The 113,969-nt window shown below is 68.3% G+C and carries 101 protein-coding genes (2 of these 101 running past the window's edge); 59 read left to right on the top strand and 42 right to left on the bottom strand.

Going from position 1 to position 113,969, the window contains the following annotated elements; translation table 11 throughout:
- Positions 1 to 1,314 carry the 5' portion of a winged helix-turn-helix domain-containing protein gene (locus EV644_RS15130; RefSeq protein WP_158292831.1) on the bottom strand. It extends 1,230 nt beyond the left edge of the window, so only the first 1,314 of its 2,544 coding nucleotides appear in the window; its start codon is at positions 1,312 to 1,314; its stop codon lies off the left edge, out of view.
- A 423-nt stretch (positions 1,315 to 1,737) separates the two neighbouring features.
- On the opposite strand from EV644_RS15130, the gene EV644_RS15125 reads away from it, so the two are divergent.
- The 3 genes from EV644_RS15125 (at position 1,738) to EV644_RS15115 (ending at position 3,453) form a co-directional block, all read left to right on the top strand.
- Complete coding sequence (locus EV644_RS15125) at positions 1,738 to 2,007, top strand: DUF8691 family protein (RefSeq protein ID WP_132188876.1); 270 nt, start codon at positions 1,738 to 1,740, stop codon at positions 2,005 to 2,007.
- On the top strand, positions 2,004 to 2,603 hold the full coding sequence (locus tag EV644_RS15120; RefSeq protein ID WP_132188875.1) for a DUF1889 family protein: 600 nt from the start codon (positions 2,004 to 2,006) through the stop codon (positions 2,601 to 2,603). Before EV644_RS15125 ends, EV644_RS15120 begins: the two co-directional genes overlap by 4 nt.
- Positions 2,604 to 2,784: 181 nt before the next feature.
- Positions 2,785 to 3,453 (top strand): hypothetical protein, encoded by a 669-nt coding sequence (locus tag EV644_RS15115; RefSeq protein WP_132188874.1) that lies wholly within the window; start codon positions 2,785 to 2,787, stop codon positions 3,451 to 3,453.
- 43 nt (positions 3,454 to 3,496) lie between these two features.
- Here the strand turns inward: EV644_RS15115 and EV644_RS15110 are convergent, their stop codons facing one another.
- Positions 3,497 to 4,246 (bottom strand): DUF899 family protein, encoded by a 750-nt coding sequence (locus tag EV644_RS15110; protein WP_132188873.1) that lies wholly within the window; start codon positions 4,244 to 4,246, stop codon positions 3,497 to 3,499.
- Between the two features lie 156 nt (positions 4,247 to 4,402).
- Between EV644_RS15110 and EV644_RS15105 the strand changes: the two genes are divergently transcribed.
- From EV644_RS15105 to EV644_RS15085, 5 genes are all read left to right on the top strand, one after another.
- Complete coding sequence (locus tag EV644_RS15105) at positions 4,403 to 5,350, top strand: RNA polymerase subunit sigma-70 (RefSeq protein ID WP_132188872.1); 948 nt, start codon at positions 4,403 to 4,405, stop codon at positions 5,348 to 5,350.
- A gap of 167 nt (positions 5,351 to 5,517) precedes the next feature.
- Positions 5,518 to 6,186: a hypothetical protein gene (locus EV644_RS15100; RefSeq protein ID WP_132188871.1), complete on the top strand. Its 669-nt coding sequence runs from the start codon at positions 5,518 to 5,520 to the stop codon at positions 6,184 to 6,186.
- Between the two features lie 210 nt (positions 6,187 to 6,396).
- The gene (locus EV644_RS15095) at positions 6,397 to 7,422 is read left to right on the top strand and encodes an aldo/keto reductase (protein ID WP_132188870.1); all 1,026 of its coding nucleotides are present in this window, start codon (positions 6,397 to 6,399) and stop codon (positions 7,420 to 7,422) included.
- Between the two features lie 51 nt (positions 7,423 to 7,473).
- The gene (locus EV644_RS15090) at positions 7,474 to 8,298 is read left to right on the top strand and encodes an NADPH-dependent oxidoreductase (protein WP_132188869.1); all 825 of its coding nucleotides are present in this window, start codon (positions 7,474 to 7,476) and stop codon (positions 8,296 to 8,298) included.
- A gap of 74 nt (positions 8,299 to 8,372) precedes the next feature.
- Positions 8,373 to 9,767, top strand: a complete 1,395-nt coding sequence (locus tag EV644_RS15085) for a sensor histidine kinase (protein ID WP_132188868.1) — start codon at positions 8,373 to 8,375, stop codon at positions 9,765 to 9,767.
- Here the strand turns inward: EV644_RS15085 and EV644_RS15080 are convergent.
- Genes EV644_RS15080 through EV644_RS15070 form a run of 3 tightly spaced genes read right to left on the bottom strand, consistent with a single transcriptional unit; the run spans position 9,730 to position 11,688 of the window.
- The gene (locus tag EV644_RS15080) at positions 9,730 to 10,134 is read right to left on the bottom strand and encodes a hypothetical protein (protein WP_132188867.1); all 405 of its coding nucleotides are present in this window, start codon (positions 10,132 to 10,134) and stop codon (positions 9,730 to 9,732) included. The two genes, EV644_RS15085 and EV644_RS15080, sit on opposite strands and share 38 nt — an antisense overlap.
- 9 nt (positions 10,135 to 10,143) lie before the next feature.
- Entirely contained in the window at positions 10,144 to 10,821 is a 678-nt protein-coding gene (locus EV644_RS15075; RefSeq protein WP_132188866.1) for a response regulator transcription factor, read from the bottom strand.
- 60 nt (positions 10,822 to 10,881) lie between these two features.
- A complete protein-coding gene (locus EV644_RS15070; RefSeq protein WP_132188865.1) occupies positions 10,882 to 11,688 on the bottom strand; it encodes a PIG-L deacetylase family protein in 807 nt (268 codons plus the stop codon).
- A gap of 110 nt (positions 11,689 to 11,798) precedes the next feature.
- Between EV644_RS15070 and EV644_RS15065 the strand changes: the two genes are divergently transcribed.
- The 7 genes from EV644_RS15065 (at position 11,799) to EV644_RS15035 (ending at position 21,262) form a co-directional block, all read left to right on the top strand.
- Entirely contained in the window at positions 11,799 to 12,803 is a 1,005-nt protein-coding gene (locus tag EV644_RS15065) for a lysylphosphatidylglycerol synthase domain-containing protein (RefSeq protein ID WP_132188864.1), read from the top strand.
- A complete protein-coding gene (locus EV644_RS15060) occupies positions 12,800 to 13,903 on the top strand; it encodes a glycosyltransferase family 4 protein (protein WP_132188863.1) in 1,104 nt (367 codons plus the stop codon). Before EV644_RS15065 ends, EV644_RS15060 begins: the two co-directional genes overlap by 4 nt.
- Positions 13,900 to 14,499 carry a DedA family protein gene (locus tag EV644_RS15055; protein ID WP_241998162.1) on the top strand — a complete coding sequence of 200 codons (600 nt, stop codon included), beginning with the start codon at positions 13,900 to 13,902 and terminating at the stop codon, positions 14,497 to 14,499. Before EV644_RS15060 ends, EV644_RS15055 begins: the two co-directional genes overlap by 4 nt.
- A complete protein-coding gene (locus tag EV644_RS15050) occupies positions 14,496 to 15,869 on the top strand; it encodes an FAD-binding oxidoreductase (RefSeq protein ID WP_132188862.1) in 1,374 nt (457 codons plus the stop codon). Before EV644_RS15055 ends, EV644_RS15050 begins: the two co-directional genes overlap by 4 nt.
- The gene (locus tag EV644_RS15045) at positions 15,866 to 16,450 is read left to right on the top strand and encodes an SDR family oxidoreductase (protein WP_132188861.1); all 585 of its coding nucleotides are present in this window, start codon (positions 15,866 to 15,868) and stop codon (positions 16,448 to 16,450) included. Before EV644_RS15050 ends, EV644_RS15045 begins: the two co-directional genes overlap by 4 nt.
- Positions 16,451 to 17,058: 608 nt before the next feature.
- Complete coding sequence (locus tag EV644_RS15040) at positions 17,059 to 17,949, top strand: EamA family transporter (protein ID WP_132188860.1); 891 nt, start codon at positions 17,059 to 17,061, stop codon at positions 17,947 to 17,949.
- A 235-nt stretch (positions 17,950 to 18,184) separates the two neighbouring features.
- Positions 18,185 to 21,262, top strand: a complete 3,078-nt coding sequence (locus tag EV644_RS15035; protein ID WP_132188859.1) for a tyrosinase family protein — start codon at positions 18,185 to 18,187, stop codon at positions 21,260 to 21,262.
- Positions 21,263 to 21,278: 16 nt separating this feature from the next.
- Here the strand turns inward: EV644_RS15035 and EV644_RS15030 are convergent, their stop codons facing one another.
- Both EV644_RS15030 and EV644_RS15025 read right to left on the bottom strand, forming a co-directional pair.
- A complete protein-coding gene (locus tag EV644_RS15030) occupies positions 21,279 to 22,586 on the bottom strand; it encodes a sensor histidine kinase (RefSeq protein ID WP_158292829.1) in 1,308 nt (435 codons plus the stop codon).
- 12 nt (positions 22,587 to 22,598) lie between these two features.
- A complete protein-coding gene (locus EV644_RS15025; RefSeq protein WP_132188857.1) occupies positions 22,599 to 23,276 on the bottom strand; it encodes a response regulator transcription factor in 678 nt (225 codons plus the stop codon).
- Positions 23,277 to 23,375: 99 nt separating this feature from the next.
- Between EV644_RS15025 and EV644_RS15020 the strand changes: the two genes are divergently transcribed.
- Genes EV644_RS15020 through EV644_RS15010 form a run of 3 tightly spaced genes read left to right on the top strand, consistent with a single transcriptional unit; the run spans position 23,376 to position 25,380 of the window.
- Positions 23,376 to 24,107: an ABC transporter ATP-binding protein gene (locus tag EV644_RS15020; RefSeq protein WP_132188856.1), complete on the top strand. Its 732-nt coding sequence runs from the start codon at positions 23,376 to 23,378 to the stop codon at positions 24,105 to 24,107.
- Complete coding sequence (locus EV644_RS15015; RefSeq protein WP_132188855.1) at positions 24,104 to 24,904, top strand: ABC transporter permease; 801 nt, start codon at positions 24,104 to 24,106, stop codon at positions 24,902 to 24,904. Before EV644_RS15020 ends, EV644_RS15015 begins: the two co-directional genes overlap by 4 nt.
- Complete coding sequence (locus tag EV644_RS15010; RefSeq protein ID WP_132188854.1) at positions 24,901 to 25,380, top strand: hypothetical protein; 480 nt, start codon at positions 24,901 to 24,903, stop codon at positions 25,378 to 25,380. Before EV644_RS15015 ends, EV644_RS15010 begins: the two co-directional genes overlap by 4 nt.
- Positions 25,381 to 25,409: 29 nt before the next feature.
- Here EV644_RS15010 and EV644_RS15005 read toward each other — a convergent pair whose 3' ends face one another.
- Positions 25,410 to 26,195 carry an SGNH/GDSL hydrolase family protein gene (locus EV644_RS15005; protein WP_132188853.1) on the bottom strand — a complete coding sequence of 262 codons (786 nt, stop codon included), beginning with the start codon at positions 26,193 to 26,195 and terminating at the stop codon, positions 25,410 to 25,412.
- Between the two features lie 368 nt (positions 26,196 to 26,563).
- On the bottom strand, positions 26,564 to 26,956 hold the full coding sequence (locus EV644_RS15000) for a VOC family protein (RefSeq protein ID WP_132188852.1): 393 nt from the start codon (positions 26,954 to 26,956) through the stop codon (positions 26,564 to 26,566).
- 124 nt (positions 26,957 to 27,080) lie between these two features.
- On the opposite strand from EV644_RS15000, the gene EV644_RS14995 reads away from it, so the two are divergent.
- Positions 27,081 to 27,959, top strand: a complete 879-nt coding sequence (locus EV644_RS14995; protein ID WP_132188851.1) for a sigma-70 family RNA polymerase sigma factor — start codon at positions 27,081 to 27,083, stop codon at positions 27,957 to 27,959.
- Here EV644_RS14995 and EV644_RS14990 read toward each other — a convergent pair.
- The 5 genes from EV644_RS14990 to EV644_RS14970 all read right to left on the bottom strand — a co-directional run bounded on the left by EV644_RS14990 (position 27,956) and on the right by EV644_RS14970 (position 31,855).
- Entirely contained in the window at positions 27,956 to 29,143 is a 1,188-nt protein-coding gene (locus EV644_RS14990) for an MFS transporter (RefSeq protein WP_199239818.1), read from the bottom strand. The two genes, EV644_RS14995 and EV644_RS14990, sit on opposite strands and share 4 nt — an antisense overlap.
- Positions 29,140 to 29,706 carry a Chromate resistance protein ChrB gene (locus tag EV644_RS14985; protein ID WP_132188850.1) on the bottom strand — a complete coding sequence of 189 codons (567 nt, stop codon included), beginning with the start codon at positions 29,704 to 29,706 and terminating at the stop codon, positions 29,140 to 29,142. Before EV644_RS14985 ends, EV644_RS14990 begins: the two co-directional genes overlap by 4 nt.
- Before the next feature lie 168 nt (positions 29,707 to 29,874).
- Positions 29,875 to 31,077: an RNA polymerase sigma factor gene (locus tag EV644_RS14980; protein WP_132188849.1), complete on the bottom strand. Its 1,203-nt coding sequence runs from the start codon at positions 31,075 to 31,077 to the stop codon at positions 29,875 to 29,877.
- Complete coding sequence (locus tag EV644_RS14975; RefSeq protein WP_132188848.1) at positions 31,074 to 31,418, bottom strand: YciI family protein; 345 nt, start codon at positions 31,416 to 31,418, stop codon at positions 31,074 to 31,076. The genes EV644_RS14980 and EV644_RS14975 overlap by 4 nt, the downstream gene beginning before the upstream one ends.
- Positions 31,419 to 31,456: 38 nt before the next feature.
- Entirely contained in the window at positions 31,457 to 31,855 is a 399-nt protein-coding gene (locus EV644_RS14970) for a VOC family protein (protein ID WP_132188847.1), read from the bottom strand.
- 204 nt (positions 31,856 to 32,059) lie between these two features.
- On the opposite strand from EV644_RS14970, the gene EV644_RS14965 reads away from it, so the two are divergent.
- Positions 32,060 to 32,395: a carboxymuconolactone decarboxylase family protein gene (locus tag EV644_RS14965; protein WP_132188846.1), complete on the top strand. Its 336-nt coding sequence runs from the start codon at positions 32,060 to 32,062 to the stop codon at positions 32,393 to 32,395.
- Positions 32,385 to 32,966 (top strand): carboxymuconolactone decarboxylase family protein, encoded by a 582-nt coding sequence (locus EV644_RS14960; RefSeq protein ID WP_132188845.1) that lies wholly within the window; start codon positions 32,385 to 32,387, stop codon positions 32,964 to 32,966. Before EV644_RS14965 ends, EV644_RS14960 begins: the two co-directional genes overlap by 11 nt.
- Positions 32,967 to 33,347: 381 nt before the next feature.
- Here EV644_RS14960 and EV644_RS14955 read toward each other — a convergent pair whose 3' ends face one another.
- Positions 33,348 to 34,031: a DNA-3-methyladenine glycosylase family protein gene (locus EV644_RS14955; RefSeq protein WP_199239817.1), complete on the bottom strand. Its 684-nt coding sequence runs from the start codon at positions 34,029 to 34,031 to the stop codon at positions 33,348 to 33,350.
- Between the two features lie 123 nt (positions 34,032 to 34,154).
- On the opposite strand from EV644_RS14955, the gene EV644_RS14950 reads away from it, so the two are divergent.
- On the top strand, positions 34,155 to 35,282 hold the full coding sequence (locus EV644_RS14950; RefSeq protein WP_132188844.1) for an alkaline phosphatase family protein: 1,128 nt from the start codon (positions 34,155 to 34,157) through the stop codon (positions 35,280 to 35,282).
- A gap of 11 nt (positions 35,283 to 35,293) precedes the next feature.
- Positions 35,294 to 36,925: a RecQ family ATP-dependent DNA helicase gene (locus EV644_RS14945; RefSeq protein ID WP_199239816.1), complete on the top strand. Its 1,632-nt coding sequence runs from the start codon at positions 35,294 to 35,296 to the stop codon at positions 36,923 to 36,925.
- A gap of 17 nt (positions 36,926 to 36,942) precedes the next feature.
- Here the strand turns inward: EV644_RS14945 and EV644_RS14940 are convergent, their stop codons facing one another.
- Positions 36,943 to 37,536: a Rossmann-fold NAD(P)-binding domain-containing protein gene (locus EV644_RS14940; protein ID WP_132188843.1), complete on the bottom strand. Its 594-nt coding sequence runs from the start codon at positions 37,534 to 37,536 to the stop codon at positions 36,943 to 36,945.
- Between EV644_RS14940 and EV644_RS14935 the strand changes: the two genes are divergently transcribed.
- The 4 genes from EV644_RS14935 (at position 37,522) to EV644_RS14920 (ending at position 43,207) form a co-directional block, all read left to right on the top strand.
- Positions 37,522 to 37,956: an acyl-CoA-like ligand-binding transcription factor gene (locus EV644_RS14935; RefSeq protein ID WP_132188842.1), complete on the top strand. Its 435-nt coding sequence runs from the start codon at positions 37,522 to 37,524 to the stop codon at positions 37,954 to 37,956. The two genes, EV644_RS14940 and EV644_RS14935, sit on opposite strands and share 15 nt — an antisense overlap.
- A gap of 149 nt (positions 37,957 to 38,105) precedes the next feature.
- On the top strand, positions 38,106 to 39,086 hold the full coding sequence (locus tag EV644_RS14930) for an ABC transporter ATP-binding protein (RefSeq protein ID WP_132188841.1): 981 nt from the start codon (positions 38,106 to 38,108) through the stop codon (positions 39,084 to 39,086).
- On the top strand, positions 39,083 to 40,441 hold the full coding sequence (locus tag EV644_RS14925; protein ID WP_132188840.1) for an ABC-2 transporter permease family protein: 1,359 nt from the start codon (positions 39,083 to 39,085) through the stop codon (positions 40,439 to 40,441). Before EV644_RS14930 ends, EV644_RS14925 begins: the two co-directional genes overlap by 4 nt.
- A 3-nt stretch (positions 40,442 to 40,444) precedes the next feature.
- Entirely contained in the window at positions 40,445 to 43,207 is a 2,763-nt protein-coding gene (locus EV644_RS14920) for a bifunctional YncE/alkaline phosphatase family protein (RefSeq protein WP_132188839.1), read from the top strand.
- Between the two features lie 74 nt (positions 43,208 to 43,281).
- Here EV644_RS14920 and EV644_RS14915 read toward each other — a convergent pair whose 3' ends face one another.
- On the bottom strand, positions 43,282 to 43,593 hold the full coding sequence (locus tag EV644_RS14915) for a hypothetical protein (protein ID WP_132188838.1): 312 nt from the start codon (positions 43,591 to 43,593) through the stop codon (positions 43,282 to 43,284).
- 67 nt (positions 43,594 to 43,660) lie between these two features.
- Positions 43,661 to 45,622, bottom strand: a complete 1,962-nt coding sequence (gene ftsH / locus EV644_RS14910) for an ATP-dependent zinc metalloprotease FtsH (protein WP_132188837.1) — start codon at positions 45,620 to 45,622, stop codon at positions 43,661 to 43,663.
- A 675-nt stretch (positions 45,623 to 46,297) separates the two neighbouring features.
- On the opposite strand from ftsH, the gene kdpF reads away from it, so the two are divergent.
- Genes kdpF through EV644_RS14870 form a run of 8 tightly spaced genes read left to right on the top strand, consistent with a single transcriptional unit; the run spans position 46,298 to position 59,153 of the window.
- Positions 46,298 to 46,387 carry a K(+)-transporting ATPase subunit F gene (kdpF, locus tag EV644_RS14905; RefSeq protein WP_132188836.1) on the top strand — a complete coding sequence of 30 codons (90 nt, stop codon included), beginning with the start codon at positions 46,298 to 46,300 and terminating at the stop codon, positions 46,385 to 46,387.
- Entirely contained in the window at positions 46,387 to 48,048 is a 1,662-nt protein-coding gene (kdpA, locus tag EV644_RS14900; RefSeq protein ID WP_132188835.1) for a potassium-transporting ATPase subunit KdpA, read from the top strand. Before kdpF ends, kdpA begins: the two co-directional genes overlap by 1 nt.
- 8 nt (positions 48,049 to 48,056) lie before the next feature.
- The gene (gene kdpB / locus EV644_RS14895; protein WP_132188952.1) at positions 48,057 to 50,129 is read left to right on the top strand and encodes a potassium-transporting ATPase subunit KdpB; all 2,073 of its coding nucleotides are present in this window, start codon (positions 48,057 to 48,059) and stop codon (positions 50,127 to 50,129) included.
- A gap of 13 nt (positions 50,130 to 50,142) precedes the next feature.
- Positions 50,143 to 50,787 carry a K(+)-transporting ATPase subunit C gene (gene kdpC, locus EV644_RS14890; protein ID WP_132188834.1) on the top strand — a complete coding sequence of 215 codons (645 nt, stop codon included), beginning with the start codon at positions 50,143 to 50,145 and terminating at the stop codon, positions 50,785 to 50,787.
- Between the two features lie 14 nt (positions 50,788 to 50,801).
- A complete protein-coding gene (locus tag EV644_RS14885; RefSeq protein ID WP_132188833.1) occupies positions 50,802 to 53,381 on the top strand; it encodes a sensor histidine kinase in 2,580 nt (859 codons plus the stop codon).
- A gap of 36 nt (positions 53,382 to 53,417) precedes the next feature.
- The gene (pta, locus tag EV644_RS14880; RefSeq protein WP_132188832.1) at positions 53,418 to 55,532 is read left to right on the top strand and encodes a phosphate acetyltransferase; all 2,115 of its coding nucleotides are present in this window, start codon (positions 53,418 to 53,420) and stop codon (positions 55,530 to 55,532) included.
- A complete protein-coding gene (locus tag EV644_RS14875) occupies positions 55,529 to 56,722 on the top strand; it encodes an acetate/propionate family kinase (protein WP_132188831.1) in 1,194 nt (397 codons plus the stop codon). The genes pta and EV644_RS14875 overlap by 4 nt, the downstream gene beginning before the upstream one ends.
- Positions 56,723 to 56,726: 4 nt before the next feature.
- Positions 56,727 to 59,153 (top strand): FdhF/YdeP family oxidoreductase, encoded by a 2,427-nt coding sequence (locus tag EV644_RS14870; protein ID WP_369410496.1) that lies wholly within the window; start codon positions 56,727 to 56,729, stop codon positions 59,151 to 59,153.
- A gap of 15 nt (positions 59,154 to 59,168) precedes the next feature.
- On the opposite strand, the gene EV644_RS14865 is transcribed toward EV644_RS14870, so the two are convergent.
- Positions 59,169 to 60,257 carry an NAD(P)/FAD-dependent oxidoreductase gene (locus EV644_RS14865; RefSeq protein WP_241998169.1) on the bottom strand — a complete coding sequence of 363 codons (1,089 nt, stop codon included), beginning with the start codon at positions 60,255 to 60,257 and terminating at the stop codon, positions 59,169 to 59,171.
- Positions 60,258 to 60,268: 11 nt separating this feature from the next.
- Entirely contained in the window at positions 60,269 to 63,622 is a 3,354-nt protein-coding gene (locus EV644_RS14860) for a LodA/GoxA family CTQ-dependent oxidase (protein ID WP_132188829.1), read from the bottom strand.
- A 162-nt stretch (positions 63,623 to 63,784) separates the two neighbouring features.
- Between EV644_RS14860 and EV644_RS14855 the strand changes: the two genes are divergently transcribed.
- Positions 63,785 to 64,537 carry an FHA domain-containing protein gene (locus tag EV644_RS14855; protein WP_132188828.1) on the top strand — a complete coding sequence of 251 codons (753 nt, stop codon included), beginning with the start codon at positions 63,785 to 63,787 and terminating at the stop codon, positions 64,535 to 64,537.
- 112 nt (positions 64,538 to 64,649) lie between these two features.
- On the opposite strand, the gene EV644_RS14850 is transcribed toward EV644_RS14855, so the two are convergent.
- A complete protein-coding gene (locus EV644_RS14850; RefSeq protein WP_132188827.1) occupies positions 64,650 to 65,153 on the bottom strand; it encodes a hypothetical protein in 504 nt (167 codons plus the stop codon).
- 32 nt (positions 65,154 to 65,185) lie between these two features.
- On the opposite strand from EV644_RS14850, the gene EV644_RS14845 reads away from it, so the two are divergent.
- Positions 65,186 to 65,701 (top strand): DUF7144 family membrane protein, encoded by a 516-nt coding sequence (locus tag EV644_RS14845; RefSeq protein ID WP_199239815.1) that lies wholly within the window; start codon positions 65,186 to 65,188, stop codon positions 65,699 to 65,701.
- 69 nt (positions 65,702 to 65,770) lie between these two features.
- On the opposite strand, the gene EV644_RS14840 is transcribed toward EV644_RS14845, so the two are convergent.
- The 4 genes from EV644_RS14840 to EV644_RS14825 form a co-directional block, all read right to left on the bottom strand.
- Positions 65,771 to 67,219 (bottom strand): MFS transporter, encoded by a 1,449-nt coding sequence (locus tag EV644_RS14840; protein ID WP_132188826.1) that lies wholly within the window; start codon positions 67,217 to 67,219, stop codon positions 65,771 to 65,773.
- The gene (locus EV644_RS14835; RefSeq protein WP_132188825.1) at positions 67,216 to 68,589 is read right to left on the bottom strand and encodes an alpha/beta fold hydrolase; all 1,374 of its coding nucleotides are present in this window, start codon (positions 68,587 to 68,589) and stop codon (positions 67,216 to 67,218) included. The genes EV644_RS14840 and EV644_RS14835 overlap by 4 nt, the downstream gene beginning before the upstream one ends.
- A 101-nt stretch (positions 68,590 to 68,690) precedes the next feature.
- Positions 68,691 to 71,411 (bottom strand): helix-turn-helix transcriptional regulator, encoded by a 2,721-nt coding sequence (locus EV644_RS14830; RefSeq protein ID WP_132188824.1) that lies wholly within the window; start codon positions 71,409 to 71,411, stop codon positions 68,691 to 68,693.
- 80 nt (positions 71,412 to 71,491) lie between these two features.
- Positions 71,492 to 71,707: a hypothetical protein gene (locus EV644_RS14825; protein ID WP_132188823.1), complete on the bottom strand. Its 216-nt coding sequence runs from the start codon at positions 71,705 to 71,707 to the stop codon at positions 71,492 to 71,494.
- A gap of 212 nt (positions 71,708 to 71,919) precedes the next feature.
- Between EV644_RS14825 and EV644_RS14820 the strand changes: the two genes are divergently transcribed.
- On the top strand, positions 71,920 to 72,150 hold the full coding sequence (locus tag EV644_RS14820) for a hypothetical protein (protein WP_132188822.1): 231 nt from the start codon (positions 71,920 to 71,922) through the stop codon (positions 72,148 to 72,150).
- Positions 72,150 to 73,913: a ferritin-like domain-containing protein gene (locus EV644_RS14815; RefSeq protein ID WP_132188821.1), complete on the top strand. Its 1,764-nt coding sequence runs from the start codon at positions 72,150 to 72,152 to the stop codon at positions 73,911 to 73,913. The genes EV644_RS14820 and EV644_RS14815 overlap by 1 nt, the downstream gene beginning before the upstream one ends.
- A gap of 99 nt (positions 73,914 to 74,012) precedes the next feature.
- Here the strand turns inward: EV644_RS14815 and EV644_RS14810 are convergent, their stop codons facing one another.
- The gene (locus EV644_RS14810; RefSeq protein ID WP_132188820.1) at positions 74,013 to 74,669 is read right to left on the bottom strand and encodes a GPR1/FUN34/YaaH family transporter; all 657 of its coding nucleotides are present in this window, start codon (positions 74,667 to 74,669) and stop codon (positions 74,013 to 74,015) included.
- Positions 74,670 to 74,916: 247 nt separating this feature from the next.
- On the opposite strand from EV644_RS14810, the gene lplAB reads away from it, so the two are divergent.
- On the top strand, positions 74,917 to 75,966 hold the full coding sequence (lplAB, locus tag EV644_RS14805) for a lipoate-protein ligase LplAB (RefSeq protein WP_132188819.1): 1,050 nt from the start codon (positions 74,917 to 74,919) through the stop codon (positions 75,964 to 75,966).
- A gap of 4 nt (positions 75,967 to 75,970) precedes the next feature.
- Here the strand turns inward: lplAB and EV644_RS14800 are convergent, their stop codons facing one another.
- The 4 genes from EV644_RS14800 to EV644_RS14785 all read right to left on the bottom strand — a co-directional run bounded on the left by EV644_RS14800 (position 75,971) and on the right by EV644_RS14785 (position 79,595).
- A complete protein-coding gene (locus tag EV644_RS14800) occupies positions 75,971 to 77,233 on the bottom strand; it encodes an RNA polymerase sigma factor (RefSeq protein ID WP_132188818.1) in 1,263 nt (420 codons plus the stop codon).
- A gap of 1 nt (position 77,234) precedes the next feature.
- Entirely contained in the window at positions 77,235 to 77,576 is a 342-nt protein-coding gene (locus tag EV644_RS14795) for a YciI family protein (protein ID WP_241998157.1), read from the bottom strand.
- A 103-nt stretch (positions 77,577 to 77,679) separates the two neighbouring features.
- Positions 77,680 to 78,159, bottom strand: coding sequence for a GNAT family N-acetyltransferase (locus EV644_RS14790; RefSeq protein ID WP_132188817.1), 480 nt, complete (start codon positions 78,157 to 78,159; stop codon positions 77,680 to 77,682).
- 23 nt (positions 78,160 to 78,182) lie between these two features.
- Positions 78,183 to 79,595, bottom strand: coding sequence for an MFS transporter (locus tag EV644_RS14785; RefSeq protein WP_132188816.1), 1,413 nt, complete (start codon positions 79,593 to 79,595; stop codon positions 78,183 to 78,185).
- Between the two features lie 97 nt (positions 79,596 to 79,692).
- Here EV644_RS14785 and EV644_RS14780 point away from each other — a divergent pair, with 97 nt between their 5' ends.
- From EV644_RS14780 to EV644_RS14755, 6 genes are all read left to right on the top strand, one after another.
- The gene (locus tag EV644_RS14780) at positions 79,693 to 80,301 is read left to right on the top strand and encodes a TetR/AcrR family transcriptional regulator (RefSeq protein WP_241998155.1); all 609 of its coding nucleotides are present in this window, start codon (positions 79,693 to 79,695) and stop codon (positions 80,299 to 80,301) included.
- Between the two features lie 130 nt (positions 80,302 to 80,431).
- Entirely contained in the window at positions 80,432 to 80,710 is a 279-nt protein-coding gene (locus tag EV644_RS14775) for a twin-arginine translocation signal domain-containing protein (RefSeq protein ID WP_132188814.1), read from the top strand.
- A gap of 43 nt (positions 80,711 to 80,753) precedes the next feature.
- Positions 80,754 to 82,127 carry a DUF4331 domain-containing protein gene (locus EV644_RS14770; RefSeq protein WP_132188813.1) on the top strand — a complete coding sequence of 458 codons (1,374 nt, stop codon included), beginning with the start codon at positions 80,754 to 80,756 and terminating at the stop codon, positions 82,125 to 82,127.
- A complete protein-coding gene (locus tag EV644_RS14765) occupies positions 82,124 to 82,516 on the top strand; it encodes a hypothetical protein (RefSeq protein WP_132188812.1) in 393 nt (130 codons plus the stop codon). The genes EV644_RS14770 and EV644_RS14765 overlap by 4 nt, the downstream gene beginning before the upstream one ends.
- A 201-nt stretch (positions 82,517 to 82,717) precedes the next feature.
- Entirely contained in the window at positions 82,718 to 83,383 is a 666-nt protein-coding gene (locus tag EV644_RS14760) for a fasciclin domain-containing protein (RefSeq protein ID WP_132188811.1), read from the top strand.
- A gap of 95 nt (positions 83,384 to 83,478) precedes the next feature.
- Positions 83,479 to 84,465, top strand: a complete 987-nt coding sequence (locus tag EV644_RS14755; protein WP_132188810.1) for a methyltransferase — start codon at positions 83,479 to 83,481, stop codon at positions 84,463 to 84,465.
- On the opposite strand, the gene EV644_RS14750 is transcribed toward EV644_RS14755, so the two are convergent.
- The 3 genes from EV644_RS14750 to EV644_RS14740 are packed head-to-tail and all read right to left on the bottom strand — an operon-like array spanning position 84,455 to position 88,610.
- Positions 84,455 to 86,491, bottom strand: coding sequence for a glycoside hydrolase family 36 protein (locus EV644_RS14750; RefSeq protein ID WP_132188809.1), 2,037 nt, complete (start codon positions 86,489 to 86,491; stop codon positions 84,455 to 84,457). The two genes, EV644_RS14755 and EV644_RS14750, sit on opposite strands and share 11 nt — an antisense overlap.
- Before the next feature lie 14 nt (positions 86,492 to 86,505).
- On the bottom strand, positions 86,506 to 87,240 hold the full coding sequence (locus EV644_RS14745; RefSeq protein WP_132188808.1) for a FadR/GntR family transcriptional regulator: 735 nt from the start codon (positions 87,238 to 87,240) through the stop codon (positions 86,506 to 86,508).
- A 50-nt stretch (positions 87,241 to 87,290) separates the two neighbouring features.
- A complete protein-coding gene (locus EV644_RS14740) occupies positions 87,291 to 88,610 on the bottom strand; it encodes an L-fuconate dehydratase (RefSeq protein ID WP_132188807.1) in 1,320 nt (439 codons plus the stop codon).
- Between the two features lie 143 nt (positions 88,611 to 88,753).
- Between EV644_RS14740 and EV644_RS14735 the strand changes: the two genes are divergently transcribed.
- From EV644_RS14735 to EV644_RS14705, 7 genes are all read left to right on the top strand, one after another.
- Positions 88,754 to 91,117: a glycoside hydrolase family 95 protein gene (locus tag EV644_RS14735; protein WP_158292828.1), complete on the top strand. Its 2,364-nt coding sequence runs from the start codon at positions 88,754 to 88,756 to the stop codon at positions 91,115 to 91,117.
- A 72-nt stretch (positions 91,118 to 91,189) separates the two neighbouring features.
- Positions 91,190 to 92,170, top strand: a complete 981-nt coding sequence (locus EV644_RS14730; protein WP_199239814.1) for an ABC transporter permease — start codon at positions 91,190 to 91,192, stop codon at positions 92,168 to 92,170.
- Positions 92,167 to 93,078 (top strand): carbohydrate ABC transporter permease, encoded by a 912-nt coding sequence (locus EV644_RS14725; RefSeq protein WP_132188805.1) that lies wholly within the window; start codon positions 92,167 to 92,169, stop codon positions 93,076 to 93,078. The genes EV644_RS14730 and EV644_RS14725 overlap by 4 nt, the downstream gene beginning before the upstream one ends.
- Before the next feature lie 44 nt (positions 93,079 to 93,122).
- Positions 93,123 to 94,808: a type 2 periplasmic-binding domain-containing protein gene (locus EV644_RS14720; RefSeq protein WP_132188804.1), complete on the top strand. Its 1,686-nt coding sequence runs from the start codon at positions 93,123 to 93,125 to the stop codon at positions 94,806 to 94,808.
- A 76-nt stretch (positions 94,809 to 94,884) separates the two neighbouring features.
- Entirely contained in the window at positions 94,885 to 96,438 is a 1,554-nt protein-coding gene (locus EV644_RS14715; protein ID WP_132188803.1) for a glycoside hydrolase family 43 protein, read from the top strand.
- Positions 96,439 to 96,555: 117 nt separating this feature from the next.
- Positions 96,556 to 98,013, top strand: a complete 1,458-nt coding sequence (locus EV644_RS14710) for a glycosyltransferase family 87 protein (RefSeq protein ID WP_132188802.1) — start codon at positions 96,556 to 96,558, stop codon at positions 98,011 to 98,013.
- 10 nt (positions 98,014 to 98,023) lie between these two features.
- Positions 98,024 to 100,000 (top strand): HNH endonuclease signature motif containing protein, encoded by a 1,977-nt coding sequence (locus EV644_RS14705; protein WP_132188801.1) that lies wholly within the window; start codon positions 98,024 to 98,026, stop codon positions 99,998 to 100,000.
- A gap of 44 nt (positions 100,001 to 100,044) precedes the next feature.
- Here EV644_RS14705 and EV644_RS14700 read toward each other — a convergent pair whose 3' ends face one another.
- A complete protein-coding gene (locus tag EV644_RS14700; protein ID WP_132188800.1) occupies positions 100,045 to 100,974 on the bottom strand; it encodes a threonine ammonia-lyase in 930 nt (309 codons plus the stop codon).
- Positions 100,975 to 101,036: 62 nt separating this feature from the next.
- Positions 101,037 to 101,297, bottom strand: a complete 261-nt coding sequence (locus EV644_RS14695; protein ID WP_132188799.1) for a WhiB family transcriptional regulator — start codon at positions 101,295 to 101,297, stop codon at positions 101,037 to 101,039.
- Between the two features lie 155 nt (positions 101,298 to 101,452).
- On the opposite strand from EV644_RS14695, the gene EV644_RS14690 reads away from it, so the two are divergent.
- Positions 101,453 to 102,103: a DUF998 domain-containing protein gene (locus EV644_RS14690; protein WP_132188798.1), complete on the top strand. Its 651-nt coding sequence runs from the start codon at positions 101,453 to 101,455 to the stop codon at positions 102,101 to 102,103.
- Here the strand turns inward: EV644_RS14690 and EV644_RS14685 are convergent.
- The 4 genes from EV644_RS14685 to EV644_RS14670 are packed head-to-tail and all read right to left on the bottom strand — an operon-like array spanning position 102,031 to position 106,223.
- Positions 102,031 to 102,888, bottom strand: coding sequence for an ATP-grasp domain-containing protein (locus EV644_RS14685; protein ID WP_132188797.1), 858 nt, complete (start codon positions 102,886 to 102,888; stop codon positions 102,031 to 102,033). The two genes, EV644_RS14690 and EV644_RS14685, sit on opposite strands and share 73 nt — an antisense overlap.
- Entirely contained in the window at positions 102,854 to 104,266 is a 1,413-nt protein-coding gene (locus tag EV644_RS14680) for a glycosyltransferase 87 family protein (RefSeq protein WP_158292827.1), read from the bottom strand. The genes EV644_RS14685 and EV644_RS14680 overlap by 35 nt, the downstream gene beginning before the upstream one ends.
- A gap of 20 nt (positions 104,267 to 104,286) precedes the next feature.
- Positions 104,287 to 105,567 carry a DUF2064 domain-containing protein gene (locus EV644_RS44530; RefSeq protein WP_158292826.1) on the bottom strand — a complete coding sequence of 427 codons (1,281 nt, stop codon included), beginning with the start codon at positions 105,565 to 105,567 and terminating at the stop codon, positions 104,287 to 104,289.
- Positions 105,564 to 106,223 (bottom strand): glycosyltransferase family 2 protein, encoded by a 660-nt coding sequence (locus tag EV644_RS14670; RefSeq protein ID WP_132188795.1) that lies wholly within the window; start codon positions 106,221 to 106,223, stop codon positions 105,564 to 105,566. Before EV644_RS14670 ends, EV644_RS44530 begins: the two co-directional genes overlap by 4 nt.
- Before the next feature lie 122 nt (positions 106,224 to 106,345).
- On the opposite strand from EV644_RS14670, the gene EV644_RS14665 reads away from it, so the two are divergent.
- Positions 106,346 to 107,044 carry a response regulator transcription factor gene (locus EV644_RS14665; RefSeq protein WP_199239813.1) on the top strand — a complete coding sequence of 233 codons (699 nt, stop codon included), beginning with the start codon at positions 106,346 to 106,348 and terminating at the stop codon, positions 107,042 to 107,044.
- A complete protein-coding gene (locus EV644_RS14660; protein WP_132188794.1) occupies positions 107,041 to 108,207 on the top strand; it encodes a sensor histidine kinase in 1,167 nt (388 codons plus the stop codon). The genes EV644_RS14665 and EV644_RS14660 overlap by 4 nt, the downstream gene beginning before the upstream one ends.
- Before the next feature lie 6 nt (positions 108,208 to 108,213).
- Here EV644_RS14660 and EV644_RS14655 read toward each other — a convergent pair whose 3' ends face one another.
- Both EV644_RS14655 and EV644_RS14650 read right to left on the bottom strand, forming a co-directional pair.
- Positions 108,214 to 109,230, bottom strand: a complete 1,017-nt coding sequence (locus tag EV644_RS14655; protein WP_132188793.1) for an NAD-dependent epimerase/dehydratase family protein — start codon at positions 109,228 to 109,230, stop codon at positions 108,214 to 108,216.
- Positions 109,227 to 110,036 (bottom strand): S-methyl-5'-thioadenosine phosphorylase, encoded by an 810-nt coding sequence (locus EV644_RS14650; RefSeq protein WP_132188792.1) that lies wholly within the window; start codon positions 110,034 to 110,036, stop codon positions 109,227 to 109,229. Before EV644_RS14650 ends, EV644_RS14655 begins: the two co-directional genes overlap by 4 nt.
- A gap of 86 nt (positions 110,037 to 110,122) precedes the next feature.
- Here EV644_RS14650 and EV644_RS14645 point away from each other — a divergent pair, with 86 nt between their 5' ends.
- Positions 110,123 to 110,608, top strand: a complete 486-nt coding sequence (locus EV644_RS14645; protein WP_132188791.1) for a hypothetical protein — start codon at positions 110,123 to 110,125, stop codon at positions 110,606 to 110,608.
- Positions 110,608 to 111,597, top strand: coding sequence for a sigma-70 family RNA polymerase sigma factor (locus EV644_RS14640; protein WP_241998153.1), 990 nt, complete (start codon positions 110,608 to 110,610; stop codon positions 111,595 to 111,597). Before EV644_RS14645 ends, EV644_RS14640 begins: the two co-directional genes overlap by 1 nt.
- On the opposite strand, the gene EV644_RS14635 is transcribed toward EV644_RS14640, so the two are convergent.
- Positions 111,579 to 113,231 (bottom strand): bifunctional 3'-5' exonuclease/DNA polymerase, encoded by a 1,653-nt coding sequence (locus tag EV644_RS14635; protein ID WP_132188790.1) that lies wholly within the window; start codon positions 113,229 to 113,231, stop codon positions 111,579 to 111,581. The two genes, EV644_RS14640 and EV644_RS14635, sit on opposite strands and share 19 nt — an antisense overlap.
- Before the next feature lie 414 nt (positions 113,232 to 113,645).
- Between EV644_RS14635 and EV644_RS14630 the strand changes: the two genes are divergently transcribed.
- Positions 113,646 to 113,969: the 5' portion of an aminotransferase-like domain-containing protein gene (locus EV644_RS14630; protein WP_132188789.1), read on the top strand. It continues 1,032 nt past the right edge of the window; only the first 324 of its 1,356 coding nucleotides appear in the window; it begins with the start codon at positions 113,646 to 113,648; its stop codon lies beyond the right edge, outside the window.

Raw genomic sequence — 113,969 nt, 5'->3', positions numbered from 1 at the left:
GGCAGCCAGTACGGCGTCCAGCCCGGCGTCGACGTCCGTTCCGAGGCTCGCGCAGACCGCCTGCAGCACCGTGATCGCGAGCTCGGATGCCCGGGCCGGGGTGGAGACGTCATGGTCCAGCCAGTCGCGTGCTCTGCGGAGCTCCGACGTCGAGCGGGCGACGTCGAACTCGGCGAGCGCGCTGGTCGCTCTCACGATCGCGGCGTCGGCGCCGTCCAGGTCATCGGGCAGGCCGGCGAACAACGTTGTCAGCAGCCGGCGTTGGCGCCCGACCAGGAGTCCCGCGAAGTCGAGATCTTCCACCAGGTAGCGGGCTGCATCGCACCACCGTCGAGCCGTGATGGCGTGCTGGATCGCCTCGAGCCGCTGACCGTTCTGCGCGAACCAGGTGGCTGCGGTGTGGTGCAGGGCCAGGGCGAGTGTGGGCCGCTCGAACAACAGTTGGGCGCGGAGGAACTCGCGGAACAGCGACTGGTAACTGTAGGACTCATCGGTCCCGGGAACGGGTTGGATGAAAGAGTTGCCGTGGGCGATGAATTCCAGCGACCGACGGTCACAGGGGCGCCCTGTCAGCGCTTTGGCCAGGGCCGGTCGGACCTCGTCCACGATGCAGGTCCGGAGCAGGAACTCCCGCAGCGCCGTCGGCTGTGCGTCGAGGACCTCGGACATCAGGTAGGCCGAGACGTTCCCGGTATCGCCGCGGAATTCCCGGATGGCCCGTGCCGGGTCGGTCTTCCCGGCCAGGGTCAAGGCTGCGAACATCAGACCCGCGGGCCAGCCGTCGGTCCGCTCCAGGAGCACTGCGAGATCCGTGGGTGCCAGGTCGAGGTTCTGCAGCCGCATCAGCTCGCCGGCCTCTTCCGTCGTGAAGACCAGATCGGCGGCGCGAATCTCGGCAACGGTGCCCGCCAGCCGGTAGAGGTGCAGGGGGACAGGTGGGTCCGATCTCGTCAGGAGCACGATCCGAACTCGTCCTGCGTTGCCGTGGACGAGGCGATGGAGGGTCTGCCCGAACGCAGGGGTGACCGTGAGATCGCCGCAGTCGACCACTAGGACCAGCAGCTGCTGCTCGACCACGGCCAGATGCGTGGGAGTCGGTTGTCCTGGTTGGTCTTCGAGTGCGAACAGCACCGGTTCGTCGGACAGGGTTGCGCTCCTGCGATGCAGGCCGTCGACGACGGATTCCAGCAGGGCCGCAGGCTGATCGGTGGTGGCGTTCAGCGCGATCCAGCTGATCATGTCCGGGCCCTTGGACAGCGCTTCCCACGACTCCAGCAGCATCGTCTTGCCGAAGCCCGCCGGCGCACTGACCACGGTGAGCGGCCGCTGAACCCCCTGACTGACACGCTCGAGAAGACGTCGCCGCAACACTGTTCCTGGTGGGATCGGCGAGATCCGGGCTGCGGATCTCAGCTGACCTTCTTCGACCGGTACCCACGGTTGACTACGCTCTGGTGCCACTCCTCTGACTTGCGGATCGCCTGGCACATGCCCTCCTAGCGATGCGGCGACACCGATCGCTTCGGGGAGGGGCCACAGTGAAGCCGCACTAAGACGACACCACGGATGCGCCATTAAGACCAGCATTCCCATCCGATAACCGGACGTTTCGAGACGGCGCGACCTCGACAGGTCCAGCCGGCCCGGATCGAGACCGGCAGTTCACCCCGCAGGGATGAAGCCGCGTCACGTCGTCCTTGCGACCGTCGACGCACAGGTTGGGACGGGGTGGGTTCGATGGTCGATGCGACGTACGAGCTGCGCGTGGCGGGCGCCGTACCGGAACAAGACCTTCGAGATCTGGGCGCCGTGACACTGGCGGTCGATCAGGTGAACACCATCCTCTACGGCATCCCGGACGAGTCGGCCCTCTGTGGCCTGCTGTCACGACTCCGGGCCCTGGGCATCGAAGTCGCCGAAATTCGCCGAGTACCGGACCCGACACCTTCGGCATCGACCGAATGGATCGCCGTCGAGCCTGAACCGGGAAACGACGAGAGCAAGTGAGCGAGCGGCTGATGATGATCGAAGAGGTGCGCCACCTCGATCGCGGCTACGTGGCCTCCTCGGTCCGTCTCGCAGATGGTGTCGTCGCCGCTCTCGGATGGGCGCTCGCCCGGGCTCAGGGGCACTGGGACAGGGTGAATCTGAGCATGGGGACGGTCCGCGTCGTCCCCGGCCCGGTTGTCATCTGTACGCCGGATCTGAAGTCCTTGGCGGAAGCGGAGGAGATCAGGCAGGCGACAGCCATCGTGGTGGTTGGCGCGCGCCCCGGCCTGAAGGCCTGGATCAGCGCGTTCCGGCCCGAGCGGCTCGCGGGCGCGGCCATCCCCGTGCCGGACCGAGTCGTCGATGATCCCGACGTCTGGGCAGCCATGGAGACCTTCACCGACCTGATCAACAGCGGTACCGGCCTGACGCACCCCTGCGATCGGTCCCTGGTGACCGACGGGCTCCTCGAGCTGCGCCGAGCAGGACACACCTTCGACCCCGACGAGCTGATGGCTGCGGCCTTCAAGCTCAACTGGCGCGGCACCGCCGCCTGGGACCTACGAGTCCTGGCTTCGGAACTCGATCATGCAGCCACAGCCCCAACCTCTTAGAACGTCTGGAGGCAGCATGGCGCTGGCCGAGGCTGGCCGGTTTCATCCCGGATGGGTGAGGCCAGAGGCCGCCGGTTCGGTGCATTCTGGCGCTCTGGGCTCGAAGCAGGGGACTGAGAACATGAGTGAGACGACGCGGTCAGATGGCACTGATGGAACTGATCCCGATACCTCCCGCGGCATGAGCCGACGCGTCCGGTCATGGTGCATCTACCTGGCCACCGCGGCCGGACTCTTCTGCGTGATCACCACCTGGGGTCTGCAGTGGGCTCTCACCAGCATGATCCTTGTCGGGGTGTCGACGGCTCTTGTCGCCGCCACGGTCTGGGCAGAGGAGGGGCGGCACGCGGTGCCCAGGATCGCTCGTTTGGCGTTCGCCGCCGGGCTGATCGCAACGGCGGCTGTGGGCCTGGTCGTGGTCTGCAAGCTGGCCGGCGTCCTGGTCGTGCTGATGCTGGTTGGGACCACGCCCGCTCTCACGTCGCTCGTCCGGGCTCGACGGCTCGCCCGGGACGGTCTTCCCGTAGTACAGCCGGAGTCGGCTACACCTGACCTGCCCGCACCGTGGGGCCAGCCCTCCCTGAACAGGTCTGCGGCGGAACCGGTGCGGGAGCTCAAGTCTCTCGACGATGACGCCTTGTGCCTGGCGTGGCGCCGGAGCTTCCTCCTGCTGGAGGAGGCCCGGTCGGCGGTGGAGCGCCTGTCCATCGTCGAACAGCGGCAGAAGTACCTCGACGAGCTCCATCAGCGATCTCCGGAGGGAGTCGCTGCCTGGCTGGCGTCGGGCGCACGAGCATCCGGCAACCCACTTCCCTATCTGACCGACCGTCAACGCCGCCAACCCGGCTGACCCAGGGTCCACTACCTCCCGAGGGTTATCTGCTCGACGTACCTCATTCGCAGCAGTGTCCGCCTGGTGCGCCGGTGGATTCGTCGTACGGTGCGGCGCCCGGTCTGGTCCATTGCGGGACGGGGCGGCCGTCCTTCTTCCACCAGGTGCCGGTCCGATCCTGCGGCCAGCCCGCCGGCGAGTCCTCCCAGTCTTCCTGGCGGCCGTAGACCGTCAGATCGAGCAGGTGGGCCTGCAGCATCGTCGTTTCGACGCCGCGACCGATCGTCTCGTTGGTGAGGAACACCCGGTCGCCGTCGCGCAGGTAGCAGGCGATATAGCCCGGTTCGTCGAGGAGCCCGGCGCCGACGCCGCGATCTTCGACCCCGAGCATCGAGTACCACGGCAAGGTGTAGCCCATGAATTCGCGGAACGGCGCGATCTCCTGCCACGGCCCCTCGCAGAAGACCGCGAAGGAGACGCCGCGATGGTTCAGGTAGCTGACGTCGTGCACGTCGACGATGCTCGCGGTGCAGCCCTCGCACTGGCCTTCGATTCCCGCGCCGCGGTGCCACATGTGCTTGTAGGCGATGAGTTGGTCGCGGCCGTCGAAAACGTCCAGGAACGATACTGGCCCGTTCCGGCCGACCAGCGTGGCCGAGGCGTCGACCTCTGCCATCGGTAGCCGGCGCCGAGCCGCCGCGATCGCGTCTCCCTCACGGGTGTGGGCCTTCTCCCGGACGAGGAGGGCTTGGCGTTCACGGCTCCAGGTCTCACGGTCGACGATCGGCGGCGATGCGGTCGCTCCAGTCATTGGGTTCTCCTCGTCGGTCTGAGCCAGTGCAGGCTCGCTGGGTGTTATGAATATCGACGAGCGACCCGGCGAATCGTCATCGCACTTTCTTCGCGACGGCGTCCGGTACGGCGTAGGTACGGTGACGACCACCATGATCCGGGAGGACCTGAACCCATGACGAGCACTGCGGACGAGGTGTGGTTCCGGGACGCGTTCGAGGAGCACCGGCGTCCGTTGCATGCGCACTGCTACCGGCTCGCCGGGAACGTCGCGGACGCGGACGACCTGGTCCAGGAGACCTTCCTGCGCGGCTGGCGCTCCCGTACGCAGTACGAGGGGAGGGCATCGATCAGGACCTGGCTCTACCGGATCGCCACCAATGTCTACCTCGATACCCGCAAGGCTGCGGCGCGACGGACAGTGCCAGTCGGTGACCCGATGGAGTGGTGCACCGATATCGGCCCCTATCCCGACTCGCTGCTGGGCGAGGACCCGGTATCGGACCTGGTGGCACGGGAGACCGTCGATCTCGCGCTGATCGCCGCGCTGATGTATCTGCCGCCACGGCAGCGGGCGGCGTTCGTACTGCGTGACGTCTCCGGCTGGACACCGGCCGAGATCGCCGACGGTCTCGGCCTCGAGGTGCCCGCGGTGAACAGTCTGATCCAGCGCGCCCGGAAGACCCTTCGTCACTATGCGCCAGGTGATTCCCGTGACTGGCGCAGGCCGGTGCTGACCAGCGAGGACGAGGAAATCCTCCGTCGCTATGCCGCGGCTACCGATCCCACGAGCTTCCGGGAGTTGCTGGCCGAAGACGTACGCATCACCATGCCGCCGGACCCGCCAGTCGCCGGGATCGACGCCGCGGCCGAATTCCTGAGCAGGCCCCTGGACTGGCGCACGTTCCCGTCCGCTGCCAACGGCCGGCCCGCCCTGATCTGCTATCTCCGTCGCCCCGGCACCGATCAGTACGAGGCATTGGTCGTCGACGTCCTGACGATCGAGAACGGCAGGATCGTAGCGAGCAACGCCTTCGTCGGAGCCCACCACGTCGCCGCGTTCGGCCTCCCCGCCGGCATCGAACAGCACGAAGCCCTGATCCCGCAATCGTCAGGACAGTAACGGGCGGACCTCCTGGCCGACTTTCTACGCGGTTTCACCCCGCACGGAGGAGGCCAGAGGCTGCCGGTTCGATGCATCCTGGCGCTCTGGGCTCGAAGCAGGGGACTGAGAACATGAGTGAGACGACGCGGTCAGATGGCACTGATGGGACTGATCCCGATCGCGGCATGAGCCGACGCGTCCGGTCATGGTGCATCTACCTGGCCACCGCGGCCGGACTCTTCTGTGTGATCACCACCTGGGGTCTGCAGTGGGCTCTCACCAGCGTGATCTTTGTCGGAGTGTCGGCGGCCATCATCGCCACCTCCATCTGGGCAGAGGAGGGGCGGCACGCGGTGCGCAGGATCGCTCGTTTGGCGTTCGCCGCCGGGCTGATCGTACCGGCGGCTGTGGGCCTGGTCGTGGTCTGCAAGCTGGCCGGCGTCCTGGTCGTGCTGATGCTGGTTGGGACCACGCCTGCTCTCACGTCGCTCGTCCGGGCTCGACGGCTCGCCGGGGACAAGCTTGCCGGAGTAGAGCCGCAGTCGGCGATACCTGACCTCTCTGAACCGTCGGGCCAGCCCTCCCTGAACAGTTCTGCGGCGGAACCGGTGCGGGAGCTCAAGTCTCTCGACGATGACGCCTTGTGCCTGGCGTGGCGCCGGAGCTTCCTCCTGCTGGAGGAGGCTCGGTCGGCGGTGGAGCGCCTGTCCATCGTCGAACAGCGGCAGAAGTACCTCGACGAGCTCCATCAGCGATCTCCGGAGGGAGTCGCTGCCTGGCTGGCGTCGGGCGCACGAGCATCCGGCAACCCATTTCCCTATCTGACCGACCACCAACGGCGCCAAGCCGGCTGAATCGGGGGACCCGTCGCTGCCCAGCCTTGCCTGGATCGCGGCTGGATCGACGCGTCCCCGAATTGGCTGTGTCCGCCAGTCATCAGATCGTCGTCCCACGCCACGCAGTCGCCGACTCGTGGCGCCCGGATGGCGAGATGCGAGACGGCGGCGGCGGAGTTCGCCGTACGGTTGAAATGTCTATCAGATCACTAGGGTAAATGAGGGCCGATGACCTTCGAGGCTGCCTACCGCGCCGCTGACGACCGGTACCAGCGGTTGGAGTATCGGCGGGCCGGGAACTCCGGGCTCGACCTGCCTGCGTTGTCGCTGGGGCTGTGGCAGAAGTTCGGCACCGACTACCCGTTCGAGACGCAGCGCGAGATCCTGCTGCACGCCTTCGACCTGGGCGTCACGCACTTCGACAACGCCAATCGGTACGGTCCTCCGCACCGCGGCGCGGAGAAGGTCTTCGGACGTGTACTGCGCTCGGACCTGGCGCCCTATCGCGATGAGCTGATCCTGACGACCAAGGCCGGCAACCCGATCGGCCCGAGCCCTTACCTGAAAGGTGGTTCGCGCAAGTCGCTGCTGGTCTCACTCGAGCACAGCCTGCGCGACCTCGGCACCGACTACGTCGACATCTTCTACCACCACCGACCTGACCTCTCCACCCCGGTGGAGGAGACGGTCGGCGGGCTGGTGAGCGCGGTCCAGCAGGGCAAGGCGCTGTACGTCGGCGTGTCCAACTATCCGACCGAGCGCGCGCACGACGTGGCCGAGCTGCTGCGCGGGGCCGGGGTGCCTCTGTTGGTGCACCAGCCGCGGTACTCGATCTTCGACCGCGGGCCCGAGAACACCGGGCTGCTCAAGTTGGCGGCCGAGGACGGCTTCGGACTCGTTGCCTACAGCCCCTTGGCTCAGGGCCTGCTGACCGACAAGTACCTGGACGGAACCATCCCGGCGAGTGCTCGAGCCGCGAACAGCAGCTTTCTCTCGCCCGATCAGATCGACGACTTGTACCGCGAGCGGGCGACCGCGCTCAACGAGATCGCCCGGCAGCGCGGCCAGTCCCTGGCTCAGCTCGCCCTCCAGTGGGTACTGCGCCAGCCGCAGGTCACCACCGCGTTGATCGGAGCGAGCTCGACCAGCCAGCTCGACCACAACCTCGCCGCGCTGGACTTTCCACCCCTGACCGAGGAGGAGCTCGCACTCATCGACCAGCACGGGATCCACAGCACCGGTCAGCGTGCCTGAGCGCCATCCGCCACATCTCGACCACTACTCAGGCCGATTTCAGGAGACGCCATGACCGTATCCCCGGAAACTTCCTATCGATTGCGCTATGGATCGGAGGCGCCGTTCGACCTGCCGGCTCGATGGACCGAGGTACTGGCGAACCAGCTGGCGCACAGGTCGGTACGCAGTTACCGGTCCGACCCGGTCTCCGACGAAACGTTGACGGCGTTGGTCGCCGCGGCGCAGTCGGCGCCGACCTCGGGCAACCTCCAGCTGTGGAGCGTTGTCGCGGTTCGCGACGAAGGACGACGTACACGGCTCGCCCAGCTCGCCGGTGATCAGCAGTTCATCGTCCAGGCGCCACTGCTGCTGGTCTGGCTTGCCGACCTCGCCCGGGCGCGACACGTGACCGAGGAGATCGGCCTCGCCACCGCGGAGGGCGCGGACTTCGTCGAGAGCGCGCTTCTGGGTTTCGTCGATGTCGCCCTCGCGGCGCAGAACGCGTCGCTGGCCGCCGAGTCGCTCGGATTGGGGACGGTGTTCGTCGGAGCGATCCGGAACCGGCCGCTGGAGGTGGCCGCGGAGCTCGATCTGCCGCCGAACGTGTTTCCTGTCTTCGGACTGGTGGTCGGCCACCCAAATCGGCTCGACGAGACGACCGTCAAGCCGCGCCTGCCGCAACAGGCGGTCCTCCATCACGAGCACTACGAACTCGAGCCGCAAGCGGTCCACGTGGACACCTATGAGGAGTTGCTCAACAGCTACTACTCCGCCGCCGGCCTGCCCCAGAGCTGGGTGCAACGAGTCGCCACCCGCTTCGGCAGTATCGCCGGTCTGAACGGCCGCGAACACCTGCGCGAAGCCCTCCGCATCCGCGGCTTCCAACTGCGCTGATCGGTGGTTGCTGGTGGCACTATGACGTGAGGTGACTTCGCGCGGCTCGGAAGCAGCAGAAGGAGGTGTGCCCGATGAGAATGCCGGCGTTCATTCGCAGGTCCGGAGTGAGGGCACGCTCGACTGGAGCTGCGTTGTTGGTGGTCGCCGCCGCGCTGGCAGTCGGTGCGGCGATTCTGTTGCTGTTGTTGCAGCGAACCCTGATCACGAGCGTCGCCGACCAGGCTGAATCGCGTGCCTTCGACGTGGCGAACCAGGTGCAGGAGGAGGGCCAGAGCGGGCTGGCTCAGGAGTTGGTCGAGAACACGCGCGTGTCGCAGCTGATCCAGGTGGTGAACGCGCAGAACAAGGTGGTGGCGAGCTCGTCGCCCCGCGGCGCCGGTGCTCCGCTGACCGATGCCAGGCCGGACTCCGGGCAGACCGTGCGCGACGAGGTCGGCGAGATGCCGTTGCTCGACGACGACCACCCCTACCTGATCATTGCCCGTGGCACCGAGTTCCAGGGTGCCCCGTACACGGTCGTCGTAGCGTCGTCGGTGGAGACCCAGCGAGACACCGTGACCACCGTGACGACCTACCTGCTGGTCGGCTTCCCGGTGTTGCTCGCGCTCGTCGGCGTCGCGACCTGGATGCTCGTCGGCAGGGCGCTACGGCCAGTTGAACGAATCAGGTCGAGGGTGCACGGAATCGGCGTCGAGCAACTCGCGGAGCGGGTTCCCGTGCCGGCCACCGACGACGAGATCGCCAAGCTGGCGGTGACCATGAACGAGATGCTCGACCGGTTGCAGGCGGGGCAGGAGACGCAGCGACGGTTCGTCGCGGATGCGAGCCACGAACTCCGTTCGCCGATTGCCAGCCTGATGGCGGCCCTGGACGTGATCGTCGCGGACGAGTCCGGCCAGGCCGCGCCCGAGCTGCACCAGGTGATGCAAGCGGAGACCGAGCGGATGCGGCGGCTCGTCGAGGATCTCCTCCTGCTCGCCAAGGCAGACGACACCGGGCTGCAGATCCTGCGGACCGACGTAGACCTCGATGATCTGGTCGACGTCGAGCTCCGTCGCCTGCGTACTGCGGGTGGGCCGTCCGTTGAGGGCGTCGTACCGGCCGTCCGAGTCACGGGTGACCCGGACAAGCTCAGCCAGGTGCTCCGCAATCTGGCCGACAACGCCGTACTGGCGGCTCACGGAAGAGTGCGGTTCACCTTGGCCGAAGAGGGCGGAACCGCGACGGTGACGGTGGAAGACGACGGGGACGGTATCCCCGAGCAGGAGCGGTCCCGGGTGTTCGAGCGGTTCGTCCGGTTGGACGCGAGCCGAGATCGTGGCAGCGGTGGCTCTGGACTCGGACTGGCGATCGTGGACGAGGTCGTCCGAGGTCACGGCGGTACCGTCGAGATCAGTGAGTCGGCGCTGGGCGGCGCGCGCTTCGTGGTCAAGCTTCCTGTCGCTGCTCCGGCTGCTGTCGGCTGAAGTAGGCCACCAGCGTGACCAGCGCCAGCCAGGTGACGGCCGCCGAGCCGGCCATGGCGAACAACAGCAACGCAGGCGCCCGCAGGCTGTGAGTCCAGCGCCACAGCAGCAGCGCCGCAATGAGCATGAGGATCACGAGCACGGGTACGTCGCCGATGAAGGTGAGTGCTCGAGCCAGAGCCGTCAGCACAGGAGTCCGGCTGGCTACCGCATCTGCGGCGAACTCGGGGTCGAAGGCGGCGAGGCCGTCTGACTCGGTCGCCGCGTCGGCGAGCCCGATCACTCCGACGGTCCCGGCCACCGCAACCACGGCGCTCGCCACCGGTACGGCGTACCGGCGGGTGCTCAGTTTCGTTTCTTCTTGCATCGTGGTCATTCAGCCGCCATCGCTGTCGAGTCGGTACCCCATGCCGCGGACCGTTTCGATCGCGTGCCGGCCGAAGGGGGCGTCCAGTTTCAGCCGGAGGTAGCGGATGTAGACCTCGACCACGTTCGGGTCGCCGTCGAAGGCGGGATCCCAGACGCTCTCGAGGATCTCCATCTTGCTGACCGTGTCGCCGCGGTGCCGCATCAGGAACTCCAGCAGGCCGTACTCCCGTGGAGTCAATGTCACCTCCTGCCCGGCGCGCTCGACCCGGCGCCGGGCCGGGTCGAGCGTCAGGTCGCCGGCCACGAGGACCACCGGGCGCTCGGGTCCGCCGCGCCGGATCAGGGCCCTGAGCCGGGCGACCAGGACGAGGAAGCTGAACGGTTTGGTCAGATAGTCGTCGGCGCCGAGATCGAACGCGTCGGTCTGGTCGTATTCGCCGTCTTTCGCGGTGAGCATCAGTACCGGTGTCCAGACTCCACGCTCGCGTAGCTGTTCGAGCACCTTGTAGCCGTTCAGCCGGGGCAGCATGATGTCGAGCACGATCACGTCGTAGCTGTTCTCGGTCGCGGCCCAGACGGCGTCCTCGCCGTTGTCCACGAGCTCGACCACGAACCCGGCGTCGGTGAGCCCGCGCCGTACCGTGTCGGCCAGCCGCACCTCGTCCTCCACCATCAGCACCCGCATGTTCCCAGTCTGTCCCCGGTTCGCTGAGAATCCGCTGAGTGACCCCGAGAGCGGATGGAGTCAGCGTTGTCTGAGGGTCGCGAAGAGGTCGTCGGCGAGTCTGTGCGGGGAGCGGCCGCGCTCGACGAACCATTCGTGGCCGAGGATCCGGCGGAAGAGCCAGGGTGGCAGCCTGAGGAGCAGCGCGAGGGTGCGGGCGTCGTCGTCGGAGCTCGCCTGGCTCGCGTGCGCCTCGAACGAGCGGCGCTTGGCGTCGGCGTACGCGCGGACGTCGACCCGGTGGGTGAGGTACTCGCGGGCCGTGTAGGCGCCCGCGAAGTCGGCGGCGTGGATGTCGGGCAGGATGCCGGGCAGGGTTTCGACCAGCCGGATCAGACGGCGGATCATGGTGCGGTCGATCGTTGCCTCCAGCACCAAGGGAGTGGCGGCCAGGCGAGCGGCATAGAGCCCGGCCGTGTGGACCTGCTGATGGTCGGGGTGACCGTAGCCGCCCGCCGGATCGTAGACGGTGAGGGCGTCGGCCTTCTCCTCGACAAGCAGCTCGGCCAGTGGCGCCGCCGCCTCGATCACAGGTAGCGCGCTGAAGGTGCCGAGTGCCGGGGCGGTTGAGCGGGACCAGCCGGAGTCCCGGAAACCGAAGCGCACAACGCGTGCGCACCCGAGGGCATCGGCGGATCGGTCGAGCTCGTCACGGCGATGGGCCGCGAGGTTCGACCGGTACTCCGTTGACGCGGCGCCGGCTTCACCGTCCGTCGCCACGGCGAGCACGACGCGGTGCCCCTCGGCGGCGGCGCGCGCGAGAGTACCGCCCATCAGCAACGCCTCATCATCCGGATGCGCGTGGAAAGACACCAAGGTGTAGGGCATCCAACCACGATGGCACGTGGATTCCACCGGACCGAACTGCTCTCAGGGCCCTCTCAGCGACCTCCTTCCACGATGAGGCGACACAGGTCGAACGCGGAACAGGATCCCGGATGAGGACAGCTGGCAGAACCCGGCGCACGATCACCTCGGTGCTGACCGGCACCTTCACCGTGGCTCTGGTCGCGTTACTACCACGAGCGGTCGGCACCAGTTGGGTGACAGTCGGCGCACTTCTCGGTCGCCTCTCGCTGCCCGCCATCGCCGTACTGGCGCTGGTCTGGATCGCCGGCCTCTGGGCGCATTCGTTCGTGCTGGCCGCCTCGCTGCCCGGACTCACCAAACGCCGCGGGCTGACGCTGAGCCTTACCGGCAGCGCCGTCGCAAACGTCTTGCCCTTGGGTGGTGCCGCAGGGACTGGCCTCAACTTCGCCATGACCCGCCGCTGGGGCTTCAGCTCGACCGCTTTCGGTGGCTTCTTGGCGGTCACCACTCTCGTCAACGTCGTAGCAAAACTGGGCGTTGTCGCTGTAGCTCTGGCCCTCGCCCCCATCGCCCACACGGCGATCGCACTGCCCGTGGGGCGCACCGGCCTGCTGCTGGTCCCGGTCCTGGCCGCCCTGGTCGCTGTCGTCTGGTTCCTGGCCGGCGCGAACTCCGCGACCGCGGCAGGTCGCGGCCTCGACCGTGTCGCCGGTGTGATCAGGAAACGACCTGAGTTGGAACGATCTCTGCCCGCGTTGCGTGAATCGGTTCTGCGGGTGGTCCGGGGTGGGTGGCTGTCTATGACGGCGGGAATGGTCGCCTACCTGCTGCTGCAGCTTGCCCTTCTCGGGTTGTGCTTTCAGTTGCTGGGGACCTCGCTGAGTCCACCAGTGCTGATCACCGGGCTGGCCATCGAGCGGTTGCTGACGCTCATCCCGATCACGCCGGGTGGCGTGGGTGTCGTCGAGGTGGGTACTGTCGCGGCGCTGGTGGCTCTGGGTGGTGAGCCGACCGCCGTGACTGCGGGGATGATGTTGTTCCGCGGTTTCACGTATCTGCTGGAGATCCCTGTCGGGGGAGTGACCCTGGCGCTCTGGTTGCTGGTGAACCGCAAGCGGGCGGTGGCGGCGTGAGGGTCGCGCTCGTCACCGACGTCTATCTGCCGCGGCTGGGTGGGATCGAGTTGCACGTGCACGATCTCGCGGTCCAGTTCCGCCGGTCAGGTCACGCCGTCACCGTCTTCACCTCCACCGCCGCCCCCTCGCCGGTCAACGACGTCCCCGTACTGCGCATGCCCTCCCTCGCGGGCATCCCCACCTCCACAGAAGTGCTCCGCCGCGAACTCCGATCCGGTGAGTACGACGTGGTCCACGCGCACACCTCGTTCTTCTCCCCGCTCGCCTGGCGCGCGACCCGGATCGCAGCCGACCTCGACCTCCCAGCGATCGTCACGCTCCACTCCCTGCCGGCATCCGAGGACGTCCTCCTTCCGTGGCTACTCGCCCGGGTCGACCGCGACTTCGGCCCTCGGGTGCGGTGGACCGCCGTCAGCGAGGTGGTGGCGCGAAGCCTGCGCAAGGCCTTGCCGCACCGGGCGATCGCAGTACTGCACAACGGCATTGATCCCGCGCCCTGGCAGCAACCTCCGCGGCTCGACCATCCGTTGACCGTCGTGAGCACGATGCGGCTGACCCAGCGGAAGCGTCCCGGCGCACTCCTCGGGACGTTGCAGGACATTCGTCGCAGACTGCCCGGCGACCTCCCAGTACGCGGCGTGGTGGTCGGAGCCGGTCCTCAGGGAGCCGCGATGGTCAGAGCGACCACGCGTCTAGGCCTCGACTGGGTCGAGCTGCCCGGCCGCCTGACGCGCTTCGAGATACAGCAGCTCTACGCCTCCGCCGACATCTACCTGGCTCCCGCTGAACTCGAGTCCTTCGGGGTCGCAGCGCTTGAAGCCCGTTGTGCCGGACTGGCCGTGGTCGCGATGGCGTCAGGCGGCGTCGGCGAGTTCGTCCGTGACGGAGTCGAGGGCTTCCTGGTCGACAGTCACCAGGAGATGGCCCGGGTCGCCTCGGAGCTGCTGACCGACCGTCCGCTGCTCCGGAAACTGCAGTCCCACAACAGATTCACCGACCCCGCCATGACCTGGCCGACCGTGGTCAACCAGCACGTTGACCTCTACAACGCCACTCAGCCTGCTCTCAGCACCGACTACCTAACGTCGGGAACATGATGAATCTGCTCGACCCGCAGAGCCTGCTGTCCCAGCTGGGTCCGTGGGCGGTACTGCTGGTGATGTTCGCCGAGACCGGTCTGCTGATCGGATTCTTCCTGCCTGGTGACTCCCTGCTGTTCACCGCCGGCCTGTTGACCTCCACCGGCATTCAGCTGTCCTTGCCGCTCACCCTGGTCTTTGCGCCCGTAGGAGCGGTGATCGGGGCCCAGGCCGGCTACCTGATCGGCCGCAAGCTCGGTCCGTCCATCGTGGAACGACCGCGGCTGAAGCGCGCGGCGGTACGGTCCAGGGAGCACCTGGAGTCCTACGGCGTGGGCAGGGCCGTGGTGCTGGCCCGTTTCATCCCCGGCGTCCGCACGGTGATGAACCCCCTGGCCGGGGCCCTGCGGATCGATGCCACGGTCTTCGCTCGCTGGCAGGTCACCGGTGGCGTCGTCTGGACGGTCGGGCTCGTGCTCGCCGGACACCTGCTCGGCTCGCAGATCCCCGGTATCGACCAGTACTTGCTGCCGATCATCGCGGTGATCGTCGTGGTCTCGCTCGTGCCAGTGGGACTGGAGTTCCTTCGGCAACGCTCCCGGCCCGCCGCATGACCCCCGAGTATCCAACCGTCGCGCTGTCTGGCTGGGGCCGATCGTCTCGCCGCCGGAGTATCGTCCGCCGGCCGACCACCGACGAGGAGTTGATCGAGGTGGTCACGGCCGGCAGCCAGTTGACGGTCCGCGGCGCCGGGCGCAGCTACGGTGACGCGGCGCTGTCCGAGCAGGGCATCGTCCTGGACCTGACCGCGCGCAACCGGGTGCTGTCGTTCGACCAGCGCAACGGCGTGATCGTGGTCGAGGCCGGAGCCGTACTCGCTGACCTGATGGATCAGGTGCTCCCGCTGGGGTGGTCGCTCCCCGTCCTGCCGGGCACTGCACGCATCACGGTGGGCGGCGCCCTCGCCAGCGACGTACACGGGAAGAACCACCCTGGTGCCGGCTCATTCGGGCAGCACGTGCTCTGGCTGGCCCTGCTGGACGCGGACGGCACGACCACCGAACTGTCGGCCGGCCACGACCCCGATGGCTTCTGGGCCACCCTCGGCGGCATGGGACTCACCGGTGTGATCCTGCGCGCAGCTATCCAGCTCCAGCCCCTGGAGACGGGCTGGGCGATCCAGCGCCGCAGAAGGACCCGCTCGCTCGACGAAACGATCGAGGTACTGCGTGAGCTGGCCACGCAGCAGGAAGGTGATCCCAACCTGCATGGGGTCGCCTGGCTCGACACCCACACGCCCGGGCCAAGACTCGGCCGTGGCGTAGTGGACGAGTCGCACCCGGCCCTGGTCGCCGATCTGCCACCAGCAGTCCAACTACAACCCGATCGGCGGCGATTCGCCACGGGTCGAGCCATCCGGTCACTACCCGGACCTGGAGTGGTCTTCGGGCCCACGATCGCAGCAGCCTCGGCCGCGAGGTGGCACTTCGCCGGCGCGAGCAACCAACGCCTGCTCCCACTCATGTCCGCGCTGTGCCCGCTGGATCGCGTTGACGCCTGGCCTGCCGCCTTCGGACGCCGCGGCCTGATCCAGTACCAATTCGCCGTCCCAAGTGAGGCGACTGCCGTACTGCGACGCGTGCTCGCCTTCCTGGTCGGGAGCCGGATGGCGCCTGCACTCACCACGCTGAAGAACCTCGGATTCGGTACGGCCGGTCCGCTGTCCTTTCCTCTTCACGGCTGGACACTGGCGGCCGACCTGCCCGCACGCTGGGTGCAGGACGACAGCAGACTGCACTCGATCGACGCGATGGTTGCCGACGCAGGCGGCCGCGTCTACCTGGCCAAGGACTCCACAGTGGACCCCACTGTCATCCCGGACATGTACCCGCGGCTCAAGACCTGGCAGCGGACCCGGGATCGCCTCGACCCGGACCGGCGTTTCACCTCCGCTCTCGCCGAGCGACTGAACCTCCTGTCATGACCAGTACCGCTCTGCTGGTCGGAGGCTCCTCGGAGATCGGGATCGCCGTACTGAAGAAGCTGCTCGGTCCGCCACCGCGCGATGTCGTCCTCGCCGGCCGCCCGAGTGGCCAGCTCTGGCAGAACGCCGAGGAGCTCCGCGATCTCGGCTACCACGTCACCAGCGCGCAGTACGACGCGACGCTGCATGCAGGCGAGATCGAGGGTCTGCTCGCACACCTGTCCGCACACCACCCGGTCGGCCTGGCTGTGATCGCGGTCGGATCGATGTCGGCGGCGTCCTTCGAGGACGGGCTGGTGGTGAACGGGCTGGCGGTTGCGCTGCTCGTCCACGCGTTGGTGCAGCGGCTCACCGACGGGCAACTGGTCCTGCTGTCGTCGGCTCTACGTCGCCGGACAGGGCCTCACCCTCGCCACACTCGCGGCGGCGATGCAGCAGGCCGGCATCCAGGAGGGCATGGAGCTCGACATCCACGCCGCCATGGTCAGCTTCGACATCGAGCATCCGCATGGCGATGGCTCGATCAGCAGCAAGCGCCTGCTCGAATCGATGACCTCCCCGGTGGATCGCTACCTGGTTGACGACCAGCGCGACTTCTTCTACGTCGTGGCCCGATGACCGAGCTCCAGAACCGTCCGGCCGTCGTACGGCGAAGCGCTGGTGGCTGGTCGCTGTTGAGGTTGAGCCGGCCGCAGCAATGGCACAAGGCTGCCATGTTGTTCGCGGCACCGGCGGCGGCCGGGGTGATCGATCAGCCGCATGTGCTGCTCCGCGCGGCCGTTGCCGCTGTGGCGTTCACCCTCCTCTCGATCGCTGTCTACGCGTTCAACGACGTGCGGGACGCGCCGGACGACCGCTGCCACCCGCGCAAGCAGTACCGGCCGGTGGCATCCGGGCCTGACCGGCCGCCTCCGTTACGGCTTCCTCGTCTCCACCGGTCGCGGCGAACTCCCGGAACACGAACTCTTCCGCGACCGCGTCCTGCTGATCGCAGGCCTCTCCTGGGCTGCGCTGGTTGGGGCCGGGCTGTACCTGGCCTAGACGGTGTAGGCCAGTACCGAGGAGAGCGCACTGGCTTTCGGTTCGGAAGGCTGCGTGGTGGTTCAGGTGCCTGATAGGGCATCTGGGAGGTCCATCTGGTTTCGTTTCTGCATGGTGTTGCCCAGGTGGCTCTTCCGAGAATGGAGGCGTGCCGAAGTCAGCGTCGCGCGATCGCAGTACAGCCTCGACGTCGAGGGCTGCGCGTCGGCTGCCGCCGCATGCCTACTTCGTTGTCAGTGCTGTCTTTCACTATCTGGGACCGGCGTTCGCGGTGCTGCTGTTCGCCCGTATCGATGTGCTCGGCGTTGCGTGGTTGCGGATCGCGACGGCCGCTGCTGTGTTCGCGGTCTGGCGCCGGCCGTGGCGTGTATGGCGGCGCCTCGGTTGGTCCACCCGCCGGTTGTTGGTCGGCTGGGCGGCCGTGCTGGCGGTCATGAACAGCGTGTTCTACCTCGCGTTGGACCGCCTGCCCCTGGGTACGGTGGCCGCGATCGAGTTCTTGCCTGTCATCGTTCTGGCTGCTCTGGCGGCCCGAACCCGGCGGAACGTGACCGCCTTGGTGTGTGCGGTCGGCGGGGTCTACCTGGTCACCGACGTACAACTGGTCGACGAGCCGGTGGGGCTCGCTTTCGCCGCCGCCAACGCGGTGCTGTTCGCGTTGTACATCATGCTTGGACACCGCGTAGCGCGAAATGATCAGGTATCCGGTATCGACGGCCTGGGGTTGTCGATGCTGATCGCTGCTGTCGTCGCCCTGCCGATCGGGATCGCGGATGCGGCGCCCGCTTTCGCAGACCCGGTTGTGCTGGTGGCGGCTGCCGGCGTCGGATTCTGTTCGTCGGTCATCCCGTACGTGAGCGACCAGCTGGCGATGGCCCGTCTGCCGCGTGCCACCTACGCCCTGATGGTGTCGCTGCTGCCAGCTACCGCGACCGTCATCGGCGTCGTGGTTCTGACCCAGATTCCCAACGCCAAGGAGATCCTCGGCGTGGTCCTCGTTGTCGCCGGGGTCGCGATCCACGGCGAACGCGCCACGTAGCTGACGGACTCGTCGCCGTGATGGCCGAGAACCAGGACGGAACCCGGATTCGTGGCGTATTGACACGCCATGACCCGAATGTTGCGCTGGTTTCCTGGTGGTAGAGGGGGCTGCGGAACGTTCGACCTCGCAGAGTCTCGTCCAAGGCGCAGGCGGCCGTCGGCCGCTGCGCATCGAGGGCTGCTGCTGATAACAGGGGGACTGAGTTGTGTATTGCCGCAGGAATGTCAGGAAGTTGATCGAGGAGTACAACGCCGCCGCGCCGGCCGACAGGCCGGCTACCGAACTGATGCGGTTCCGCAATGCCGTGGTCGCGCTGAAAGCGGCGCCCAGCCAGCTTGCGCCGCCACACACCCAGGCGAATCGGTACGACGACTACGTCTACGTCCACCAGCAGTCGATGGCCGGACACCCGGGCAGTGACCCGGGGCCGCACCCCGGTCACCGCGGACCGATGTTCTTCCCGTGGCACCGCGAGTTCCTACGGCGCTTCGAACAGGACCTGCGGTCCGTCTCGGGCGACCCGACCATCTGCCTGCCCTACTGGAACTGGAGCGTCGACAAGGCGCCGGCCGACAGCGGCTACCCGTTCTTCACCGAGTTCCTCGGCGGCGACGGGACCGGCCCGGGCGCTGTGGTCGCCGACGGCGTCTTCGCAAAGGCCAACGGATGGAATCTGGCGATCGCAGACGCATACGACAACGATCCCCAGCACGTCGCGAGCTTGTCCTCGCTCCAGCGCCAGCTCGGCGTCGGGGCGGCTGTTCTGCCTGTCGAAGCCGCGGTGAGCGGTGCTCTGGCCGAGACCACCTACGACGCCGTGCCATGGAACCGAACCACGCCGGGCAGTGACAGCTTCCGGAATCTGGTCGAGGGCTGGGTCGGACCGCAGCCGGGATCCAACACCCACAACCGGGTGCACGTGTGGGTCGGCGGATCCATGCTCCCCGGCACGTCGCCGAATGACCCGGTGTTCTTCCTCAACCACGCCAAGGAGGACGAGCTCTGGGCGGTCTGGATGCAGAAATACCCAGCCGGAGCGCGTTACCTACCGCTTGACACTCAGCCACTGCCCGCCGGCCACACCCACCTCAAGCGGCTGAGCGATCACATGGACAGCCTCGCCGAGTACTTCGGCGGCGCCACCTTGGACCGGCCGATCGACCTGCTGGACCACAAGTCGATCACCTGGTACGACACCGACCTGCCGGACATCGTACTGGAGTCAGGCCCAGCGGTCGGGTTCACCGACGTACCGGCAGGGCTCACAGTCGGTCGGAAGATCCGGTTCCGGGTTCGCAGCTGCCGGCCGGTGTACTTCAGTCTGACGGCGTCACCGACCGGCAACTTCAGCGTCGTCGGCGGCCCAGACTTCCTGGTGATTCCCCAGCGGGCCAACGACTTCGAGATGCTCGAGGTGGAGGTGCGCTTCCACGCGGTCGGTGCGAATGTGCAGGTGGCAGCGGTCGACCTGCAGGCCGCCGTCATCGACGATGAGGGCTACTACGCGGCGAGTCCCGGCGATGCGTTCGTGGTCGGTACGTTCCACGTCGAGCTGGTGGCCAGCAGCATCGTCACCACCAGCAGCTCGATCGCGCTGGTCCTGGACCGCTCTGGCAGCATGGCTGATGTCGTGACCGGCGGCCTCACCAAGAACGTGCTGCTGAAGAGCGCGACAGGTGTGCTGCACAGTCTGATGCACGACGACGACGAGATCGGTATCGCCCGGTTCGACCACGTCGCGGACGCGATCCTGACGATGTCACCGAAGTCCGCGGGGCTGGGCACTGTGCTGACTGGACCCGATCTGGATCCGCGCGGCGCGACCAGCATCGGGGCCGGCCTATTAGTCGGCGCTGCGCTGGTCAACAGTCCCGGTGCGAGTCACCCGAACAAGGCAGTGCTGGTTCTGACCGATGGCAACGAGAACACTGCTCCGCTGGTGAGCTCGCTGCCTCCCGGCACGGTCAACCAGACGACCTTCGCCATCGGGTTCGGCCTGCCCAGTCAGGTGAGTGCTCCGGTGCTCAGCCAACTCTCCGGCAACAGCGGCGGATACCTGCTGATCACCGGCGCGATGAACAGTTCGGCCGAGCGTTTCACGCTCGCCAAGTACTTCATCCAGATCCTCAAGGACGCCACGCTGAACCAGACCGTGGTCGATCCAGCGGGCCAGTTGCTGTGGAACCAGGGCGCGCAGACCAACTCGTTCTCGCTGACCGAGGCTGACCTGTCGGTCGACATCGTGGCGCTGTGTCCAGTGCCGCGGTTGCTGGACTTCACCCTGACCACACCGAGCGGCGCGGTGATCACTCGTGACAGCTCAGCCGTCGAACCGAACGTCAGCTATGTGATGGATCCGGACGTGGCCTACTTCCGGCTGTTGTTGCCCGCGCTGACCGCCGACCCCGCTGGATCTCACCGAGGCAGCTGGGAGGCGACCCTGCGGCTGCGTGACCCGCAGATGGTCCTGGAGGAACTCGAGGAAGAGGGTGACGACCGGGCCATCCAGGCGTTCCTGCGCGCGCTGCGTGAATGGGCGGCTCAGCCCGTGCCGTACAACCTGTCGGTCCACACCTACTCGAACATCCGCCTGGATGCAGCGCTGCTGCAGAAGAGCTTCGTTCCAGGCGCCGACGCCGCGATCGTGGCATCGCTGAGGGAGTACGACCTGCCACTGACCGCAGCGGCAAAGGTCTGGGTCGAGGTCCGGATGCCCGACGGGTCGACGGCGGAACTGGAGCTGGCCGAAGTCGGGGAGGGCAGGTACGCGCTGGACTATCAGCTGAGGCTCGCCGGCCAGTACCAGTTCCTGCTGCGTGCCGTCGGCCGCAGTCCCGGCAACGGGACGTTCTCCCGGGAAAAGGTGCTGACTGCCGGCGTCTGGGAGGGCGGTGACAAGCCGTGGGAGCCGGAGCTCGACGGCAAGGATGGGGACGGCCAGGAGGACTTGTTCGGGTTGCGCGACCTGATGGGCAGGCTGCCCGGATCGGCTGCCGTTCGGGAGCGCCTGAGCCGCGCCGGGTTTGATCTCAAGGCCTTGCGCGACGCACTCGCGGCGGCGGCGACGCCCGACCAGCCGGCCACCGAACCCGAGCCGGATGAGGTCTCCGTCGACGACCCGGAGGCAAGGTGGGAGCTGGTAGCGGAGCTGACTGAGCAGGCGCGGGCGGCGATCCCCGAGCTGAGCACGCCAGTCGTACGCAGGCCGAGGCTGCCGGGCGTCCCGGGGAACCTGTTCGTCGAAGACCCTGAGCCGATCGAACCGATCGAACCGCCGGAACCGGATCACGACCACGATCACGACCATTGAGGCCGGGCGGCCGCCATCAGGGCAGCGGCTTGAGTTGTGTGGCCGCGCTAGGCAGCCGGATTTCGAACTGGGCTCCGGCGGAGGGGTGGTTGCGGGCCTGGACGGTGCCGCCGTGTAGGTGGACGACTTCGGCGACGATGGCCAGGCCGAGGCCGGTTCCGCCGTCCTCCCGGTCGCGGGCTGTGGTGAGCCGGACGAATCGCTCGAAGATCCGTTCGCGGTCGGCCACGGGGATGCCGGGTCCGTCGTCGGAGATCGTGAGGACCGCCTGGTCGGCGGTTTCGGTCAGGGTGAGGGTGATCCGGTGGCGGGCGTAGCGGGCCGCGTTGTCCCCGAGGTTGCGGATCATCCGGCGGAGCGAGTTCTCGTCGCCGAGGATCTGACCGGCGGAGACCGCCGACGTGTCGACGGTGAGGGTCGTGGCCGTGCGCAACCGACAGGCCTCGGCCAGGACGAGGTCGTCGAGATCGACGGGAGAACTCGGCACGGAGAAGTCCTGTTCGTCGGCGCGAGCCAGGAGCAGCAGGTCGTCGACGAGGCTTTGGATCCGGAGGTTCTCGGCGAGCACGGTGCCGGCCAGTTCTTCCAGTGAGGATCGCTCCGGGTGTGCGAGCGCGACCTCGGTGTGCTGGCGGATGGACGCGATGGGGGAGCGGAGTTCGTGTGAGGCGTCGGAGACGAACCGTCGTTGGCTGTCGCGTGCCTGTTGCAGCCGGTCGAGCATCCGGTTCATCGTCGCGGCCAGTCTGCCGATCTCGTCCCGGCTGTGGACCGCCGGCACCCGGCGGTGCAGTTCGGCGGCGGAGATCTCCTCGACCTCGCGCCGGATCTCCGACACCGGGGCGAGCATCCGGCCGGTCACGATCCATGTCACGCCCCCGACGACAGCGAGCATCACCGGCAGCCCGACCAGCAGGACCCGCCGCACGAACCGGGTGGAATCCAGGACGTCGACCAGTGGCCGACCCACGATCACCTGTACTCCGTCCGCCTGCGGCATCGAGGCGGCGGCGAAGACGAAGTCCTCGGAGTACCCAGGTGGCTCGACCGCAACGCATCGGGTGCCTGGATCCGCGAGCCGCTGCGTTCCCGATGCGCCCAGGACTGCCCCGGATCGGTCGACCAGTTGCACCAACTCGGTGCCGGAGGCCCGCACTCCCAGCGGTGCGGCAAGACTCAGTTGTACCGCACGCTCGCGGGCATCCGCACAGACCTGATCGGTGAGCACCGACCCGAGCAGTGCGACCAGAATCAGGGCACCGGCCACCAGCGCCAGCCCGACAACGAGGACCGCGGCAAGAGTCACTCGGACTCGCACCGTCATTGCCATCGCCCCCTATCCGCCATCGGCCGCCAGTCGGTACCCCGAGCCTCGCAGTGTCGCGATGGACGATCGCCCGAATGGCCGGTCGATCTTGTTGCGGAGACGCCGTACGTAGACCTCGACGATGTTCGGATCGCCCTCGAAGTCGTAGTCCCAGACGTGTTCGAGGATCGTCCGCTTCGACACCGTGACGCCCTGGCGGCGAATCAGGAATTCCAGCAGCGACAGCTCACGCGTGGTCAGGTCCAGCTCGGCCTCGCCTCGCCAGGCCCGCCTGCCCGCTGGGTCCACCCGCAGATCGCCGGCCTCGAGGATGACCGGCCGCGCGACAGCGCCTCGGCGTACCAGCGCTCGCAGCCTCGCGACCAGTACTGCGTACGAGAAGGGCTTGGTCAGATAGTCGTCCGCGCCGGTGTCGAGCGCCTTGACCTGGTCGGTGTCCGCGTCGCGTGCCGTCAGCATCAGGATCGGGGTCCAGATGCGTTCGGTCCGCAGCGTGGAGCAGATCTCGAACCCGTCGATCTCCGGCAGCATCAGATCCAGCAGCAGGACGTCGTAGCTGTGCTCGCGGGCCAGCCAGAGTCCGTCGGTGCCGGTGAGCGCCACGTCGACGGCGAAGCCCTCCGCCTCGAGGCCGTTGCGCAGACCGGCGGCGAGCCGCAGCTCGTCCTCGACCACGAGCGCCCGCATGCCACACCTCCTCTGCGGCGATCCTGACCCATTCTCGCTGAACGCGGGCTGAATCCGGCGTTCAGCCGGGGTTCAGGACCGTCGTCCTACCGTCGGGCCATGCCCACACTCGAAGCAGTCGGCCTGAGCAGACGCTACGGCCCGCGCAGCGCAGTAGAGGGCCTGAGCTTCGTGGCCGAGCAGGGTGACATCGTCGGTTTGCTCGGACCCAACGGCGCGGGGAAGACGACCACGATCCGGCTGCTCACCACGATTCTTCGACCTACTGCCGGCTCGTTCACTGTTGCGGGGATTCCCGACCGGGAGCCGGCGAGGATCCGGGCGCGCATCGGTGTTCTTCCCGAGAGTGCCGGCTACCCCGGGCGTCAGAGCGGTGCGGCCTACCTGCGGTACGCCGCGAGGTTGTTCGGCCGGAGCCGGTCCGAGTCCGCGATGGCCGCCCGACGCTTGCTGGACGAGGTCGGTCTCGGTGATCGGGCCGGCGCCTTGATCTCGACGTACAGCCGCGGGATGAAGCAGAGGCTGGGCATCGCGCGGGCCTTGATCAACGACCCTGCCGTCGTATTTCTCGATGAGCCGACTCTCGGGCTGGACCCCGCCGGGCAACGCGAAGTCCTCAGCACGGTCGCCCTGATCGCCGGGGAACGTGGTGCCACCGTGGTCTTGTCCACGCACACCCTGGCGGAGGTCGAACAGGTGTGCAGCAGTCTGCTGATCCTGGATCGCGGCAGGCTTCGCGCGGCCGGTACGGTCGCCGAGGTCAAGGCGGCCGTCGGCGCGGCGAGCCTGAACGATGCGTTCCTCAGCCTCACCGAGAGGAGCGACCGATGAAGCCCGACGAGACCCGTACACCGGGCAGCCGCTGGCTGGTGGTCGCCGAACAGGAGAGCCGGGACCTCTGGATCGGGGGACGCGGTCCGCTGCTCGTGTTCGCGTACAGCGTGCTGCTCAGCGCGATGACCTACCTGGCGGCCACGAACCGCGCGATGAATTTCCTCGAGCAGCGGGAGGCCGTCAACCTCACCGTGCAGGTGGCTCTGTCGGTCGGTGTGCTGCTCACACTCGTCGTCAGTGCGGACGCGATCAGCGGTGAACGCGAACGCGGCACCTTCGAAGCGCTGCTCCTGACGCCGGTTTCCCGGCGGGGGATCGTGGCCGGAAAGCTGGTCGCGGCCACGACTTTGTGGCTGGCCTGTTTGGTCGTCGCCATTCCCTACCTGTGGGTGCTCGGACGCGGTGTCGCGGCGACGGGGCAAGCCGCAGTACTGGCTTTGTGCGTCGGGACGCTGGTGGCCTTTGGCCTGGCGGGCCTGGGGCTGTTGATCAGCGCCCTGACGAACTCGAACAAGACCAGCCTGGCGGTCAGTCTTCTGCTGTTACTGGTGTTGTTCGCCCCGACGCAGATCCCGGCGTTGCCGAGGACAGGCTTCGGGGAACTGCTGGTCCGCATCAACCCGATCGGGTCGGCACTGCACTACGTCTCCCAGGTCCTGGTCGGCCGCCGCACCTGGACGCACGACCTCAGCTATCTTGTCGCGCCGGCCATCCTGGCCGTGCTGGTCTGCACCCTGCTGATCGTGATCGGTCCTCGCATCGTCAAGCTGACCGCAGGAGTGGGGTCCGAATGAATCCGCTCAATCTCATCGCCACCGTCCTGCTCGCGGTCTCACCCGCACCACCAGCGCCGGTCATCACGATGAACCAGAGCAGCCTGACCGCCGTCACGGGCCAGACGCTGTCGCTGGAATCGGTGGTCACGGGGGAGTTGAAGGAACCGGCGATCGCCCACCTGAACGTCGCCAGCCTCGACGGGGTGTACGTCGACCTCGAGGACTGGACGACAGAGGTCACCAAGCCGGTCCCTCCGGGCGCGGAGACGCAACTCGACTGGGAGGTCCAGGCAGTCAACCCTGGGCGCTTCGCCGTCTACATCGTCTTGATTCCCCAGAACGGCTCGCTGCTCGCCGGGCCACCAGTTCACCTGACCGTGTCCGCCCGACAGACCCTCGACACGGCCGGTGCACTCCCGGTCGCGCTCGCAGTCCCCACCCTCCTCGGCCTGACAGCCCTCGCCGGCCGCGTCCGCCCATTCCGCCGAACCTGACAAGCCGATCCGCGGTGTCGGCGGCCGGATCAGTTGCTCGATTTTGCCTGGGGTAGTGCGAGTTTGGCGGCGGCGAGACCTTGGGTGATGAGTTCGTTGCGGGCGTCCTGGCCGGCCGGGACGGTGGTGTGGACGCCTTCGCGGAGGTAGGCGGTGAGGCGGGTGGGTTTGGCGGCGAGGTATTCGGCCCAGTGGACGATGCGCAGGTTGGGGTATCTGCGTTGGGCGTCGGCGAGTTGGAGGTTGATCCAGGCGCTGTTGCGCTGGTCGGCGACCTGCATTGCTGCCGTCTTGGAGGTCCGGCACATCTGGGTGTTGACCCAGACAACGATCCGGTTGGGGCCGACGATGCTCATCGTGCGGTTGATCTGGGCGGCGAAGACGGGTGGGTTGAAGGCGTCGTTGGTGCCGGTGGCCATCAGGATCCGGCGCGGCATGCCGTACCTGGTGGCCCAGGCCTGGAGGGCGTCGACGGCCGGGGTGGTGGGGCGGCCGGACCAGTTGTGGACGGCGAGGCTGTCGCCGGTGCGGCCGGCCAGGCGGACGGCGAGGGATCGGCCGTCCTGGACGGCGATGCTGTCGCCGAACATGAACACGCCGTCCCTGGCGACGACGGTCTTGATGGTGGCCTCGGTGGCGATCGCTTTGCTCATGATTTGCCAGTTCCCGAGTACGCCGGAGCCGTAGGGGCCGCTGTCGGCGGCGTCGCTGTGGCTGGCGGCGACGATGGCGCCGGTGGTGCCGGCTACGGCGACCGCTCCGGTCAGCAGAATCTGGCGCCGGTTGGGCTTCACGGCGCGCAAGCGTTTCCTCACGGGGAGGAACTGTGAGGCCGGGACACACCGAAAAGCAAGCCACGCGGTCAAGGTGCGGAGGTCATCTGCAGCTTGTTGCAAGATCTGTAACGCGACACGCTCCGTGAGCGATAGAGGCATCACTCAACCCGCTAGGTGACCATCTGTAGTCATTCGTGTCGTCCCTGTCGTGGCGAGATTCCTGCAGCGCGGAAGGCGGCGAACGATCAAGGGGATTCATGGACGCTACGGGACACCTGGAGCACGCAGGCCATCCCGAGGCGTTCGGCGTCTACCTGGTTGTCGATGATGCGGGTGGTGATCGGCCTGTGGGTGACTTCGCTGAGCCGTTCCAGCATCGGCGGCAGGTTCGGGCAGCCGATCGGTGATTAGTCGCGGGCCGGTTGGAACAGCTCCACGACGTTGCCGGATGGATCTTCCAGCAGGATCTGCTGTCCGCCCGGGCCGGTGACGATGTCGTTGCGGAAGTCGAGGCCCGCGGTACGCAGGCGATCTACTTCGGCCGCGAGGTCGCTCACGATGAGGTGGATCCGGTTCCACCCGCCTGGGCCGGGGACGGTGCCGTCCGGCATCGCTCGGCCGGCTGAGCTCGTCGGCCCGCTCAGGAGCAGCCGCAGATTGCCACGGACTACGTCAGCGAAGGCCGGCGCGGCATTCATTCTGAGCGTGAACCCGAGGTGGCGCGTGTAGAAATCGAGCGCGGACTCGACGTCGTTGACCATGTAGCGCACTCCAACCAGGTCCTGTTGGTTGTCGGACATCGCTATCTCCCTTCCGGTTCGCGCGCCTCGTCCACGACGGCAGGCCTTGCCCCGAGTATGTGGTCACAAACCGCCCCTCGGCGGGCTCACCCTGGATGAGCCCGATCAGGGGGAAGGTGTGACTGTGGACGAAAGGGAGTGGCTCGCCGACCGGTTCGAGGAGCAGCGCCCGCGGCTGCGGGCGGTGGCGTACCGCATGCTGGGCTCGGTCGCCGAGGCCGAGGACGCCGTTCAAGACGCCTGGCTGCGACTCAGCCGGGCCGACGCCGGACGGATCGACAACCTCGGCGGCTGGCTGACCACGGTTGTCGCCCGGGAGTCGCTCCACAGGCTGCGGTCACGGGCACGCCGGCGCGAGGATCTCGTTGACACCCTCGCCAGGCTGCCGGACCCGGTCATCTCCGCGGCCGGCGTCGACCCCGAGGAGGAGGTCGTGCTCGCCGAGTCGGTCGGTCTCGCGCTGCTCGTGGTCCTTGACTCGCTCACCCCGGCCGAGCGGCTGGCGTTCGTGCTGCACGACATGTTCGACCTGCCCTTCGACGAGATCGCACCACTCGTCGGCCGCAGCTCAGTGGCTGCGCGGCAGTTGGCCAGCCGCGCCCGCCGACGAGTCCGCGGCGTCGACCTTCCCGCCCCGGACCAGGACCCCGTCCGGCAGCGCCAGGTCGTCGACGCGTTCTACGCGGCCGCGAACGCCGGAGACTTCGAAGCACTCGTCGAGCTCCTCCACCCCGAGGTGGTGTTCCGCGCCGACTACGGCCCCAACCGGCCGCCTGCGCAGTACCGGGGCGCGGCGACAGTCGCGAAGCAAGCAGGACGCGCTCGCGGCGCCGACCTCTACCCGGTCCTGGTCAACGGCCTCCCAGGAGTGGTCACAGCCAGGAACGACCGTCCGGTGTCGATCATGGCGTTCACCATCGCCGACGGCTTGATCCTGGAGATCGACGGCATCCGCGACCCCCACCGGGTACGGCGGCTCGCGGCTGATGTCGTGCACCCTTAGACGCGGGGCCGCCTCGAGAACGCCAAAACCAGGCTGAGAACCGGTCCGGCGGCAAGCACGATCGCGAGTGCGGCGTAGCCGTAGGCGAGAGTCGCCGCGGTGGCGACGCCCGCCACCAGGAGTGGCCCGCCCGCGTCGCCGAGTTCCCGCCCGAGCTCGGCGGTACCCATCGTCTGACCGAGACGCGCCGGCGGCGTAGAGGCTGCCAGGGCCGGGAATCCCAACGGCGTGATCAGCCCCGTGCCGGTTCCGATCAGCAATGCAGCAAGCAGGACGCCGACGATCCCCGGCAGGGTAGCACAGCCCAGACCGGTCGCGGCTATGAGCAGGCCAACTGTCAGGCCGCCGCGTACGGTGATGCGGCCGGCGTCCAGGGCGCGACCGGCGCGAGGCTGGACCAGCGCGGCGGTAGCGGCGAGCACGGACACGGCTGCGCCGGTGGCGACAGTGCCCAGCCCTGCTGCCGCGCCGGTCACCGGCAGGAACCCAACACCGACCGATAGTGCCGCGGTGGCACCGGCCAGCGCAGCGGTCGGCCGCAGAAACGGCGGATCGGTGACCCGGCGGGCCAAATCGATCACAGTCTGCCGGGTCCGGGGCAGCGGCGGCACCGCCGGTACTGCGAGCAGCGCCCAGCCGGCCACCGCCAACGCGAGGATGGTCATCACCGCGAACAGCAACCGGAATCCGCCCAGCCAGACCAGCCCACCGCCGAGCAGCGGCCCGAGGGTGTAGCCGATGCTCTTGCAGAACCCGTAGCTGCCGAACGCGCGGCCGTGCTTGGCCGCCGGGTTGAGCCGCGCCACCAAGGCGGAGGCTGACGGCGAGAACGCCGATGCCGCGGCCCCTTGCCCGAGCCGCGCGACCCACAGCCACCCTGGGCTGTCGGCCACCACATACAGCCCGGAGGCGACAGCGAAGCCGACCAGCCCGGCCAGCAGCACCGGCCGGGCGCCGATCCGGTCGGCGATGGTGCCGAACACCGGTTTCAGCAGTACCTCGGCGCCGTCGTACAGGGCGAGGAGGAACCCAAGCGTCAGGAGCGACTTCACCGCGTCGTCGGAGAAGGCGCCCAGGTTGGCTGCCACCGCGTGGGCACCGAACGCTGTCGTGAACCCGGCCGCATACAGCGGCCACATCTGCCGGTCGCGTGCGGCCGCGCTCGGTGCAGCGGGGTGGCTCATTGTTCGCTGCTCGGGATGTCGTGCAGGACCCGGAAGACCCGCTCGGCGTAGTCCTCGCACACCGCCGCGCATTCCTTCACCCGGGCGGTCGCCCGGGCGGCCTCCGCAGTACCGAAGACGTCCCGGGCGGTCAGGTCACGATGCCAGCGCCGCAGCCTTTCCAGGCTCTGCTCCTCCTCCTCGAGCTCGGCCAAGGTGAACTTCTCGATGCGGATCTCCTTGGCCACCTCGGCCTCGTACTTGGCGCAGTCGGCGATGAACTCTGCCCAGTCCGCCTGGCGGGCGGCGTTGAACAACGCCTCGAACCGCTCGGCATCGGCCGGACTGCGACCACCGGCCTCCAGGACCGTCGCCTCACCATCAGCGCGCGCCACCAGCGCGACCGCACGCTCCACGCCACCGGCGAACACAGGCAGGTCCGGCACCGCCCAGACCCCCTGTCCCAGCGACAACGCACCAGCCTTGCGCAGCTCACGCCACACGCCGACTCGATGCCGGGAAGGCTCGGCAGGCAACCGGATCACCAGTACCAGCCACCGACTGCTGCGCCGCTTATCCGTCACATCGCAGAATGTATCCCGCGTTACATCCGATCTCCACGCTGGCCGGCTGGTCGCGGACGCCGTCCACAACGCCGAACACGCCATGGGCATGGGCATGAAGCCACCGGCGGCTGGTGGCAGCTGATCCGCGACGCGGTGCACAACTTGCGCGAGCGGGTGCGGCCGGGCTCAGTAGGCCGCTAGGCGATCGTGGAGGATGTCGAGCTGAGCTGGGTTGCTGGTCAGCTTGATGGCCTCCTTGTCGGCCTCGTGGGCTGCCGCGGTCCTGCCGTCGGCGCGGAGGAACTCGGCTTGGGTCGCGTGGAAGAGTGGATAGTTCTTCAGAGCGGCCTGGAGGTCGTCGAGTTCTGCCAGAGCAGCTTGTGGGCCGTAGACGTAGCGGGCGGCGACAGCACGGTGCAGCTTGGTGACCGGAGTCGGCTGAAGATGGAGCAACATGTCGTACAGGACGAGGATTTGCCGCCAGTCGGTCTCGGCCCAGGTGACGGCTTCACAGTGGCAGGCGGCGATCGCGGCCTGGAGTTGGTAGGGCCCGGGCGAGCGGTGGCGGCGCGCCGTACGGGTGAGCAAGGAGGTGGCTTCGGCGATCGCGCGATGGTCCCACTTGCTTCGGTCTTGGTCCTGCAGAAGGACCAGTTGTCCGTCGGCGGTGAACCGCCCGGCAACCCGAGCTCGGTGCAGGCGGATCAGCGCCAGGAGTCCGGAAACGTCGGGCTCGTTGGGGAGCAGGCCGGCGAGGAGTGCAGTGAGCCATTCGGCGTCGTCGACCAGGTCTCGGGAGTGTGCTCGGTCGCCGGTGCTGGACAGGTAGCCCTCGTTGAAGAGCAAGTAGATGACAGTCAGTACTTCGCTGAGTCGCTCGGCCAACTCGTCGTCGCGAGGGATCCGGTAGGGGATTCCAGCGTCGGCGATCTTGCGTTTGGCTCTGGTGATGCGTTGCGCCACGGTGGATTCCGGGACGAGGAACGCTGCGGCGATCTGTGCTGTGGTGAGGCCGCAGACCACGCGGAGGGTGAGCGCGATCTGGGCCTCGCGAGCGAGCGCGGGGTGGCAGCAGGTGAAGATGAGCCGGAGCCGGTCATCCGGGGCGCGGTGGATCGGCCATTGCAGCTGGGCGAGTTTGGAGCGGTAGTTCTCCTGCCTGCGGAGTACGTCGAGGCCCCGGCGGCGTGCCACGGTGAACAGCCAGCCGTCGGGCCGGTCGGGAATCCCTTCTTCGGGCCAGCGCTTCAGCGCGATCTCGATGGCGTCCTGGACGAGATCCTCGGCGGCGGAGAAGTCGCCCAGCAGCGAGACGAGGGAGGCGGCGAGCTGGCCCGCATGTTCGCGGACCACGCGAGTCAGCTCGTCAGCAGCGGGATCGGCGCTCATGACTCCACGGGGCGGATCTCGACCACAGGGCACGCGGGCCAGGTCTTCACCATCCGCAGTGCTTCGTCGAGATCAGTGACCTCGATCTCGGTGAACCCGGAGATGACCTCCTTGCCTTCCATGAACGGGCCGTCGGTTGTGACCGGTTCGGGCCCGTCGAGCCGTACCGTGGTCGCCGAGGCCCCGCCCTGGAGCTTGCTGCCGCTGTGGCGGATGTTGGCCGCGTGGTCGATGAACCACTGGTTGACCCGTTGATAGACGTCTTCCAGCTCGGCCGGGCTGAACGACTCGAGTTCCTTGGCGTATTCCTCGGTGTCGACGAACATCAGCACGTACTTCACGCACGTCACCTCCTGTTGTCAGTGTGGCTGGTCGGAGGTCAACTGGAGGGGAGGTTGGCGTACAGATCGACGCCGTTGCCGGCCGGGTCGGTGACGGTGGCGTAGCGCATCCCCCAGGGTGCGTCGAATGGTTCCTGCAGCCCGGTGACGCCTGCTGTGGTGAGTTCGGCGTACGTCGCGTCGACGTCGGCTGGGCTTTCGAGCTGAAAGGCGAGGAAGGTTCGCCCGTTGGCGGGCGCGGTCCACTCGGCGGTGGTCTTGCTGCGCAGGTCGTCGGTGTCGAGCATCAGGTGGAGCCCGTTGGGAAGGTCGCAGCCGGCGTGGTCGTCGGGCATGTACTGGTCGCGGACGAATTCGAGGCCGAGCAGGCGGTAGAAGTCGATCGCGGCGCCCAGGTCGGTGACGGTGATGTCGAGGACGTTGAGTGTGGGTTGCATGGTGGTCTCCAGGTCGTTTGACTTCCTTCATAGGGGAGACGATCGGAGCGCCACCGGATACGACAAGGTTCCCGCCCGGCCCGCGGTACAGCTCTTCGGCAGGGCGTCCAGAACTTTCTCCGGCCGCGTGTCGTATGCGGCGGCTCGCCGATCGTCATACACGTGTGGGCAGCTAGCCGAGCTGCAGAGGAGAAGGAGGGTGCCGTGCCGGATGACGACAAGTTGCGAGCAGCGCACCGAGCCCTGGTGGATCGCGTTCTGAACGGAGAGGGCAGGGCAGCCGCGCAGCAGCGAGCCCGTGCCTTCAGCAACGAGGGCCTCTCCCCGCCGTTGGGCGCGCTGATCGGCAAAGTCGCCACGAGGCCGACGCAGGTCACCGAGGCGGACTTCGCTGCGGCAAAGGCGTCGGGCTTCAGCGAGGACCAGCTTTTCGAGCTGGTGATCTGCGCTGCGGTCGGTCAGTCCACCCGGATGTATGAAGCCGGACTGGCTGCCCTGGCCGAAGCAACCGTCAAGGAGAGGCCGGACAATGCGACTTGACATCCTCGACCGCGGCTACCGTCCCTCGACCAAGCTGCTCTTCGCGCTCATCCGGCTGTTCTCCGGGCACCCGGTGCCAGACGCCGCCAAGCTGGTCTTCTACCGGCCCGATTTCTACGGCGCCCGGGCCAAGGAGTTCACCCACGAGGCGATGCGCGGGCCTTCCGCCTGGTCGGTAGGCGACCGGGAGCTGATGGCGGCGTACGTGTCCAAGCTGAACGAGAGCACGTTCTGCATCGGCGCGCACACCGCGACCGCAACGCAGGCGTACCAGGACGGGCCACGGGTCGCGGCGGTGCTGGCCGACCTGGAATCGGCCTCCGTCGAGGAGCCGCTCCGGGCAACGCTGCGGATGCTCGGCAAGCTGACCACCGAAGGAAAACTGGGCGCCGAGGACATGCGGGAAGTGCTGGCCGCCGGCGTCTCACCCCAGCAGATCGAGGACGCGCTGGCGGTCTGCGCCGCGTTCAACACGACCGACCGGCTCGCCGACGCCTTCGGCTTCGAGGTGCTCACCCCCGAGGGCTTCGAAGCAGGCGCCAAGTACCTACTCAAGCGCGGCTACCGATAGCGCGTGCTCGGACCGGCTGGTTCGGCTCGGTCGCGATCCGCAGTTGTGGGCGGACGACCTCGCCGCGGTCATCGATCAGCTGGGCCTGGACCGACCGGTGCTGGTCGCCTGGTCCTACCGGGCCCGGCTTCCTCGAGAACGCACCGGACGCCAGCCTGCCCGACCTGGCCACGAACATCGCCGCCATCAGACGCTTTCTCGGGGCATGCACCGTCGAGCCGCTCGCGCCGGACGACTGGAGCGCTGCCCTGGGTTGGAACATGGCTGCTCGCCGTGACGACAGCCCACCGTGCCGCCAACACCTTGGAGGGGACGCAAGGAAGAAGCGCCACCGAATCTGGCTCCACCCGCAGCTACCACCCGGTTCCAGAGCGCAGGCCCCTAGGTCGGTTTGGGGGTTTCTTCCCATTGCCAGAGGTAGAGGCAGGCGAGTGTGCGGTGGGGGCGCCAGGGGTCTGCGATCCGTTCTACCTCGGTGGGGCGTGGCAGGCCGGGGAGACCGTAAATTCGCTCGACCGCGCGGCGGATCTCCAGATCGCCGGCTGCCAGGACGTCGGGGCGGTTCAGGTGGAAGATCAGGAAGATGTCGGCGGTCCAGGTGCCGATGCCCTTCACGGCGACGAGCTGTGTGACCACTTCTTCGTCTGCTAGCAAGTGCACGCGTTCGAGGTCGAGTTCACCGCTGACGATGTGTTCGGCCAGCGAGCGGAGGGAGGCCGTCTTGGCTTTCGAGAGCCCGGCGGCCAGCCGCAGCTCGTCGGGATCCGCCGCAAGAATCTCCTCCGGCGTCGGGGGATTGCCGCCGAAGCGCTCCCGCAGTCGTTGGTAGATCGCGCGTGAGGCGAGGTTCGAGATGTTCTGGCTGACGATGGCGCGCACGAGGACGCCGTAGTGGTCGGTCGGCATGTTCGGATCGGCCGGGAGCGCCGGGTCGGGGACCGTCGTCACCGGGCCGCCGTTGTCCTCGATGACCTGGTCGATGATCGCGCCCAGCACGGGGTCGGCCTGGCGCAGGTGCTCCTCCGGGGCGACCCGCTCACCCGCTGATGTCATTCCACTGGTCATGGAACACCCTCTTCTGCCGGGTAGCCAAAGTTACTCTCACAGGTACGGCTGGTCTCGCCGGCAAGGCGAGATGAGCGAGCGATGGGATGGCGGTGGCCTATCAAGATCTCCGAAGAACGACCGATGACGCTGGCTGACGTCGGGCCGTCCGTGCTGGCCGCGCTGGGTGTTCCCGGCATGACCGACGTTCTCGGTCTGCCTGCCGCGCCCAAGGTGTGCCTGCTGCTGGTCGACGGACTGGGCTGGCAGCTCCTCCGAGCGCATGCAGCCGAGGCGCCGTTCCTCTCCTCGCTGGCAAAGGATTGCGACCCGATCGTGGCGGGGTTCCCCGCGACGACGGCGACGAGTCTCGCGACCCTCGGTACCGGACGGCTGGCCGGCGAGCACGGGGTGGTGGGTTACTCGTTCGCCGTCGACGGTGAACTCCTCAACGCGCTGGGCTGGCACCGGCAGGGTGAAGGACGTCCGATCGACCTCCGCGATCGGCTCGTACCCGAGCAGGTCCAGCCACACCGGACCATTTTCGAGCAGGCCGGTGATGCGGGGGTGCCGGTTCAGCTGGTCGTGCCGCGTGACCTCGAAGGCAGCGGACTCACCCGCGCCGTACTGCGTGGCGGACAGTTCCGGAGTGCCTACGCCCTCGGCGACCTGATCAGCCAGGTACTGCGCGCGCTGCGCGAGCACGAGCGGATCCTCTGCTACGCCTACCACGCGGATCTCGACGGGCTCGGCCACGGTTACGGACCGGGAAGTGACGCGTGGTGCCACCAGTTGAGTGTCGTCGACCAGGTCGCGGCGACGATCGCGGACGGGCTTCCCAAGGACAGCATGCTGCTGGTCACCGCCGACCACGGCATGGTCGCCGCGGCGGACCACGACCGGGTCGACTTCGACGCGGAGCCGGAGCTGCGCTACGGCGTACGGGTGCTGGGCGGTGAGGCCCGGGTCCGCCACCTCTACACCGAAGCCGGGGCGCTGGACGATGTGGTCGACAGGTGGCGCGAGCACCTCGGCACCAGAGCCGCGGTACTGCGTCGCGACGAGGCGATCGGCCAGGGCTGGTTCGGGCCGCGCGTCGCCGACACCGTGCGCCCACGCATCGGCGACGTCGTGGTCGCCGCGCAGGGATCGACGGTGGTGGTCCGATCGAAGCTCGAAGCCCGCCTGAGTCGCTTCGTCGGTCACCACGGCTCGCTGACCCCCGAGGAACAGCTCGTCCCACTCCTCGTAGCCTCGAACACGAACGAGTGAGGGTCGGGCCGATGGCGAAGGATGATGAACGGATGCTGGGGTTCCCGGAGATCGCCGCGCTTGCTCGCGATCGGCTCGGTTTCGACGCGTTGCGCCCAGGCCAGGCGGAGTCGGTACGGGCGGTGCTCGAGGGTCAGGACACGCTTGCCGTCCTTGCGACCGGAACTGGCAAGACTGCGATCTATCAACTCGCCGGGTTGGCGTTGGGTGGAGTGACGGTTGTGGTCAGCCCGCTGGTGGCTCTGCAGCGCGATCAGATGCGGGCGCTGTCCGAGCATCCGGCCGGTGTTGAAGTTGCCGAGTTGAACGCCAGCGACCACGCCGGGCAACGCGTGGCCCACGAGATGCTGGTGCAGCGACGTCCGGGATTCGTGCTCATGTCGCCGGAGCAGCTCACCCACGCGGCTGTACTCGAACTGCTGGCGTCGTCCCGGCCGCATCTGGTGGCCGTGGACGAGGCCCACCTGGTCAGTGAGTGGGGACAGGACTTCCGGCCTGACTATCTGCGACTGGCCGCGGCCATCCGCGCTATGGGCCGGCCGCCGATCCTCGCGCTGACTGCCACCGCTGCTCCGCCGGTTCGGAAGGAGATCATCCACCGGCTGGAGATGCGCGCCCCGTCCGTGGTGGTCGGCGGGTTCGATCGGCCTAATCTCAACCTCTCGGTGTTCACGTTCGCCGACGAGGAGACCAAGGGCCGCCGCCTGCTGAGTCATGTCCGGTCCTCGCGCGGACCGGGCGTCGTCTACGTCGCGACGCATCGCCATGCCGAGGACCTGGCAGCTGAGCTCGAAACTGCGGGCGTCTCCGCACAGGCGTACCACGCGGGCCTCTCCGCCCGGCAACGCCGCGAAGTACAGGACGGCTTCCTCGCCGATCGGTACCGGGTCGTCGTCGCCACCATCGCGTTCGGGATGGGGATCGACAAGCCGGGCATCCGCTGGGTCAGCCACGCCGAAGCTCCTGGCTCGATCGATGCGTACTACCAGGAGATCGGACGTGCGGGCCGCGACGGCGAGCCGGCCGACATCGAACTGTTCTACCGCCACGCGAACCTGGGACTCAACCGGTTCTTCGCCTCAGGTGGCGTCAGCGACGAGGATCTTCTCGCTGTCGCCACCGCGATCGACGAGCACCACCCCGCGGACATCGCCGAACTGGCCGCCGCCAGCGGGCTCAGCCCGGCCAGGGTCGAACGCGCTCTCGGCCGGTTGACGGATGCCCGAGTGGTCATCGTCGGACACCGCTTCCGCCTGACTGCGCGAACTGATGTCGAGAAGGCCGTCGCAGGCGCATCGGCGGTCGAGCACGACCGTCGCGAGGTTGCCCGCTCCAGGGTCGAGATGATGGCTGCCTACGCCGAGCACGGTGGCTGCCGACGCGAATGGCTGCTCAACTACTTCGGAGAGCAGTACAAAGGTCCCTGCGGCAACTGCGACAACGACTTGAACGGCCACACGGCCGCACCGGCCCCCGATCAGCCGTTCCCGGTCGGCAGCCGAGTCAAGCACCCCACCTTCGGGTCCGGCCTGGTCGAGCGTTATGACGGCACCACCATGACCGTGCTGTTCGACCGCGTCGGCTACAAGGAACTCCGAACCGCCTTCATGACGTATCGCCATCTCCTCGAACCCGAATCCTGACCGGCTGCTTCACCCCGTCAATCCGTCGGGCGGAAATAGTGGCCCTCCGCCAGATCGGCGAGCAGCCCCAGGTGCGTCGGTTGCCAGTCGAGCAACTCGCGAGTGCTGGTCGCTGATGTCGGGTTGTCCAGGGCAACGAACGAAGCCAGGAAGCCGACGTACTGGGCCGCCTGTTCCGCCTCGACCGAGCGAACGGGCAGCTCGAGCCCCGCTCCGATGGCCTCGGCGATGCGGCGGAACTCGATCCCCTCGTCGCCGACGGCGTGCAGGCGCGTGCCGGCCGGGGCGGACTCGAGCGCGAGCCGGTACAGCCGCGCGGCGTCGAGGGTGTGGACGGACGGCCAGCGGTGGAGCCGTCGCCGACGTACGTCGACACGCCGTGCTGCCGGGCGAAGGTGATGAGCGACGGCGCGAAGCCCTGGTGGTCGAGCGTGCTGTGGGTGATCGGTGGCAGCCGCACGACCGACGATCGAATGCCCTTGTCCGCAAGCCCGATGACGAAGTTCTCCGCGTCGATGCGGTAGCCGCTGGGCAGGAAGTCCTCCTCCGTCCCGGTCCGGTCCAGCGAGGCGTAGGCGAGCAACCCCGTTCCCGACGTGTTCTTCCGCCACTTCGCGGACAAGCGCGAGGTGCTCTTCGCCGGCTCCGAGGAGCTCCAGCGGCGGATGGTCGACGCCCTGACCGGCGCGCCTCGGGGCGCGGAACCGATGGATGCCATCACGATCGCCCTGCTCGCGGCGGCTGAGTTGTTCGCCGACCGCCGTGACCATTCCCGCCGTCGGCAGGCCGTCATCGCGGCGACGCCCGAGCTCCGCGAGCGCGAGTTCATCAAGATGGCATCGCTCGTCACGGCGTTCACCGAGGCTTTGCGGCAGCGAGGTGTCGGGCCGGCCACCGCGTCGCTCGCGGCAGAAACGGGTATAGCGGTCTTCCGGGTGTCATTCGAGCGCTGGGTCGCCGGACCGGAAGACGCGGACCTGGCCGACGTCATGCGAGGCACCCTCGCCGACCTCTCCGAACTCACTGCCTGACGCCCTGGGTGGGTGACCTCGCCGTGCGCCGGCGGGGTTAACAAGTGTTCACCTTCGGGTCACCCGCTGGGTACTGACCCGGCGGGAAGTTGGTGACAACGTTGCCAGGTAGCCCGCCACATTGTTCCGCCCCTCTCGGAGTGCGCTTGATGAACAAAAGTCTGCCCGCGACCTCGGTCGCAGGCCTCGGTCGCCTGCACGAATCCGTCGCCGTCCGGGCTCGTGGAATCGTCAAGTCGTTCGGTGAGGTGATCGCGCTCGACGGCATCGAGCTGGACGTGCCGCAGGGGCAGATCCACGGGTTGGTCGGACCGAACGGCGCAGGAAAGACGACCCTGCTCGGGCTCCTGCTGGGTCTGGCCGTCGCCGACAGTGGCACCCTCGAGATCCTGGGTACGACGGTCGGGCGCGCGCTCGCCGCTCCCGACGGTGTCACGGGTTTCGTCGACGGTCCCGGCCTGTACCCCTCGCTCACGGCCAGGCAGAACCTCGCCGCGTTGGCGGCGTTGCGTGGTCGCGAGGCGCGCACGGTGGGGATCGACGATGTGCTCGGTGACGTCGGGCTCACCGATGTCGCCGACGACCGGGTCCGCGGCTTCTCCCTCGGAATGCGTCAGCGCCTCGGGCTCGCCGCGGCCCTGCTAACCAAGCCCCGGTTGCTAGTGCTCGACGAACCGTCCAACGGGCTCGATCCGGCCGGCAAGAAGCACGTCCACGGCGTCCTCACCCGGCTCGCGGCCGACGGGACCTCCGTGGTGCTCTCCAGCCACCGGATGGACGACCTCGAGGCGCTGTGCTCCGAGGTCACCATCCTCGCCACCGGGCGGGTCGTCTTCTCCGGCCCGTTGAGCAAGTTGGCCGCCGAGACCGATGAGCTCGGCTACCGGCTCCTCACCTCCGACCCGGAGGCCGCCCGCCGGGTGGCGGGCGAAACGGCCGGAGTACGCGTCGCCGACGACACCGGGCAGAACGCCGCGGTGTTCGTGGTGCACGCGATGGTGCCGGCCCTCGACGAACTGGTGGTGCGGCTGGTGCAGGCGGGCATCGCGGTGCGCGAGCTCGCACCCGTGGTGTCGCCGCTCGAAGCCGCGTTCCTCGCCCTCACCGAGCAGCAGGAGTCGAACCGATGACCGCGACCGTCGACGTTACCGACGTTCCCACTGCCGGCCGGGTGTCGGTCGCGCGCGGGTACCGCTTCGAGCTGGTCAAGATGGTCTCGCAGTGGCGGGTCCGCTTGCTGGTTCTCGTCTGCTGGATCGCGCCGGCGCTGTTCGTCGCCGCGGTGAGTCAACAGGGCTCGCTCCCCGTCGACACGCTCTTCGGTCGCTGGATGCACGCCACGGCTTGGGCGGGACCGCTGGTGGTGCTCGGGTTCTCGGGCACCTGGGCGCTTCCACTGCTGACCTCGTTGGTCGCCGGCGACGCGTTCGCCTCCGAGGATCGGCTCGGTACCTGGCGCCACCTGCTGGTGGCGGTCCGGTCGCCCCGTCGGATCTTCGCAGCGAAGGCACTGGCCAGCCTCACCGTCATCGTGCTGCTCGTGGCCGGACTGGCGATTTCCAGCACGGTCGGTGGGCTCGTTGCGATCGGCAACCATCCGCTGATCGGCCTCGACGGCCACCTGCTGACACCGGCGGACGCCGCGGGCAAGGTCCTGCTCGCCTGGGTCTGCGTCCTCGCCCCGACTCTGGCCCTCGCCGCCATCGGACTGCTCGGGTCCGTCGCGCTGGGGCGGTCACCGATGGGACTCCTGCTGCCCGCGATCGTCGCGCTCACGATGCAGCTCGCCCAGATGCTGCCGATACCGGTCGCCGTACGCCTCGCTCTGCCCGGCTACGCCTTCACCGCGTGGAGCGGTTTGTTCACCAGCCCGGCGCAGCTCGGCCCGCTCCTGGTCGGTATCGGGGTGAGCCTGGTCTGGGCCGTGGCCGCGACAGCCTTGGCCTACCGGTTGTTCGTGCGGCGCGACTTCACCAACCTGACTGATGACGGCGCGGGCCGGCGTGCGCTCACTGGCGGCCTCCTGCCGCTGGTCGTACTGCTCGGGGTCTCCATCGGTGTCGTCACTCCGGCGACAGGGGCCACCGGCTCCGGGATCGAGCAGGAGAAGGTGCAGCAGTCGGTCGCCACGGCCTTCGCCCACCTCTACCGCCTGCAGACCAAGCAGCTCAACCGGCCCGACGTCACCGAGGCGCAGTTGAAGGCCACGGCGGCGTGCACGAAGGGCGGCGACCAGGTCGCCGCCCAGGGCGCAGGTAACGACTGGCGTTGCGTCGTGACCTGGCATCTCCCTGACGTCGAGGCCGCGGGGACGGCCATCTACCAGCTCGACGTCACCCCTGACGGGCGGTACGTCGCCGACGGCGACGGACCGAAGGAAGTGAACGGCTTCTTCCTGGTGCGCACGCCGCAAGGCGACGCACCGAACCCGCTTTGGCAGTTCGACGCCAAGCTCGAACTGCTCTCCGCCACTCCGAAGGAGTAATCCATGCAGGTAACACGCCGCCGCCGGCGTGACGAGGAGGGCCAATCAGGCCTGCTCGGCCGACGCATCGGACGCCGCGTATCACGGATCACAGCGGGTACCACCGTTGTCGCCGTGGTCGCCACCGGCTCCGGAATCGCATTCGCCTCGACGCGCATGTTCGGGACCGACCAGGTCGGGCAGACCACTGACAAGGGCCTGGTCGTCTCCGGCGACCAGTACGTCAACCCGATCGGTCAGCGCCTCGTCATCAACAACGGCAAGATCATGTCGTCCTCGCTCAGCCCGGACGGCACCCACGTAGCGGCCTCGGTCACCGACGGTGGGATGGCACTGGCCATCGTCGACCTGAAGACCTGGAAGGTGCAGCAGCTGGTCGGCAACAACGCCGCCGCGAACCTGCGCATCCCTGGCAACGACATCGGCCAGGAAGGCCCGACGTACTCACCCGACGGTTCGCAGCTGTGGCTGGGCCAGACCGACGGTTACCGCAGGTTCACCGTGAACCCCGACGGCACCGTCGCCAACCCGACCTTCGTCTCGATCGCGGCGGACGGGCCCAAGCACGCGCTGGTGGGTGAGGCGGTGTTCTCGCCCGACGGCTCCACCGTGTACTCCGCGGTCAACGGCCAGAACCGCGTCGTCGCCATCAACACGGCGACCGGCGCCATCCAGCAGAGCTGGACCGTGGGCAACGCTCCGCGCGACCTGATCAAGGTCGGCGACAAGCTCTATGTCAGCAACGAGGGCGGGCGTCCGGCGAAGCCGGGCGACACCACGATGAACTCGTACAACACCCAGGTCCCCGCCAACCCGTCGACCGGTGCCACCACCACCGGCACGGTCAGCGTCATCGACCTGGCGAACTCGGCCGCCGCCGTCACGAGCATCGACGTCGGGCTGCACCCGACCGCTCTGTACGCGAAGAACGGTGCGCTGTTCGTCACGAACACGGCGACCAACGACATCTCCGTCATCGACACCGCCAAGAACAAGGTCGTCCAGACCATCGCCACCCGGCCGTGGCCGGAGGCGTCGGTGGGCTACGAGCCCGACGGGGTGACGCTGACGGATGACGGTCACCTGCTGGTGACGCTCGGCCGCGCGAACGCGATCGCCGTCTACCGCTACCAGAACCCGCTGGAGCCGGTCAGCTACGTCGGCCTGCTTCCGACGGACTACTTCCCCGCGGAGATCACCACCGTCGGCGACGACGTACTGGTGTCCAACACTCGTGGAATCGATGCCCGTCGCCCGACGACAGCCGCCGGGCACGGCACCCACGACACGACGTCGAGCCTGCAGCGGTTCAAGCTGCCGGACGACCACGCCATCCGCGCTGGCACGGCCAAGGTCTTCCAGCAGAACGGCTGGACCAAGAACTCGGTCGAGGTTGCCAAGGACAAGGGCAACAAGTTGCCGGTACCGGTCCCGCAGCGGCTCGGCGACCCGTCGACGATCAAGCACGTCTTCCTGATCGTCAAGGAGAACCGGACCTACGACCAGGTCTTCGGCGACATCCCCGAGGGCAACGGCGACCCGGCACTGGCGCAGTACGGCGAGAACGTGACGCCGAACCAGCACGCGCTGACCAAGCAGTTCGGGCTGTACGACAACACCTACGACATCGGCACGAACTCCGCCGAGGGGCACAACTGGCTGATGCAGGCCGACAACCCGGAGTACACCGAGTCCTCGGCCGGTGAGTACCTGCGCAGCTACGACACCGAGGACGACGCTCTCGGCCACCAGCGGAGCGGCACCATCTGGAGCGGTGCGCAGGACGCCGGGAAGACCGTGCGCGACTTCGGTGAGTTCCAGCAGTTCCTGACCAAGCCGGCCGGCGCGAGCTGGCAGAACCTGTACTGCGACACCAAGAACATGGCGGCGACCGGCGCGAACACCGCCTACCCGCTGATCTCGTCGTCGCCGATCCCGTCGCTCAACGACGTGTCCGTGCACGGCTTCCCGAAGTTCGACACCGCGGTACCGGACATCTACCGGTACGAGATCTGGAAGCAGGACTTCGAGAAGTTCGGTCCGGCGAACCTGAACATGTTCTGGCTCTCCAGCGACCACACCGGTGGTCCGCCGAACGGAGCCGCCCAGGTCGCCGACAACGACCTCGCGGTCGGCAAGATGGTCGACACGATCTCGCACAGCAAGTACTGGAAGGACTCGGCGATCTTCGTCGTCGAGGACGACTCCCAGGCCGGTCTCGATCACATCGACGGCCACCGGGCCCCGATCCAGATCATCAGCCCGTGGGCTCAGCGTGGCGCGGTCGACAGCCACTACTACTCGCAGATCACGATGATCCGGACCATCGAGCAGATGCTCGGGATCAAGCCGATGAACCAGAAGGACAGCGCGGCCACCCCGATGGCCGGGGCGTTCACCAAGGAGCCCGACTACCGGCCGTTCACCGCTCTGCCCAACCGGACCTCGCTGACCGCGGGTCTGACGGCGCTGCCTTCCTGTGGCGCTGACGTTCCGGCGGCCCAGAACCCGCTCGCGGCGGCCGCTCCGACGGCGACCGTGCCGGCGGACCAGCAGGATGTCGCGGCGAAGTGGGACAGCTGGAAGTCGCAGCAGCGGCTCACCGGCCCCGACGCCAGGGCCGACTTCGCCAACCCCGCCCAGATGAACCACCTCAGCTGGTACGAGGCGCACGACTGGACCAAGCCGTACCCCGGCGAGGACATGATCGTCGCACCGGAGAACGTGCCGGGCGCCCTCATCCCGTCAGCGGAGAACGACGGCTGACCTAGCTGGTAGATCGCAGAGAAGGCCCCTGGCCGGCTTCACCGCCGGCCAGGGGCTTCTGTTTCTCCGGCCGATCAGGACTTGTCGTAATGGCTGGGTGGGAACGGGTGTCGTTCGGTCAACGGGTAGAGCTCGCTCTCCTCCGTCTCGCGTTTGATCTCCGCCTGTTCCTCTCGATACTCCTCGGTGTCGGTCAGATCGTCCGGCGCGGGCTCATCGGTGGCCGGTGGGACGTCATCGGGGTCGTAGTCGTCAACACCAGCTTCAACCCGCTCCTGCTCGGTGCGGCGGGCGAGATCGTCGTCGTCCGGGTGCAGCGGCATCCCGCCGTGCTCGCGCCGGTCGCGGTGAACGTCCTCCGACGTTTCGAAGGGTTCTTCAGTCATCGTTACCTCCATTGATCCGACGTCTCTGGTGGTGTGTTTTCCGAGCCTACTCGCGGCCCGTACCTAGTCAGGTCTTGGCGTCGTGGGAGACGCCGGCTGCGGCGTACACGTCCGTCTCGTCGAGTGATTCGTGCTCGAGGAGTTGTTCGGCGATGGCGTCCAGGCGATCGCGGTTCTCGCGCAGCAGTCGCCTGGCCTCCTGGTAGCACTCGTCGATCAGTCGCCGGACTTCTTCGTCGACGGTGTTGAGGAGTTCCTCGGAGGCGCCGCCCAGCCGTGGGTCGCCCTCGGCAGGCAGGACGGAGACCGGGCCGACAGCCTTGGACATGCCCCAGCGGCCGACCATCGAGCGAGCGATCCTCGTCGCGGTCTCCAGGTCGCTCTCGGCGCCAGTGGTGACGACACCGAGAACCTCCTGCTCGGCCGCCATCCCGCCGAGGGCGCCGATGATGCGCCCGCGCAGGTAGTCCGCGTCGTAGCCGTACCGGTCCATCTCCGGTGTGGAGAGCGTGACGCCGAGCGCGCGGCCGCGAGGGATGATCGAGACCTTGCGGACCGGGTCGGCGCCGACCTGGATGATGCCGAGCAGGGCGTGCCCGCCTTCGTGGTAGGCGGTCCGGCGGCGCTCTTCCTCACCCATCACCACGTTGCGGGCAGAACCGAGCTGGATCTTCTCCAGGGAGTCGGTGAGGTCGTGCTGGCCGATCTGCGACCGGTTCTGGCGCGCGGCCGCCAGGGCTGCCTCGTTCATCAGATTGGCAAGGTCTGCGCCGGTCATACCGGGAGTGGATCGCGAGAGGGCGGCCAGGTCGACGTCCGGCCCGAGCGGTTTGCCCCGCGCGTGGACCCGGAGAATCTCTTCCCGGCCCCGCTGATCGGGGGCGTGGACCGTGATGGTGCGGTCGAACCGGCCGGCCCGCAGCAGGGCCGGGTCGAGCACGTCCGCGCGGTTGGTGGCGGCCAGGACGATGACGCCCTCGGTGCCGGAGAAGCCGTCCATCTCGGTGAGGATCTGGTTGAGCGTCTGCTCTCCCTCGTCGTGACCGCCGATCGAGCGGGCGCCGCCGCGAGCGCGGCCGATGGTGTCGATCTCGTCGATGAAGATGATCGCCGGCGCGACCTTGCGTGCCTCGCCGAACAGGTCGCGAACCCGGCTCGCGCCGACGCCGACGATCGCTTCGATGAACTCCGAGGCGCTGGCCGAGAAGAAGGGCACTCCCGCTTCGCCGGCTGTGGCCCTCGCGAGCAAGGTCTTGCCCGTGCCTGGTGCGCCGGCGAGTAGGACACCCTTCGGAGCGCGGGCGCCGAGCCGCCGGTATTTGTCGGGATCTTTCAGATAGTCGACGATCTCGGCGATCTCTGCCTTGACCTCGTCGATGCCGGCGACGTCGGCGAAGGTGGCTCGGACGCTCTCGGGATCTATCGGCTTTTTCTGACCTCCGCCGAGAAGGCCGCTCAGCCCGCCTGAGGCCGCACGTTGTTGCCGCCTGAACAGCCAGAGGTAGAAGCCGACCAGCAACAGGATCGGCGCGAAGGAGATCAGCAGGTTCCAGAGCACCCCTCGCTGCTGGGTGACCGGAGTGGCCCGCACGGTCGCTCCGCTCTTCTCCAGCGCGCCGAACAGATCGTCCGTGGCGAACGTCGGTCGTTCAGTGGTGAATTTCGTGTATGTGGCGTCACTCTTGCCCGGGACTGTTGCCGCGTCCTTGAGCGTGCCCTGGATGGTGTCGCCGCGGGAGAACACCTCGGCGACGTTGCCCTTCTCGACCTGGATCGTGAACTCGGTGTAGGCGACGGTCTCCGTTCCGCCCGACATCTGATCCTGCATCGTGGTCAGCAGAAACAGCAGCAGGTAGCCGCCGGCGATGAAAGCCGCGAAGCGAAGCCACCGCGGCCGGCGAGGCGGTTTCCCGGCGCTCGGCGGCATGCCCTCCGTGCGCCACGGCTGATTGCCCGGCCGCGAGTCGTCGGCGCGACCGTCGCGGCCGGACGAGTTCTGCTGGGGCGGGGTCTGGTCCTGTTCACTCATGGTCGGCTCCGCTGATCAGTGCATGCGTCCAAGTTCGCGCCTTCCGCCCAACATAGGACTTCAGAGGCAGCCTGTCTTTGCCCTCAACGCAAGGCTTCAGCTCAGGCCTCTCGGCGGGAGAAGAGCTGCAGGAAGAACAGGAAGACGTTCAGGATGTCGAGGAAGATCGACGCGGCCATCAGCGGTGCACACATCGTGACCACCCGAGCCAGGGATCGGCCGAGCAACGGTGCAGGCGTAGCAAGCGCTCACGAGGTGCGGTTTGGAATAAGCCACGGGCGTCGGTGATTTCCAGCAGGCAACCGGGGTCTGTCACTGGTTCGACGGAGCCGTTGAAGGACGAAGGCTTGCCGCAACCTGCGAGGCGGCTGTGAGCGGGCTACGACACGATCCAGCCGTTTCCGACCTTCGCGGAGATCCACAGCGCACTCACGAATCGAGGAACGATGACGATCGCGAAGGAATGCCCGGAACACGCGCCACAGCTGCGCGAGAGACCTGCTAGAGGTCGGCGCGCCGCTGGGAAGGGTCTGCGAGAGGGCAATGCTCTTGCGGGGAGTGCTGCCCTGAGCGGGGCCGAGGAGTGGGGCCGATCATGAAAGACGTTGTGTACCTCGCTGTTTGTGCGGCCGTTTTTGCGGCCGTCTGGCTCGCGCTGCGGGGGGTGGAGAAGCTGTGAGCGCCGAGAACATCGCCGGCCTCGTGGTGGCCGCAGGGCTGGTCCTCTACTTGATCGCCGCGCTGATCTTCGCTGAGAGGTTCTGATGTCCGACACCGCAGCCGGTCTGTTGCAGGTCGGCCTCCTCGTCGCGCTGCTGGCGGCCGTTTATGTCCCTCTGGGCGGTTACATGGCCCGGGTCTACACCTCCGAGAAGGACTCCCGGGTCGAACGAGGTACCTACAAGCTGCTCGGAGTTGATTCGAAGGCCGAGCAGACCTGGGGCGTGTATGCCCGGTCCGTGCTGGCCTTCTCCTTCGTCGGCCTGATTCTGCTCTATGTGTTGCAGCGGGTGCAGTCACACCTACCGCTGTCTCTCGGTCTGCCGAACGTCGAACAAGGGCTGGCGTTCAACACCGCCGCCTCCTTCGTCGCGAACACCAACTGGCAGTCGTACTCGCCTGAGGTGACGATGGGTCACCTGGTCCAATTCGCCGGCCTCGCGGTACAGAACTTCGTCTCTGCCGCGGTCGGTATCGCCGTCGCCGTGGCGCTGATCCGTGGTTTCGCCCGGACGAAGACGGACCGGCTCGGCAACTTCTGGGTCGACTTGACCCGGACCGTACTGCGGATCCTGCTGCCGATCGCCGTAGTCGGTGGTTTGGTGCTGGTGGCGATGGGTGTCGTCCAGAACCTGTCCGGTGCGCACGAGGTGACCTCAGTGGTGGGCCAGACGCAGTCCATTCCGGGTGGCCCGGTGGCCAGCCAGGAAGTGATCAAGGAGCTCGGCACCAACGGTGGTGGCTTCTACAACGCCAACTCCGGGCACCCGTTCGAGAACCCGAACGGGTTGTCGAACCTGTTCGAGATCTTCCTGTTGCTGGTGATCCCGGTGGCGCTGACCCGCACCTTCGGCCTGATGGTGAAGGACAAGCGGCAGGGCTACGCGATCCTCGGCGTGATGGCCACCCTGTGGGTGGCGTTCACCTTCGCGGCGACGCTGTTCGAGTCGCAAGGCGAGGGCACCGCCACTCAGGCTGCCGGTGCTGCGATGGAAGGCAAGGAGACGCGCTTCGGCGTCTGGGCCTCCGCGTTGTTCGCCTCGTCGACAACCGGTACTTCGACCGGTGCGGTCAACTCGGCACACGACTCGTTCACGCCTTTGGGTGGCGGTACCGCGCTGTTCCACATGATGCTGGGTGAGGTCACACCGGGTGGTACCGGTTCAGGTCTCTACGGCATGCTGGTGCTCGCCGTGCTGGCGGTCTTCGTGGCCGGCCTGATGGTCGGGCGGACCCCGGAGTACCTGCGTAAGAAGATCACCGCGCGCGAGATGAAGCTGGTCTCGCTCTACATCCTGACGACACCGTCGCTGGTTCTCGTCGGCGCGGCCGTCGCGATGGGGCTGGCGACAGCGCGAGCGTCGATCTTCAACACGGACAGTCCGCACGGGTTCTCTGAGGTGCTGTATGCGTTCACCTCGGCCGGTAACAACAACGGCAGCGCGTTCGGTGGCTTGAGCGCGAACACCCCCTTCTACAACACCGCATTGGGCCTGGTGCTGCTGCTCGGCCGCTTCGTTCCCATGATCCTGGTGCTCGCCTTGGCGGGGTCGTTCGCCCGGCAGCAGCCGGTTCCCGTGAACGAAGGCACGCTGCCCACCCACAAGGCTCTGTTCGTCACGATGCTCGTCGGCGTCGTGGTGATCGTCACCGGCCTGACCTACTTCCCCGCACTCACTCTCGGACCCCTCGCGGAGGGACTGTGACCACGCTGATGGAGCCGCCCGCATCGAAGGCGGTCGTGACTTCCAAGAAGGCTCCCTCGGGTCTGTTCGATCCGAGGATGTTGCTGACCTCTCTGCCGGACGCGCTGCGCAAGCTCGATCCGCGGGTGATGGTGAAGAACCCGGTGATGTTCGTGGTCGAGGTGGGAGCCGTCGCCTCGACGATCCTCGCCTTCACCGACTCCAGCGTGTTCGTCTGGTGGATCGTCGTCTGGCTCTGGCTGACCGTTGTCTTCGCCAACCTGGCCGAAGCGGTGGCGGAGGGCCGGGGGAAGGCGCAGGCAGAGACACTGCGCCGGGCGAAGACCGAGACGACGGCGCGACGGCTGACTGCCGACGGCGTCACTGAGGAGGAAGTACCTGCAGTCGACCTGCAGTTGGGAGATCTTGTGGTGGTCGAGGCCGGTCAAATCATTCCGGGTGACGGTGACGTGGTCGAGGGTGTCGCGAGCGTGGACGAGTCGGCGATCACGGGTGAGTCGGCTCCGGTGATCCGGGAGTCCGGTGGTGACCGGAGCGCGGTCACCGGCGGGACGAAGGTGCTGTCGGACCGGATCGTGGTGAGGATCACCACGAGGCCGGGGGAGAGTTTCATCGACCGGATGATCGCCCTGGTCGAGGGTGCGTCGCGGCAGAAGACGCCGAACGAGATCGCGCTGAACATCCTGCTGGCCAGCCTGACGATCGTGTTCTTGATGGCGACGGTGACGTTGCCGCCGTTCGCGGACTATGCGGGTGTCAACCTGAGCATCGTCGTGCTGGTCGCGCTGTTGGTGTGTCTGATCCCGACGACGATCGGTGCGTTGTTGTCGGCGATCGGTATCGCCGGCATGGACCGGTTGGTGCAGCGCAATGTGCTGGCGATGTCGGGTCGTGCGGTCGAGGCCGCCGGTGACGTGAACACGCTGCTGCTGGACAAGACCGGCACGATCACGCTGGGCAACCGGCAGGCGTCGGAGTTCATCCCGCTGGCCGGGGTCACCGAGACCGAACTGGCCGACGCGGCCCAGCTGTCCAGCCTGGCCGACGAGACCCCCGAAGGTCGCTCGATCGTCGTCCTGGCGAAGACGCAGTACGGGCTCAGGGAGCGCACCACGGGAGAGTTGCCGCACGCAACGTTCGTGCAGTTCACCGCGCAGACGCGGATGAGCGGGGTCGACGTCGACGACCGGCAGGTCCGCAAGGGTGCGGCCGGCGCGGTGAATGCCTGGATCGGCAGCCAGGGCGGCAAGGTCGACAACGCGCTCGGCGAGGTCGTCGACGGCATCTCCGCCTCCGGCGGCACGCCGCTGGTCGTTGCCGACAGCAAGGGCGGGGTGGCCCGGGCGCTCGGGGTGATCCACCTGAAGGATGTGGTCAAGGAAGGGATGCGGGAGCGGTTCGACCAGATGCGGGCGATGGGCATCCGGACGGTGATGATCACCGGTGACAACCAGCTGACCGCGAAGGCGATCGCCGAGGAGGCCGGGGTCGACGACTTCCTGGCCGAGGCGACGCCCGAGGACAAGATGGCGCTGATCAAGAAGGAGCAAGAAGGTGGCCGGCTGGTCGCGATGACCGGTGACGGCACCAACGACGCTCCGGCGCTGGCGCAGGCCGATGTCGGGGTGGCGATGAACAGCGGCACGTCGGCGGCGAAGGAGGCCGGCAACATGGTCGACCTCGACTCCAACCCGACCAAGCTGATCGAGATCGTGGAGATCGGCAAGCAGATGCTGATCACCCGTGGTTCGCTGACCACGTTCTCGATCGCGAACGACGTGGCGAAGTACTTCGCGATCCTGCCGGCGCTGTTCGCGGCGGCCTATCCGGGCCTGGACAAGCTGAACATCATGCGGCTGGACTCGGCCGAGTCGGCGATCCTGTCCGCGGTCATCTTCAACGCGCTGGTGATCGTGGCCCTGGTCCCGCTGGCGCTGCGAGGAGTGCAGTACAAGCCGTCGTCGGCGTCGGCGATGTTGCGGCGCAACCTGTTGATCTACGGCGTCGGCGGGCTGATCAGCCCGTTCATCGGCATCAAACTCATCGATCTGCTGATCTCGCTCATCCCGGGCATCGGCTGAGAGGGGACTGACAATGGCAGGCAATCGAAGCACGCTGGCCCAGTTCGGTGTCGGTATCCGGGCCATGGTGGTCCTCACTGTCCTCCTGGGGGTCATCTATCCGCTGGCGATGACCGGGGTCGGCCAGATCTTGTTCCACGGCAACGCGAATGGCTCGATGATCCAGGCCGGTGGCAAGGACGTGGCGTCCGATCTGATCGGTCAGGCCTACACCAAGCAGGCGGTCAAGGACGGCAAGCCGGAGGTGGACGCGGACGGTGCGCCGGTGATGGTCGCCGACCCGCTGTGGTTCCAGACCCGGCCGTCGGCCGTGGACTACGACGGGGCAGGCAGCGCGGCCTCGCAGTTCGGCCCGAACAACGCCGACCTGCTGGCGGCGGTCCAGGAGCGCCGCAAGGCCGTCGCCGACCTGGAAGGTGTGGACCCCGCGCAGGTGCCGCCGGACGCCGTCACAGCCAGTGGCAGCGGCCTCGACCCGCAGATCAGCCCGGCGTACGCCGCCCTGCAGGTCGACCGCGTCGCGCGCGAGCGGGGCCTGGACGTGGCCAAGGTGAAGCAACTGGTCGAGGACAACACCAAGGGGCGGACGATCGGGTTCCTCGGGAAGCCGACGGTCAACGTGGTCACGCTCAATCGTGATCTCGCCGCCCTGACTTGAGCCACGATGGGTACATGAGCGGCGGTCGCGGGCATCTGAGGATCTACCTTGGCGCCGCACCTGGCGTGGGCAAGACCTACAAGATGCTCGAGGAAGGCAAGCGGCGGCAGGAGCGCGGTACGGACGTGGTGGTCGGTTTCGTGGAGACCCACGGCCGGTCACACACTGCCGCGCTGCTGGGTGGGTTGGAAGTCGTGCCGCGGCGCATCCTGGACTACCGCGGCGCGAGCTTCACCGAGATGGACCTGGACGCGCTGCTGGCCCGGCGGCCCGAGGTCGCGCTGATCGACGAGCTCGCCCACAGCAACGTGCCCGGCAGCCGGAACGAGAAGCGCTGGGAGGATATCGACGAACTGCTCGGCGCGGGCATCAACGTGATCTCCACCGTGAACATCCAGCACCTCGAGTCGATCAACGACGTGGTCGAGAAGATCACCGGCGCGCCACAGCGCGAGACCGTGCCGGACCGGGTGGTCCGGGCGGCGGACCAGATCGAGCTGGTCGACATGACCCCGGAGGCGCTACGCCGCCGGATGGCGCACGGCAACATCTATGGCGCCGACAAGGTCGATGCTGCCCTGGGCAACTACTTCCGGGGCGGCAACCTGGCAGCTTTGCGGGAACTCGCGCTGTTGTGGCTCGCGGACCGCGTCGACGTGGGGTTGCAGCAGTACCGTTCACAGCACGACATCGACTCCACCTGGGAGGCGCGCGAGCGGGTCGTCGTGGCGCTCACCGGCGGGCCCGAAGGCGAGACCCTGATCCGGCGTGCCGCCCGCATCGCCGCCCGTTCCTCCGGCGGCGATCTGCTCGCCGTTCACGTCACCCGCTCGGACGGCCTGACCGGGGCGGATCCGGGCCGGCTCGCCCAGCAACGACAGCTGGTGGAGAGTCTGGGTGGTACCTACCACCAAGTGGTGGGCGAGGACGTCCCGGCCGCGCTGTTGTCATTCGCCCGGGCGGAGAACGCTACCCAGTTGGTGCTGGGCGGCAGCCGCCGGTCCTGGTTCTCCGCGCTGTTCGGGCCGGGCATCGGGGCAAGCGCGATCCGCGAGTCCGGCGACATCGACGTCCACATCGTCCGGCATTCGGAGATGGGCCGGGGCCGGTTGCCGCGACTGCGCGGGAGCCTCTCGCGCCGGCGGCAGGCTTACGGGTTCGTGCTCGCGGTCGCGCTGCCGCCGCTGCTGGCGCTGCTGCTCGGCCTCGGCGGTGACACGCTGAACCTGACCAGCAACGTACTGGTCTTCCTGCTCGGCGTGGTTGTCGTGGCGCTCGTCGGAGGGCTCTGGCCGGCTTTGGTCACGGCAGTAGCAGGCTCGCTGGTGCTGAACTACTTCTTCACCCCGCCGACCGGCACCTTCACTGTCGCCGACGCCAACGACGTACTGGCACTGGCGATCTTCGTACTGGTGGCCGCCTTGGTCAGCTCGGTGGTCGACCGGGCCGCGCGTAGGACCCGGCAGGCGGCGAGGTCGGCGGCCGAGTCGGAGACCCTGGCCACGTTGGCGGGCACGGTGCTCCGTGGACAGACGGCCCTGCCTGCGTTGCTGGAGCGAGTCCGGGAGGCCTTCGGAATGGAGGGTGCGGTCCTGCTGGAACGGCTCGAGACCGACGAGCTCACCGAGAGTTGGCGACCGATCGCCTCCGCCGGCACCACGACCAGCGTGCGGCCCGAGGACGGTGACGCCGCGGTTCCCGCTCGAGACGACCTGGTGCTGGTCCTGCAAGGTCGGTCGCTGGCTGCTGACGAGCGCCAACTGGTCGGTGCGTTCGCGGCGCACGCTGCCGCGCTCCTCGATCGTGGTCGGCTGACCGAAGAGGCCGCGGAAGCCAAGCCGCTCGCAGAGGCGGACAAGCTGCGTACGGCGTTGCTGCGCGCCGTCAGCCACGACCTGCGGTCACCGCTCGCGTCCGCCAAGGCAGCTGTCACCAGCCTCCGGAGTTCCGACGTCGACTGGACCGATGACGAGCAGGACGAGTTGCTCGCGACGGCCGACGAGTCGCTTGACCGCCTGAGCCGACTGGTCGATGACCTGCTCGACCTGAGCCGCCTGCAAGCCGGAGTGCTCCCGGTCTTCACGCGGTCGGTGGCGATCGACGAGATCGTGCCGGTGGTGATGGCCGGACTCGGTGACGATGGCGCGAAGGTGACGGTGGACATTCCGACCACGCTTCCGCTGGTGGCGGCGGATCCGGTCCTGCTGGAGCGGGTGCTCGCGAATCTGCTCGCCAATGCCGTGCGCTACTCGCCTCCCGGCGGGCCGCCGCTGGTGACCGGCAGCGCGCTCGGGGAGGTCGTCGAGATCCGGGTCATCGATCGCGGTCCGGGCATCCCGGCCGCTGAACGGGGCCGGGTCTTCGCGCCGTTCCAGCGGCTCGGCGACACCGACAACACCGTCGGCGCCGGACTCGGGCTGGCACTCGCGCGCGGGCTCGCCGAGGCGATGCACGGCAGCGTGGAACCGGAGGAAACGCCCGGCGGAGGTCTCACCATGGTCATCTCGATGCCGGCTGCGCCCAGCAGCGCGGATGACACGCCGGTACCGGGCAGCCGTGAGCGCGCCGAGCCAGAACCGCAGGAGCGCGACTGACACCGATGAGAGTGTGCGACTGGTTAGGGTTCGTGCATGGGTAGCAGCGTGTACATCGCGTCGGTGGAGGGTTACACCGGGAAGTCCACTGTGGCTCTGGGGGTGCTGGAGCAGTTGTCGCGGCGGGTTGAGCGGGTGGCTGTGTTCCGGCCCATCGTGCGGCCGGACACGGCGCAGTACGGGGGGCGCGACTACGTGCTGGATCTCCTCACCTCCCACGACGCTGTCCCGCTGTCGTACGACGAAAGTGTCGGAGTCACCTACGACGAGGTGCACCGGGACCCCGATGCCGCGCTGGACCGCATCGTGCAGCGCTACCGTGACGTGGCCGACCGGGGTGACCCGGTGCTCATCCTGGGCAGCGACTACACCGACGTGGGCACGCCGACGGAGTTCGCCTACAACGCGAGGATCGCCGCCAATCTGGGCGCGCCCGTGCTGCTCGTGCTGAACGGTTCCGGCCGTACTCCGGAGGAGCTGCGCACGTTGACCGAGCTGGCCTCCGCCGAGCTGGCGGCCAACCACGGCTCGTTGTTCGCGGTGATCGCCAACCGCGTCGACGAGGATCAGCTCGCGCCGACCACCGCCGTACTGGCCGGCGCGGGCGTCCCGGCGTACGCCATCCCCGAGGAGCCACTGCTCAGCGCACCCTCGGTCGCGGACCTCATGCCAGCGGTTGCCGGACAGTTGCTCAGCGGTGACCGGCAGTTGCTGTCCCGTGAAGTCAGTGGGCTGGTGATAGCCGCCATGACGATGCCCAATGTGCTCGACCGGCTGTTCGAAGGGGCGGCCGTGGTCACGGCGGCGGACCGCCCGGAGGTGGTCGTCGGCGTACTGATGGCGCATGCCTCGCAGAACTTCCCACAGGTCTCGGCGATCTTCCTCAACGGCGGGTTCGCACTGCCGGACCAGGTTCGGCGGCTGATCGAGGGCGTCGGCGTCACCCTGCCCATCATCGAGACCGACCTGGGCACGCACGCGGCCTCCACCGCGCTGACCGCAGTACGGGGCCGAGTCACCAAGGACTCTCCGCGCAAGGTGGACATGGCGCTCGCGCTGTTCGACCGGTACGTCGACGGCGCCGCGCTGCTGGATCGGCTCGCGGTGGCGCGGAGCAACGCGGTGACCCCGCTCATGTTCGAGCACCAGGTGATCGACGAGGCGCTGGCCGACCTGAAGCACATCGTCCTGCCGGAGGGTGAGGAGGAGCGGATCCTGCGGGCGGCCGACGCGCTCCTCCGCCGCCGCGTGGCGCGGCTGACCCTCCTCGGGGATCCGATCGCGATCAGCGCGAAGGCGGCCGCCCTCGGGGTGGACGTCTCGGCGGCGCGGATCGTCAGCCCGGACGGCGACGAGGTACTGCGGGAGCGGTTCGCCCAGGAGTACCGCCGGCTCCGTCAGCACCGTGGCGTCGACCTCGACCGGGCCCGCGACGTGGTCCGGGACGTGTCCTACTTCGGCACGATGATGGTGAAGCTCGGGCTGGCCGACGGCATGGTGTCGGGTGCCGTCCACACCACCGCGCACACGATCCGGCCGGCTCTCGAGGTGGTGAAAACGCTGCCCGGGGTGTCCGTGGTGTCGTCGGTGTTCTTCATGTGCCTGGAGAACCAGGTCCTCGTGTACGGCGACTGTGCGGTCAACCCTGATCCGACCGCCGAGCAGCTTGCCGACATCGCGATCTCCTCGGCCGCGACCGCGGCGGCGTTCGGCATCGAGCCGCGCGTCGCGATGCTGTCGTACTCGACCGGTGCCTCCGGCACGGGCACGGAGGTGGAGAAGGTGTCCAAGGCAACCGGGATCATCAGAGAGCGTGCGCCCGAGTTGCTGGTGGAGGGGCCGATCCAGTACGACGCCGCGATCGACGCCGCCGTGGCGAAGACCAAGCTGCCTGGTTCGCCGGTGGCCGGCCGGGCGACGGTGTTCATCTTTCCCGACCTCAATACCGGCAACAACACCTACAAGGCGGTGCAGCGGTCGGCGAACGCGGTCGCTGTCGGGCCGGTGCTCCAAGGGCTGCGGAAACCGGTGAACGACCTCTCCCGGGGCGCCACCGTGCGGGACATCATCAACACGGTCGCGATCACCGCCATCCAGGCGCAGCAGGAATCGGCGACAGCCGCAGCGAGCGCGGAGAGGACCAACCGATGAGCGATCACGTGCTGGTGATCAACGCGGGATCCTCGTCCCTGAAGTACAGCCTGGTCGACGCCGCGTCCGGGGAGGCTGCCGCTATCGGTCTCATCGAGCGCATCGGTGAGTCGGAAGGCCACCAGCTGCACCGCGGCCCGAACGGCGAGACCAGTACTGCGCTGTCGATCTCGTCCCACGAGGATGCGCTGAAGGCGGCGATCAACGCCTTCGAGACGCAGGGCCCGTCCCTCGACGATCTCGACATCGTTGCCGTGGGCCACCGAGTCGTGCACGGCGGATCCTGGTTCGCCGACCCGGTCCTCGTCGACGACGACCTGATCGCGAAGGTCACCGAACTCGTGCCGCTGGCCCCGCTCCACAACCCGGCCAACCTCGAGGGCATGCGGGTGGCTCGCCGGCTCTTCCCCGACCTGCCGCAGGTGGCCGTGTTCGACACCGCCTTCCACCAAACCCTCGAACCGGAGGCGTACACGTATGCGGTTCCCCACGAGTGGCTGAAAGAGCACGGGATCCGGCGGTACGGCTTCCACGGCACCTCGCACGCATTCGTCTCCGGGGAGGCTGCACGCCTGCTCGGGCGTGATCCGGCGGACGTGAACCTCATCGTGCTCCACCTGGGCAACGGTTGTTCCGCGACGGCCGTGCGTGGTGGCAGGTCGGTCGACACCTCGATGGGCATGACCCCGCTCGAAGGGCTGGTGATGGGAACGCGGTCCGGCGACCTGGACCCGGCGATTCACGGGCACCTGTCCCGCGAGCTCGGCCTGCCCCTGGACAAGATCGACCGTCTGCTCAACTACGAATCCGGGTTGAAAGGCCTGAGCGGCGAGAACGACTTCCGGGAGCTGTCGAAGCGGCGGGCCGCCGGCGACGACCGGGCGCAGTTGGCCTTCGACGTCTACCGCCACCGGATCAAGAAGTACGTCGGGGCGTACTACGCCGTACTGGGGACCGTCGATGCGATCGTCTTCACCGCGGGAGTAGGCCAGAACGCCGCAGAGTTACGGGCCGCCTCACTCGAGGGCCTCGAACGCCTCGGCATCCAGATCGACGACGAACGCAACACCGCCTCGTCTGACAAGGCCCGCGTCGTCTCCACCGACGACAGCGCCGTGACCGTCCTGGTCGTCCCCACCAACGAGGAATGGCAGATCGCCCGCGAGGCACTCAGCGTCATCCGCCCTTGACGACATGGTCTTGGAAAGCCTTGCTAGTACTAGTACCTGGGCCGGGCGGACGGAGGAGCAAATGGCATCGCCACCTCACGAAAGGCATGACGCGCAACAGCGGATGCTTGGCGCAGTACCGGGACAGCCTGCGCTCGGGCGGGGGCCTACTCCTGGCAGTGACTATTCACGCCACGAGTACCACCATCCGGCGGCGGGATGGGGTGCGGCACGCAGTGTCGGGAAGGTGCTCGAGCGGGCGGGAGAGCCGATGGAGGGCTTCCGGGCGCTCTTCGTGATGAACCAGGAGGACGGCGGCTTCGACTGCCCGGGCTGCGCGTGGCCGGACGATCCGCACGGGCTCCACCTCGACATCTGTGAGAACGGGGTCAAGCACGCCACCTGGGAACTCGCTCCCGCGAACGCCGACCGCGAGTTCTTCGCCGGTCACACCGTCGCCGAGCTGGCCGAGTGGAGCGACTACGACCTGGAAGCGGTCGGACGGCTCGCGGAGCCGATGAGCTACAACCCGGCGACCGACAAGTACGAGCCGATCTCCTGGGATGACGCCTTCGTGCTGGTCGGCGGAACCCTGCGGGAGTTGGAGACTCCGGATCAGGCCGCGTTCTACACCTCCGGGCGGCTCAGCAACGAGGCGACTTTCCTGTACCAGCTCTGGGTGCGCGAGTTCGGCACGAACAACCTTCCGGACTGCTCGAACATGTGCCACGAGGCGAGTGGCCGAGCACTGACCGCGGCGATCGGGAGCGGCAAGGGCACCGTCGATCTGCACGACTGGGAGATCGCGGACGCGATCTGGCTGATGGCCGACAACGCCGCGACGAACGCGCCGCGGATGCTGACCTGGCTGGCCGAGGCCGACCGGCGCGGCGCCCAGCTCGTGCACATCAATCCCCTGATCGAAGCGGGCTCCCGGCGGACGATCATCCCCCACGAGTTCGCCCACCTGGCAACCTTCCACGCGACCTCGACCGGAACGATGAACGTGCAGGTGCGGATCGGCGGCGACCTCGCCCTGCTGCGCGGCGTCGCCAAGGCCGTCTTCGAGGCGGCCGCGCAGGATCCTGACGTTCTCGACCACGAGTTCATCGCGCAGTACACCCACGGCGTCGACGAGTACCGCGCGCTGGTCGAGGCCACCCCCTGGGCAGACCTGGTCCGCGATGCCGGCGTGGACGAGGCCGGGGTCCGCAGGCTCGCCGACTCCTACCTGGCGACGAAACGCGTCATCATCGCGTGGTGCCTCGGCCTCACGCAGCACGAGCACGGCGTCGACACGGTGCGCGAGGTCGTCAACCTGCTGCTCCTGCGGGGCAACCTCGGCCGGCCGGGTGCGGGACCTTGTCCGGTCCGCGGGCACAGCAACGTGCAGGGCAACCGCACCTGTGGGATCAACAATCGTCCGGACCAGCCGTTCCTCGATCGGCTGGCCGAGGTCTGCGAGATCGACCCGCCGCGCGAAGCGGGACTGGGCACGGTCGGAACGATCGAGGCGATGCAGAGCGGCGACGTGAAGGTGTTCGTCGCCCTCGGCGGCAACTTCGCCCTCGCCAGCCCTGATCTCCCGTACACCTTCGAGGCGCTCCGGAAGTGCGAGCTCACCGTGCAGGTGAGCACGAAGCTCAACCGCAGCCACATCGTGCACGGCAAGCGAGCGCTGATCCTTCCCTGCCTCGGCCGCACCGACAAGGACGTGCAGGCGGGTGGAGTCCAGGGGATCACCGTCGAGGATTCGATGTCGATGGTGCACATCTCGTACGGGATGAAGGACCCCGGCTCGCCGCAGCTCCGCTCCGAGTGCGCGATCCTGGCCGGCCTGGCCCAGGCCACGCTGCCGGAGAGCAGAACGCCGTGGCAGAGCTACGCCGACGACTACGACCGCATCCGCGACACGATGGCGCAGGTGCTGCCCGGGTTCGAGGACTTCAACACGCGCGCCCGCGGCCCGCACGGCTTCCGCATCCACCAGCCGGCCCGCGAGCGTGACTTCCGGACTCCCTCTGGCCGCGTCGAGTTCTCCCTGGCGTCGCTGCCGGACGACGTCGATCCGGGTGAGGGCCGCCTGACGCTTGCGACGGTCCGTTCGCACGACCAGTTCAACACCACGATCTACTCGAACGACGACCGGTACCGCGGGCTGAAGGGCCTGCGCACCGTCGTCTTCATGAACGAGAACGACCTACGCGACCGCGGCCTCGAAGAGTTCGACCTGGTCGACATCACGAGCTTCTCGAAGGACGGCACGAAGCGCACGGTGCACGGCTACCGAGCCGTCCGCTACGAGATCCCACCCGGCTGCACTGCCGGCTACATGCCAGAACTGAACGTCCTCTGCGGCATCGCCGACTACAGCACCCAAAGCGACCAGCCTGTCACCAAACACCTCGTCGTCGAGGTGACACGTAGTCGCGAAGTCAGGCCCATCGACTGACACCTTCGCCGCGGATCAGGCTGCAGCGTGGAGCTTGCGGCGGTTCCAGAACGGGGTGGGATAGCGGCGTACGGCGTTGTAGTAATGAGCGCGCTCGATGAGGTAAGTGGTGCATTCGGTGTCGCGCGCCGATTCGTACTGCGTGATCAGTGTCGCCGCGTCGCCAGGCCTGTCGAGTAGGCCAATCAGCGTGTCTGCTGCACCAGCGGCAGTTTGTAGCGCTCGCTGTACTCCGCTGCCGGAGATCGGGTCGACCGACAGGGCCGCGTCGCCGACCGCGAGCCATGGTCGGACGTCGTGCAGGCGGGTCGTGCGCCGGCTCGCGGCCGGGTAGACCAACAGTGCCGATGATGCCGACCTGGGACCGATGCGTTCTGCCGTGGCGGTCGTTGCAAAGAGGCGGTTGTGCCACGGTCCGGCGGAGGCCAGACGGTCGCGACGGCACAGGTCGGCGTCGGTCATGAGCATCCCGACCATCGCGCCCCCGGGCAGCGGCGCTGTGTACCACCAGCCGTCTGCGGCCGCCTCGACCAGCAGGTACTGCTCGTCGGTCACGTTGACTCCGTGCCACTGAGCGGTGATCCCGACGAGCCGGTCGAAGGCGAGGCGTCGCGCGCCCAGCGACCGGCCCAGGACAGCCGATCGGCCGGTGGCATCGACCACCAGCCGCGCGGCCAGTCGGCGCTCGCCGGAGCAGACCACGTTCCAGGCAGCGCCGTCGTACCGGCAGTTCACAAGTGAGGTGCGCATCAGTACGTCGGTGCCGGCGTCGGCGGCTGCATCCGCGAGCATCCGGTCGAAGGCGCGCCGGTCGACGTGCCAGCCGCTGGCGTATCCGCTGGCCAGGTGCGAGTGCTCGGCCGGTTCCGGGTCGTCCCAGATGCTCCGAGTGCCCCAGGAGGGCAGCGGCCGCAGCGCGCAGTACCGGTCCCAGACGCCCAACTCACGCAACAGGGGTTGGACGGCCGGGGCCAGCGTCTCGCCGACCCTGGGGTGGTCGAAGTGGCTGCGTTCCAGCAGTGCCACCGATCTGCCCGTCGATGCCAGCCGCAGAGCGGTCGCAGTACCGGCCGGACCACCGCCGACGACGACCACGTCGTACATCGCGGGCACGATCAGCCTTCCTCGTGATGGCCGCAGCCGCAGTCCTGAAGGCACTTGCGGGCCTTGTCCAGGTCGATGCCGAGCTTGCGCAGCAGTTTCTCGTCGAAGACCCCGTCCTTCAGCAAGCAGGACAGCAGCTTGCAGAGCGCATCGTCGAGCTGGCCGCCGCCCTGACCACTGGTGGAGCCGCTGTCGTCGCCGCCACGCCAGACCGCCGCGGTGACTGTGCGTTCCCGAGTGAAGGGTCGCCCCAGACGGGTGCGTCCGCGGGCGCGGACCCGTACCCGGTAGACGCCGGGGGCGGTGGTGCCGAAGCTCCCCGCGAACTCCCCGGGTCCGGTCGGGTTGAGTGTGAGCGTGGCGACTGACCGGTCCGGGCGGGTGACCTCCGCCCAGACGTACGGGTCTCCGTCTACTGGCACGCCCGACTGGGTCAGCGTGGCGCTGACAGCCACGTGGGCGCCTGGCTCGTACGACCGTTGGTTTGCGGCCGCCCGGAGAGAAACGTTCGAGTACAAGTGCACCACCAGGCTGTACGGCAAGCCACGTCGTCCGGTGGCGCCCTCGTCGGCGGCGAGCTCCGGCACTGAGGTCGGCTGGTTCGTCTCCTGCGCGACCGCGAACGCCCGCTCGAACTCGAACGGTCGTCGCTGCGGCCGTTCCGGCCGTTCCCTGCCGCCGGCGCGTCCCCTGAGAATCGAGAGGTCGGCCCCGTCCGAGTCGTCCGGAGTCGGTTCGGTGTGCGGTCGGCCGATGGTCAGCAGCGCATGCCAGGTGCCGGCCTGGTCGAAGCGGTTGGGCCGCAACTGGATCGGAAGCGCGATCCGGTAGTAGGCCACCCCCGCGCCGGTCTCGTACCGCATCGCCGGCTCGAGCTGTGCCCGCCACGGCTCGATGAGCAACCCGTTGGGCGTCTGCAGGCGGAAGTCGACGGCATCGGGTCGGGACGTGAGCAACACGACCTCGACGCCGGAGTCGGCGTCGCAGAGCTGGAACGGGATGCGGTGTACCGCGCCCCGGGTTAGCTCGCCGTCAGGGTCGTGGACCACCTCGGCATTGCTGATCCCGGCAAGCACCTGCAGGAAGTACTTCTGCAGCAGGAACCGGTTGTCACCGGTGATCGCGCCGGTCACGAGCAGGAAGCCGCCGTTGTTGCCGGACACCGTCTGCAGGGCGGGCACGCTGATGTTCTGCGGCTGGCCGAGACCCACGGCGTACGTCTGCTCGTTGATCTGGCCGGCGACGTCGGAGATCATGCGTGGGCTGTTCTCGATCCCGTCGGTGAGCACGACCAGCGACTTGACGTCGAACTGCGGGGCCGCGGTGAGCAGCGCCCTGCCTTCGAAGATGCCGTCGCCGATGGAGGTCGCGCCCTGGGGGTCCAGGGCGTTGCCGTTGATCACGTCGTGGGTGGCGCCCCGGTTGAGATCTCCCAGCCCTCCCGGCCCGAGCGGAAGCACGGACTGCAGCGGCTGGGCGTCCTGGTTGTAGCGGACGATGCCGACGCCGTCGCCCTCCAGCATGAGGTCGACGAAGATGTTCGCCGCCTGCTGGAGTGACGCGTGCTTGCTCTGCCCGTCGCCGCGGTCCTCGCTCATGCTGCCGGAGCGATCCAGTACGAGTGCGGTCGCTGCCGTCTTCCGTGCCACGGTGTTGCCGTCGACCGTCACCTGCCACGTCTGCCCGGACGCCGCCTCGCGCACGGTCAACGTCTGAGGCGGGATGGCGGACGGGGCGACCCCGGTCCGGTAGATGATCCACAGCCGCGCGGTTGCCACGGCGTTGGGCGCGGTGGGACCGACTGTCACCGACGTCGTGGCAGCGATGAGTTGCGGATGGGCCGGTGCCCCACCTGGTGCGTAATCGAGGGTGACCGCGGAGCCGGGGGAGAGCACCTCGAACGAAATGGCGAGTGCTGCCTCGCGCACCATGCCCATCGGCCCTTGCGGCACGTCGATGAACCGCAGGCTCGGCGTGAGCAGCGTGATCGACGCTTCGTCGCAATGCTCGACCTCGACGTGCTCAGCTCCCTGCTGTACGACGAAGCCGAGGGTGTGCCACAAGGCGACCATGTCGTCCATGCTGGTGACGTCGCGATCCCAGCGGGCCGGGCTGCCGGAGTCCTGGGCGATGACGTCGTTCGGGCGAGGTACCGGCCACCAGTTGTCGCCGCACGCCATGAAGTCGGCCTGCCAGGGCAGCGCCATGGCCTGACTGACAGTGCCGGCGGCGATCCCCGACGCCAGCCGGAACGCCTCGGCGTACGGGAGTTCGATGATCGGACGATCACCCGCGGAGAGCCCGCCGGCTTCGATCCCCGGGAAGAAGGCTCCGCCCACGCACGCTTCGAGGGCCGCTCGGTCCAGGCCGTCGGGAGTCAGGTCGCTCTCCGGCTCCGGTACGCCGACCCAGTCCGCTGCGTAGTTGCCCGCCTGCCAGCGTTGCAGGTGCGCCAGCTGGGTCGGCGTGAGCACCGAGTCGCTCCCGTTCAGTTCGGGCATGTCCCCGGACGGCCGGAGCCGCGAGAAGATCGCGTCGACCAGAGGCTGGGCGGTGACGGGGTCGGGCCACGAGTGGGCGCCGAAGATTCCCTCCACCCACCGCATGTCCCGGGCTCGTTGCAGGATCGGATAGACGTCGCGCGTGTACGACGTAGTGGTCGGCGCGGCAAGCAGGCCCAGGTCGACCATCCTCTGCAGGACCCGGTCGTACAGGGTCGTCGGGCTGTCCTGGTGCGGCGCGAACTTCGGCGGCGCGACGATGACCCGGGCGCCCTCGACCACCGGCGACGAGTCGTCCGCCCGGAGGGTGATCGAGGCGGTCACCGGGCCGTCGGACACGTCGTCGTACCAGCCTTCGTTCCCCCAGAAACTACCGATCACGTTCCCGGCGGGTGATCCGGCGGTCCCGTGCCCACCCAGCACCAGCAGGTGGTTCGCGTCATCGCTGCGGATCTCACCGAGTGGCACCGTGACCGCCGCTTCGCCGGAGAAGTGGATGGATCCGTTGTCGAAGAGCAGGCGCTGGTCGGGTCCGGTCAGGGTGCGCTGGCCGGGGTCGATGGTGAGATCGCCGGCCGACTCGCTGTTGCCGCGGTTCGGGTGGGCTGCCTTCGCGTTGACCAGGTGAACGGTCCACGAGATGTCGGCACTGTCGTCGTCGATCTCCTCGACGCTGCCGTCATCGTGGTGGGCGAAGATCCGGAAGCGAGCGGCCTGCCGTTTGATCCGGCACTGGGAATCCTTGAAACCGCCCGGAGGGTCCGGTATCTCCCCGATGCGCTCCGGTCCCACGAAGAACTCGTCCGGGCTGTTGCCGACCCGCGCGATTCCGATCGCCGGATGGATCTTGTACGTCGTCGCCATGGTCGTCTCCCTCGGCTTCGGGCCCTAACCTGAGGAGCCCCGACCCGGACTGGAAATACAGCGACCTCTCTGGACGCCCCTTGCCGGGGTGAATTGCTGGTGGTTTCCTGAATTCGGGGGAGTGCCGCGGCGAGGGCCTTCGAACTGCCTCGTGGAGCCGTGATGACGCAGCCGTCGACAACGAGACCGACGTACCTCGTGGTGGAGAGCGCGGGGGCTGATCAAGGGCGGCGGATCAGCCTGATCGGGAACAGCCTGACGGTGGGCCGGCTGCCGACCTGCGATGTGCGGTTCTCCGACATCCACGTGAGTCGCACGCACGCGGCGCTCTGGCGGCGAGGCGGCTTGGACTATGTCGAGGACCTCGGCTCGAGCGGTGGCACGTACGTCAACGATGTCGCCATCACCGGCCCTCGCGAGCTCCATCATGGTGACACGGTCGCCTTCGCCGGTCTTCGGCTCCGATATCAAGGCGAGGTGCCGACGCCTCAGGCGGTCCGCTACAACAGCGGGGACCAGCGGGCGGACGAGCTCGACAATGTCGGGTGGGATCAGTACAACCTTTCGCAGTACGTCATCCAGGCCCGGGAGGGCTTCTTCAGCGAGATCGCGGCAACGCGGACGAAGGCAAACCGGCTGGTCTGGACGGGGCTCGCCCTTTTCGTGATCGGGCTGGGGATCGCCTATGCCGGCGGCTACAGCGTCTTCGAGCTGATCGTCGACGCGCCGCTGGATCCGTCCGCTCCACAATCGGATTCCATCGGCTTCCTGACGGCGGCAGTCGGTGGTGTAACCAACACTGTCGGCCTTCTGCTGATGATCATGGGACTAGTGCTGCACATCGTCGCGACCTCGCGCCGCAGGTTGGTCGACCGGGAGCTGCCTCCGCCACCTGTGCAGTACCGAGGTCATTGAGATCATGGTGAGGTAATTCAATTGCTGGTCGGTACGCCCGCCGGACGATGCGGGCATGACCATCGCGCAGCTCGATCCGGCCGACTCCGTGACGACGAACCTCTCTAGACCGCTAGCGCTTCGTGGCCCGGACGACGAGGAGGCGGGAGTCGTCGAGCGGCGGCTCGTGGTGCCAGCCGCCGTGTACGGCGATGTCGGTGAACCCGGCGTGCTCGAGATCGGCGATGATCTCGTCGGATGTCCGGAAGTACAGGAGGTCGGTGTAGACGGCGTCGCTCCCGTCCGGGAAGACGTTGTGCGCGTCGAAGACCACGCGGCCCTGGTCCGACTCGGTGACCTCGATCCACTCGCGGAGATGGCCGGCCGGGGTGTCGCGCTCGGAGTACGTCGCTTCGCGGGTCCACTGCTCGCACGCGCGGGCTGTCGGGTTGCGGCTCTCGAAGCTGATCAATCCGCCGGGGCGCAGCGCGTCGGACCGCGAGCCGAGCACCGACGGGTAGGTCCCCGGGCTGATGTGCATCATCGTGTTGCCGCTACTCACCACCAGGTCCACGTCGCCGGAATTACCGGTTCCCCCGCTACGGGTGAGGACAGGTGCGGCCGCGCTGCGGATCATCGGACAGAGCGTGACGGACACGAGGGGTCAGGATGCTGGCTCCCTCGGTGACTCTCGACGAGGAGACCACCATGTCGGACCTGCCTCCCCCGACGGCGAGGCACCAGGCGTCCACGCCGGGAGGGGAACCGACCCCGACGCCCTGGACCAGCCCGTGGGTCGGCTGGATCCTGTTCGCCGGCGTGATGATGATCGTCCTGGGCCTCTTCCACGCCTTCCAGGGGTTCATCGCCCTGTTCGACGACGAGTACTACAGGGTCGGCAGGAGTGGCCTGACCATCCACCTCGACTACACCGTCTGGGGCTGGACGCACCTGATCCTCAGCCTCGTGGTCCTGGTCGGCGGTGTCGCGCTGCTCAACGGCAGGCTGTGGGGCCGGATCGTCGGTGTCGTCCTGTCCGTCCTCAGCATCGTGGTCAACATCGCGTTCCTCGCCGCGTACCCGATCTGGTCGACCATCATGATCGCCGTCGACATCCTGGTGATCTGGGCCCTCACCGTCCACGGCCACGAGATGAAGGCGATGAAAGAGGCGGCCGGACGCTGAGGCGACACAGTTCGGCAGGTCAGTCGGGTGGTTCCGACTGACCTGCCGTCCCGACTTCAGCGCGACGTGTCAGTGCAGGTGCAGGTGACCGCCACCGCCCGTGCCCCGGGTCTTGGGCATCCGGAGCAGCGCGAAGACTGCGACCAGGGTTCCCATCGCGGCGGCACCGACGAATCCGCGGGAGAACGCATCGGCGGCGCCTGCCGCCGTCGTGAGCGTGCCGGCCGTGCTGGCGACCGCGGAGAGGATGGCGACGCCGAGGGCGGCACCGATCTCGTGGCCGGTCATCAGGAACCCCGACGCGACGCCGGCGTGGGAGGCCGGGATGCCTGCCATGGAGACCACCGAGACGGGCACGAACACCATGCCGACCCCGATACCGAGGATGACCAGTCCTGGGAGGATGTCGACGCCGTACTGCGCGTGGCTGGCGGCGGTGGACAGCAACAGAGCCGCACCGACGCTGAGGAGAAGACCCGCGGTCGAGATGCTGCGCGGTGATGCGTGGTTCAACAGGTGCTTGGCGACGACAGTGCCCGCCGTGATGGAGAGTGCGAACGGCAGGAACGAGATGCCGGTCCGCAGGGCGGAGTAACCGAGCACGGTCTGCAGGAAGATCGAGGTCAGGAAGACGGTACCGACCAGGATCCCGGTGACGCCGAGCATCACGGCGGTGCCGGACACCAAGGTGTTGAGCTTCCAGACATGCGGCGGGAACAGGGGTTGGGCGGCACGCTGCTCGATCTTCAGGAAGGCCACCAGCAGGAGGAACGACAGACCGAAGGCCGCTGTCGTCTGCGGAGACCACCATCCGTGCTTCTCCGTGCCACCGAGTCCGTAGACCAGGCTGGCGAGCCCTCCGAGGACAGCGAGGGCACCCGGGAAGTCGAAGTCGCGCAGCGAGGGGCGCGCCGCCTTGTCCTTTGCGAGGATCCGGCGCCCCACGAGGAGAGCGACGAGCCCGATGGGGCCGTTGACCCAGAAGATGAACTCCCAGCTGGACCACGTCGTGATGGCTCCGCCGACGAGTACGCCCGCAGCGACTCCGAGACTGCCGACTGCGCCCCAGAGAGCGAGTGCCGCCTTGCGCTGCGCACCGGCGTACGTGGTCATGATCAGCGACAGTGCGGACGGAGTGAGCAGCGCTGCGCTCAGACCTTGCACCGACCGCGCCGCGATGAGCTCGCCGCCGTTGCTCGCGAACCCACTGACCAGGGAAGCGACGGTGAACAGGCCGAGGCCGGTCAGGAAGACAGTACGACGAGACAGTAGGTCAGCGACGCGTCCGCCGAGCAGCAGGCCGCCGCCGGACATCATCAGGTACGCCGTGACCAACCACTGGAGGTCTCCGCCACCGAGGTGCAGCGAGCGGCCGATCGAGGGCAGGGCGGTGTTCACGACCGAGATGTCCAGGACGACCAGGATCTGGGCGACCAGTGCGACGCCGAGCACGGCCCAGGACTTCTTGGCGAGGTTCTCCGCGACGACCTGAACGGGACTTTCCGGGTGGGTGGTCATTTCGACTCCAGGTGGGATCCGGCGCGGATGGCGGAGATGACCTCGGTGATGGCGCGCGTCGACTCCGCCGCTGCGGGTTCGTCCTCCAGCAGTCCGAGGTGAGACGCCTCGACGACCTGGTGCATGCGGTTGTCGGAGAGGGTTGCGAGCTGATCCTGGGCCGCGGCCCAGCCGGTGTCCTTGAGCGTCTCCGACGCGGTGACGACGGCCAGCGGCAGGTCGTGAAGGGTGGTGAGCGCCCCGGCCTGAGCGAACACCTGATGAAGCATGGAGACCTCGTCGCGCATGTTCCGGGCAGCGTGCGCGTTTGCGGTCACAGCCCGCACTCGGTCGGCTGCTTCGACGGGCAGGTGAGACGGACTGGCGAAGGCGACTACTCGGCTCAGACCGAGACGCGCGAGGGTGGGCATCAGCGCGGTGGCGCGCCGCATGACCGCGTACTGGCCGGGGTAGTCGGGCATCCGGGTGAACTGTTCGGGGCTGGAACTGTCCAGCAGCACGAGTCCGGCGACCTGGTCGGGATAGCGGGCGGCGTACGTCATCGAGTATGTACCGCCGATCGAGTGACCGACGAGCAGGTACGGGCCGTGCTCGCCTGCCTTGGCCAGCAGCAGGTGCAGATCCTCGGCTGCTGTCACGCCGTCCTGGGGATGCTCGGCATCTTCGCTCCAACCCTGGCCGGCCCGGTCATAGGCGCACACACGACCGGTGCGGGCCACGTCGCCGGTGATCCGGGCCCAGGAGGCTGAGACGCCGCCGAGACCGTTGAACAGCACCACGGTGGGACCACCGGTGCCTCGGCAGTCGAGGTGCAGTCGGTGTCCGGCGACCTCGAAGGTTCGCCCGGTGGCGGGATAGGTGGTGTCGTCCTGCAGAACAGTGATGTTCTCGTAGGTCGCCCCGATGCAGGCGAGCGCGAGAACGGTCATCGCCGGTGTCAGCAGCCGGCGTCCGCGACCGGACAGGGCGCGCCGCATCCGGCTGCGCATCCAGACGGCGAGCACCAGAACCAGTACTGGCCACACCCAGCCGACGGTGGTCAGGACAGCGTGCCCGGGCTGAAACGCCAAGAGAACGAGACCGGATGCTGTCATCGCTGCTGCGGGCAGTCCGGCCCAGCGCTGCGGTTGGGATGTCCGTCGCACCGACAGGGTCGCCAGCAGACTCCAGCCGATCCCGAAGGAGAGGAGGATCGACCCGGTGATGATGCTCTCGGTCGCGCCGGCGAAGACGCCCAGGGTGAGGGCGAGCGCGATGGTGGCTCCGGCGAGGAGCGATCCGGCGATGACGCGGCCGATGCGCCCTTTTCGGGGCGCGCTCGAGGCCTTGGTGTCGGTTGTCGGGGAAGTTGGCTGGATCTGGACGCTCATGACGGTCTCGCTCTCGCAGTGGGGTGGTGCACTGCTGTCGAGCGTGGACCGGAACGCGGCTGCTCACCCCGGTCAAATGACCGGGTTCTGCCGGGTAGGTGCTAGCCGAGGTCGAGCCGGGCTAGTTCACCGCGTGAGGTGACGCCGGCCTTGGCGAAGACGTTGCGCAGGTGGAACGCCACCGTCCGCGGAGAGACCCAGCACTGCGCGGCGACGTCCTTGTTCGACAGACCCGAACTGACGAGCTGGGCGACCTTGAGTTCCATCGGGGTGAGCTTCACCAGCGTGGACGGGTCACGCTTGCGGGCAGTCTCGCCCGACGCCCGGAGCTCCTGGGCCGCACGGCTGACGAGGGTTTCGGCGCGCAGGTCGCGGAAGACCTCGAGAGCCTGGCGGAGGTGGCGCCGGGCATCGACGCGGCGTTGAGAACGGCGCAGCCACTCCCCGTAGGCCAGGTGGGTGCGGGCCTCGTCGTACGGACGTCCCGAGCGGGCGTGCCAGGAAAGGGCGAGCTGGAACTGCTCCTCTTCGCTTCCGGCGTCGGCGGTCATCGCTTTGCCATAGGCAACCGTCGCGAGCGCCCACGGCCAACCGGTGGCCCCGGCGTAACCGGCCAGATCCTCCACCCACGCGCGGGCAAGGCCGTTCTCGCCGGCCCGGACCGCAGCGTCGACGCGCTCCATCGCGGCCATCCGGGCCAGGACCGGCAGCCGGAATCGACCCAGGTGATGAGCTGCGCCGAAGGTGTCCCCGGTCGCGGCGGCCCTCGTCCCCTTGGCCCAACGCGTGAGGTCGTGGACCGGGTCGGTCAGGATGCCGAGCGGCTGCGTGGCCACGACATCGTCGAGTTCGCCGAGCAGAGTGTCGTAGTCATCCCGCACCTGGACGGCCGCGAGCAACGTCAGCCAGGCCAGGGGACCTGCCGTCAGTGCCGGCTGGTTCATGCTGAGGCCGAGCCCGCGAGCTTCTTCAGCCGCACCGCGCACGGCGGCCAGGTCGCCGCGGACGAGGTGGCCGAAGCAGAGCCGTTGCAGGGCGTAGACCACTGCCATCAAGGCACCGCGTTCTCGGGCTCGGGACAGCATCAGCTCGTAGAATCGCTGGGCCCCGCTGTCGTGCCCCAGTTGAAGCGCCGCGTTGCCCAGGTTGCCCAGGAGGTCGAGGTCGTCGACGGGATCGCCCGCGTCGAGGGCGACCTGCAGGGACACGATCGCCGCAGCCCAGTTCTTGTCAGCGGCCTGGGTCATGGCCGGCAGGAGCTGTTTGAGGCAGAGCGTCCGCGGGCTGTCGTCGCCGACCTGCGCGGTCAGCAGCTCGTCCCTGCTCAGGGCGGCGCCGCTGTCGGCGCCATAGGCGCGCAGGGTGGCGGCCGCCACGCTCATCTCGAGAGCTCGCAGCGGGTCGACCGCGCGGACTGCCTCGGCGGCTTCGATGAAGATGCGGTGCGCATCCTTCGCCGACCCGATGTTGACCTCGATCCGGCCTCGCAGCCGGGCGATGTCGCTGCGGAGGACCGGATCGGTCGCGGCGGCTTGAGCTGCAGACAACAGGGTGCGCGACAGACCTGTTTGCCCGCTCGCCCAAGCGTTGCGTGCGGCTGCGAAGGTCACTTCAGCTCGCCGCGGCTCGTGGGAGGTCAGGGTCGAGGCGCGTTGGAAGGCAGCCAGGGCTGCGCCGTACCCACCGCGACGCTCTGCGCGTGATCCGGAGAGCTCCAGCGCAGCGACCAGTTCCTCGTCAGGACCCTCAGCCGCGCCGGAACGATGCCACGCCGCTCGGTCCTGGTCACCGACCCCGTCAAGCGCAGCTGCGAGGGCACTATGGACCCGCCGCCTCTCCACGGTGGCAGCGGCCTGGTAGATCGCCGAACGCACGAGCGGATGCCGGACCCGGACCGTGGTCTCGTCCAGGACGAGCAGCCCCGACGTCCTGGCCTCATCCAGCTCCTTGTCACCAGCACCCAGGTGCGCCGCCGCGCGTCTGACCATCGCGAGGTCGGCGCTGTCGTCGGCGGACACCAGCAACATCACAGACTGCACCGCCGGCGGAAGTCGCCGACAGCGATCAACGAAGCTCTGCTCGACACGAGTAGTGAGGTGGAGCTGAGCGGGCAGCGGCGAGGATCCCTCGAGCTCAGCCCGGCTGAGCTTCGTCGGCAACTCCAGCAGGGCAAGTGGGTTGCCGCCCGTCTCGGCGATGAGCCGCTGGGTGACCTCTTCGCTACGGCTGAGGTCACCTCGCTCGTCCAGCAACGCACGAGCTGCCGATGGGTCCAGCCCCGCCAGCGTCAGGTCCTGGATCCCGGCAGGGCTGAAGGGGGTCGGTACCCCGTCGCGGGCCGAGAACACCATGAGCACACGATCAGCGCCCAGCCTCCGCGCCGCGAAGAGCAGCGCGTCCGCGGTCCCTGAATCGAGCCAGTGCGCGTCGTCGACCATGCAGAGCACCAGACGTTCCTCCGCTGCCGCAGTCAGCATCGACAGCGTCGCCACCGCAACCATGAAGGGCTCAACCGCGGGCCCTTCCTCCTCACCGAAAGCGACCCGCAGGGCTCGGGACTGAGGACCCGGGAGAATCTCGCGCAGCCGCATCACCGGAAGCAGGAGCCGATGCAGCGCCGCGAACGCCAGCGGCGCCTCGGCTTCCAAACCCTGCGTACGCAGAGTCAGCGCGTCGCCGACGTTCCCGAGAAGTTCCTCGAGCAAGGCCGTCTTACCGACGCCGGGCTCGCCGTGAACCACCAGGCTGCGGGCGGAGCCGTGCCGGGCTTGCTCAACCAGTTCGGCCAGCTGAGCGCTCTCAGGCTCTCGTCCGACCAGCACTCTTGCGACCGTACACGCCCGACGCCGGCCGGTCCCGACCTCGACCCCGGCGCTGAAGGTGCATCAGTTGGTGGAGGCAACTAACGGGGCAGGCGGCAGCGGGTGGGGTTGTCCTTGCCGGGGGCCGGGGTGGTGAGCTGATCAAGCAGTTGATCGTCGGCGAGCTCGGCGTCGTGGTGAGGAGTGGGGCCGCGTCTGATGACTGCGAGTAGCCAGAGCAGGCGTGTCGCGACGACGTCGGACTCGAGCTGTTGCTTCGGCCGCCGGCTGCGCTGGTCGTGACGTCGTCTCATCATTCCCCCCTCTCCAAGGGGAGTATCGGAGAAACGGCCGTCAACGTTTCACGACGGGGCTGAACGGCCGGACAGGAGTCGACGATTGAGCGCTCAGGCAACGATCGCCGCGAGTCCTCGGGGACCTGTCACAAGTTGGCCGGGTGCCCTGTCTTAGCTGGCATCGGGTGGTAGCCAGCTGACGGAAGCGCCGATCAACGACCCCTGGAGAAGACATGAGTGCCCAGTCCGACAAAAGCCCGTTCCTGCACGAGCTCGAGGTGGAGGTCGAGACAGAGCTCGACCAGGTCGAGTCGAGCGCGCCGGCGGACGAGGTCGTCGTACCGCCCTCGGAGTGGTTGTTCGATCCGACCGACATCGACCGTGAGGAGGCAAGTCTTCGGAGCCTGCTCGGCGCGGTGGAGGCCCTCGAGGGCGACCACCGGCAGGACTCGACGGGACAGTGATGAGCCAGGTATCCGAGTTCAGCACGGTCTCGCGGATCGGATCGTTGGCAAGCCTCCGGGAGCACCTGCAGTGGGCTGTCGAGCTGGAACACGCGACCCTGCCTCCGTATCTGTGCGCGTTGTACTCACTGGACCCGAAACGGAATCCGGAGGCGTTCGAGGTCGTCAGCGGGGTGTTCGTGGAGGAGATGCTCCACCTCGCGCTGGCCGCCAACATCCTGAACGCGGTGGGTGGACAACCTCGGCTGGACAGCCCGAGGTTGTTGCCGTCGCATCCCCGGCGGCTGCCACACGGCGACCGGTCGCTGGAACTGTCGCTGGCTCCCTTCGGCCCCGAAGCGCTGGAGCTGTTCCTCCGGATCGAGCAGCCGGCGCCACCCAGCGCGCCGGCTGAAGCCGACAGCTACGAGACGCTCGGGCAGTTCTACGACGCGATCGAAGGTGGGCTGCGCGAGCTTTGCGCCCGGCTGGGGGAGCGGGAGGTCTTCAGCGGCGATCCGGCTCGTCAGGTGAGCGCCGGCCACTTCCGTCACAGCGGCGGTCGGCTGGTCGTGGTCACAGATCTGGCTTCCGCGCTCGCGGCGCTGGAGGAGATCGTCGAGCAGGGCGAAGGGACAGCGCGGGGCGAGGTCTGGGACGGCGACGAGGACATCTTCCACCCTGACCGCGAAGAGGTGGCGCACTACTACCGGTTCCAGGAGCTCAAGCTCGGCCGCCGCTACCAGCGTGGCGATACCCCGCAGTCCGGGCCCACTGGCGAAGCCGTCACGGTGGACTTCGACGGTGTCCGGCCCATGCGGCACAACCCGCGGCTGGCCGACCATCCTCCCGGGCATCCGATCCGCGTGGCCCAAGAGGAGTTCAACCACACGTACTGCGCTGTGCTGCATCTCCTGGAGCAGGCGTTCAACGGCAGTCCGAGGATGCTCTCCGTTGCCACCGGCACCATGTATGCGCTCAAGGCCCAGGCCGAAGCCCTCATGGGTATGCCCGACGGAGAAGGCCGGACGGCAGGTCCCACCTTCGACTACGTCGCACCCGAGGGGCGTCGGTGGAGCCAGGGCGACTCGCGGCGGATCGCAGTACTGCGTGATGGGCCGTATGTCGTCTACGGGCGGGTGCCGCTCAGGCGCAAGCGCAAGATCGTGTCGGAGAACAACGACTCGCTCACCTGGCAGACCGGCGACGCGATCGACACCGAGAATACGTATGCCCTGTGCCGGTGCGGGCGGTCCGGCTCGAAGCCCTTCTGCGACGGAACCCACGCGGTGGTCGGGTTCGACGGCCAGGAGTCGGCCGAGGTCCGGCCGTACGCCGAACTGCAGCACGTGCACGACGGGATCGGCATCTCGGCGCAGCGGGTCGGGGAGTTGTGCATCCACGCAGCCTTCTGCATCGGCCGCACCAGGCCGATCGCCGAGATGCTCGCCGACACGGGCGACAGCGACGTGCGCTCGGACGTGATGGGCCGGATCGACCACTGCCCGTCAGGCTCGTACAGCTACGCGCTGAGCCGCGGCGGCGAGTCGATCGAAGTCGACCTCCCCGAGGCGATCTCGGTCCTTGAAGAGGAGAACGGCCAGGCAAGCGCCCTCTGGGTCACCGGGCGCGTCCCTGTACTGCGAGCCGACGGCCGCCCGCTGGAGACCCGCAACAGGATGACGCTGTGCCGGTGCGGGCACTCCGCCAACAAGCCACTGTGCGACGGCACCCACCGCACGATCGGGTTCCGCGACGAGTCGGTCGCCGGCGAAACCCCTTGAGGACCCCTTGAGCCTGCGGCTGATCGGACGATGTCAGGTTTCGGCCATGCCGGAACCGTTACCCAGCGAGCGGCTGTGGGCCGAACTGAGGCGACTCGATCAATGGACGAGCGGCGGTCCGAGCGGAAGCGCTCTTCCGCCTGTCGCCTGCGAAGCCGAGCTGAAGAACAGGTAGACACCTACCGCGGCGAAGAGGAACACCACCACACCTGCGACGCGGAGCACATCCGACGATTCCTGCAGGGTGCCGATCAAGACCAGCACCAGTGCGGCTTCGATCAGGGCGAAGAGCACCGTGTACGCGACCGGCAGGCGGAGTGTGGCCAGGGTCAGCATCCCGATCACTACCAGCCACGAGATCAGGAACAGGCCTTGCGTGTCGAGGGCGTCCGCAGCGGGGATGGCGAACCAGTCGTGTGTGAGACCCAGTACGAGCATTGCGTAACTGAGCCAGAACCCGGCGAAGATGCCGAACACCCCGGCTACCGCGCTCTGGCCGACAGCTGCCGCCCAGACTGCCGCGATCACCAGGCCCAGGCCGGTGGCCGCGACGAGGATGGCGAGCGACGCCCCGACCGACGCCGCAGATACGTAGCCGACAAGGACGAGCCCGAGCGCGACCGATCCCACGATGAAACTGGGGAGACCGATCAGGGACGGGTCTCCAGTCACCGCCTGGGGCGCGGCCTCGGCGGCAGGTTCAGGTTGGGCGGGTACTCGTTGGGCGGGTTGGGCAGGGGTGTCGATGGTGGTCATGGCGTGTTCCTTTCGGGGCATTCCGAAGTGTGTTATTCTACGCCCTTTGCGCCCGCATCGAGTCTCGATCGGGGTGCTTCCCCGGCGCTCACTCAGCGCGGAAAGGCACGCCACGGCGTTCCAGGAAGGCTTCCCGGCCTCCAGGTGGCGGCGTGCTCCGGGCGCCTGTAGCCGCGCGGATTCCCGCGGCCGGTCGAGCCGTCTCTGGCCGGGAACATCCTCGCTCGCCGACGGGTTGTCAACAGTCGTGCATGGTGAGTACAAGGTGCCTGGCGGGAAGCTTGTCGTAGCGGATCTGGACGTCGTGGACGGGGTGGTGCGGCGGGCCCAGCTCAGCGGGGACTTCTTCCTCGAACCGGATGACGCGCTGGAGCGGATCAATGGCGCCCTGGCCGGCTTGCCGATCGAACTGCCGGTGGCGCAGATCGCCGCGCGGGTCCGGGCCGTGCTGGGTGATGGCGTCGAGATGATCGGGTTCTCCCCGGAGGCGGTGGCGGTCGCGGTACGGCGGGCGCTGACCGGTGCGACCGGGTGGCGGGACCACGCCTGGGAGTTCGTGCACGACGTACCGCGGGAGCCCGCGCTGCAGATGGCGCTCGACGAGGTACTGGCCGAGCAGGTCGGTTCGGGGGAGCGGCCGCCGACGCTGCGGATCTGGGAGTGGGCCTCGAACGCGGTCATCATCGGCAGCTTCCAGTCCCTCGCGAACGAGGTCGACCTGGACGGCGCCGCGAAGCACGACGTCACCGTCGTACGCCGGATCAGCGGTGGCGGCGCGATGTTCGTCGAGCCGGGCAACACCATCACCTATTCGCTGTACGTCCCGGAGTCGCTGGTGTCCGGGCTGTCCTTCGTCGAGTCGTACGCGTTCCTCGACGACTGGGTGGTCGGCGCGCTGAACGACCTCGGCATCGCCGCGACGTACCAGCCGATCAACGACATCACCTCGCCGGCGGGCAAGATCGCCGGCGCCGCGCAGAAGCGGTTCGCCGGCGGCGCGGTACTGCATCACGTCACGATGGCCTACGACATGGACGCCGCGAAGATGCTCGAGGTACTGCGGATCGGCCGCGAGAAGCTGTCGGACAAGGGCACCACGAGCGCGAACAAGCGGGTTGACCCCCTGCGCAGCCAGACTGGGCTGGAGCGGGCCGCCGTGATCGAGCGGCTGGTCGGATCGTTCGCCGGGCGGTACGGGCTGAGCAGGTCGACGATCGACGAGGAGACCCTCGACGAGGCCCGGCGACGCGTCACGTCCAAGTTCGGGACGCGGGAGTGGCTCACCCGGGTGCCGTGATTCGTCACCGGCTGCGCAGTTCGTCGAGCCGTTGATTGAGGTAGGCGGCCTCCACCGCGTTGTCGGTGAACGTCAGCGCCTCCTCGTACGCCGTGAGCGCCGCCTGCCACTGACCCGTACGGCGTAGCAGATCCGCGTGAGTCGCAGCGAGATAGGGATACGTGGCCAGCGCCGGATCCTCGGCCAGCTCTCGCACCACCTCGAGGGCAGCCTCGGGACTGTCGGCATAGCTGACTGCCACTGCACGATTGAGGGCGACGACCGGGGACGGCCAGCGCGCAAGCAGGAGGTCGTAGAGCCCGAGGATCTGGTCCCAGTCGGTCTCCTCCCACCGTCGAGCCTCGGCATGTACTGCGCCGATCGCGGCCAGCAGGCCGAACCGGCCGACCGGCGGCTGTCCGAGTGCCACCTGGACCAGCTCGAGGCCCTCGGCAATCAACTCGCCGTCCCACAACGACCGATCCTGGTCCTGCATCAGCACCAGCCGGCCGGCGTCGTCAACTCGCGCGGCGTCCCGCGACTGGGTCAGCAACAGGTGACCGAGCAATGCCGATGCTTCGGCGCTGTCCGGGAGCAGGAGATGGACCATCCGCGCCAGGTCGAGACCCCGCCGGGCGAGATCGGGCCGGCTCAACTGATCCCCGAACTTGGCGGTGCTGCCCACGGAGTACACCAGATGGACCACGTCGAGGACGGCGTCGATTCGCTCGGGGAGTTCGCCCACGCGCGGTACGCGGTACGGGATGCGGGTCTTGGCGATCTTCTGTTTCGCGCGGGTGATCCGCGCCTGCAGGGTGGCCTCCTTGACCAGGAAGGCCTTGGCGATCTCGGCCGACGAGAGCCCGCACACCAGCTTCAGGGTGAGCGCGACCTGGCTCTCCTGCGAGAGCGCCGGGTGGCAGCAGGTGAAGACGAGTCGCAACCGGTCGTCCGGGAACACGCCGGTGCCATCGCCGTCGAACGGATCGGCCTCGTCGCCGTCGACCGAGTCGGGCACGAGGAGCGGGAGCTTGCGTTCGAGCACCGCCGATCGCCGCCGCTGCTCTAGGGCTCGGCGGGTGGCGACGGTGGTCAGCCAGGCTCCTGGGCGCCGGGGGATTCCCTCGGCCTGCCAGTGCACGAGGGCCTTGGCGTAGGCGTCCTGGACACAGTCCTCGGCGAGATCCAGGTCCGCGGCGACCCGTGCGGTGGCCGCCAGCACGTAGGCCCACTCCTGGTGGTGAGCCTGTTCGATCGCGCTGGCGACCTCCGCCGGTGTCACGCTCATCTCAGTTGATGATCGGGCGTACTTCGACCCCGCCCATCGGCGAGGGCACCTGCTTCGCGATCGCCAGTGCCTCGTCCAGATCGGCGGCCTCGATGATGTAGTACCCGCCCATCACCTCCTTGGTCTCGACGAAGGTGCCGTCGGTGACCACGAAGCCGCCGTTCCCGTCGGACCGGATGGAGGTCGCCGAGTCGCTCCCGCCGAGCTGCGCGCCACCCCGCAGAGCCGCCCCGTTCGCCTGCGCGAACTCCTGGTGCCGCAGGTGGTTCGCCTCCTCAGCCGGAGGGCCGGCCTCGGCCCACTTCGCCTCGTTGTCGTAGATCATCACCAGGTATTTCCCCACCACTGCCACCTCTCGATCATCAGCCGTGGACCCGCTAGTCAGGTTCCACTGTTACTACACCGATGCGCGAAACCGGCTGAGATCGACACCCCCCGGAGAAATTTCAGGCGCTCAGAGCCTGCGTGTACGCCGTGGCGTTCCAGGCGGCGACGACCTTCGGGCGGAGGGCGGCGCCCAGCCGGGCGTAGAAGCGCTGGCCGTGGACGTTCTCGGGTTGCATGCCCCAGCTGATGGTGAGTCGCTCGGGCTGTGCGTGACGGGCCAGCTCGAGCATCAGTTCGCGGCCCACGCCGGCGTCCCGGAAGTCGCTCCGGACGTACAGGTCGTCGAGCGCGAGGATGTCCTCGCCGCTCCACAGGTGCGGCCTGCGGAACGCGGACACGTAGCCCACGGCCTGTCCCTTCTGCTCGGCGACGAGGACGATCACGGCGTCGTCGCCGAGCAGTTCACGCCACCGCTCGACGGTGATCGTGACGTGCTCGCCCTGGTCCTGGTGGTCCGCGAGTTCACGGACCATCGTCCTGACGAGCTCCGCGTCCTGGCGGCTCGCGCGGCGGACGCTGAGGCTGGTTGAAGCGTTCATCTCTCCGTCTCCTGGTGATCGGGTCAGTGCGCGTGACGCAGGGCGTTCGCCATCGGCTTCGCCGCCGGTACGACGAACAGAGCCAGTACTGCGGATGCGGCGGCGGTGATCGCGGCGAAGGTGAAGCCGCGGGTGAATCCGGTACTGCTGGTGCCGGCGATACTCGCGGCCGCGATGCTCGACACCGCGGCGACACCGAGCGCGGCGCCGAACTCGTGGAAGGTGCTCAGGATCCCCGATGCCAGCCCCGCCTCGTGATGAGCGACCTGCGACAACGCGGTCGTGGAGGCCGCGACGAAGGAGGCGCCGATCCCCGCGGCGGCGACGCTGATCCCGACCACGACCGTGACCGAGCTGTCCCAGAACGCGGGGAGCGCGGTGCCGATCGCGGCGATCGCCAGTCCGATGAGCGCGACCGGCCGGGGGCCGGTGCGGCCGATGACCTGGGCGGCCGACTGTGCTCCGACGATCGTGGCGAGCGCCACCGGCAGGAAGAGCAGCCCGGTGCGCAGCGCGCCGTACCCCTTGAGGTGTTGCAGGTAGAAGGAGCCGAGGAAGAAGACCGCGATCATCAGCGCGGTGGCGACCAGGATCAGGAAGGTACCGGCGGCGACGGGTCGCCTGGTCAGGATCCGGACATCCATCAGCGGTGACCCCACGACGCGCTGCAGCGCGACGAACCCGGCGTACAGAACGGCGGCCACGGCCAGCGTGCCGACGGTGGCGACGCTGAGCCAGCCGCGGTCGCCGGCGTTGATCAGCGCGTAGATCGCGGTGCCGGTGCCGGCGGTGACGAGGAGCGCGCCCGGGAAGTCGAGGCGGGCGGTGCTCGCTCCCGGCTGGTCGGCGGGCAATGTCCGGCCCAGTGCGATCAGGACGACCACGCCGATCGGCACGTTGATGTAGAAGACCCATTGCCAGCCCGGTCCGGCGGTGAGGACACCACCGAGCAGTACTCCGATCGCGGAGCCACCGCCGCCCAGGGCGGACCAGATGCCGAGCGCCTTGTTCCGCTCCTCGCCCTGGAAGGTCTTGGTGACCACCGACAGGGCGGCGGGGGACAGGAGCGCGGCGCCGACGCCCTGGGCGATCCGGCCGCCGATCAGCATCTCGGCGCCGCTGGCCAACCCGGTGACCAGCGAGGCGGCGACGAAGACCACCAGGCCGGTGAGCACGATCCGGCGGGAGCCGAAGAGGTCCGCCGCGCGGCCGCCGAGCAGCATCAGGCCGCCGAACATCAGCGTGTAGGCGCTCACCACCCAGGTCAGCGTGCCCCGCGCCAGGCCGAGTTCCGCACCGATGTGCGGCAGCGCGATGGCCACCACGGTGACATCGAGGATGAGCATGAATTGCGCGACCCCGAGCAGCGCGAGCAGGCGCCACCGCCGCGGATCGGCGGCGGTCGTCTGCTGACCGCCGCTGGTTTCTCCGGACATTCCGGTCCCTCCCGAATCGATTAAGTCGAACATGAGTGTTCGAGTTATTTCCTGTACCGTAACTCGTACAGTGGTGTTCGACAAGAGGAGTTCTCGGGTGACGCAGTCCAAGGCGCCGGCCAAGCGGGCGGACGCGCAACGCAGCATCGCCGCGATCCTGGATGCGGCGACCGAGAGCCTGAGCCGCAACCCGGACGCCAGCGTCAGCGAGATCGCGAAGGCCGCGGGCGTCGGACGGGTCACGCTGTACGGCCACTTTCCGTCCCGGGCCGACCTGGTCGACGCGGCGTTCGCCCACGCGATCGAGGACGGGCATGACGCGCTCGAGGCGGTCGACCTGAGCGGGGACCCGCGGCTGGCGCTGGCGCGGCTGATCGAGTCCAGCTGGCAGTTGGTGGATCGGTTCCGGTCGCTACTGCTGGCTGCTCAGAGCGTGCTGCCGCCCGGCCGGATCCGCGCGCTGCACGAAGAGCCGATGCAGCGGGTGCAGCACCTGATCGAGCGAGGTCAGGCCGAAGGTGTGTTCCGCAGCGATCTGCCCACCAGTTGGCTGGTCGGCACGATGCACAGCGTGATGCACAACGCGGCCGACGAGATCAACGCCGGCCGCCTGGCCACCGACCAGGCCGCCGACTGCATCACCGCCACTGTCCTGGCCGCCTTCACCCCACCGGGCCACCGCATCCCCACCCTCACCGACCTCTGACGGACCCCCGACTGGTCGGCGCCCGGAAATTCGCACCCATCCACTCCAGGGGTGGGCGCCGAATGCGGGGTGGACGCGGCGGCAGTCGCCGGCGTCGGGGCCACGGGGAAGACAGGGGAAGGAAACAGTCATGAGTGACGCAACACGACGCGGATTCCTGGTGTTCGCGGGCGCGGGAACCGCCGCGGCGGTCGGCGCGGTCGGCGCGTTCGCCGTACCGAAGGTGTTCGGTGAGGGGTCCGCCGACGCCGGGACCCAATTGGAGGCGGCGGACCTGACGAACGCAGAGTCGTTCGTCGTGCACGTCAAGGACGTCAAGGCCGGACGGATGGCGATCATGGTCGGCGAGCGCGAGGTCCTGGTGACCGATCGCGAGCTCGCCGCCCGCCTCGCCGGCGTGACCGGCTGACCGCCCACCACTTCGTACTCGATCCAGCACTGGAGGAATTGTCATGTCTTCGCACCGCGAAGCGCCGGAGATCTCGAAGGACCCGGTCGCCGACAACACCGACGTCTACGCGTTCGTCAGCCCGGACAAACCGGACACGGTGACCCTGATCGCCAACTTCATCCCGTTCCAGAACCCGTACGGCGGGCCGAACTTCTACGAGTTCGGCGACGACGTGCTCTACCAGATCCACATCTCCAACTCGGGTACCGGCCGGGCGGACATCAGCTACCAGTTCCGCTTCCACGCCGAGATCCGGAACAGGAAGACCTTCCTGTACAACACCGGGCCGATCACCTCGATCAAGGACAAGACCTGGAACCGGCCGCAGTACTACTCGGTGACCCGGGTGGAGAACGGCCGGGCCCGCGTGCTCGCCCGCAACCTGGGGGCGCCCCCGGTCAACGTCGGCGTGCGCAGTACGCCGAACTACGCCAGGCTCGGCGGTCAGGCGATCTACACCTTCGGCACCAACCGCAAGGTGTTCGCGGGCCAGCGCGCGGATGGGTTCTTCGCCGACCTGGGCAGCATCTTCGACCTCGCCACGCTGCGGCCGTTCCAGATGGCGCACCTGATCCCGTCGGCCGCGGCGATGGGCGTGAACGGCCTGCAAGGGTCGAACGTGCACACCATCGCGCTGCAAGTCCCGATCACGGACCTGACCAGGGATGGCAAGAGGCCCAAGGACGTGCTCGACCCGAAGTCGGTGATCGGGGTCTACGCGTCGGCGAGTCGCCGGCAGTCCAGGATTCTGAACGGCGGCGTTCCGGTCGGGCACGGTCCGTACAAGCAGGTCTCGCGGCTGGGCAACCCGCTGTTCAACGAGGTCGTCGTGCCGATGGCCGAGAAGGACAAGTGGAACAGCCTGGCGCCCGCCGAGGACAAGCGCTTCGCCAAGTACGTCACGAAGCCCGAGCTCGGCGGACTGCTGCCGGTGCTGTATCCGGGCGTGTTCCCGAATCTCGCCGCCTACAAGAAGCCCCGTGCCGATCTCGCGGCGATCCTGCTGACCGGGATCCCGAAGGACGTCATACCGGGGTTCCAGAACTTCACCGGTCCGGTGCAGGCGGACATGCTGCGGCTCAACGTCGCCGTACCGCCGGCCAAGTCGCCGAACCCGCTCGGGCTGGTGGCGGGCGACGCGGCCGGATTCCCCAACGGACGCAGGGTTTTCGACGATGTCGTGACCGTCGAGCTGCGCGCGATCGCCGGACTGACCATCCCGCTGGTGGACAAGGCCTACAAGCCGGACGCCGCCGCCGGCGCGATCAAGGACGGTACGTCGAACACGAACTCCGACTACCTGACGTCGTTCCCGTACCTCGGAACGCCGGCGGGTGGCTCCCAGTCCAGGCCGGGCATCCCGGCAGCGTCATGAACGCGGTGGAGAATCCCCATGCGGGCAAGGGATCATCGGTGCTGCTGGACATCGGCGGCGACATCGGCGCCCTGGTCATCGCGATGCCGCCCGAGCTGGACGGAGCGGAGATCGAGCTGCGCCCGAGCGGCCGGCACGAGCACGGACACGAGCACGGCCCTGAGCACGGACATGAGTACGAGCACGGACATGGTCACGGGCATGGACACGCGTTCCCTCATGTCGCGGTCGTGCCGCGGCCCTCGCCGGACGGCGAGCTAGTGCACTCGGCGGTCTTCTTCGAGGTTCCCGAGGGGAGTTACGAGCTGTACGTCCGGCCTGACGGGCCGGTGCGGCTGACGGTGGAGGTCAGCGGGGGAGTGGTCACCGAGGCGTCCTGGCCTCGGTAACTGGGGGCAGGGCACGCCGTGGACAAGCATGCCCTGGGCAACGAAGGACCGCCGGGGAGTGAGACGACACACTCCCCGGCGGTTCTCTGTCGAGAGGTCCGGATTCGCGCCTATCCGGGCGCACCGCGGCGCCGAAGCACCGATGTCAGTCGCGAGCAACGCGGCATCGACCGAATCGTTCCCCCAGAGAAAGAGTTCGTCATGTCCAAGAACCTCGTTCGCGCAGGTATCGCCGCATCCGCGCTGTCCCTGCTCTTCGTCACTGCCGCGTGTGGTGGAAGTGATGACACCTCGAGTGGTAGTCCGTCGACCAGTACGTCGTCGTTGGTGCCGGCCGAGACTCCGAGTGCGTCGCCGTCGATGGATAACGCGGCGGGTCTGGTGGGGCCGGGGTGTGCCGATTATGCGAAGGCGAACCCGACTGGTGCGGGTTCGGTGGATGGGATGGCGGCGGCGCCGGTGGCGACCGCGGCGTCGGGGAATCCGTTGCTGACGACGCTGGTGGCGGCGGTGTCGGGCAAGCTGAACCCGAAGGTGGATCTGGTGTCGACGTTGAACGGTGGTGAGTTCACGGTGTTCGCGCCGGTGGACTCGGCGTTCGCGAAGATTCCGGCGGCGACGGTGAACACGTTGAAGACCGATGATGCGTTGCTGACCAAGATCCTGACCTATCACGTGGTGCCGGGGCAGTTGGCGCCGGATGCGGTGGTGGGGAGTCAGACCACGGTGGAGAAGCAGGCGGTCACGGTGACTGGTTCGGGCGACAACCTGATGGTCAACAACGCCAAGGTGATCTGTGGTGGGGTGAAGACCGCCAACGCGACGGTCTACCTGATCGACTCCGTCCTGATGCCCCCGGCAGCCTGACGCTTCGTCACAACGCTGCGGCCGGCCACTCCCCTCGGTGTGGTCGGTCGGCGGGGTGTCTATCGCCAGCTCCCGATTGAGCGGATGATCGGGCCATGGACTCCCTTGCGACGTTGCAGTCGATGGTCACTGGTTTTCGTACCTCCGCGGCGCTCAGCGTCGCTGCCGAGCTCGGGCTGTCCGACGAGTTGGCCGGCGGGCCACGCACTGCTGCCGACCTGGCGAAGGCGGTCGGCGCGGACGAGGACACGCTGCGACGGTTGCTGCGGGCACTCGTCGCTGTCGGCGTCTACGCCGAGCACGATGGTGCCTACAGCAACACAGCTGTCGGCGCGGGCCTGCGGTCGAACGTGGCCGGGAGTCTGCGTCCGCTGGCCCGGACTCTGCAGGACCCGGCGCTCTGGGCGGCGTGGGGTCAGCTCGGTCACAGTGTGCGGACGGGTGAGAACGCGTTCGAAGCCTTGCACGGGTACGACGTGTGGACCCATCGGCAGGGGCAGCCGGAGCACAACGCGATCTTCAACGACAACATGGCCGCGCTCACCTCGTCCGTCGCCGCCGCAGTGGCCGCGGCGTACGACTTCTCCGGGCTGAGCAGCGTTGTCGACATCGGCGGAGGCCAGGGCATCCTGCTGGAGGCGGTACTGACGGCGTACGAACACCTCAGCGGCACGGTCTTCGACCTGTCCCACGTAGTCGCCACCAAGCCGAGGTCTCCGGCGTTGGAGTCGCGGTGGTCCTCGGTCGCCGGCAGCTTCTTCGAGAGTGTGCCGCCCGCGGATGCCTACCTGCTGAAGTCGATCCTGCACGACTGGCCTGACGACCGCTGCGTGGAGATCCTCCGCACCTGTACGGCGTCGCTCAACCCCGGGGGCGTAGTACTGGTCGTCGAACTCGTTCTCGGCAGAACCGGTCAGGAGGTCCTCGCGGCCTTCTCCGACCTCAACATGCTCGTTCTCCCCGGCGGTCGGGAGCGCACCGAAGCGGAGTACGCCGCTCTCTTCACCGCGGCGGGTCTCCGCTTGAACCGCGTCCTCGACACCAACAGCCGCATGTCCATCCTGGAAGCCATCACTGCTTGACAGTCGTGGTGGTGATGACGCGGGCGGAGGGCTCCGGGACGGTGGTGGCGACGGTCAGCCGGCCGTCGGTCCGGGTGTAGGTCCAGCCATCCGGCTGGTCGGGGAAGAAGTCCGCGACCTCGCCTTCCAACGGGAAGGTGATCGTCGCCGGACCGGGTTGGCGGTGCCAAACGGTGAGGTACGAGGTGGTGGGGCCGCGCAAGCCCAACGCGACCCACTCGTCCGTCCAGCCGGGAAGGCCGAGTGGCCAGAACGGGATGAGAGTCTCCAGGTCCTCGAGGACGACCCGGTGCGCAGCGACGGCGGCGCGGACCAGGGCGAGCTCGTCCGCGGTCATCTGGTTCAGGTGGCCGGACAGGTAGAGGCGGCCGAGGATCCCGTTCACCAGGCAGACGGTGAACTCCTCCTTGGACATGCCCGTCCTGGGATAGGCCCAGTTGCCGGCCTGCTCGGGCAGCACGGAGGCGGGCGCGGCTGCCGCGATCGGTGCGTAGAGCAACGGGTCCTGCTGGTCGGAGGTCGACTGCAGGTGCAACCGCGAGAGCACCGCGTTGTCCATCCGCATCGCCCCCGACGCGCAGTTCTCCAGCAACAGCTCAGGATGACGGGCCTGTACGTCGTCGAGCCAGGCCAGGTGCGCCCGGTTGTGCTCCAGCAACCCTTGTCCGAGGGACGTCCCGCCGGCGTCGGTACCCGGCCCGGTCATCGTGTTGTTGTCCAGCTTGAAGAAGCCGATGCCGTACTCCGAGACGAGCCGGTCGACCGTGTCGTCGAGGTGCTTGCGGGCCGCCGTACTGCGGAGGTCCAGCAGGTGGCGGCCGTGCTCCGCGACGCGGATCCCGCGCCGGGTGATGAACGCGTCGTCAGGGAGTTCCCGGGCCAGCGGCGAGTCGACGCCGACCACCTCGGGCTCCAGCCAGAGTCCGGGCACCATACCGCGCTGGTGGATCCGGTCGATCACCTCGCCGAGCCCGTTCGGGAAGCGGGTGGTCGAGGGCTGCCATGCGCCGACCGTGCTCCACCAGTCGCCCTCGGCGTACCAGCCGGCGTCGATGCAGAAGTAGTCCGCACCGGCCTCGGCCGCGGCATCGATCAGCGGCAGCAACTTCTCCGTGGTGGGGTCGCCCATCAACGTGTTCATGTAGTCGTTGAAGACTACGGGCATCCGGTCGTCGACCGGGCGGCGTCGCCGCAGCGAGCGGCGCTGCCGGGTGAGCGCCGCGAAGGCGTCGTCCTGCCCGGTGCCGACGACGAGCGAGACCGGCACGGTGGTGAAGGCCCGGTCACCCCGGATGGTCGTCGTCCACTGGTGTTCCTGGTCGGTGGGACCGCTGAGCAGGAGATACCCGCCGACCTTGGTTTCGCCGAGCTCGTAGTGCCACGGACCGTTGTGCTCGATCTGCCAGCCGAGCGCGTAGCCGTCGGCCAGCAGTACGCCGGTAGGCAGGTGCTCACCCGTCGACCACGAACCACGGCTGGTGGTCGCGTGCCGGCTGCGGGCGACGGGATGGTGCGGCGCGCGCTGGATCCCGGGCAGGCCGATCTCCCGCAGCGGCCGGACGCTCCACCGGCTCTCCGCCATCCAGTCGTTGTCACCGGCAACGAGATCGAGGTCGACCGATCCGAGCCCGACCACCACCGAGCTGAGGAAGTCGAGCTCGAGTAAGCCCGGTCCGGTGAGCCTGGCCTCCGTCCAGGTCTGGATGCCCTCGGTCGCGCTGAAGAAGCTGGTGATCCGCAACCCGGTCTCCGCGTCCTCCTGGACGATGCGCAGTGAGTCGTCGGTGCTCTCATGCGACACGTACCGCAGCCGGCTGCCGAGGATCGTGCCGACATGGCGAAGGGTCCCCGGCGCCCGACCGTGCCCGATCGCCGACACCTCCACCATCGGCTGATCGGTCGCCATCGGGGAATCGGGCGCCGGGGGAGTGGTGTCGCTGGTCGACCGGAGCGCGACCAGCCGGACCGGTCCGTCGTCGAGGGAGAAGGTGAGGGTCAGGTTCGGAGTACGCCAGAGCAGGGTCATCCAGCTCCCAAAGGTCAGCGGCTGTCGGAGGGCGGTGTCTCGCCGGGAGGTTGCTCGTGCAGGAAGTCCTCGACGGCGAACAGGTGCGCCGCCATCCGGACCCGCGCGCGCTCGGGATCGTGCTCGGCCAGCGCCGCGAGGATGGCCCGGTGTTCGCCGTGGGTCGCCTGGTCCGCCCCGGTCTGGCTGATCGATCGCCACAACCGGTCGCGGACCGTCCGCCCGCTGAGGGCGCCGATCAGCGCTTCCAGCACAGGGTTTCCGGTCTCCTGTGCGATCAGCCGGTGGAAGGCGATGTCGTTGTCGATCAGGGCCTCGTGGCTCGGGTCGCCGCTGGCCAGTTCCAGCTCGGTCTGCCGCAGGATCGCGTCCGCCGCGGCGAGCGCCTCCGCGCCGATCCTGGCCGCCGCCAGCGCGGCCGCCTCGGTCTCGAGCATCCGCCGCACGGTGTGCAGGTGGTGCGCGCCGCTGCGATCCTGCAGGTCGACGACGAAGCCCATCGGGGCCATCAGCAACGAGGAGTCCAGGGCGGTGACGTAGGTGCCGTCGCCCTGGCGGGTCTCGAGCACGCCCATGATCGAGAGCGCCCGGACTCCCTCGCGCAGTGGACCGCGGGAGACGCCCAGCGCCTCGCCGAGGTCCTTCTCGACCGGCAGCCGGTCGCCCGCCTTGAGGGTGCCGTCCACGATCAGCTGCTTGATGCCCTGCACGACAACGTCGGTCTGGGACCCACTCGTCGTAGTGCTCATGCGGACGTCCTCCTTCTCGGCGGGTGGGGCGGAGCTGGTGGTGCCGAGCCTCACGCGACCGACTCCGAAGTGCCGCGTGAGGCCCAGTAGGTACCCGACGGGAAGGCGTACGCCGCCAGCGACCGCCGGTGCATCTCGGCACTGTATCCGGCGGCGGAGGGCAACAGATACGCACCGTCGCGCACCACGCAGGGGTCGACGAAGTGTTCGTGCAGGTGGTCGACGTACTCCGTGACGCGCCCCTCCAGGCTGGCGGACACGGCGACGTAGTCGAAGATCGACAGGTGCTGCACGAGCTCGCACAGTCCGACCCCGCCCGCGTGCGGACACACCGGTACGCCGAACCGCGCGGCCAGCAGGTAGACCGCGAGGATCTCGTTGATGCTGCCCAGCCGGGCGGCGTCGAGCTGGCAGAAATCGATCGCGCCGGCCTGGAAGAACTGCTTGAACAGCACCCGGTTCATCCCGTGCTCACCGGTCGCGACGCCGATCGGGGCGACCGCCCGGCGGATCGCGGCGTGCCCGAGCACGTCGTCCGGACTGGTCGGCTCCTCGATCCACAACGGCTCGAACTCCGCCAGCGCCCGGACCCACTCGATCGCCTCCGGCACGTCCCAGACCTGGTTGGCGTCGATCATCAGCCCGGCCTTCGGGCCGATCACCTCGCGGACGATGCCGCAGCGCCGGATGTCGTCGGCCAGATCGGCGCCCACCTTGAGCTTCACGTGTTTGTAGCCCGCGGCAACGGCTTCCTCGCACAGCTCGCGCAGCTTGTCGTCGGAGTAGCCGAGCCACCCGGCTGAGGTGGTGTAGCAGGGGTAGCCGGTCGCTTCGAGCTCGGCGATCCGGGCGGCCCGGCCGTCGGCCTGCTTCGCCAGCAGGGCGATCGCGTCGTCGCGGGTGAGGACGTCGGACAGGTAGCTCAGGTCGGCCGCGTCGACCAGTTCCTCGGGGGACATCTCGGCCAGCAGCCGCCACAGCGGCTTGCCGGCGCGCCGGGCGGCCAGGTCCCACACCGCGTTCATCACCGCGGCCAGGGCCAGGTGGACGACGCCCTTGTCCGGGCCGAGCCAGCGCAACTGGGTGTCGGACTGGAGCTCGCGATACACCGCGCCCAGGTCGCCCACGAGGTCGTCGACGTCGCGGCCGATCAGAGGCTCGGCTCGCTGGACGGCGGCGGCGACGCACAGGTCGTTCCCGCGGCCGATGGTGAACGTGAAGCCGTGCCCGCTGAGGGCCGGATCGTCGGTGTGCAGGACCACGTAGGCGGCGGAGTAGTCGCCGTCCTTGTTCATCGCGTCCGAGCCGTCAAGGGTCAGCGAGGTCGGGAAACGGACGTCGACGACCTCGGCCGAGGTGATGCGAGCCATGGGACCTCCCAGAGGATAAGCCGAATATAGAGCAGATGAATTATTACGAACAGAGCGCCAGAGTCTGGACCTGAGGCTAGACCAGCGCTACGATCCCGGCAATTCATATGATGATTGCCACGGCGTGGCAGAGGAGACCTCGGATGAATGACCTGATCGGGGCGGACCGGACCAGCGAGACGCGGCTGCGGTACGACCGGCCCGCCGCCAGCTGGCTGGAGGCGCTCCCGCTCGGCAACGGCCGGATCGGGGCGATGTGCTTCGGCGGTGTGGGCGTCGACCGGATCGGCCTCAACGACGAGACGTGCTGGTCGGGCAGCCCGGAGGCGACGCGCCGGCTGGCGACGCCCCTCGGTGAGGTCGGAGCCGCCGCGGTCGATCAGGTCCGTACCGCGCTCGCGGCCGGGGACATCCGGTCGGCCCAGGCCCTGGCCCGCGGATTCCAGGCCGGCCATTCGCAGGCCTATCTGCCGTTCGGAGATCTGCTGCTCGAGGTGAAGGTCGACGGCCAGGATCCCTCGGACGCGCTGGAGGAGTACCGCCGCGTGCTCGACCTGGACGCCGCGGTCGCCGTCGCGGAGTACGAGCTCGCCGGGGTCACCGTGCGGCAGGAGGTTTTCGTGAGCGCGCCGGCCGGGGTGCTGGTGCTGCGGTTGCGGAGCTCCCGGGCCGGTGCGCTGTCGGTCGGCGTGCGGGTGACCTCGCAGTTGAAGGCTCGGCCGCAAGGGGACGGGCTCGGGCTGTTGCTGGACTGTCCGGCGGATGTGGCGCCGCCGCACAGGCAGGTCGCGGAGCCGGTGCGCTACTCCGACGAGGACGACCGAGGGATGAGCGGCGCGATCGCGTTGGCGGTTCGCTCGGACGGGTCGAGCCGGGCTGATGCCGATGGCTTGGGTGTCAGCGATGCGGAAGAAGTGACGCTGGTGCTGTCGACCGAGACGGGGTATGCCGGGCCGTTCGCGCCGCCGACTCGCACGGCCGAGGAGTGTTGGGAGACCGCGAACGCGCGGGTGGCTGCCGCTCTCGCTCGGGGGTACGACGAGCTGCTGGCCGAGCATGTCGAGGATCATCGCGCCCTGTTCCGTCGCTCTGTCCTGGAGCTCGAAGGCGATCCGGAGCGGCAGTCGCTGTCCACCGACGCCAGGCTGGCGACCGCTGCCGAGGACCCGGGCCTGGTGGCGCTGCTGTTCAACTACGGCCGCTACCTGATGATCGCGAGCTCCCGTCCGGGTGGACTGCCCACCACCCTGCAAGGGATCTGGAACGAGGAACTGCGGCCGCCGTGGAGCTCCAACTACACGGTGAACATCAACACCGAGATGAACTACTGGCCCGCGGAGGCGACCGGGCTGCCCGAGTGCCACGAACCCCTGCTCCGGTACGTCGAGGACCTCGCGCGGGCGGGCCGCAGTACGGCGGGTGAACGCTACGGCCTCGACGGCTGGACGGCGCACCACAACGCGGACGCGTGGTGCTGGACGATCCCGGTGGACGGCGACCCCAAGTGGTCGAACTGGCCGATGGCCGGCGCGTGGTTGTGCCGTCACCTTTGGGACCACTACGAGTTCACCGAGGATCTGGACTACCTCCGCCGCGTCTGGCCGACGCTGAGAGGCGCGGCCGAGTTCTGCCTCGGGTGGCTGGTGGAACTGCCCGACGGCAACCTCGGCACCTCGCCGTCCACCTCGCCTGAAAACGACTTCGTGGCGTCCGACGGTGAGCCCGCCTCGCTGACGGCGTCGTCCACGATGGACCTCGCGCTGATCTCTGATCTGTTCGCCCGCTGCGTGCAGAGCGCCGACCTGCTCGGCCTGGCCGATCCACTGGTCGACGACCTGGCGTCCGCCCGCAAGCGCATCCCCGATCCGTCCATCGGTAGCCAGGGGCAACTACAGGAGTGGGCCGAGGACCTGGTCGAGGTCGAACCGCACCACCGGCACGTGTCCCACCTGGTCGGCCTGTACCCGGGCGACGCGATCACCCCCTCCGGTACTGCGACCCTGGCGGCCGCCGCTGCCCGGACTCTCGACCTGCGGGGCGACCGTGCCACCGGCTGGTCGCTCGCCTGGAAGATCTGCCTGCGAGCCCGCCTGCACGACGGCGCGGCCGCACACCGCCTGATCCAGGAACTCCTGACCCCGGCCAACGACACCGGGACGGACTACGTCGGCAGCGGGGCAGGCCTGTATCCGAACCTGTTCTGCGCTCACCCGCCGTTCCAGATCGACGGCAACTTCGGCTCGGCAGCGGGGATCGCCGAGATGTTGCTGCAGAGCCACACCGGCGAGCTCGACGTACTGCCCGCGGTCCCGGCCGACTGGTCCGGCGGAAGCGTGACCGGCCTGCGAGCGCGCGGCGGTGTGACCGTCGACCTCGAGTGGTCGGCGACCGGGGTCGGAGTGGTCCTGACGGCCGACCGGGACCGGGAAGTCGTGGTGCGTCACGGGGACAACCGCACGCCGGTGGCGCTGACCGCCGGTGTGCCCAGCCGACTCGGCTGGAGCTGAGTCAGAAGCGGACTGAGTCGCGAGCGACTGAACCGCCAGCGACTGGACCGCCACCGGAGAGGGGAACGCCCGATGACACTGACGATGCGGAGGCCGGAGGCCTCGGGGGTGCCGCCACGCGGCCGTCGCCCCCGAGGTACCCGGCTCCGCGCCCTTCGGAAGAGCCTTCGCTACCACTGGCAGCTCTACCTGCTGCTCATCCTGCCGCTGCTGTACTTCGCGGTGTTCAAGTACATCCCGATGTCCAACGGAGTGCTGGCGTTCAAGAACTACAACGTGATCGCCGGCATCTGGGGCAGCGACTGGGTCGGGCTGAAGAACTTCGAGGCATTCTTCAACAACCCGGTGTTCTGGAACCTGGTGAAGAACACCTTCCTGCTCTCCTTCTACACGGTGATCGCCAGCTTCCCGATCGCGATCATCCTGGCGCTGGCGCTGAACGAGGTCCGCCAGGGATTCTTCAAGCGGTCGGTCCAGCTGGTCACCTACGCGCCGTACTTCATCTCCACCGTGGTGGTCGTCTCGATGACCATCCTCGTGCTGGCGCCGCGGCTCGGCATCGTCAACCGCGGGCTGGGGTTCTTCGGCGTCGACGCGATCGACTACCTCGGCGATCCGTCGTACTTCCGGCACATCTACGTGTGGTCGGAGATCTGGCAGACGGCCGGCTACTCGGCGGTGATCTACCTCGCGGCGCTGGCCGGCATCGACCCGGCGCTGCACGAGGCCGCCAAGGTGGACGGCGCGGGCCGGCTGCGGCGCATCCTGCACGTCGACATCCCCGGCATCCTGCCGACCGCGGTGATCATCCTGGTGCTCGGCGTCGGCAACATCATGGCGATCGGCTTCGAGAAGGCGTTCCTGCTGCAGAACCCGCTGAACCTCAGCCAGTCCGAGATCATCGCCACCTACGTCTACAAGACAGGCCTGCTGAACGCCGACTTCAGCCTGGCCACCGCGGTCGGGTTGTTCAACTCGGTGATCAACCTGCTCCTGCTGCTCTTCGTCAACGTGATCGCCAAACGGGTCACCGGGAACGGACTGTGGTCATGAGGGCGTCGCGGGCGGAGCGGGCCCGCCGGATCCACGAGCCCCGGACCGACAAGGTCTTCATGTTCTTCGTCTACCTGCTGCTGCTGGTCTTCCTGGCCATCGTGCTGCTGCCGCTGATGTACATCGTGGCCAGCTCGTTCAGCAGCCCGGAGGCGGTGTCGGCCGGGCGGGTCACGCTCTGGCCGGTCGACTTCTCCCTGCGCGGCTACGAGACCGCGCTGGGCAACCCGCAGGTGATCCAGGGCTATGCGAACTCCTTGTTCTACACGGTGTTCGGCACCCTGATCAGCGTCACCCTCACCATCGCCATCGCCTACCCGTTGTCGCGGAAGACCTTCGTCGGCCGGAACCTGGTGATGAGCCTGATCCTCTTCACGATGCTGTTCTCCGGCGGCCTGATCCCGACGTACCTGGTGGTCCAGTCGCTCGGCATGCTCGACACCCGGTGGGCGCTCATCATCCCGCAGGCGATCGGCGTCTGGCAGGTGATCATCGCCCGGACCTACTTCCGGACGGCGATCCCGGACGAGCTCGCCGAGGCCGCGCAGCTGGACGGGGCGAGCGACCTGCGGTTCCTCTGGTCGGTGGTGATCCCGCTGGCCAAACCGATGATCGCCGTGGTCGCGCTGATGTACGCGATCCTGCAATGGAACTCGTACTTCGACGCGCTGATCTACCTGAAGAACCCGGATCTGTTCCCGCTGCAGCTCGTCCTGCGCAACGTGCTGATCCTCAACACCTACAGCGGCGGCGCGGTCGACGCGTCCGTGATGCTGCAACGCCAGCAGATGGCCGACCTGCTCAAGTACTCGCTGATCGTGGTGTCCAGCGTGCCGGTCCTGCTGATCTATCCCCTCGTCGCCCGCTACTTCACCAAGGGCATCATGATCGGCGCCGTCAAGGGCTGATCGCGCGGTGCCGCACTGCCAGTCAACCGAGTGAGGAAACAAAGATGACTGTTCGCTCCAGAGTGACCCGGTCAACGGTGGTCGCCGGGCTCAGCCTGGCCGCCCTCGCCCTGGCCGCCTGTACCGGCGGCACGGACGCGGCCGACACGGCCGGCAAACCGCTGCCGACCATCACCGGCAACCCGGCCGTCACGATCAACGTCTTCGCCCCGCAGGGACCAGACTTCAACCTGGCGAAGAACGAGTTCACCCAGAAGATGTCACAGATGTTCAACATCACCTTCAAGTGGCAGACCAGCACGTACGACGCGGGGCCGGCCAAGGAGAAACGGCAGATCTCGCTGGCCAGCGGTGACTACCCGGACCTCTACCTGCTGATCCCGTGGGTGGACCAGTTCACCCAGGCGGACCTGCTCCGGCTGGCCAACCAGGGCGTCGTCCTGCCGCTGAACCAGTTGATCGACCAGTACGCGCCGAACATCAAGAAGGCGCTGGACTCCAACCCCGACTACAAGGCGATGGCGACCGCGCCCGACGGCAAGATCTACGGGATGCCGCAGTGGGTCGACTGCTACCACTGCTCCTACCAGGGCAAGCTCTGGCTGAACTCGACCTGGCTGAAGAAGCTCGGGCTGCAGCAGCCGAAGACCCCCGACGAGATGCGCGCGGTGCTGCAGGCCTTCAAGACGAAGGACCCGAACGGCAACGGCAAGGCGGACGAGATCCCGCTCAGCGCGGACGTCCGCGACTCGCTGATCCCGTACTTCATGAACGCCTTCATCTACGACCCGCAGGGCACCAGCGGCAACAACAACTCGGCCCTGGTACTGCGCGACGGCAAGGTCGACCTGCAGGCGAACAAGGACGGCTGGCGCGAGGGTCTCGCCTACCTGAACTCGCTCTACAAGGAGGGCCTGATCGACAAGGGCGCCTTCACCCAGAACGCGGACGCGCTGCAGCAGCAGGGTGACAACACCGGCACCGTCATCCTGGGCTCGGCGACCGTGCTGCACCCAGGCATCTTCGTCACCCTCGGCCAGCCCGACGGCCGAGACAAGCAGTACGACCCGGTGGCGCCGCTGACCGGACCGAACGGCTCGAACTTCTCGGCGTACAACTTCCCGAGCGTGCCCGGCGCCACCTTCGCGCTGACCAACAAGGCGAGCCCCGAGGTGCAGATCCAGTCGATCAAGATGCTCGACTACCTGTTCACCCCCGAGGGCGAGATCAACGGGATGTTCGGCACCGAGGGCAAGACCTGGGCGAAGCCGCAGCCTGGTGAGGTGGCGCTCGACAAGTCGGTCAAGCCGCTCTACCGGCAGATCCCGCAGAAGGCTGGCGCGAAGCCGCCGAACACCGCGTGGCAGGCGATCGCGCAGTACAACAACACCGCGGACTTCCGGGCCGCCGAGTCGATCAACACCGACATCTACAACCAGGCGGGTTACGAGCGCCGGCTGTTCGAGGCGACCAAGCTGTACGACGGCAAGGAGGACAAGGCGCAGGTCTACCCGTACTGGAAGGTGTGGATCGACCCGTCCCTCGGCAGTGAGGTGGCGACACTGCAGACGAACATCGAGAACTACGTCCAGCAGAACGCCCTGCAGTTCATCACCGGGTCGAAGGACCTCTCGAAGGACTGGGACAGCTACGTCAAGGGCCTCGACGGCCTCGGCCTGAAGCGCTACCTGGAGATCCAGCAGACCGCGTACGACAAGGTCCCCAAGTAACCCGAAGGACCGGCCGGCCGACACTGGCCGGCCGGTCCTTCCACGTCCACCGGTTCAGGAAGGCCGGCAACGCCTCATGAGCGCAAGTTCGCCCTTGCCGGCCGCCTGGGGACACCTCGGCAGCGGCTCCTACGCCAATCCGGTTCTCCCCGGCGACTACTCCGATCCGGACGTGATCAGGGTCGGTGAGGACTATTGGATGATCACGTCGACCTTCCAGTACTCGCCGGGGATGGCGATCCTGCACTCGCGCGACCTGGTCTCGTGGCGACACGTCGGCGCGGCTGTCCCGGACATCGGCGTGCTGGGGCCGGAGTACCGCTCGGACCGGATGGAGAGGTACAACGTCGGCATCTACGCCGGGAGCCTTCGTCACCATCGCGGCCGGTACTGGCTGCACTTCACGACACTCGACGAGGGCATCTTCGTGACCACCGCCGAGCATCCGGCCGGTCCTTGGTCGCCTCTGCACCGACTGAGCGACGAGACCGGCTGGGACGACCCGTGTCCGCTGTGGGACGACGACGGACGAGCGTGGCTGGTGGCGAGCTCGCCTGGTCGCGGTGCCTGGATCACCTGGCTGATCCCCATGAGTCCGGACGGCAGGTCCATCGACCTGGACGGCAGAGTGGTCATCGACGACTGGCACACCAGCGAGGGGAACAAGATCTACAAGCTCGGCGGCCGCTACTACGTGCTGCACAACGAGGTCCGCGGTGATGGCAACCGGGTACTGGTCATCATGCGGGCCGCCTCGCTGAGTGGTCCGTGGGAGAAGCGCGTTCTCCTTCTGGGGCTCGGTCCGGATCGTGAGCGGGAGCCGAATCAGGGCGCCCTGGTCGACCACGCCGACGGCTCGTGGTCCTTGATCACCCACCACGGCCGTGGCGGCTATGCCGACGGCCGTCCCGTCAGCGTTCTTCCGGTCCGGTGGATCAACGGCTGGCCCGTAGTCGGCGCGGCTGACGCACCGGGCAGGATGGTCTGGCAGGCCCAGTCGCCCGTGCAGGTCACAGATCCCGTGGACCTGGCCCTCGATGACGACTTCGGCGCTGATCAGCTCGCGCCGGACTGGGAGTGGAACCACGCACCCCGCATCGGCTCGTGGACCCTCGCCGACGGCCTCGTACTGCGTGCTTCGCGGCCCCTGGGTCCAGACGACCTCCGAGCTGTGCCGTCCACCCTCACCAGACGCCTGCTCGGCACGGCCGGCTCGACCGCGAGCATCCGATTGCACACCGACGACTTCGCCGACGAGCAGACTGCCGGTCTGGGCATCCTGTGCCGCCGGAGCTCCTCGATCACCGTCACTCGCGAAGGCGATCTGTTTCGCCTCGCCACCATAGGTGAGCACCCAGCTACCGGACCCGTGGTCGGGAGCGGCCCACTCTGGTTGCAGCTGGTCGTCGACGAGCGCGACTACGTCACCTACGCCTACAGTCTCGACGACACGACCTTCGATCCGCTCGGAAACACCGACACGGCCTCATGGTCGGACTACCGAGGCGCCCGAATCGCCCTGTTCAGCACCGCTCCCACCGACGACGCCGGCACCGCCCGGTTCGACACCTTCCGCTACCGCGTTCACCAACGACTCCAGACACCCACCGCTCCCCGAAGTACGCGGTGAAGCGCTTGCTCGCCCGTGGTTCGTGGCACGCGGATGGGCGGGGATGAGGCACGCGGGTGGACATCCTGGGTAACCTGGCGGGCGCCGCCTGCCAGGGCGGTGAGCGGATAGGAGACGATGGCCCCCGTGACGCCACCAAGTGCCCAGGACTCGCTGGCCCGGCCGGCCGAGGTCGATCCGGCCGTCGCCGGCCTGACCGTGGGCCTCGGCGGTCCGACCGGGCGGTTCGCCCGGATCAGTTCGTCCTGGTGGACGCCGCTGCGGATCGTGCTGGCCGTCTGCACGATCACCTTCGCGCTCGGTGTGCTGCAGAAGGCGCCCTGTATGGAGGCGGGCTGGGACCGGCAGAGCTGGCGGCCGTTCAAGGCGCTGTGCTACTCCGACATCGGCTACCTGTACCAGGAGCGCGGTTTCGCCGAGGGCAACCGGCCGTTCCTGGACACCGGCAACTACCCGGTCCTGGAGTACCCGGTGCTGACCGGCGGCTTCATGGAGGTCGCGGCGCAGATCACCTGGCTGATCACCGGCGACCCGAAGCAGGACCTGACGGTCGAGCAGAAGCGCGACACAGCCGGCGTCTTCTTCGTCGTGAACGTCGCGATGCTCTTCGTCTGCGCACTCATCCTGGTCGGGTTGACGGCAGCCACCGCGCGGGGCGTCGCACGCCGCCCGGGCGGCGCTCGCGGTCAGCCCCTCGTCGCCCTGTACGTCGCGGCGGCGCCGGTGCTGGCGTTCACCTCGACGATCAACTGGGATCTCTTCGCGGTGGTGCTCACAGCCGGCGCGATGTACGCCTGGTCCCGGGGTAAACCGATCTGGTTCGGAATCCTGCTCGGTTTGGGCACCGCGGCGAAGTTCTACCCGTTCCTGCTGCTCGGGCCGTTGCTGATCGTCTGTCTGCGCGCACGCAAGCTCTGGCAGTGGTTCGTGGCGGCACTCGCGGGAGTCGTCACCTGGGGGCTGGTGAACGCGCCGATCTACCTGCTGGCCAAGAACGAGTGGCTGTCGTTCTGGGTCTTCAACGACGAGCGCGAGAGCGACTACGGCTCGATCTGGTACGTGCTGAAGCTGGCCAAGCACGAAGTCGCCGACGTGAACCAGCTCAGCATCGTGATCTTCGGCGGACTCTGTCTCTCGATCGCGATTCTCGGACTGATGGCGCCGAAGCCGCCGCGGTTCGCGCAACTGGCGTTCCTGGTGGTCGCCGCGTTCCTGCTGGTGAACAAGGTGTACTCACCGCAGTACGTGCTCTGGCTGCTGCCGCTGGTCGCACTGGCCCGGCCGAAGCTGCGGGACTGGCTGATCTGGCAGGCCTGCGAGTGCTTCTACTGGATGATGGTCTGGCTGCATCTCGCCCAGTTCCTCGCCCCCGGATCACCGGACCAGCCGGACCGGATCTACTGGCTGTCCGTGATCCTGCGGATGGCCGGCACCCTCTGGCTGATGCTGGTGGTCGCCCGCGACATCCTCCTGCCAGAGCACGACCCGGTCCGCCAAGGCGGCGTGGTCGACGATCCCGGCGACGGCGTCGTCTCGGACCTCCCCCCACGAAAGTTGGACCCAGCCCACGTCTAGCCCGGCTGACTTGATTGCTGAGAGTATTCGAACGTATACTCGATTTATGAGTGAGTGTCCGATCATTGAGCCGGTAGGCGACGTGCTGCGTCCCTCGCCGCAGCCGGCCGGGCGCTCGCCGTTGTCCCTCGCTGCGGCTCCACCAGCGCCTCGGGGTACACCTGGGGCGGCGGCTGAGGATGTGGAGGCGAGGTTCCAGGGGCTCGTTGCGACGTCGCGGCGCCGGGCGCAGGCCTACGACCGCCATGGTGGATTGTCGCGGTTCGACGAGGAGGACGACCACAACCAGGGCTCGTTGCTGTATGAGGCTGTGGTCTTCCAGGACACGTCGCGATTGACCGACGGGGCGTGGCTGGATCGTGTCGAAGCCATCGGCCGGCTCGAGGCGCGGCTTGCCGGGCTGAAGGCTGAGGCGGTCGCGTCCTTCGACGACTCGGTCCGTGGTGTGTCGGCTGATCTCGGACACCGGCATCCTGAGCCCGGTGACCGGGTCGCGGCGGCGGGGGAACGCCGTTGGCACGGTGGGGATCTGCGCTCCGTGTCCGATGAGATCGGCCTGGCGCTGAATCTGCATCGATCAGCGGCAACCAGGCGCATCCACTCGTCGTGGGAACTGGTCCACAACTTTCCCGCCACCCACCGCGCGCTGGTCGAGGGCGTCCTGACCGAACGTGCCGCTTTCACGATCGTCGCCGAGTTGTCGGTCCTCGATGACCTCGAAGACTTTCGTGCGGCGGAGGCGGCGGTGCTGGACTGGGCCCGCAAGCATCCGCTGCAAGGCATCAAGCAGCTCGCCCGGCGCGAAGCCGCCCGGCGCAACCCGGCCTCGACCGAGAAGGCTCATCAGCAGGCGCGCGATGAACGTTCGGTGCGCATGGTGAGCACCGACTTCGGAACCGCCGAACTGATCCACAACCAGGACGCTGTCGACGCAGCCGCTGTCATGACCAGTCTGTCCCGCGCCGCCGTCCGCCTCCGCCGCGACGGCGACACACGCAGCCTGGATCAGCTCCGCGCCGACATAGCCCTGGCCCGCCTCCTCCCACGCTCCAAGAAGCCCGCCGCCAGTGCCACGGTTTCTTCGGCCGACCACGCCAGCCCGGCCGACCATCACCACGATCCCGCTGACCACCACTGCACCGGTCGCGCCGACCATCACTGCGCCAATCCCACTGACCACCGCGTTGGTCCCGTTGACCACCACGATGGCTCCGCCGATCAGTGTGGTGACGAGGCTGGTGGGCGGGAGTTGGACGAGACCGCTCCGGGTGCCGATGCGGTAGTGGTCATTCATGCCACCGGCGCCGAACTGCGCGCGGTGCTCACCGGACAGGTCAGCACCGGCGGCGAGATCGACGGGCAGGGCCCGATCCCGCAAAGTTCATTGCGCAAGCACCTCATCAAAGCCATCCGCGACACTTTGCTTCCCGATCTGCCAACCACCCCCACCGGGAGGCGACGGCGCCCGGCCTTCCACCAGCACCCGCATCCCGTCGGCGACCCGCTCAGCGGGGAAGATTCGCTCAGCGGGCGGGGCGGTTCGCGGGTTGAGTTGCGGGTGACTGATGAGCCACCTGCGGGTGATCCCGATCGGTATGTGCCTTCGGCCGCGGCGGACAGGTATGTCCGCTGGCGGGATCGGGTCTGCCAGTTTCCCGGCTGCAACCGGCCGGCTGAATTCGCCGACCTCGATCACCGGGTCGCGTTCGCCGCCGGTGGCAGGACCACCGCCGACAACCTGCACTGCCTGTGTCGGCACCACCATCGCCTCAAGCATGAAGGCAACTGGTCCATCCAGCGCAATGCGGACAACACCTACACCTGGATCAGTCCCACCGGCCGCCATTACCGCCAGTACAGGCCGGCGGCCAGACCGGGCACCAACCTCCACGTGGCCCACGATCCACCCGATGAAAGGCCCGACGGTGAGCACCCGGCTGGTCAGCACCGAGCTGGTGAGCACCCGGCTGGTGAGTCGCCAGCCTAATGAAGCGTCCCGTTGATTTGGTCGGGGCGCGAGCGGCCGAACGCTCAGAGAACCAGTTTCGACACGTCGAGGTTGCCGCCGCTGATGATGCTGGCGGTGAGGCCCTGGAGTTGGATCTTGCCTTCCAGCAGGGCTGCGAAGGGGGCCGCCGCGGCTGGTTCGAGGGCCAGTTTGGTGCGGGACATGACGAGCCGGGTGGCCTCGATGATCGCGTCCTCGCTGACGCGGACCACCTCATCGACGTACTGCGTGATGACGGCGTAGTTGTGGGTGCCGCAGATCGGGGCGGCGAGGCCGTCGGCGACGCTCCTGGCGGTGGGGAGCTTCTGCGGTCCGCCGGCTTCGAGGCTGCGGCTGACCACGTCCGCGGTCTCGGGCTCGATGCCGATCACGCGGATGGCCGGCTTCAGGAGCTTGACCGTGAGCGCGACGCCCGAGATCAGTCCACCGCCGCCCACAGGGACGAGCACGGTGTCGATCTCAGGGCGGTCCTCGAGCAGTTCGAGGCCGAGGCTGCCGTGGCCGGTGATCACGTCGAGGTCGTCGAACGGGTGCACGCCGGTCAGCTTCCGCTCGTCCCGGATCGACTCGTAGGCGCCCATCAGATCGCCTTCGACGAGTTCCACCTGAGCGCCGTACGCGCGGGCTGCCTCGATCTTCGCGGGTACCGCGGTCTTCGCCATCACGACGGTCGCCGGTACTCCGGCGTCGCGCGCCGCCCAGGCCAGCGCCCCGGCCGCGTTGCCCGCCGAGACGGTGATCACGCCGCGCTCGCATTCCTCCGGGGTCAGCTTCAGCGTCTTGTTCAACAGCCCGCGGACCTTGAAGCTCCCGGTCTTCTGGAACAGCTCCGCCTTCAACGTCAGCCGGCCGCCGAAGATCCCCTCGAGCGCGGACGACTCGACCATCGGCGTCCGATGGATCCGTCCCTGGAGTTGAGCGGCAGCGGTACGAACATCCTCGAGGCTCGGCATACCCCGAACCCTAGTCGCCGGTCCCGGGGCGTGAGTCCGGCACCGATGGGGAACCGGGCACGTCAGCTGGCGGCGGACTCGGGGTGGCCCCGGCGCCGGCCGTAGAGCAGGCGCAGCCCGGCCGCGGTACCGGTGAACTTCTCACGCCGCGCCCACTCGTAGCACTCGGCGATGACGGGGCAGCTGGTCACGCAGAGCTCGCGCGCCTTGCGTTGTTCCCAAGGCGTCGCGGTCTCGTCGTAGGCGGGTGCCTGTCCGATGCAGGCTGCCTCGCTCATCCAGCGGTCCGCGGGGTCTGCGATCACTGTCAGGGTCGGCCTCATAACGCTGACGGTATGCGCCCTCACACGCACTTCGTGCCGCGTCTTGCTATATGAGAGTTAGTCGACTGGATTACTGCACTTAGGCATCCTGTCCGGTTCTTGCCGACGAGTGCGACGTCTCTGCTGAGAAGACCAATCAGCAGAGGAGCGGGATCATGAAGCTGACCACTGATCGACTGGTGGCGGGTGGGGTGGCGGCTGGGCCGTTGTTCCTGGCGATCTGGGCGGTGCAGGCATTCACCCGGGAAGGGTTCGACCCGGGCAGGCATCCGATCAGCCTGCTCGCGTTGGGCGGCGCGGGCTGGGTGCAGATTGCGAACTTCGTCCTGACCGGAAGCCTGTACGTCGCGGCCGCGGTCGGGCTGAAACGGGCAGGCCAAGGCATCTGGGGGCCACGGCTCATCGGCGCCTTCGGAGTCGGGCTGATCGTGGCAGGGGTCTTCGTCACCGACCCTGGCGCCGGGTTCCCGGAAGGCGCGCCCGAGGGGCCGGGGGAGCTGAGCTGGCACGGGGTACTGCACGAGGTCGGCTTCGGTATCGCTCAACTCGCCTGGACGGCTGCGGCGATCGTCTTCGCGCGGCGGTTCAAGGGCCGAGCCCGCTGGGCAACAGTCGGCACCATCGTGGCCGCACTGCTCGTAGCTGCTTGGCCTGATCTCGACAGCCTGAGCATCCGCTTGGTGATCGCCTCCGCGATCCAGTTCGCCTTCGTGGCGGTCCTGTGCCGGACCTGTCAGCTGAGGCGGGTGGCTACTGCCGAGGCGAGTTTGGTGGTGGCTTCGGGGGACTGGGGGAGGAAGAGGTAGGGCTCGATGAGTTCGAGCTCCATCAGCAGGAAGCGGCCGTTGGCGAGGATGCCGTCGACGCGGGCGTACACGGGGGAGCGGCGGGTGTCGGCTGCGGCGAGCGCCGCGGCCGCACCTTCCAGTACTGCGGCCGGCGCCTCCAGCAGCTCGGCGGTTCCGCCGAAGTCGTTCTGGACCCGGAAGTCGCCGTCGGCCGGGCGCTTCAGCACCGCGTGGGTGAACTCGCCGTCGATGAAGATCAGCGACCACTCGCCCTCGGACTGGATCTCCGGCTGGAACGGCTGCACCAGGTACACGGTGTCCGGCAGGTCGTCGATCGCCTGGCTCAGCTCGTCCGAGCCCGCGGTCCCGCGGATCGTGAAGTGGGCGGTCGCGCTGACGGTCGGCTTGATCACGACCTGCTCGCCGTTCAGGCCGTTGACCACGTCCCGCAGGCAGGGCCCGGCCGCCACCTGGGACGGCACGATCGCGACACCGCGCTCGCGCAGTTCCATCAGGTACTGCTTGTCGGCGTTCCAGCGGACCAGGTCGGTCTCGTTGAGTACCGGCACCCCGGCCTTGTCGAGCTGCCCGAGCCACTCGGTGAACTCGAGGTACCGGACGTGGTAATCCCAGACTGAGCGCAGCAGGACGGCGTCGTACGAGGACCAGTCGACCGACGGGTCGGTCCAGACCTCGGCCACCGGGTCGAGACCGGCGACGCGCAGGGCGTCGGCCAGCGGCAGGTCGTGCGGGTGCAGTTCCGCGTGGTCAGCGGAGGTTGCCAGTGCGATACGAGGAGACACGCGGATCAGTGTTGGCACGCCGCGACCCGTTCGTCAAACGCCTTCCCAGGATCGGACGGTGACGTACGGTGATCGCGATGACAACGATGACAGCGGCGGTCAGGTGGATCAGCCCCTGCCGGACGTCGTGCCCGAAGCTCGCGTAGGCCAGGTAGGCGGCGACTGGTACGGCGAGCCACTCGAACCGCCCGGCCACTACCGCGAGCGCGATCAGCGGGAGCCCGTACCACGGGTAGGTCGGGGTGGTGACGAGCAGCGCGGCGCCGTACAACCAGCAGCAGGTGACGGCGATCGGCTCTCGTCCGTGCCGGTGGATCGCCAGCAGCGCGAGCCCGACCGCGAGGAGGCCGGCGGCGAGTTGGCGGGCCTCAGGAGGCAACACCAGCGCGAGAATCGCCGAGCGGGAGCTCCCGTCGGAGAACCCCTCCTGGGTCAGGTAGCCGGGCAGGAAGCCGACCACCAAGGTGCCGGCGGCAAGCACGTGCGGCAGGTAGGACCCGGCGAAGGTGGCGACGGCGACCAGCGGCGTACGGAGGTCGCGACGGCGGATCGCGACGAAGGCGGGGAGGAGCAGCAGGGGAAGGAGTTTGACCGAGGCGGCGGCTCCGAGGAGGACGCCGGCCCAGACCGGTCGGCGGCGCGCGGCGAGGACCACGGTGGCGACGATCAGGAGTGCCGCGAGCACGTCGACGTGGGCTGCGTTGCCAGCCTCCAGCGCCACGATCGGTGACCAACCCCACAGCAAGGCCCACCGTGGATCGCGGCCTTGGCGGCGGAGTTCGACCGCAAGCAAGCCGGTCAACGCCACAGCGAGTGCAGCGCCGGCTACCTGGAGTCCGAAAGTCCCCGCCGACCAGGGTGTGAAGAAGGCGACCACGGTGAAATAGGCCTCGGCCACCGGCGGATAGATGGTCGGCACGCGCGGCCGGTTGATCAGCGTCCGCGGGTCGTCCGCGCTCAGCGCCGCGATGGCGGCTGGATCGTGAGGCACCCGCGGCGGCCCGACAACTCTCGAGCGATCCTCCTCCGACAGACCTGGGAAGAGCAGCGGATCCCGCAAGCGAGCAAGCGCATCATCGAGCGGCACATGCGAGTACGGCGAACTCCCGGACAACTGCACCCGCCCGTCCCACACATACCGATAGGCATCCGTACTGGTGATCGGCGCACTGACCAGCCCTGGCAACTGACACAGCACCGCACACCCGACCACCGTCCACCCAGCCCGAGACCCCGCCGGCCGCCGCACCACCAACCAGCCGAGACCCGCCACCACCAGACAGGCGCCCAGCAAGGTCAGGTTCGGCCACCAATGAGCCGCCTCCGCCACGATGACCCCGCCACAGGCCGCGGCAGCAATCGCCCCGCCAACCACCACCGGGAGCCCTCGGCCGAACATCACGCCCGGGCCAGGCGGGCAGGAGTGGCGATCCGGCGGAAGGTCAGGAAGGCTCGGCTGTCGGCCCGCCATTCCTCGGTGGCGACGAGGTCCGTGCCGAGGGCATGACGGAGAACGGCGCGCGCACCCACCCTTGCCCAGGGCAATGGCTTGGAGCGGCGGCCGCCGTCGCTGTGCAGGACGATCGGCGCGGCGTCGTCCAGGTTGTCGTCGGGGTCTACCTCGACGAGGACCAGGCCGTCCGGGCGGACCAGTTCGGCGCAGCGCCGGAGCAGGACGTCGGGCGCACCGCCGATGCCGATGTTGCCGTCCATCAGGAGCACGCTGCCCCACCGCCCCTCGCCCGGCAACGGCTCCTGGACCGGCCGACGCAGGGCCGGCACACCGCGCTCGGTGGTCTGCAGGACCGCCTGCGCGGAGATGTCCACGCCCAGCGCCGGAATGCCGCGCTCCGCCAGTGCCGTCACGATCCGCCCCGGCCCACAACCGATGTCGAGCACCGGGCCCTCACAGCGGCTCAGCGCCAACCGGTCCACCGCGTCCGCCGGCGCCCGCCAGCGATCCATCTCGGCCAGCGACGGCACGACTCGCCCATCGGTGCCCGTGGCAACCACCCGCGCACCCTTCAGCGCCTTCTCGAACAGCAGTCCCGGATGCGCCGAATGCTGCAACCTCCGGTGCAATCGAGACACCCGCAGCGCCGGGAACTGCTGCGCCAGTGCCGCTGCATCCGCCGGGGTATCCATGTCCCGCAGGGTCGGCAACAGCAGCACCCGATAGCCGAGCAACCGCAGCCGCGCCAACTGATCCACCCCGGTGTGGTCCGTCGACATCGGTACGCCGATGAGCGCCCGCCGGTCCGGCTCACGCAACCCCAGACACCAATACCCGCCATCCTCGGTCAACCCCAGTACTGCGTCATGCCCGGACCAGTCCACCCCCAGCAGGTCACTCGTCAGCTGTGGAGTATCCATGCCCACGAGCAACATCGGAGTACCGGAGTAGGCGTCCTCGAAGGCGGCCGCGAGCCTTTCGTCGAGGCCGTCGCCGCGCTGGGGAACGACGTCGAATCCAGGTGGCAGCCAGGACCCGGGCTCACCTTCCAACGCGAGGACGTACCGGCCTACCGGGGTGGAGCGGACGGCGGCGAGGGTGTCGGTCAGCGAAGCGCGGGCAAGCGCGGCGGCCTCGGCGGGGGTGAACTCGGTCTGCAGCCGCGTCTTGACCAGCCCCGGCACGGGCTCCTTGGCGATGACGATCAGAGTCTCGGCAGTCGTCATGCGGAGAGCACCTTCGTCATGTCCTTGACGGCACGAGCAGCGCCGAGCGGAGTACCGGTCACCTTCGAGCGCCCCGAGCGCGGCAGGTAGTCGACGTCGACCTCGGCGATCCGCCAGCCGGCGTCGGCGGCCTTCACCACGGTCTCCAACGGATAACCCGATCGCCGGTCGGCCAAGGCCAACTCCAGCAGGGCCTCGCGTCGTGCGGCACGCATCGGCCCGAGATCGTGCAGCCGAACGCCGGTACGCCGACGGATCCGGCGCGAGAGTTCCAAATTGGCCAGGCGCAGGTGCCACGGCCAGGCCTCCCGCGAGATCGGGCGTCGTCGGCCGAGCATCAGGTCGAACTCGTCCGCCAGCACGGGGGCGGTGACTCGCACGAGCTGTCGCGGATCCAGCGACGCGTCCGCGTCGAGGAAGGCGACCACCGGCGCCGTCGAGGCTTCCAGCCCGGCATGGCAGGCGGCGCCGTACCCGCGAACCTCGCAAGGAACCACCAGGGCGCCAAGGCGGGCAGCGAGCTCGGCGGAGCCGTCGGTCGAGCCGTTGTCCACGACAACGGCCCGCACTCCGACGGGCAACCGGCCGAGCACCCACGGCAGCGCCCCGGCCTCGTTGAGGCACGGGAGGACGAGATCGACGTCGGCAGGAGGCACCCTTCGACCGTAGGGAGATTCCCGTGCCGAGCGGGACCGAACGCGGATACGGCTCGCTTACGTCCCACCCCGGACCGCAGCGGAAGGCGGTCCGGGGTCACCGGAAGATCTACGCTCGACCCGTGGCTACTCGTGTGCTCGTGGTGGACGACGACCCGACCGTGTCGAACGTCGTCTCGGCGTACCTGACCAAGGCCGGGTACGACGCCCGGGTGGTCGCCGACGGTGCGACGGCGGTCGAGGTGTGGCAGCAGTGGAAGCCCTCGGTCGTGGTGCTGGACGTGATGCTGCCCGGCCTGTCGGGCCTGGAGGTACTGCGCCGGATGCGCGCGGCCGACGATGGGGCCGCGGTGATCATGCTGTCGGCCCGCGGCGAGGAGGAGGACCGGCTGGTCGGGCTCGAGTTCGGCGCGGACGACTATGTGGTGAAGCCGTTCAGCCCGCGCGAGCTCACCCTGCGAGTGCAGGCGATGCTCCGGCGCGAGGAGCGGCTGGCCGGGCTGGACCTCACCCCGACCAAGCTCACCGCGGGCCCGGTCACCGTTGACACCGCCGCCCACACGGCCTTCCTGGACGGCGCCGAGCTGTCGCTCACGCATCGCGAGTTCGACCTGCTCGCCTTCTTCGTCGCGCATCCGGGCAAGGCCTACACGAAGGCCGAACTGCTCCGCCGGGTCTGGGGCTGGGACTTCGGGGACTCCTCGACGGTGACCGTGCACGTCCGCCGGTTGCGGGAGAAGATCGAGGTCGATCCCTCCGATCCACAGCTGGTGCTCACCGTGCCGCGGACCGGCTACCGCTTCGCAGGTGAGGCCGGATGAACCGCGACCAGGTCACGATCCTCGGCCTGACGGCTGTCTGGACTCTCGTGGTCGCCGCGATCGGGGTGGCCGTCCTGTGGCGGTTCCGCCGGCGCTCGCTGCGGACCACGATGATCGTGGCGAGCCTGGTGCCGATGCTCGCAGCCCTGGCCGCCGTGACCCAGAGCGTCCGGGCGATGTTCATCTCCGCGCACGACTCGCTAGTCGTGCTGTGGACTCTGGCGTTCTCGGGCCTGCTCGGCCTGGCGATCTCGGTCCTGCTCGGTCAGTGGATCACCACCAGCTCCCGCGACGTCGGACGCCGCCTGCGCCACCTCGGTACGTCGTACGAGCCGGTGGCGGGTGGCACCAGCGGCAACGTTCCCGCGGAGCTGGCCGCGATCACTGACGAGCTGGAGATGACGCGGAAGCGGCTGGCCGCGTCCCACGACCGCGAGCGTGCACTCGAAGCCAGCCGGCGCGAGCTGGTCGCCTTCATGTCCCACGACCTCCGTACGCCGCTCGCCGGTCTGCGGGCGGTCTCGGAGGGCCTGGAGGACGGGGTGATCGACGACGTGCCCGGGGCGCTGCGGCAGATGCGGACGACAGTGGATCGGATGACCGGGCTCGTGGACGACCTGTTCGAGCTGTCGCGGCTGTCGGCGGCTCCGCCTCCGCGGCGGCGGACAGCCGTCAGCCTGCGGGAGCTCGCCGAGGACGTGGCGGGGGAGACGTGCGAGCACGCCCGGTCCGAAGGAGTCTCGTTGAAGGTGTCGACGCCATCGGACGACGACAGGCTCGCGGTGCACGGTGACGCGGACGAACTGACCCGCGCGGTGACGAACCTGGTCGGCAACGCGATCCGTCATACCGAGCCCGGCGGAACGGTGAAGCTGACGGTGGACCGCGACACCGACGGACGCGTCCGCCTGGCCGTGACCGATGGCTGCGGCGGGATCCCGGACGACGACCTGGAACGCGTCTTCGACATCGGCTGGCGCGGCGACGAGCAACGCACCCCCACCAGCGGTTCCTCCTCCAACAGCAGCGGCGGCGGCCTCGGTCTCGCGATCGCCCGCGGCGTCGTCGAGTCCCACGAAGGCACCATCGGCGTCACCAACATCGACGGCGGCTGCGCCTTCGAGATCGACCTCCCACCTGTCCCGACCGGCTCCAGCTCTTGAGTTCTTCTAGTGCCTGAGGAGGTCGGCGATTCCGGTGGTGAGGTCGTAGCCGGGTTTCCAGCCGAGGTGTGCGCGGAGGCGGTCGGAGGAGGCGGTGATGTGGCGGACGTCGCCTAGCCGGTAGTCGCCGGTGATGACCGGGTCCAGGCCACCGTAGGCGCGGGAGAGTTCGCCGGCGAGGTCGCCGATGGTGCGGACGGTCCCGCTGCCCACGTTGTACGCCGCGAACTGCGGGTGGTCGGCGACGGCCGCGGTGGAGACCGCCGCGGCGACGTCGCTCACGTGGACGAAGTCGCGCCGCTGCAGCCCGTCCTCGAACACAGTCGGCGCCTCACCGCGTGCCAGCGCCGACCGGAAGATCGCCGCCACTCCCGCGTACGGCGTATTGCGGGGCATGCCTGGTCCGTAGACGTTGTGGAAGCGCATCGCCGCCACCCGGCCGCCGGCCTCCCTGGCCCAGGCGGCGGCCAGGTGTTCGCCGTTCAGCTTGCTGGCGGCGTAGGTGTTGCGCGGATCGGTAGGGGCGTCCTCGGTGACCAGCCCCGGGCGCAATGGCTCGCCACAGATCGGGCAGGGTGGCTCGAACTGTCCGGCGTCGAGGTCCTCGATCCGGCGCGGGCCGGGCGCGACCTCACCATGCCGGTCGCACTCGTAGTGGCCTTCGCCGTAGACCACCATCGAGCTTGCGTAGACCAGCCGTCGCACTTTCCGTCGGCCCAGCCGGCGAAGCAGGACGGCGGTGCCGAGGCTGTTGCTGCTGACGTAGTCGTCCATGTCGTCGAGGTCGACGCCCAGCCCGACCTTGGCGGCCAGGTGGACGACCGCGTCGACGCCGACCAACGCCCGATCGACCGCCTCACCGTCGCGGATGTCGGCGACGATCAGGTTGTCGACGGCCGGCTTCGTCTGATGGACATCTGGTCTCAGGGAGTCGAGAACCCTGACCTCGTGACCATCTGCGAGCAACTGGGCGTGCACGTGCCGCCCTATGAAACCGGCTCCACCGGTGAGCAGGATCCTCACCAGCGGCCCTCTCCGGCGGTGCCGTCCAACGCATGCCGGCAGCTGCAGTCGGCGTCCGGTTTCGGGAGCTGGCCGATCACCTCGGTCAACAGACCTTTCAGACGGTCGATGCTGCGGCCGAAGACTGCGAACACCTCTGCCTGAGTGACACCTTCACCCGCCTCGACCCCGGCGTCGTGATCGGTGACGACAGCGACGGCGGTGTAGCAGAGCGCGAGTTCGCGGGCAATTGAGGCTTCCGGCGCGCCGGTCATACCGACGATCGACCAGCCCTGGGCCGCATGCCACCGGGACTCTGCTCTGGTGGAGAACCGCGGCCCGTTGATCACCACCATGGTTCCCCCGTCGACCACCTGGCCATCATGCTCGTCGTGGAAGCTGTTGCCTGCGGCAAGGACGGTCGCGCGGCCGGCGGCGCAGTACGGGTCGGCGGAGGAGACGTGGACGACCGGCGCTCCGTCGTACACGGTGTGCTCGCGGCCCCAGGTGCGGTCGACGAACTGGTCAGGGACGACGAACGTGCCAGGAGTCAGCTCGGATGTGAGCGACCCGACCGCGCAAGGGCCGAGCACCTGGCGCACACCGAGGTGACGCAGTGCCCACAGGTTGGCGCGGTAGTTGACCCGGTGCGGCGGGAAGCGGTGGTCGGCGCCGTGACGCGGGATGAAGGCGACCTCGCGTCCGCTCACCTCGCCGACCACGGGTGGTTCGCTCGGTGGCCCGAACGGAGTCTCTACCTCGACCACGCGGGCATCGGAGAGGAAGGAGTAGAAGCCGGATCCACCGATCACGCCGATTTCAGCCATGTACTCGACCCTAGAAGCGCGGCCGCCCCCGACTACCCGATCTGCCCGGACCGTCAGCGCTCCGTAATCGGTGGTCGAATGGCTCCGTGACGCTTCCGTTGGTGCTGGCCGTCGTGGCCGTGCTGGTGCTCCTGCTCGGCGCCTACTGCAGCTGGACCGCCGGTCGGCTGGACCGCCTCCACCACCGCGTCGCGACCGCCCGGGCGTCCCTCGAGACGGAGCTGGCCCGCCGCTCGGCGCTGGTGGCCGAGCTCGCGAGCAGCGGCGTACTGGACCCCGCGTCGTCTTTGCTGCTGCTGGACGCGGCTCATCGGGCCCGTACGGCGACCCCGGACGAGCGGGAGAAGCGCGAGTCGGCCCTGACCCGCGCGATCGGTGCCACCTCGACCGATGTGGAACCGTGGGCGGGGGAGCTGGGGCTCGCGGTACGGCGGGTGCAGTTGGCCCGGCGGTTCCACAACGACATCGTGGTGTCGACGCGGGAGTTGCGGCGGCGGCGTCTGGTCACCTGGTTCCGGTTGGCCGGGCACGCGCCGATGCCGGGCACGATCGAACTGGAGGACGGCAGCTGATGACCGTGACGGATGAGGCGACCTTCGCCGCCGAGGTCGAGAAGTACCGGCACGAGCTGCGCGTGCACTGCTACCGGATGCTCGGCTCGTACGACGACGCCGAGGACCTGGTGCAGGAGACCTTCCTGCGGGCCTGGCGCAAGCGCGAGGACTTCGAGGGCAGGTCCAGCTTCCGGGCCTGGCTGTACCGGATCGCGACCAACGCCTGCATCGATGACGTCCGCCGGCCGCAGCGGGTGTTGCCGCACCAACTGGAGCCCGCGTCGTTCCCCACGGAGGCGATTCCGGCGCGGGACGACGTGCCGTGGCTGCAGCCGTTCCCGGACGTGCTGCTCGACCGTGCCGAGGAGCCCGACGCCCAGGTGGTCCGCCGCGAGACGATCGAGCTCGCCTTCCTCATCGCGATCCAGCACCTGCCCGCCCGGCAACGCGCCGTGCTGATCTTCCGCGACGTACTCGGCTGGTCCGCCAAGGAGACCGCCGCGGTGATGGACCTGACCGTCGCCTCGGTCAACAGCGCCTTGCAACGAGCCCGGCCGGTACTGCGGGAGCACCTGCCGCCACGGCGTACCGAGTGGACTCCTTCGGGTGATCCGACCGCGGCCGAGCAGGAGTTGCTCGCGAAGTACATGGAGGCGTTCGAGCGGGCCGATGCCGCCGGACTGGCCGCGTTGATGCACGAGGACGTGCGGATCACCATGCCGCCGTACCCGTTCTGGTTCTCCGGCCGGGATGCCGCCGAGGAGATCCTCGGGGCGAACCTGCACCCCGACGGCGCGGCGTACCGGGGGGAGTGGCAGTTCCTGGTCGCGGGCGTCAACCGGCAGCCCGCGCTGGCCGGCTACCTCAGGGTGCCGGGCGACACGATCTACCGCCCGTTCGGCTTCGACGTCTTCCGGATCGAGGACGGCCTGGTCGCCGAGATGGTCGCCTTCGAGATCACCGACTTCCCGCTCTACGGACTGCCGGATCACTTGGCGTCGGCGTAGCACTCCACGATCGCGGTGGTGAACGGGAACCGGGTCGGGGTCTCGCCGAAGGTGATCCGGCCGGCCAGGTCGCCGGCGGTCTGGATCGCGGCGGCGACCTCGTCGGCCTCCTCGGCCGGGCAGTGCACGATCACCTCGTCGTGCTGGAAGAACACGAGCTCGGCCTTCAGGTCCGTGATCGACTGACGCAGCGCGGCCATCATCAGCAGAGCCCAGTCGGCGGCGCTGCCCTGGACGACGAAGTTCCTGGTGAAGCGACCTCGGGCCCGGGCATGCCGCGCGTCGGTCTTCGGCTCCTCGGACGGGCCTTCCAGCATCGCGGCGTCGATCGGCGAGCCCGACGGCGGACAGGTCCGGCCGAGCCAGGTGCGAACCAGCCGGCCTTCCTCGCCGGCCCTCGCCGCATCGTCCACATACGCGACTGCCTTGGGGAACCGCTTCCGCAGCGCCGCCAGATTCTTCAGCCCGTCACCTGACGTCTGCCCGTAGACAGCACCCAGTACTGCGAGTTTGGCCATCGCGCGATCGCCGGAGAACGCCTTGTCCGAGACGGCCTTGTAGAGGTCACCCGCGTCGCCCGCGACCTCCATCAGTCCGGGATCACGCGAGATCGCGGCGAGCACCCTGGGCTCCAGTTGCGAGGCGTCGGCAACCACCAGGCGCCAGCCCGGATCGGCGACCACGGCGCGGCGGATCACCTTCGGGATCTGCAGGCCGCCGCCACCGTTCGTCACCCAACGCCCGGACACCGTGCCGCCGGGGATGAAGCCGGGGCGGAAGCGGCCATCGTGGACCCAGTCGTTCAGCCACGTCCAGCCGTTCGCCGTGTAGATCCGGTAGAGCGTCTTGTACTCGAGCAGGGGCGCCACTGCCGGGTGGTCGATGTGCTCGAGCTCCCACTTCCTGGTCGAGCTGACCTGATGTCCTGCCTGTTTGAAGGCCTTGAGGACATCCGCCGGCAGGTCCGGCCGCACGCGTCGACCGAACGCCTCCGACACCTGATCGGCCAGCTCGGTCAGCCGTCTCGGCTCCCCGGAACCCGCGAAGCGCTCGCCGAGCAACTCGGTCAGCAGCGCGCGATGTGTCTCCGCACTCCACGGCAGCCCGGCGCGGTCCATCTCGGCGGCGACCAGCATCCCGGAGGATTCCGATGCCGTGAGCAACCGCATGCGCTCCGGGTACTCCGCTTCCTGGTGTCTTCGCAGTTGGTCGGCATAGACCCGCAGCAGCGCCTCGAAGGAGATCGGCTCGTCCTGGATCTCGAACAACGACGACTGCTCGCCCGGATTCGCCGCGCGCAGGGGCGGATCCGCCGGCACCGGCTTGTTCGTCAGCCGGGCCCAGGCGGCCGCGGCCGACCGTGGCTCACCGAGCCGCCCCTCATGCCCGAGGAGCAGCACCTCGGCGCACTCGAGGTCGTAGCACCGCTCCACCCGTACGCCGGACGCGAGCAGGCGCGGGTAGATCTCCGGGGTCCACCGCCACACCCAGCGGGTGACGTGCGGGCGCGATCCCACCGCGGCGGCGAGATCAGGCTCGCGGAGGATCTCGCCGGCCGGCTGACCGTCGGGGTGCAGGGCGACGAGCAGCGCCCCACCACCCTCCGCCGGCGCGATCGCCCACCGCTCGTCCATAGCTGAATCCTCACACTCGCCGCCGACATTCCCACCCCCACGGCCCACGCCACCCCCACGGCCCACGCCACCCACCACCGCGCGGATCAGCAGCCTTCGCCCTTCGGGCGGGCAGCGGCCGGCTCCCACTCCCTGGATGGGCTTCGCCCCTCGAATGGGGGTCTGCTCACTGCTCTGCCAGTGGGGGAACCCCTCGTGGAGGGGGGCACCCCTCGTGGGAAGGGGGAGTACCCCGGTGGGGACCTGAGCGCAAGCGGGCGCACCCGGCGGGGGAGCAACCGGTCGGGCAGTTGGGCGCGAGCGGAGCATCCAGTAGGGGGACCCTCGCGCGAGGGGCGAGCATCCGGTGGGGGTGTGGCGGGCGAAGAGGAGCGCGTGGTCGGGGCGTGAGGCCAATGGTGGGAGACTGGACTTATGTGGCGGGGGAGTGACCTGGATCCGGCGGACGGGACGAAGACCGAGCAGGTCGAGGCGCTGGTGCTGCGCCGGATCGAGCGCGGGGACCTCTCGATCGGTTCGAGACTGCCGTCCGAACGGGTCCTCTCCGAGCGACTCGGCCTCAGCCGCGTGACCGTAGTACGGGCGCTGGATCAGCTGCGTGCGGACGGGGTGCTCGAGACCAAGCGGGGCTCGGGGACTCATGTGCGGCCGCTCGACCGGTTGCTGGACCCGGTGGCACCTGCTTCGACCGTCACTGCGGGGGATCAGGATGTCCTGGACCTACGGTTCGCCACGACT

The sequence above is a fragment of the Kribbella orskensis genome, from assembly GCF_004342085.1.
GTDB lineage: Bacteria > Actinomycetota > Actinomycetes > Propionibacteriales > Kribbellaceae > Kribbella > Kribbella orskensis.
This window is presented reverse-complemented; position numbering and strand designations above follow the sequence as displayed.

Excerpts from the sequence above, each read along its gene's own strand:
- EV644_RS15125 (WP_132188876.1), top strand. The coding sequence starts at position 1,738 with ATGGTCGATGCGACGTACGAGCTGCGCGTGGCGGGCGCCGTACCGGAA.
- EV644_RS15115 (WP_132188874.1), top strand. The coding sequence starts at position 2,785 with ATGAGCCGACGCGTCCGGTCATGGTGCATCTACCTGGCCACCGCGGCC.
- EV644_RS15110 (WP_132188873.1), bottom strand. The coding sequence starts at position 4,246 with ATGACTGGAGCGACCGCATCGCCGCCGATCGTCGACCGTGAGACCTGG.
- EV644_RS15105 (WP_132188872.1), top strand. The coding sequence starts at position 4,403 with ATGACGAGCACTGCGGACGAGGTGTGGTTCCGGGACGCGTTCGAGGAG.
- EV644_RS15100 (WP_132188871.1), top strand. The coding sequence starts at position 5,518 with ATGAGCCGACGCGTCCGGTCATGGTGCATCTACCTGGCCACCGCGGCC.
- EV644_RS15095 (WP_132188870.1), top strand. The coding sequence starts at position 6,397 with ATGACCTTCGAGGCTGCCTACCGCGCCGCTGACGACCGGTACCAGCGG.
- EV644_RS15090 (WP_132188869.1), top strand. The coding sequence starts at position 7,474 with ATGACCGTATCCCCGGAAACTTCCTATCGATTGCGCTATGGATCGGAG.
- EV644_RS15085 (WP_132188868.1), top strand. The coding sequence starts at position 8,373 with ATGAGAATGCCGGCGTTCATTCGCAGGTCCGGAGTGAGGGCACGCTCG.
- EV644_RS15080 (WP_132188867.1), bottom strand. The coding sequence starts at position 10,134 with ATGCAAGAAGAAACGAAACTGAGCACCCGCCGGTACGCCGTACCGGTG.
- EV644_RS15075 (WP_132188866.1), bottom strand. The coding sequence starts at position 10,821 with ATGCGGGTGCTGATGGTGGAGGACGAGGTGCGGCTGGCCGACACGGTA.
- EV644_RS15070 (WP_132188865.1), bottom strand. The coding sequence starts at position 11,688 with ATGCCCTACACCTTGGTGTCTTTCCACGCGCATCCGGATGATGAGGCG.
- EV644_RS15065 (WP_132188864.1), top strand. The coding sequence starts at position 11,799 with ATGAGGACAGCTGGCAGAACCCGGCGCACGATCACCTCGGTGCTGACC.
- EV644_RS15055 (WP_241998162.1), top strand. The coding sequence starts at position 13,900 with ATGATGAATCTGCTCGACCCGCAGAGCCTGCTGTCCCAGCTGGGTCCG.
- EV644_RS15050 (WP_132188862.1), top strand. The coding sequence starts at position 14,496 with ATGACCCCCGAGTATCCAACCGTCGCGCTGTCTGGCTGGGGCCGATCG.
- EV644_RS15045 (WP_132188861.1), top strand. The coding sequence starts at position 15,866 with ATGACCAGTACCGCTCTGCTGGTCGGAGGCTCCTCGGAGATCGGGATC.
- EV644_RS15030 (WP_158292829.1), bottom strand. The coding sequence starts at position 22,586 with ATGACGGTGCGAGTCCGAGTGACTCTTGCCGCGGTCCTCGTTGTCGGG.
- EV644_RS15025 (WP_132188857.1), bottom strand. The coding sequence starts at position 23,276 with ATGCGGGCGCTCGTGGTCGAGGACGAGCTGCGGCTCGCCGCCGGTCTG.
- EV644_RS15020 (WP_132188856.1), top strand. The coding sequence starts at position 23,376 with ATGCCCACACTCGAAGCAGTCGGCCTGAGCAGACGCTACGGCCCGCGC.
- EV644_RS15015 (WP_132188855.1), top strand. The coding sequence starts at position 24,104 with ATGAAGCCCGACGAGACCCGTACACCGGGCAGCCGCTGGCTGGTGGTC.
- EV644_RS15010 (WP_132188854.1), top strand. The coding sequence starts at position 24,901 with ATGAATCCGCTCAATCTCATCGCCACCGTCCTGCTCGCGGTCTCACCC.
- EV644_RS15000 (WP_132188852.1), bottom strand. The coding sequence starts at position 26,956 with ATGTCCGACAACCAACAGGACCTGGTTGGAGTGCGCTACATGGTCAAC.
- EV644_RS14990 (WP_199239818.1), bottom strand. The coding sequence starts at position 29,143 with ATGAGCCACCCCGCTGCACCGAGCGCGGCCGCACGCGACCGGCAGATG.
- EV644_RS14980 (WP_132188849.1), bottom strand. The coding sequence starts at position 31,077 with ATGAGCGCCGATCCCGCTGCTGACGAGCTGACTCGCGTGGTCCGCGAA.
- EV644_RS14970 (WP_132188847.1), bottom strand. The coding sequence starts at position 31,855 with ATGCAACCCACACTCAACGTCCTCGACATCACCGTCACCGACCTGGGC.
- EV644_RS14960 (WP_132188845.1), top strand. The coding sequence starts at position 32,385 with ATGCGACTTGACATCCTCGACCGCGGCTACCGTCCCTCGACCAAGCTG.
- EV644_RS14955 (WP_199239817.1), bottom strand. The coding sequence starts at position 34,031 with ATGACCAGTGGAATGACATCAGCGGGTGAGCGGGTCGCCCCGGAGGAG.
- EV644_RS14950 (WP_132188844.1), top strand. The coding sequence starts at position 34,155 with ATGACGCTGGCTGACGTCGGGCCGTCCGTGCTGGCCGCGCTGGGTGTT.
- EV644_RS14945 (WP_199239816.1), top strand. The coding sequence starts at position 35,294 with ATGGCGAAGGATGATGAACGGATGCTGGGGTTCCCGGAGATCGCCGCG.
- EV644_RS14930 (WP_132188841.1), top strand. The coding sequence starts at position 38,106 with ATGAACAAAAGTCTGCCCGCGACCTCGGTCGCAGGCCTCGGTCGCCTG.
- EV644_RS14925 (WP_132188840.1), top strand. The coding sequence starts at position 39,083 with ATGACCGCGACCGTCGACGTTACCGACGTTCCCACTGCCGGCCGGGTG.
- EV644_RS14920 (WP_132188839.1), top strand. The coding sequence starts at position 40,445 with ATGCAGGTAACACGCCGCCGCCGGCGTGACGAGGAGGGCCAATCAGGC.
- EV644_RS14915 (WP_132188838.1), bottom strand. The coding sequence starts at position 43,593 with ATGACTGAAGAACCCTTCGAAACGTCGGAGGACGTTCACCGCGACCGG.
- ftsH (WP_132188837.1), bottom strand. The coding sequence starts at position 45,622 with ATGAGTGAACAGGACCAGACCCCGCCCCAGCAGAACTCGTCCGGCCGC.
- kdpA (WP_132188835.1), top strand. The coding sequence starts at position 46,387 with ATGTCCGACACCGCAGCCGGTCTGTTGCAGGTCGGCCTCCTCGTCGCG.
- kdpB (WP_132188952.1), top strand. The coding sequence starts at position 48,057 with ATGGAGCCGCCCGCATCGAAGGCGGTCGTGACTTCCAAGAAGGCTCCC.
- kdpC (WP_132188834.1), top strand. The coding sequence starts at position 50,143 with ATGGCAGGCAATCGAAGCACGCTGGCCCAGTTCGGTGTCGGTATCCGG.
- EV644_RS14885 (WP_132188833.1), top strand. The coding sequence starts at position 50,802 with ATGAGCGGCGGTCGCGGGCATCTGAGGATCTACCTTGGCGCCGCACCT.
- pta (WP_132188832.1), top strand. The coding sequence starts at position 53,418 with ATGGGTAGCAGCGTGTACATCGCGTCGGTGGAGGGTTACACCGGGAAG.
- EV644_RS14875 (WP_132188831.1), top strand. The coding sequence starts at position 55,529 with ATGAGCGATCACGTGCTGGTGATCAACGCGGGATCCTCGTCCCTGAAG.
- EV644_RS14870 (WP_369410496.1), top strand. The coding sequence starts at position 56,727 with ATGGTCTTGGAAAGCCTTGCTAGTACTAGTACCTGGGCCGGGCGGACG.
- EV644_RS14865 (WP_241998169.1), bottom strand. The coding sequence starts at position 60,257 with ATGTACGACGTGGTCGTCGTCGGCGGTGGTCCGGCCGGTACTGCGACC.
- EV644_RS14860 (WP_132188829.1), bottom strand. The coding sequence starts at position 63,622 with ATGGCGACGACGTACAAGATCCATCCGGCGATCGGAATCGCGCGGGTC.
- EV644_RS14855 (WP_132188828.1), top strand. The coding sequence starts at position 63,785 with ATGACGCAGCCGTCGACAACGAGACCGACGTACCTCGTGGTGGAGAGC.
- EV644_RS14850 (WP_132188827.1), bottom strand. The coding sequence starts at position 65,153 with ATGATCCGCAGCGCGGCCGCACCTGTCCTCACCCGTAGCGGGGGAACC.
- EV644_RS14845 (WP_199239815.1), top strand. The coding sequence starts at position 65,186 with ATGCTGGCTCCCTCGGTGACTCTCGACGAGGAGACCACCATGTCGGAC.
- EV644_RS14840 (WP_132188826.1), bottom strand. The coding sequence starts at position 67,219 with ATGACCACCCACCCGGAAAGTCCCGTTCAGGTCGTCGCGGAGAACCTC.
- EV644_RS14835 (WP_132188825.1), bottom strand. The coding sequence starts at position 68,589 with ATGAGCGTCCAGATCCAGCCAACTTCCCCGACAACCGACACCAAGGCC.
- EV644_RS14825 (WP_132188823.1), bottom strand. The coding sequence starts at position 71,707 with ATGATGAGACGACGTCACGACCAGCGCAGCCGGCGGCCGAAGCAACAG.
- EV644_RS14820 (WP_132188822.1), top strand. The coding sequence starts at position 71,920 with ATGAGTGCCCAGTCCGACAAAAGCCCGTTCCTGCACGAGCTCGAGGTG.
- EV644_RS14815 (WP_132188821.1), top strand. The coding sequence starts at position 72,150 with ATGAGCCAGGTATCCGAGTTCAGCACGGTCTCGCGGATCGGATCGTTG.
- EV644_RS14810 (WP_132188820.1), bottom strand. The coding sequence starts at position 74,669 with ATGACCACCATCGACACCCCTGCCCAACCCGCCCAACGAGTACCCGCC.
- EV644_RS14800 (WP_132188818.1), bottom strand. The coding sequence starts at position 77,233 with ATGAGCGTGACACCGGCGGAGGTCGCCAGCGCGATCGAACAGGCTCAC.
- EV644_RS14790 (WP_132188817.1), bottom strand. The coding sequence starts at position 78,159 with ATGAACGCTTCAACCAGCCTCAGCGTCCGCCGCGCGAGCCGCCAGGAC.
- EV644_RS14785 (WP_132188816.1), bottom strand. The coding sequence starts at position 79,595 with ATGTCCGGAGAAACCAGCGGCGGTCAGCAGACGACCGCCGCCGATCCG.
- EV644_RS14775 (WP_132188814.1), top strand. The coding sequence starts at position 80,432 with ATGAGTGACGCAACACGACGCGGATTCCTGGTGTTCGCGGGCGCGGGA.
- EV644_RS14770 (WP_132188813.1), top strand. The coding sequence starts at position 80,754 with ATGTCTTCGCACCGCGAAGCGCCGGAGATCTCGAAGGACCCGGTCGCC.
- EV644_RS14765 (WP_132188812.1), top strand. The coding sequence starts at position 82,124 with ATGAACGCGGTGGAGAATCCCCATGCGGGCAAGGGATCATCGGTGCTG.
- EV644_RS14760 (WP_132188811.1), top strand. The coding sequence starts at position 82,718 with ATGTCCAAGAACCTCGTTCGCGCAGGTATCGCCGCATCCGCGCTGTCC.
- EV644_RS14755 (WP_132188810.1), top strand. The coding sequence starts at position 83,479 with ATGGACTCCCTTGCGACGTTGCAGTCGATGGTCACTGGTTTTCGTACC.
- EV644_RS14750 (WP_132188809.1), bottom strand. The coding sequence starts at position 86,491 with ATGACCCTGCTCTGGCGTACTCCGAACCTGACCCTCACCTTCTCCCTC.
- EV644_RS14745 (WP_132188808.1), bottom strand. The coding sequence starts at position 87,240 with ATGAGCACTACGACGAGTGGGTCCCAGACCGACGTTGTCGTGCAGGGC.
- EV644_RS14740 (WP_132188807.1), bottom strand. The coding sequence starts at position 88,610 with ATGGCTCGCATCACCTCGGCCGAGGTCGTCGACGTCCGTTTCCCGACC.
- EV644_RS14735 (WP_158292828.1), top strand. The coding sequence starts at position 88,754 with ATGAATGACCTGATCGGGGCGGACCGGACCAGCGAGACGCGGCTGCGG.
- EV644_RS14730 (WP_199239814.1), top strand. The coding sequence starts at position 91,190 with ATGACACTGACGATGCGGAGGCCGGAGGCCTCGGGGGTGCCGCCACGC.
- EV644_RS14725 (WP_132188805.1), top strand. The coding sequence starts at position 92,167 with ATGAGGGCGTCGCGGGCGGAGCGGGCCCGCCGGATCCACGAGCCCCGG.
- EV644_RS14720 (WP_132188804.1), top strand. The coding sequence starts at position 93,123 with ATGACTGTTCGCTCCAGAGTGACCCGGTCAACGGTGGTCGCCGGGCTC.
- EV644_RS14715 (WP_132188803.1), top strand. The coding sequence starts at position 94,885 with ATGAGCGCAAGTTCGCCCTTGCCGGCCGCCTGGGGACACCTCGGCAGC.
- EV644_RS14710 (WP_132188802.1), top strand. The coding sequence starts at position 96,556 with ATGGCCCCCGTGACGCCACCAAGTGCCCAGGACTCGCTGGCCCGGCCG.
- EV644_RS14700 (WP_132188800.1), bottom strand. The coding sequence starts at position 100,974 with ATGCCGAGCCTCGAGGATGTTCGTACCGCTGCCGCTCAACTCCAGGGA.
- EV644_RS14695 (WP_132188799.1), bottom strand. The coding sequence starts at position 101,297 with ATGAGGCCGACCCTGACAGTGATCGCAGACCCCGCGGACCGCTGGATG.
- EV644_RS14690 (WP_132188798.1), top strand. The coding sequence starts at position 101,453 with ATGAAGCTGACCACTGATCGACTGGTGGCGGGTGGGGTGGCGGCTGGG.
- EV644_RS44530 (WP_158292826.1), bottom strand. The coding sequence starts at position 105,567 with ATGACGACTGCCGAGACTCTGATCGTCATCGCCAAGGAGCCCGTGCCG.
- EV644_RS14660 (WP_132188794.1), top strand. The coding sequence starts at position 107,041 with ATGAACCGCGACCAGGTCACGATCCTCGGCCTGACGGCTGTCTGGACT.
- EV644_RS14650 (WP_132188792.1), bottom strand. The coding sequence starts at position 110,036 with ATGGCTGAAATCGGCGTGATCGGTGGATCCGGCTTCTACTCCTTCCTC.
- EV644_RS14640 (WP_241998153.1), top strand. The coding sequence starts at position 110,608 with ATGACCGTGACGGATGAGGCGACCTTCGCCGCCGAGGTCGAGAAGTAC.
- EV644_RS14635 (WP_132188790.1), bottom strand. The coding sequence starts at position 113,231 with ATGGACGAGCGGTGGGCGATCGCGCCGGCGGAGGGTGGTGGGGCGCTG.